The 114197-nt window shown below is 65.3% G+C and carries 98 protein-coding genes and 1 tRNA gene (2 of these 99 cut by a window edge); 48 read left to right on the top strand and 51 right to left on the bottom strand.

The window, feature by feature from the left end; genetic code table 11:
• Positions 1 to 642, bottom strand: partial view of a S10 family peptidase gene (locus ACZ1JV_RS25785; protein WP_465151102.1) — the 5' end (the start) only. The gene continues 927 nt to the left of window position 1, outside the view; 642 of the gene's 1569 nt are visible here — the first part of the coding sequence; its start codon is at positions 640 to 642; its stop codon lies off the left edge, out of view.
• 157 nt (positions 643 to 799) lie between these two features.
• On the opposite strand from ACZ1JV_RS25785, the gene gltX reads away from it, so the two are divergent.
• From gltX to ACZ1JV_RS25765, 4 genes are all read left to right on the top strand, one after another.
• Positions 800 to 2131 (top strand): glutamate--tRNA ligase, encoded by a 1332-nt coding sequence (gene gltX, locus ACZ1JV_RS25780; RefSeq protein ID WP_465151101.1) that lies wholly within the window; start codon positions 800 to 802, stop codon positions 2129 to 2131.
• A 205-nt stretch (positions 2132 to 2336) separates the two neighbouring features.
• Positions 2337 to 3608 (top strand): MFS transporter, encoded by a 1272-nt coding sequence (locus tag ACZ1JV_RS25775; RefSeq protein WP_465151100.1) that lies wholly within the window; start codon positions 2337 to 2339, stop codon positions 3606 to 3608.
• A 113-nt stretch (positions 3609 to 3721) separates the two neighbouring features.
• On the top strand, positions 3722 to 4792 hold the full coding sequence (locus ACZ1JV_RS25770) for a VOC family protein (protein ID WP_465151099.1): 1071 nt from the start codon (positions 3722 to 3724) through the stop codon (positions 4790 to 4792).
• Positions 4793 to 4894: 102 nt separating this feature from the next.
• Positions 4895 to 5872 carry a nucleoside hydrolase gene (locus ACZ1JV_RS25765; protein WP_465151098.1) on the top strand — a complete coding sequence of 326 codons (978 nt, stop codon included), beginning with the start codon at positions 4895 to 4897 and terminating at the stop codon, positions 5870 to 5872.
• 6 nt (positions 5873 to 5878) lie between these two features.
• Here ACZ1JV_RS25765 and ACZ1JV_RS25760 read toward each other — a convergent pair whose 3' ends face one another.
• The 7 genes from ACZ1JV_RS25760 to hisD all read right to left on the bottom strand — a co-directional run bounded on the left by ACZ1JV_RS25760 (position 5879) and on the right by hisD (position 11970).
• Positions 5879 to 6865, bottom strand: a complete 987-nt coding sequence (locus tag ACZ1JV_RS25760) for an MBL fold metallo-hydrolase (protein WP_465151097.1) — start codon at positions 6863 to 6865, stop codon at positions 5879 to 5881.
• Positions 6866 to 6928: 63 nt separating this feature from the next.
• On the bottom strand, positions 6929 to 7216 hold the full coding sequence (locus tag ACZ1JV_RS25755) for an antibiotic biosynthesis monooxygenase family protein (RefSeq protein WP_465151096.1): 288 nt from the start codon (positions 7214 to 7216) through the stop codon (positions 6929 to 6931).
• Positions 7213 to 7620: a VOC family protein gene (locus tag ACZ1JV_RS25750; protein ID WP_465136992.1), complete on the bottom strand. Its 408-nt coding sequence runs from the start codon at positions 7618 to 7620 to the stop codon at positions 7213 to 7215. The genes ACZ1JV_RS25755 and ACZ1JV_RS25750 overlap by 4 nt, the downstream gene beginning before the upstream one ends.
• Positions 7613 to 8659 (bottom strand): Rieske 2Fe-2S domain-containing protein, encoded by a 1047-nt coding sequence (locus tag ACZ1JV_RS25745; protein WP_465151095.1) that lies wholly within the window; start codon positions 8657 to 8659, stop codon positions 7613 to 7615. Before ACZ1JV_RS25745 ends, ACZ1JV_RS25750 begins: the two co-directional genes overlap by 8 nt.
• A gap of 45 nt (positions 8660 to 8704) precedes the next feature.
• Positions 8705 to 9856 carry an alpha/beta hydrolase gene (locus ACZ1JV_RS25740; RefSeq protein ID WP_465151094.1) on the bottom strand — a complete coding sequence of 384 codons (1152 nt, stop codon included), beginning with the start codon at positions 9854 to 9856 and terminating at the stop codon, positions 8705 to 8707.
• Positions 9857 to 9880: 24 nt separating this feature from the next.
• Positions 9881 to 10636 carry an SDR family NAD(P)-dependent oxidoreductase gene (locus ACZ1JV_RS25735; RefSeq protein WP_465151093.1) on the bottom strand — a complete coding sequence of 252 codons (756 nt, stop codon included), beginning with the start codon at positions 10634 to 10636 and terminating at the stop codon, positions 9881 to 9883.
• A 2-nt stretch (positions 10637 to 10638) separates the two neighbouring features.
• The gene (gene hisD, locus ACZ1JV_RS25730) at positions 10639 to 11970 is read right to left on the bottom strand and encodes a histidinol dehydrogenase (protein ID WP_465151092.1); all 1332 of its coding nucleotides are present in this window, start codon (positions 11968 to 11970) and stop codon (positions 10639 to 10641) included.
• 183 nt (positions 11971 to 12153) lie between these two features.
• On the opposite strand from hisD, the gene ACZ1JV_RS25725 reads away from it, so the two are divergent.
• Genes ACZ1JV_RS25725 through ACZ1JV_RS25715 form a run of 3 tightly spaced genes read left to right on the top strand, consistent with a single transcriptional unit; the run spans position 12154 to position 14392 of the window.
• Positions 12154 to 13098 carry a fumarylacetoacetate hydrolase family protein gene (locus tag ACZ1JV_RS25725; RefSeq protein ID WP_465151091.1) on the top strand — a complete coding sequence of 315 codons (945 nt, stop codon included), beginning with the start codon at positions 12154 to 12156 and terminating at the stop codon, positions 13096 to 13098.
• Complete coding sequence (locus tag ACZ1JV_RS25720) at positions 13095 to 13643, top strand: cupin domain-containing protein (protein WP_465151090.1); 549 nt, start codon at positions 13095 to 13097, stop codon at positions 13641 to 13643. Before ACZ1JV_RS25725 ends, ACZ1JV_RS25720 begins: the two co-directional genes overlap by 4 nt.
• The gene (locus ACZ1JV_RS25715) at positions 13643 to 14392 is read left to right on the top strand and encodes an SDR family NAD(P)-dependent oxidoreductase (RefSeq protein ID WP_465151089.1); all 750 of its coding nucleotides are present in this window, start codon (positions 13643 to 13645) and stop codon (positions 14390 to 14392) included. Before ACZ1JV_RS25720 ends, ACZ1JV_RS25715 begins: the two co-directional genes overlap by 1 nt.
• A gap of 225 nt (positions 14393 to 14617) precedes the next feature.
• On the opposite strand, the gene ACZ1JV_RS25710 is transcribed toward ACZ1JV_RS25715, so the two are convergent.
• Positions 14618 to 14691, bottom strand: a tRNA-Gln gene (locus ACZ1JV_RS25710).
• A gap of 142 nt (positions 14692 to 14833) precedes the next feature.
• Here ACZ1JV_RS25710 and ACZ1JV_RS25705 point away from each other — a divergent pair.
• The 3 genes from ACZ1JV_RS25705 to ACZ1JV_RS25695 are packed head-to-tail and all read left to right on the top strand — an operon-like array spanning position 14834 to position 17486.
• Positions 14834 to 16261 carry a Ppx/GppA phosphatase family protein gene (locus tag ACZ1JV_RS25705; RefSeq protein WP_465151088.1) on the top strand — a complete coding sequence of 476 codons (1428 nt, stop codon included), beginning with the start codon at positions 14834 to 14836 and terminating at the stop codon, positions 16259 to 16261.
• The gene (locus ACZ1JV_RS25700; protein ID WP_465151087.1) at positions 16258 to 16929 is read left to right on the top strand and encodes an RlmE family RNA methyltransferase; all 672 of its coding nucleotides are present in this window, start codon (positions 16258 to 16260) and stop codon (positions 16927 to 16929) included. The genes ACZ1JV_RS25705 and ACZ1JV_RS25700 overlap by 4 nt, the downstream gene beginning before the upstream one ends.
• A complete protein-coding gene (locus ACZ1JV_RS25695; protein ID WP_465151086.1) occupies positions 16926 to 17486 on the top strand; it encodes an RBBP9/YdeN family alpha/beta hydrolase in 561 nt (186 codons plus the stop codon). The genes ACZ1JV_RS25700 and ACZ1JV_RS25695 overlap by 4 nt, the downstream gene beginning before the upstream one ends.
• 101 nt (positions 17487 to 17587) lie before the next feature.
• Here ACZ1JV_RS25695 and ACZ1JV_RS25690 read toward each other — a convergent pair whose 3' ends face one another.
• A complete protein-coding gene (locus ACZ1JV_RS25690; RefSeq protein ID WP_465137003.1) occupies positions 17588 to 18217 on the bottom strand; it encodes a c-type cytochrome in 630 nt (209 codons plus the stop codon).
• A 121-nt stretch (positions 18218 to 18338) separates the two neighbouring features.
• On the opposite strand from ACZ1JV_RS25690, the gene ACZ1JV_RS25685 reads away from it, so the two are divergent.
• The 10 genes from ACZ1JV_RS25685 (at position 18339) to ACZ1JV_RS25640 (ending at position 27527) form a co-directional block, all read left to right on the top strand.
• On the top strand, positions 18339 to 19232 hold the full coding sequence (locus tag ACZ1JV_RS25685; RefSeq protein ID WP_395334241.1) for a prephenate dehydratase: 894 nt from the start codon (positions 18339 to 18341) through the stop codon (positions 19230 to 19232).
• An 89-nt stretch (positions 19233 to 19321) separates the two neighbouring features.
• Positions 19322 to 20017: a hypothetical protein gene (locus tag ACZ1JV_RS25680; protein ID WP_465151085.1), complete on the top strand. Its 696-nt coding sequence runs from the start codon at positions 19322 to 19324 to the stop codon at positions 20015 to 20017.
• Complete coding sequence (locus ACZ1JV_RS25675) at positions 20014 to 21336, top strand: DUF4350 domain-containing protein (protein ID WP_465151084.1); 1323 nt, start codon at positions 20014 to 20016, stop codon at positions 21334 to 21336. Before ACZ1JV_RS25680 ends, ACZ1JV_RS25675 begins: the two co-directional genes overlap by 4 nt.
• Positions 21333 to 22319, top strand: a complete 987-nt coding sequence (locus tag ACZ1JV_RS25670) for an AAA family ATPase (protein WP_465151083.1) — start codon at positions 21333 to 21335, stop codon at positions 22317 to 22319. Before ACZ1JV_RS25675 ends, ACZ1JV_RS25670 begins: the two co-directional genes overlap by 4 nt.
• A 4-nt stretch (positions 22320 to 22323) precedes the next feature.
• Positions 22324 to 23676 (top strand): DUF58 domain-containing protein, encoded by a 1353-nt coding sequence (locus ACZ1JV_RS25665; RefSeq protein WP_465151082.1) that lies wholly within the window; start codon positions 22324 to 22326, stop codon positions 23674 to 23676.
• A 5-nt stretch (positions 23677 to 23681) separates the two neighbouring features.
• A complete protein-coding gene (locus ACZ1JV_RS25660; protein ID WP_465152654.1) occupies positions 23682 to 24725 on the top strand; it encodes a stage II sporulation protein M in 1044 nt (347 codons plus the stop codon).
• Positions 24722 to 25687: an RDD family protein gene (locus ACZ1JV_RS25655; protein WP_465151081.1), complete on the top strand. Its 966-nt coding sequence runs from the start codon at positions 24722 to 24724 to the stop codon at positions 25685 to 25687. Before ACZ1JV_RS25660 ends, ACZ1JV_RS25655 begins: the two co-directional genes overlap by 4 nt.
• Positions 25684 to 26151: a GNAT family N-acetyltransferase gene (locus ACZ1JV_RS25650; RefSeq protein WP_465151080.1), complete on the top strand. Its 468-nt coding sequence runs from the start codon at positions 25684 to 25686 to the stop codon at positions 26149 to 26151. Before ACZ1JV_RS25655 ends, ACZ1JV_RS25650 begins: the two co-directional genes overlap by 4 nt.
• Positions 26151 to 26666: an N-acetyltransferase family protein gene (locus ACZ1JV_RS25645; protein WP_465137010.1), complete on the top strand. Its 516-nt coding sequence runs from the start codon at positions 26151 to 26153 to the stop codon at positions 26664 to 26666. Before ACZ1JV_RS25650 ends, ACZ1JV_RS25645 begins: the two co-directional genes overlap by 1 nt.
• A gap of 9 nt (positions 26667 to 26675) precedes the next feature.
• Complete coding sequence (locus tag ACZ1JV_RS25640) at positions 26676 to 27527, top strand: sulfurtransferase (RefSeq protein ID WP_465151079.1); 852 nt, start codon at positions 26676 to 26678, stop codon at positions 27525 to 27527.
• Positions 27528 to 27551: 24 nt separating this feature from the next.
• On the opposite strand, the gene ACZ1JV_RS25635 is transcribed toward ACZ1JV_RS25640, so the two are convergent.
• The 5 genes from ACZ1JV_RS25635 to ACZ1JV_RS25615 form a co-directional block, all read right to left on the bottom strand.
• Positions 27552 to 28097, bottom strand: coding sequence for a glutathione peroxidase (locus tag ACZ1JV_RS25635; protein ID WP_465151078.1), 546 nt, complete (start codon positions 28095 to 28097; stop codon positions 27552 to 27554).
• Positions 28098 to 28189: 92 nt separating this feature from the next.
• Complete coding sequence (locus ACZ1JV_RS25630; RefSeq protein WP_465151077.1) at positions 28190 to 29146, bottom strand: NAD-dependent epimerase/dehydratase family protein; 957 nt, start codon at positions 29144 to 29146, stop codon at positions 28190 to 28192.
• A gap of 4 nt (positions 29147 to 29150) precedes the next feature.
• Positions 29151 to 29834: a glutathione S-transferase family protein gene (locus ACZ1JV_RS25625; RefSeq protein WP_465151076.1), complete on the bottom strand. Its 684-nt coding sequence runs from the start codon at positions 29832 to 29834 to the stop codon at positions 29151 to 29153.
• 129 nt (positions 29835 to 29963) lie between these two features.
• Complete coding sequence (locus ACZ1JV_RS25620; protein WP_465137015.1) at positions 29964 to 30599, bottom strand: CoA transferase subunit B; 636 nt, start codon at positions 30597 to 30599, stop codon at positions 29964 to 29966.
• A complete protein-coding gene (locus tag ACZ1JV_RS25615; protein ID WP_465151075.1) occupies positions 30599 to 31306 on the bottom strand; it encodes a CoA transferase subunit A in 708 nt (235 codons plus the stop codon). The genes ACZ1JV_RS25620 and ACZ1JV_RS25615 overlap by 1 nt, the downstream gene beginning before the upstream one ends.
• Positions 31307 to 31392: 86 nt before the next feature.
• Here ACZ1JV_RS25615 and ACZ1JV_RS25610 point away from each other — a divergent pair, with 86 nt between their 5' ends.
• Together ACZ1JV_RS25610 and ACZ1JV_RS25605 are read left to right on the top strand one after the other, a co-directional pair.
• Entirely contained in the window at positions 31393 to 32274 is an 882-nt protein-coding gene (locus ACZ1JV_RS25610) for a LysR family transcriptional regulator (RefSeq protein WP_465151074.1), read from the top strand.
• A 122-nt stretch (positions 32275 to 32396) separates the two neighbouring features.
• A complete protein-coding gene (locus tag ACZ1JV_RS25605) occupies positions 32397 to 33179 on the top strand; it encodes a universal stress protein (protein WP_465151073.1) in 783 nt (260 codons plus the stop codon).
• Positions 33180 to 33567: 388 nt separating this feature from the next.
• Here ACZ1JV_RS25605 and ACZ1JV_RS25600 read toward each other — a convergent pair whose 3' ends face one another.
• Positions 33568 to 33759: a hypothetical protein gene (locus ACZ1JV_RS25600; RefSeq protein WP_465151072.1), complete on the bottom strand. Its 192-nt coding sequence runs from the start codon at positions 33757 to 33759 to the stop codon at positions 33568 to 33570.
• A 95-nt stretch (positions 33760 to 33854) separates the two neighbouring features.
• On the opposite strand from ACZ1JV_RS25600, the gene ACZ1JV_RS25595 reads away from it, so the two are divergent.
• Positions 33855 to 36167 carry a CDC48 family AAA ATPase gene (locus ACZ1JV_RS25595; protein ID WP_465151071.1) on the top strand — a complete coding sequence of 771 codons (2313 nt, stop codon included), beginning with the start codon at positions 33855 to 33857 and terminating at the stop codon, positions 36165 to 36167.
• Positions 36168 to 36348: 181 nt separating this feature from the next.
• Here the strand turns inward: ACZ1JV_RS25595 and ACZ1JV_RS25590 are convergent, their stop codons facing one another.
• The 3 genes from ACZ1JV_RS25590 to polA all read right to left on the bottom strand — a co-directional run bounded on the left by ACZ1JV_RS25590 (position 36349) and on the right by polA (position 41350).
• Positions 36349 to 37113 (bottom strand): glutaminyl-peptide cyclotransferase, encoded by a 765-nt coding sequence (locus tag ACZ1JV_RS25590; RefSeq protein ID WP_465151070.1) that lies wholly within the window; start codon positions 37111 to 37113, stop codon positions 36349 to 36351.
• A 56-nt stretch (positions 37114 to 37169) separates the two neighbouring features.
• Entirely contained in the window at positions 37170 to 38306 is a 1137-nt protein-coding gene (locus ACZ1JV_RS25585) for a mechanosensitive ion channel family protein (protein ID WP_465151069.1), read from the bottom strand.
• 203 nt (positions 38307 to 38509) lie between these two features.
• The gene (polA, locus tag ACZ1JV_RS25580) at positions 38510 to 41350 is read right to left on the bottom strand and encodes a DNA polymerase I (RefSeq protein WP_465151068.1); all 2841 of its coding nucleotides are present in this window, start codon (positions 41348 to 41350) and stop codon (positions 38510 to 38512) included.
• A 276-nt stretch (positions 41351 to 41626) separates the two neighbouring features.
• On the opposite strand from polA, the gene ACZ1JV_RS25575 reads away from it, so the two are divergent.
• A complete protein-coding gene (locus ACZ1JV_RS25575; protein WP_465151067.1) occupies positions 41627 to 41953 on the top strand; it encodes a hypothetical protein in 327 nt (108 codons plus the stop codon).
• A 93-nt stretch (positions 41954 to 42046) separates the two neighbouring features.
• Here ACZ1JV_RS25575 and bla read toward each other — a convergent pair whose 3' ends face one another.
• The 4 genes from bla to ACZ1JV_RS25555 form a co-directional block, all read right to left on the bottom strand.
• Positions 42047 to 43081, bottom strand: coding sequence for a class A beta-lactamase (gene bla / locus ACZ1JV_RS25570; protein ID WP_465151066.1), 1035 nt, complete (start codon positions 43079 to 43081; stop codon positions 42047 to 42049).
• A 341-nt stretch (positions 43082 to 43422) separates the two neighbouring features.
• The gene (gene groL, locus ACZ1JV_RS25565; protein WP_465151065.1) at positions 43423 to 45066 is read right to left on the bottom strand and encodes a chaperonin GroEL; all 1644 of its coding nucleotides are present in this window, start codon (positions 45064 to 45066) and stop codon (positions 43423 to 43425) included.
• A gap of 117 nt (positions 45067 to 45183) precedes the next feature.
• Positions 45184 to 45471 carry a co-chaperone GroES gene (gene groES, locus ACZ1JV_RS25560; protein ID WP_086492655.1) on the bottom strand — a complete coding sequence of 96 codons (288 nt, stop codon included), beginning with the start codon at positions 45469 to 45471 and terminating at the stop codon, positions 45184 to 45186.
• Between the two features lie 184 nt (positions 45472 to 45655).
• On the bottom strand, positions 45656 to 47035 hold the full coding sequence (locus tag ACZ1JV_RS25555) for an MATE family efflux transporter (protein WP_465151064.1): 1380 nt from the start codon (positions 47033 to 47035) through the stop codon (positions 45656 to 45658).
• Between the two features lie 166 nt (positions 47036 to 47201).
• Between ACZ1JV_RS25555 and ACZ1JV_RS25550 the strand changes: the two genes are divergently transcribed.
• On the top strand, positions 47202 to 47624 hold the full coding sequence (locus ACZ1JV_RS25550) for a c-type cytochrome (protein WP_465151063.1): 423 nt from the start codon (positions 47202 to 47204) through the stop codon (positions 47622 to 47624).
• Between the two features lie 111 nt (positions 47625 to 47735).
• Here the strand turns inward: ACZ1JV_RS25550 and ACZ1JV_RS25545 are convergent, their stop codons facing one another.
• The 8 genes from ACZ1JV_RS25545 to ACZ1JV_RS25510 all read right to left on the bottom strand — a co-directional run bounded on the left by ACZ1JV_RS25545 (position 47736) and on the right by ACZ1JV_RS25510 (position 53110).
• A complete protein-coding gene (locus ACZ1JV_RS25545) occupies positions 47736 to 48344 on the bottom strand; it encodes a hypothetical protein (protein WP_465151062.1) in 609 nt (202 codons plus the stop codon).
• Positions 48345 to 48421: 77 nt separating this feature from the next.
• Positions 48422 to 49369, bottom strand: coding sequence for a bifunctional helix-turn-helix transcriptional regulator/GNAT family N-acetyltransferase (locus ACZ1JV_RS25540; RefSeq protein ID WP_465151061.1), 948 nt, complete (start codon positions 49367 to 49369; stop codon positions 48422 to 48424).
• Between the two features lie 165 nt (positions 49370 to 49534).
• Positions 49535 to 49909 (bottom strand): 50S ribosomal protein L7/L12, encoded by a 375-nt coding sequence (rplL, locus tag ACZ1JV_RS25535; protein ID WP_465137030.1) that lies wholly within the window; start codon positions 49907 to 49909, stop codon positions 49535 to 49537.
• 87 nt (positions 49910 to 49996) lie between these two features.
• Positions 49997 to 50509 (bottom strand): 50S ribosomal protein L10, encoded by a 513-nt coding sequence (rplJ, locus tag ACZ1JV_RS25530; protein ID WP_465137031.1) that lies wholly within the window; start codon positions 50507 to 50509, stop codon positions 49997 to 49999.
• A 314-nt stretch (positions 50510 to 50823) separates the two neighbouring features.
• Entirely contained in the window at positions 50824 to 51081 is a 258-nt protein-coding gene (locus ACZ1JV_RS25525) for a helix-turn-helix domain-containing protein (RefSeq protein ID WP_465137032.1), read from the bottom strand.
• Positions 51081 to 51629 carry a DUF2975 domain-containing protein gene (locus ACZ1JV_RS25520; protein ID WP_465137033.1) on the bottom strand — a complete coding sequence of 183 codons (549 nt, stop codon included), beginning with the start codon at positions 51627 to 51629 and terminating at the stop codon, positions 51081 to 51083. Before ACZ1JV_RS25520 ends, ACZ1JV_RS25525 begins: the two co-directional genes overlap by 1 nt.
• A gap of 25 nt (positions 51630 to 51654) precedes the next feature.
• Entirely contained in the window at positions 51655 to 51846 is a 192-nt protein-coding gene (locus tag ACZ1JV_RS25515; protein ID WP_465137034.1) for a hypothetical protein, read from the bottom strand.
• Between the two features lie 226 nt (positions 51847 to 52072).
• On the bottom strand, positions 52073 to 53110 hold the full coding sequence (locus tag ACZ1JV_RS25510) for a hypothetical protein (protein ID WP_465151060.1): 1038 nt from the start codon (positions 53108 to 53110) through the stop codon (positions 52073 to 52075).
• Positions 53111 to 53588: 478 nt separating this feature from the next.
• Here ACZ1JV_RS25510 and rpoB point away from each other — a divergent pair, with 478 nt between their 5' ends.
• The 3 genes from rpoB to ACZ1JV_RS25495 all read left to right on the top strand — a co-directional run bounded on the left by rpoB (position 53589) and on the right by ACZ1JV_RS25495 (position 64504).
• The gene (gene rpoB, locus ACZ1JV_RS25505) at positions 53589 to 57743 is read left to right on the top strand and encodes a DNA-directed RNA polymerase subunit beta (protein ID WP_465151059.1); all 4155 of its coding nucleotides are present in this window, start codon (positions 53589 to 53591) and stop codon (positions 57741 to 57743) included.
• Between the two features lie 82 nt (positions 57744 to 57825).
• A complete protein-coding gene (rpoC, locus tag ACZ1JV_RS25500) occupies positions 57826 to 62142 on the top strand; it encodes a DNA-directed RNA polymerase subunit beta' (protein WP_465151058.1) in 4317 nt (1438 codons plus the stop codon).
• Between the two features lie 169 nt (positions 62143 to 62311).
• On the top strand, positions 62312 to 64504 hold the full coding sequence (locus ACZ1JV_RS25495) for a putative bifunctional diguanylate cyclase/phosphodiesterase (protein ID WP_465151057.1): 2193 nt from the start codon (positions 62312 to 62314) through the stop codon (positions 64502 to 64504).
• Between the two features lie 260 nt (positions 64505 to 64764).
• Here the strand turns inward: ACZ1JV_RS25495 and ACZ1JV_RS25490 are convergent, their stop codons facing one another.
• The 9 genes from ACZ1JV_RS25490 to hisS all read right to left on the bottom strand — a co-directional run bounded on the left by ACZ1JV_RS25490 (position 64765) and on the right by hisS (position 75059).
• Positions 64765 to 65286 (bottom strand): retropepsin-like aspartic protease family protein, encoded by a 522-nt coding sequence (locus ACZ1JV_RS25490; RefSeq protein WP_465151056.1) that lies wholly within the window; start codon positions 65284 to 65286, stop codon positions 64765 to 64767.
• A 25-nt stretch (positions 65287 to 65311) separates the two neighbouring features.
• On the bottom strand, positions 65312 to 66049 hold the full coding sequence (locus tag ACZ1JV_RS25485; RefSeq protein ID WP_465151055.1) for a hypothetical protein: 738 nt from the start codon (positions 66047 to 66049) through the stop codon (positions 65312 to 65314).
• Positions 66046 to 67179, bottom strand: a complete 1134-nt coding sequence (gene ispG / locus ACZ1JV_RS25480; RefSeq protein WP_465151054.1) for a flavodoxin-dependent (E)-4-hydroxy-3-methylbut-2-enyl-diphosphate synthase — start codon at positions 67177 to 67179, stop codon at positions 66046 to 66048. Before ispG ends, ACZ1JV_RS25485 begins: the two co-directional genes overlap by 4 nt.
• Before the next feature lie 147 nt (positions 67180 to 67326).
• A complete protein-coding gene (gene metK / locus ACZ1JV_RS25475; protein ID WP_465137042.1) occupies positions 67327 to 68544 on the bottom strand; it encodes a methionine adenosyltransferase in 1218 nt (405 codons plus the stop codon).
• 41 nt (positions 68545 to 68585) lie between these two features.
• Entirely contained in the window at positions 68586 to 70184 is a 1599-nt protein-coding gene (gene lnt, locus ACZ1JV_RS25470) for an apolipoprotein N-acyltransferase (RefSeq protein WP_465151053.1), read from the bottom strand.
• Between the two features lie 305 nt (positions 70185 to 70489).
• Positions 70490 to 71362 (bottom strand): DUF4167 domain-containing protein, encoded by an 873-nt coding sequence (locus ACZ1JV_RS25465; RefSeq protein WP_465151052.1) that lies wholly within the window; start codon positions 71360 to 71362, stop codon positions 70490 to 70492.
• Between the two features lie 240 nt (positions 71363 to 71602).
• Positions 71603 to 72451, bottom strand: a complete 849-nt coding sequence (prmC, locus tag ACZ1JV_RS25460; protein WP_465151051.1) for a peptide chain release factor N(5)-glutamine methyltransferase — start codon at positions 72449 to 72451, stop codon at positions 71603 to 71605.
• Positions 72452 to 72565: 114 nt separating this feature from the next.
• Complete coding sequence (prfA, locus tag ACZ1JV_RS25455; RefSeq protein ID WP_465151050.1) at positions 72566 to 73636, bottom strand: peptide chain release factor 1; 1071 nt, start codon at positions 73634 to 73636, stop codon at positions 72566 to 72568.
• Between the two features lie 166 nt (positions 73637 to 73802).
• Positions 73803 to 75059 (bottom strand): histidine--tRNA ligase, encoded by a 1257-nt coding sequence (gene hisS, locus ACZ1JV_RS25450; RefSeq protein WP_465151049.1) that lies wholly within the window; start codon positions 75057 to 75059, stop codon positions 73803 to 73805.
• 270 nt (positions 75060 to 75329) lie between these two features.
• On the opposite strand from hisS, the gene ACZ1JV_RS25445 reads away from it, so the two are divergent.
• On the top strand, positions 75330 to 77273 hold the full coding sequence (locus ACZ1JV_RS25445) for a M61 family metallopeptidase (protein WP_465151048.1): 1944 nt from the start codon (positions 75330 to 75332) through the stop codon (positions 77271 to 77273).
• Positions 77274 to 77478: 205 nt separating this feature from the next.
• On the top strand, positions 77479 to 78024 hold the full coding sequence (ppa, locus tag ACZ1JV_RS25440; protein ID WP_465151047.1) for an inorganic diphosphatase: 546 nt from the start codon (positions 77479 to 77481) through the stop codon (positions 78022 to 78024).
• Positions 78025 to 78244: 220 nt separating this feature from the next.
• Here the strand turns inward: ppa and ACZ1JV_RS25435 are convergent, their stop codons facing one another.
• Positions 78245 to 78994, bottom strand: coding sequence for an SDR family NAD(P)-dependent oxidoreductase (locus ACZ1JV_RS25435; RefSeq protein ID WP_465151046.1), 750 nt, complete (start codon positions 78992 to 78994; stop codon positions 78245 to 78247).
• A 373-nt stretch (positions 78995 to 79367) separates the two neighbouring features.
• Positions 79368 to 80822: an NAD-dependent succinate-semialdehyde dehydrogenase gene (locus ACZ1JV_RS25430; RefSeq protein ID WP_465151045.1), complete on the bottom strand. Its 1455-nt coding sequence runs from the start codon at positions 80820 to 80822 to the stop codon at positions 79368 to 79370.
• Between the two features lie 163 nt (positions 80823 to 80985).
• Here ACZ1JV_RS25430 and ACZ1JV_RS25425 point away from each other — a divergent pair, with 163 nt between their 5' ends.
• The 5 genes from ACZ1JV_RS25425 to ACZ1JV_RS25405 are packed head-to-tail and all read left to right on the top strand — an operon-like array spanning position 80986 to position 86717.
• A complete protein-coding gene (locus tag ACZ1JV_RS25425) occupies positions 80986 to 82488 on the top strand; it encodes an aldehyde dehydrogenase family protein (protein WP_465151044.1) in 1503 nt (500 codons plus the stop codon).
• 12 nt (positions 82489 to 82500) lie between these two features.
• Entirely contained in the window at positions 82501 to 83301 is an 801-nt protein-coding gene (locus tag ACZ1JV_RS25420) for an SDR family NAD(P)-dependent oxidoreductase (RefSeq protein WP_465151043.1), read from the top strand.
• Between the two features lie 2 nt (positions 83302 to 83303).
• Entirely contained in the window at positions 83304 to 84626 is a 1323-nt protein-coding gene (locus tag ACZ1JV_RS25415; protein WP_465151042.1) for a cytochrome P450, read from the top strand.
• A complete protein-coding gene (locus ACZ1JV_RS25410) occupies positions 84623 to 85657 on the top strand; it encodes an NADP-dependent oxidoreductase (RefSeq protein WP_465151041.1) in 1035 nt (344 codons plus the stop codon). Before ACZ1JV_RS25415 ends, ACZ1JV_RS25410 begins: the two co-directional genes overlap by 4 nt.
• 31 nt (positions 85658 to 85688) lie before the next feature.
• Positions 85689 to 86717, top strand: coding sequence for a DUF2889 domain-containing protein (locus tag ACZ1JV_RS25405; RefSeq protein ID WP_465151040.1), 1029 nt, complete (start codon positions 85689 to 85691; stop codon positions 86715 to 86717).
• Between the two features lie 132 nt (positions 86718 to 86849).
• Here ACZ1JV_RS25405 and ACZ1JV_RS25400 read toward each other — a convergent pair whose 3' ends face one another.
• Both ACZ1JV_RS25400 and ACZ1JV_RS25395 read right to left on the bottom strand, forming a co-directional pair.
• Complete coding sequence (locus tag ACZ1JV_RS25400) at positions 86850 to 87641, bottom strand: cysteine hydrolase family protein (RefSeq protein ID WP_465151039.1); 792 nt, start codon at positions 87639 to 87641, stop codon at positions 86850 to 86852.
• Positions 87641 to 88471: an oxidoreductase gene (locus tag ACZ1JV_RS25395; protein WP_465151038.1), complete on the bottom strand. Its 831-nt coding sequence runs from the start codon at positions 88469 to 88471 to the stop codon at positions 87641 to 87643. Before ACZ1JV_RS25395 ends, ACZ1JV_RS25400 begins: the two co-directional genes overlap by 1 nt.
• Positions 88472 to 88691: 220 nt before the next feature.
• On the opposite strand from ACZ1JV_RS25395, the gene ACZ1JV_RS25390 reads away from it, so the two are divergent.
• The 7 genes from ACZ1JV_RS25390 to ACZ1JV_RS25360 all read left to right on the top strand — a co-directional run bounded on the left by ACZ1JV_RS25390 (position 88692) and on the right by ACZ1JV_RS25360 (position 97987).
• Positions 88692 to 89630: a ribokinase gene (locus tag ACZ1JV_RS25390; RefSeq protein WP_465151037.1), complete on the top strand. Its 939-nt coding sequence runs from the start codon at positions 88692 to 88694 to the stop codon at positions 89628 to 89630.
• 40 nt (positions 89631 to 89670) lie between these two features.
• The gene (locus ACZ1JV_RS25385; protein WP_465151036.1) at positions 89671 to 90795 is read left to right on the top strand and encodes an LLM class flavin-dependent oxidoreductase; all 1125 of its coding nucleotides are present in this window, start codon (positions 89671 to 89673) and stop codon (positions 90793 to 90795) included.
• A 4-nt stretch (positions 90796 to 90799) separates the two neighbouring features.
• On the top strand, positions 90800 to 91456 hold the full coding sequence (locus ACZ1JV_RS25380) for a cysteine hydrolase family protein (protein WP_465151035.1): 657 nt from the start codon (positions 90800 to 90802) through the stop codon (positions 91454 to 91456).
• 23 nt (positions 91457 to 91479) lie between these two features.
• Positions 91480 to 92877, top strand: coding sequence for an amidohydrolase family protein (locus tag ACZ1JV_RS25375; RefSeq protein ID WP_465151034.1), 1398 nt, complete (start codon positions 91480 to 91482; stop codon positions 92875 to 92877).
• A 32-nt stretch (positions 92878 to 92909) separates the two neighbouring features.
• Positions 92910 to 94109, top strand: coding sequence for an MFS transporter (locus ACZ1JV_RS25370; protein WP_465151033.1), 1200 nt, complete (start codon positions 92910 to 92912; stop codon positions 94107 to 94109).
• Positions 94110 to 94137: 28 nt separating this feature from the next.
• The gene (locus ACZ1JV_RS25365) at positions 94138 to 95523 is read left to right on the top strand and encodes a zinc-binding metallopeptidase family protein (protein ID WP_465152653.1); all 1386 of its coding nucleotides are present in this window, start codon (positions 94138 to 94140) and stop codon (positions 95521 to 95523) included.
• Between the two features lie 121 nt (positions 95524 to 95644).
• Positions 95645 to 97987 carry an acetamidase/formamidase family protein gene (locus ACZ1JV_RS25360; protein WP_465151032.1) on the top strand — a complete coding sequence of 781 codons (2343 nt, stop codon included), beginning with the start codon at positions 95645 to 95647 and terminating at the stop codon, positions 97985 to 97987.
• A gap of 290 nt (positions 97988 to 98277) precedes the next feature.
• Here ACZ1JV_RS25360 and ACZ1JV_RS25355 read toward each other — a convergent pair whose 3' ends face one another.
• Genes ACZ1JV_RS25355 through ACZ1JV_RS25345 form a run of 3 tightly spaced genes read right to left on the bottom strand, consistent with a single transcriptional unit; the run spans position 98278 to position 102133 of the window.
• A complete protein-coding gene (locus ACZ1JV_RS25355; protein WP_465137064.1) occupies positions 98278 to 98679 on the bottom strand; it encodes a metallopeptidase family protein in 402 nt (133 codons plus the stop codon).
• 10 nt (positions 98680 to 98689) lie between these two features.
• Positions 98690 to 100588, bottom strand: coding sequence for a M1 family metallopeptidase (locus ACZ1JV_RS25350; RefSeq protein WP_465151031.1), 1899 nt, complete (start codon positions 100586 to 100588; stop codon positions 98690 to 98692).
• 42 nt (positions 100589 to 100630) lie between these two features.
• Complete coding sequence (locus ACZ1JV_RS25345; protein WP_465151030.1) at positions 100631 to 102133, bottom strand: tetratricopeptide repeat protein; 1503 nt, start codon at positions 102131 to 102133, stop codon at positions 100631 to 100633.
• 279 nt (positions 102134 to 102412) lie between these two features.
• Here ACZ1JV_RS25345 and ACZ1JV_RS25340 point away from each other — a divergent pair, with 279 nt between their 5' ends.
• The 3 genes from ACZ1JV_RS25340 (at position 102413) to eco (ending at position 104439) form a co-directional block, all read left to right on the top strand.
• Positions 102413 to 102826 carry a hypothetical protein gene (locus ACZ1JV_RS25340; RefSeq protein ID WP_465151029.1) on the top strand — a complete coding sequence of 138 codons (414 nt, stop codon included), beginning with the start codon at positions 102413 to 102415 and terminating at the stop codon, positions 102824 to 102826.
• Between the two features lie 313 nt (positions 102827 to 103139).
• Entirely contained in the window at positions 103140 to 103835 is a 696-nt protein-coding gene (locus ACZ1JV_RS25335; protein ID WP_465151028.1) for a hypothetical protein, read from the top strand.
• A 136-nt stretch (positions 103836 to 103971) separates the two neighbouring features.
• A complete protein-coding gene (gene eco, locus ACZ1JV_RS25330) occupies positions 103972 to 104439 on the top strand; it encodes a serine protease inhibitor ecotin (protein ID WP_465151027.1) in 468 nt (155 codons plus the stop codon).
• 253 nt (positions 104440 to 104692) lie between these two features.
• Here eco and ACZ1JV_RS25325 read toward each other — a convergent pair whose 3' ends face one another.
• Together ACZ1JV_RS25325 and ACZ1JV_RS25320 are read right to left on the bottom strand one after the other, a co-directional pair.
• Positions 104693 to 105055 carry a hypothetical protein gene (locus ACZ1JV_RS25325; protein ID WP_465137070.1) on the bottom strand — a complete coding sequence of 121 codons (363 nt, stop codon included), beginning with the start codon at positions 105053 to 105055 and terminating at the stop codon, positions 104693 to 104695.
• A gap of 73 nt (positions 105056 to 105128) precedes the next feature.
• Positions 105129 to 105590: an outer membrane lipoprotein gene (locus ACZ1JV_RS25320; protein WP_465137071.1), complete on the bottom strand. Its 462-nt coding sequence runs from the start codon at positions 105588 to 105590 to the stop codon at positions 105129 to 105131.
• 361 nt (positions 105591 to 105951) lie between these two features.
• On the opposite strand from ACZ1JV_RS25320, the gene ACZ1JV_RS25315 reads away from it, so the two are divergent.
• On the top strand, positions 105952 to 107361 hold the full coding sequence (locus ACZ1JV_RS25315) for a metal-dependent hydrolase family protein (RefSeq protein WP_465151026.1): 1410 nt from the start codon (positions 105952 to 105954) through the stop codon (positions 107359 to 107361).
• Positions 107362 to 107622: 261 nt separating this feature from the next.
• Here the strand turns inward: ACZ1JV_RS25315 and gyrB are convergent, their stop codons facing one another.
• Positions 107623 to 110163, bottom strand: coding sequence for a DNA topoisomerase (ATP-hydrolyzing) subunit B (gyrB, locus tag ACZ1JV_RS25310; protein ID WP_465151025.1), 2541 nt, complete (start codon positions 110161 to 110163; stop codon positions 107623 to 107625).
• A gap of 504 nt (positions 110164 to 110667) precedes the next feature.
• On the opposite strand from gyrB, the gene guaA reads away from it, so the two are divergent.
• A complete protein-coding gene (guaA, locus tag ACZ1JV_RS25305) occupies positions 110668 to 112251 on the top strand; it encodes a glutamine-hydrolyzing GMP synthase (RefSeq protein ID WP_465137074.1) in 1584 nt (527 codons plus the stop codon).
• Positions 112252 to 112525: 274 nt separating this feature from the next.
• On the top strand, positions 112526 to 113728 hold the full coding sequence (locus tag ACZ1JV_RS25300) for an acyltransferase family protein (RefSeq protein WP_465151024.1): 1203 nt from the start codon (positions 112526 to 112528) through the stop codon (positions 113726 to 113728).
• Positions 113729 to 113750: 22 nt separating this feature from the next.
• Here ACZ1JV_RS25300 and ACZ1JV_RS25295 read toward each other — a convergent pair whose 3' ends face one another.
• A protein-coding gene (locus ACZ1JV_RS25295; RefSeq protein ID WP_465151023.1) for a methylated-DNA--[protein]-cysteine S-methyltransferase crosses the window boundary here: on the bottom strand, positions 113751 to 114197 show its 3' portion. It continues 45 nt past the right edge of the window; 447 of the gene's 492 nt are visible here — the last part of the coding sequence; the start codon falls outside the window, past its right edge; the stop codon is at positions 113751 to 113753.

The raw sequence follows: 114197 nt of genomic DNA, 5'->3' as shown, positions 1-114197 counted from the left end.
GCCGAAGATGTACTTGGGATCGCCCCAGCGGCCGTTCTTCGAAACGTAGCGGAAAATCGCCTTGGCAAAGGCATCGACGTCCTGATCGACGCCGTAGAAATCGGCCGGCTTGGCATCGCCCAGCGGGCGCGAGTAACCGGCGCCGACCGCATCGATGAACACCATGTCGGTGCTGCCGATCAGGCTGTCCGGATTGGGGCCGACATCGTACGGCGCGGGGGCGACGGCGGTGGGATCAGTGGTGCGTACGCGCTCCGGTCCGAAGCTGCCCATGCGCAGCCACAGGCTCGCCGATCCCGGGCCGCCATTGTAGAAGAAGGTCAGCGGGCGGTGCTTACCCGGCGCGGTATAGGCGGTGTAGAACAGGCTGGCGGTCGGCTTGCCCTGCGCATCGCGGATGGTCAGCGTGCCGGCAGTGGCGGTGTAGGAAATCGACTTGCCATCGACCGTGACCGAACCGCTGGAGGTCTTGGCCGCTTCCTCGACCGGGGCGCTGGCCCAGCCGTTGGCGACGGCTTCGGCAGCCTTCGCGGCGTGCTGCTTTTCGGCGCTGGGCTCATCGGTCTTCTCGGCAGCGATCACGGGCTGTGAAAGCGCCAGTGAGAGGAGGGAGGCGAAAGCCAGCTTTGCGGGGAGCCGCATGGACATTCCTTTGTTTTCAGTGAGTGCGAACCGGGGCGCATTGGTAATGCATCAGGGCTGTCGGGCAAGGGGATATGTTATACATTTCTGGCAGCGATTTTCGTCGCTCGTTGCCTGGAAATTGACCTCTCGCCACGCGCGCCGTAATCGCGCGGGCATGACCGTCACGCGCTTCGCTCCTTCGCCCACCGGGCACCTTCACGTCGGCAATATCCGCACGGCGCTGCACAACTGGCTGCTGGCCAAGCAGGCGGGCGGCAAGTTCCTGCTGCGGATCGACGATACCGATGCCGCGCGCTCGAAAGAGGAATATGTCGATGGTATCCGCGCCGATCTGTCCTGGCTCGGCATCGAGTGGGCGGGCGAGGAGCGCCAGTCGGCCCGCTTTGCACTCTATGAGCGCGAGTTCGAGCGACTGAAGGCCGCCGGCCGTGTCTATCCCTGCTGGGAAACGCCGCAGGAACTGGAACTGAAGCGCAAGGTGCTGCTGGGGCGCGGGCTGCCGCCGATCTACGATCGCGGCGCGCTGAAGCTGACCGAGGAAGAAAAGGCCGCAAAGATCGCCGCCGGCGAGCTGCCGCACTGGCGCTTCCTGCTTGACCATGATGAGCCGATCACCTGGGAAGACGGCATTCGCGGCGCCCAGAAGTTTGATCCGGCGCAGATCAGCGATCCCGTGATCCGCCGCGCCGACGGTTCGTGGCTCTATATGCTGCCCTCGGCGATCGACGATGTGGACATGGGCGTCACGCAGATTCTGCGCGGCGAGGACCATGTTTCCAACACCGCCGCACAAGTCCAGATGTTCACCGCGCTGGGCGCGTCGGTTCCGGCTTTCGCGCATGAGGCGCTGCTGGTCGGCACCGAGGGCAAGCTGTCCAAGCGCCTCGGCTCCCTGGGCGTCGCGCATTTCCGCGAGGTGGGTATCGAGCCGCAGGCGGTCGTCGCGCTGCTTGGCCGATTGGGGACGAGCGATCCGGTCGATCCTGCACTGGACGCTGCGGCGCTGGCGACAGCCTTCGATCTTTCGCATTTCGGCCGCGCGCCCGCCCGTTTCGACGAGGCGGAACTGGAGCGTGTCAACGCTGCCGTGGTTCATGCCCTGCCGTTCGATGCCGTGTCCGCGCGCCTGCCGGCGGGCATGGATGCGGCGGGCTGGGAAGCCGTGCGCCCCAATCTCGCCCATGTTCACGAAGCGGCGGACTGGTGGAGCGTCGTCACCGGGCCGGTCGCGGTGCCGGAGCTTGGCGATGAAGACCGCGCCTATCTGGCGCAGGCGGCCGATGTGCTGGCCGGTGTCGAATGGGATCAGGGGGTCTGGAAAACGCTGACCGGCGCGCTGAAGGATGCGACCGGACGCAAGGGCAAGGCGCTGTTCCTGCCGCTGCGTCTGGCGCTGACAGCGATGGAGCACGGACCGGACATGGGCGCGCTGCTGCCGCTGATCGGGCGCGATGCCGCGCTGGAGCGCCTGTGCGCGGCGGGATAAGGCTCCATTCCTCCGAAAAATGCGCATTCGGCGGGTGTACTTGGGCATCAATTGCCAATTTCATTTGCTTACGGCATTTTCCGAGTCGTCAGGCGATTTCGCCTGACTAGAAAATGCTCTAGGTCCTCGCCGAATCGCAATTTTCGAAAAGGGCAGGGCAAGTGACGGCAGATCAGGGTACTCGCGCAGGCAGGAGCGCGGGCCGGTGAACGAATACCGTCGCAATGCGCGCATCCTGACCGCCAGCCTCGTCGGCACCGCGGTCGAGTTTTACGACTTCTACGTCTACGCTACCGCCGCCGCGCTGGTGTTCGGGCCTCTGTTCTTCCCCTCGCACTCGGCATCGATCCAGCAGCTTGCCGCCTATGCCAGCTTCGGCGTGGCCTTCGTTGCCCGGCCGGTGGGCGCGACGCTGTTCGGCCATTTCGGGGACCGGATCGGCCGCAAGTCCACGCTGGTCGCCTCGCTGTTGCTGATGGGCGGCGCGACGGTCGCCATCGGTCTGCTGCCGACATACGAGAGCGTGGGCTGGATCGCGCCGTTCCTGCTCTGCCTGATGCGCTTCGCACAGGGCCTTGGCCTGGGCGGTGAGTGGGGCGGCGCGGCGCTGCTGGCGGTGGAGAACGCCCCGCCCGGCTGGCGCGCGCGCTTCGGCATGTTCCCGCAATTGGGCGCCCCGGTGGGCTTCATCGCCGCGAACGGGCTGTTCCTCGTACTCAGCATGACCTTGTCCGAAAGCGATTTCGTGCACTGGGGCTGGCGCATCCCGTTCCTGCTGAGTTCGGTGCTGGTCGGCCTGGGCCTGTGGATCCGCTTCCGCCTGACCGAGACGCCCTCCTTCGCGGCCATGCATGGCGAGCATCCGAAATCGATTCCGATCGTCGAACTGTTCCGCACGCATCTGCGCCAGACCCTGGCGGGCACCTTCGCGGTCGTCGCCTGCTTCGCGATCTATTACCTCACCACCGCTTTCGCGCTGGGCTACGGCACCAAGGAACTGGGCTACGACCGGCAGGCGTTCCTGGGCGTCCAGCTTTTCGCGATCCTGTTCATGGCGGTGGGTATCGTGCTGGCCGGCTATGCGGCGGACCGCTGGACCTCGCGCGGGGTATTGATCGCCGGCAGCGCGGGCGCCATCGTCGTCGGCCTGCTGATGGGGCCGATGTTCGCGGCCGGATCGCTGGTCGCCATCGCGGCGTTTCTTTCGCTCGGCCTGTTCACGATGGGATTCGTCTACGGCCCGCTCGCCTCGCTACTGCCTCAGCTGTTCGATGCGCGGGTGCGCTACACGGGATCGTCGATCGCGTTCAACGTCGGCGGCATTCTAGGCGGCGGTTTCGCACCGGCAGTAGCGCAGGGGCTGGTGGACAAGGGTGGGGTGCTGTTCGTCGGCCTCTACATCTCGGTCGCCGCCGTGCTCAGCCTTGTCGGCCTGTTGTGGGTGCCGCGCCATACCGAGGCGTCCTTCGCGGGGTAATCATCGGCTCCCAATTCGGCGCGCTCGATAGCTGCGATCCGATTCCATGCGTTTTTCCTGGCCCCGGGCACCGGTCATAACCAAGCTCTGGGATAGTCAGGATAGAGACAAGCATGAGCATTCTGGGAGTTGAGAGCGTCCTGTTCGGCGTGGCCGATGTGGCCGAGCACACACGGTTCTGGACCGACTTCGGCCTGCCGGTGGAAAGCGTGGGAGAGGATGAGGCGGTATTCCGCCTTGCCTCGGGCAGCAGGGTGATCGTGCTGCGGCACGGCGATGCCCGCCTACCCAGCCCCGATCCGTTCCCCGGAGACGGGCTGAAGGAAACCGTCTGGGGCGTCGATACCGCAGAGAATCTGGAAACAATCGCAGCCAGCCTTGCCGGCGAAGTCCCCGTGATGCGCGATGGGGATGGCACCGTTCATGCCGTCTGCCCCGATGGCCAGCCGGTCGCGCTGCGCGTGTGGAACAAGCGGGCGTTCCACTCGAAAGCCAGTCCGGTCAACACGCCCAGCAGCTATCCCCGCTTCAACCAGCACCGCATCTGGCGGCGCAAGGCGGTGCCCAAGACGATCAACCACGTGGTGTTCTTCTCACCCGACTATGTCGGCAGCTTCGAATTCTACGAACGCCATTTCGGTTTCCGCTATGTCGATCACTCGAAGGGTGTGGGCGTGTTCGCGCGGGCGGGTGGGACGTTCGAGCATCACTCGATCTTCTGGGTGAACTGCGACCTTCCCATCGCGCCGGACCACTTCAAGTTCATGCACATCGCCTTCGGCATGGACGATATCGACGAAGTGATGCTGGGGGCGAACATCATGGAAGCGAAAGGCTGGAAGAACGAGAGCATGAACAGTTCGGGCGGCATTTCCCGCCACCGTATTTCCAGCGCGATCTATTACTACTGCGACATGCCGGGCCATGCGGGCGAGGCGGAATATCACGCCGATACCGACTATCTGGACGACAACTGGGTGCCACGCGCCTGGGATTTCCGCTTCGGATCGCTGCTCTGGTCGAACAATGCCCCGCCGATCTTCCGGGGCGATAACATCCCTTGGGACATGACCTTCGATGCCGATCGCGCCAGCTTCGCGCCGCATCGCAAGCAGAAGCCTGGCAAGCAGCCAGCCGAGGGCAAGCTGAACGAACTGACCGAGGATGACGAGCACGCGATCTGACGAAAGTGGCTCGAAAAAACCAAAGGATGCGGCCGGCGCGCGACTTGCACGCCGGCCGCAGCCGTATAAATTGGAATCATAATTCTTGAATGGGAGGGGCTGGTGCATTCACGCCGGAATTTCGTGGCGTCCTGCGGGGCGGTTTTGGGTAGTGCCATGCTGCCGGGCGCCGCACGCGCGGCGGCCTATCGGCAGATTCCGCAGCGGCCATCGGCGCGGGTCATTATCGACAATGACTTCGCGGGCGATCCGGATGGGCTGATCGCACTGGCGCATCAGTTGCTGACGCCGAAGACGCGCACCGTGCTGGTCACTTCCTCCGCGCTCGATCCCAGGCTGCTGGGCAATGTGCCGGCCGGAACCACGGCGGCAGCCGGGCGCGCGACGGCGGAGGAGCTGATCCGCCGCGCCGAGATCGCCTCGATACCTCCCGTGAAGGCGGGATCGGAAGTGCTGGGCGCCGCCCGGCCCGAAGCGAGCGACGCAGCCCGCGCCATCGTGGCCGAGGCGATGCGCGACGATCCGCTGCCGCTCTATTTCACCTGCGGCGGCCCGCTTACCAATCTGGCGGCGGCGCTGCGGCTGGAACCGAAGATCGCTGAGCGCATGACGGTGATTTGGATCGGCGGCGGCGCCTATCCGGCGGGCGGCTGGGAATACAATCTTTCCGCCGATATTCCTGCCGCGCAGATCGTCATCGAGCAGTCGAAAGTGCCGCTCTGGCAGATACCGCAGGATGCCTATCGCCAGATGCAGTTCTCGGTCGCCGAACTGGCCGAGCAGTTGCGCCCGATCTCGCCCTTTGGGGAATGGCTCTACGATCGTTTCACGACGCCGCCCGCGTTCGTCGACGTGGGCGGAAGCTGGCCGCTGGGTGACAGCCCGACCGTGCTGCTCGGCGCGATTTCGCAGGAGAGCAGCACGCATGTCGATCTTCCCGCCCCGCGCATCAAACCCGATTGCACGTATGGTGAGGAGATTGCGGGACGGACCTTGCGCGTATTCCGAACGCTCGACGCGCGGTTGACCTTCGGGGATTTCTTCGCGCTCATGCGCCTCCACGCGCGGGGCGAGGTCTAAGCCACTCTAAGCGAAATCGGCCCGTTCGCCCGGTAGCAGCGGGACGAACGCGGCCGGATCGATCCCGCGTTCCGCGAGTCCCGCGCGCAAGCGCAGGGCCGGGTCTTCCCTTGGTTCGTCGGTCAGCTTGAAGGTACCCCAGTGCATGCCCACGGCGGCACGGGCGCCAAGATCCTGCATGATCTGAATCGCCTCTTCCGGATCGGTATGCTGCGCCGCCATGAACCAACGCGGATCGTAGGCACCGATCGGCAGCAGGGCGAGATCGGGCGGCCCGAACTCTTCGCGCAGGCGCCGGAAGATGTTTCCGGTGCCATATCCGGTATCACCCGCGAAATAGACCAGTCGCCCCGCAGTGCGCAGCATGAATCCGCCCCAGAGCGCCATTCGGCGGTCGCCCGGCCCGCGAGAGGACCAGTGCAGAGCGGGAACGATGTGCGCGCGTGCATCGGGCGCGATCTCGAAGGCGTCGCCCCAGTCGCCCGCCACAACCCGTGCCTTGGGAATGTAGCGCAGGATAATGCGGTCGTTGCCCAGCGGCGTGATGATCAGCGGTGCGTGCCGCGCATGGAGCGTCTTGAGCGTGGCCACGTCGAGATGGTCGTAATGATTGTGCGAGAGCAGGATCGCATCGATCGGCGGCAGGTCCTTGATGCGGACACCCGGTGCGGTCACCCGCTTCGGCCCGGCGAACTGCACCGGACTGGCCCGGGTAGACCAGACCGGATCGGTAAGAATGTTCAGCCCGCCCACCTGGATGAGCAGCGTGGCATGGCCGACCATGGTGACGCGCAGCCCCTCCACCCGGTCTTCGGGAACGACCGGGGTAACGGGCACGGCTTTGGGCCACTGCGTGGACGGGGCGGTGCGCCGCCACCTCAGGATATCGCGCAGGGAGCGGTCGGTTTCCGGCTCGCCCGCAGGATTGAGAAAGCGCGTCCCGTCAAAGTGATCGGTGACGGGACCGGCATAGTAACGATTTCGATCTGGCAATGGGGGCGACCTCCGCATGCCATGTAGGATCGGCATGGGAAGGTAACGAGCCCCGCAAGCCAATTAAATCAACGCAAAATGCTCGACCGATGGGGTCTCCACGAAAAACGGGCTCGCCAGCGCGCGCCAGGCCTGAAAGCCCTCGGACTCCCGGAAATCGACCATGTGGGCCTCCACGCTCTCCCAGCCGACGACGAGGTGATAGCGTTCGGGGGTCTCGATCGAGCGATGCAGCGCGAAGGAAACGAAGCCCTTGGCCGTTTCGAAATGAGGGCGGGCCTGTGCGACTGCGGCCTCGAAGGTGGCGGCGCGCGCCGGGTCTATGGTGAGCGTGGCCACTTCGTGGATCACAGGTTGGGCTCCTCGACGAATTCGATCAGATTGCCCGCGCAGTCGCGGATGAAGCAGCCCTTGCCGAACGCCTCGCGCACGACGAAGGCCACGTCCGCCTGCTTCTCCTCCATCTCCGTCAGGAAGGCTTCGAGGTCTTCCACCCGGAAGGCGACGTGCTTGTTGCCGTGGGTCTTGAGATCGCGCGGCGGGAAGCGGCGGTCTTCGGGGAGGGCGGCGGCGCCTTCCACCTCGAAGATCTCGAACCGCAGCGGTCCTTTGCGAACCATGGCGGTGTGGGATTTGGCAGCCTCGATATAGAACTTCTTCTCGACCTCGAAGCCCAGCACGCGGCCGTACCAGTCGATCGCCTCGTCAAGGCTGGGGACGGAGACGCCGCCGTGGTGGAAGGTGAATTCAGCCATGGTTCTGCTCTCGTGAAATGTCCTGCTCTTGGGAAATGAACCGCTCCAGCAGACGCCGCGCGCGCGTGCCCCCCTGGTCGATGCCGAGTGAGAGAGGTTTTTCGCCCCAGAAATCGCGGCCTTTCACATTGGCATAGGCCGCCTCGATCATTGGTTTGTCCTCCAGGTCGAAAGCTTCTCCGAACAGCGCCCTGAGCGCGGTGTCCGTCTCTTCGGAATCGAGATCGTCGTAGCGGGTGGAGGACCAGAAATAGTGGGTCTCATGCTCGCTGGCAGGTGTCAGAATATGCGCCTGCGGCACTTCGAAGCCGCTTTCACGCCCTGAATCGTGCGGGCAGACGCCAACGGTCAGGCGCATCGCGGCCGGCGCGTTCCAGCGCATGTCCAGCCAGTGATCGACTTTGGCGTCGGCCGGGAAATGCGGTCGTGCGACGGAGGGCGGCGGGATATCGGGCATCCACCAGTTGGAGTGCAGCGTCCGATCCTCGATCTCTACCGCGTGCTGTCCGGCGAAGATCACACCTTGTCCGGCAAACGTGCCCTTGTGGACGAACTCGATGTGCGAGAGGTCCAGCAGGTTGTCGGTGCCGTACTCGTAATTCGCCTTCATCAGCGTGTAGCCGCGCACGGTGCGGCTATGCGGAGTGTCCGGTACGAAGGAAAAGTCGGGGATCAGCGCGGGGTCGGCCTGGTCCTGCGCGCCGCCCCAGAGCCAGACGATGCCGTCTCGCTCGGCAACGACGAAGGCCGGGATCGTCGATCCGGCGGGGATGCGATCGGCAAAGGGATTGCGAATGCAGTGCCCGTCCGGCGCGAAGGCCAAGCCGTGGTAGCCGCAGACCACCGCGTCGCCATCGCGTGAGCCCTTGGACAGCGGCGCGAAGCGGTGCGGGCAGCGATCGAGCAGGGCAGCAAGCGAGCCGTCCTCCAGCCGGTAAAGATAGACTGGCCGATCGAGGATGCGACGGGACAGGCCCGCCGAACCCACTTCGTCGGACCAGCCGGCCATGTACCAGCAATTGCGCAAATACCTTTCCATTCGCGGCCTCTCCCCAGCCGTTATCGTTTTTCTGCCCGGAATGGCTCAGCCCATCTCTGCAAATGTCTCCGCACACCAGTCGGCGATATAGTCGCGCATGCCGGTCCCGTTGTCGGCGCCGCAGTGTTCCACCTCGAAATCCTTCTTGGTGAAGACGCGGAGCGTGCGCTTGGGGCTGTTCACCGCCTGATCGTAGCTGAGCTGCGCATTGAAGGCGGGGATCTGGCGGTCGTTCTCGCCGTGGGTGATCAGGATGGGCACGCGGATCTTCTCCACCTGCCCGTCGAGCGTGATCTGGTCGGCATAAGTCAGGAACGCGTCGCGGTCTTCGATGCCGAAGACCCACATGACGTGATCCCAATAGTGCGGCACCGGGTTCTCGCCCTCGTTGGCCAGGCGTTCGCGCTGGCGGCGGCCCCAGACGTGGTTGGCGCCCATCACTGCGCATAGCGCATAGCGCGGCTCGTTGGCGGCGATGCGCGGCGCGTGGTAGCCGCCGAAGGAGAGGCCGAAAATGCCGATCCGGTCATGGATCACATCGCTGCGCGTCAGCAGGTAGTCCAGCGCCGGGGTGCCCCAACGCTCGGCGTCGAACACGGCGGGAAGGCCGCGCTTGCGGATCGCCTCGCCGGTGCCGGGCTGGTCGACGAACAGGGTGTTGATCCCCCGCTCCAGATTCGACTGACCATGGCCCGCCATGCAGACCTGCTCCTTCATAGAATCGAGCCCGTTGACCGAGACCAGCGTGGGGCGCGGCGTGCCTGAACCGTCGTGGACGAAAATGGCGGTATAGGCGCCGTCCTCGTAGGGAATCTCCACTTTGTCGACATGCAGCCGGCGCAGCCTGGCGCCCTTGTGGAACAGTTCCAGCCCCTTGTCATAGGCTGCCCAGCGCGGGGCATATTCGCGGCTCTGCATCCGTTCGGCAGCGAGGTAGTAGCCGGAGGCGCGCAAGTATTTCGTGCCGGCGGAGAGCAGGTAGCCAGCGGCCTCGTCGCCTTCCGCATTGGCCGTGACCTGATCGGCGACGGCGATCCAGCTGTCGAACATCTGCGCGGAGCCGGCGTCAGCGCCGGCCTTGCTCGCTTCCATGATCGGGCGGTTGGCCTCGTCGATCTCGCCATAATTGCCGCCGCAGGCGAGCGCGAGGTTGGTGGCGAGGTTCCAGACGTAGTTTCCGGGGAACGGTTCGAACATGTTCTATCCTGCGATGTAAGAGAGCTATTCGGCAGTCCAGCCGCCATCGACGACAAGGCTGGTGCCGGTCATCAGCGCGGACGCGTCGGAGGCGAGGAACAGCACCGCGCCCATCAGATCCTCCACCTGACCGATGCGGCCGAGCTTGATCTTGGAAAGCACGCTGGCTTTGAACGCCTCATCCTCGAAAAACGGCTTGGTCAGCGGGGTTTCGATGAAAGTGGGCGCGATCGTGTTGGAGCGGATGCCGTGGGGGGCAAGGTCCAGCGCCATGGCCTTGTTCATGCCCTCCAGCGCCCACTTGCTGGCGCAGTAGAGTGAGCGCTTCGGCCCGCCCACGTGCCCCATCTGGCTGCCCATGTGGATCAGGCTGCCCTGCGTGCCGGTATCGATCATTCGCTTCACGCAGGCCTGCGCCACGAAGAAGGCGGACTTGAGATTGAGGTTGAGCACGGCGTCGTAATCGTCCTCGCTCACCTCCCACATCGGCTTGGGGCGGTTGGTGCCGGCATTGTTGACGAGGATGTGGAATGGGGCGCGGTCCGCGAAGAATGCGGCAACGGCGCCAAGGTCCGAAACGTCGAGTGTCGCCGCGCGGGCATCATTCCCGATCTCGGCGGCAGCCGCGTCGATCTCTGCCGCGGTGCGGGCGACGAGCGTGACCTCCGCGCCTGCTGCCGCCAGCGCGGCGGCGGCGCCGAGGCCGATGCCTCGGCCCGCCCCGGTCACCAGAGCCCGCCGCCCGTCAAGGCGCAGGCTCGGCGTCTGCGGGATCGCCACGGTCAGGCTGCCGTTTCGGGCGTCGGTTCGGCCTGCCCGGCATAGGGCACGTTGCGCCCGCCGAAGCGGCGCACGCGGATGTTCGCCTGCTCGCCGTGCCCCGCGAAGCCCTCCAGCGCGCAGAGGCGCGAGCAATATTCGCCGATCAACGCGGAAGCTTCATCGGTGGTGACGCGCTGGTAGGTGCAGGTCTTCAGGAATTTGCCGACCCAGAGACCGCCCGTGTAGCGCGCCGATTTCTTCGTCGGCAGCGTGTGGTTGGTGCCGATCACCTTGTCGCCGAAGCTGACATTGGTGCGGTTGCCCAAGAACAGCGCGCCGTAGTTGGTCATGTTGCTCAGGAAGTAGTCCGGATCGGCGGTCATCACTTGCACATGCTCGCTGGCGATCTCGTTGGCGACCTTGACCATCTCCTCGTAGCTGTCGGCCACGATCACTTCGCCGAAGTTTTCCCAGGCTTTGCGGGCATGGTCGGCGGTGGGGAGGATCTGCAGCAGGCGCTCGATCTCGGCCATCGTGGCGCGGGCGAACTTCTCGGAATTGGTCAGCAGCACGCCGGGGCTGTCCGGCCCGTGTTCGACTTGGCCGAGGATGTCGGTGGCGGCGATTTCGGGGTCGCAGCCGATTTCGTCGGCAATGATCAGCGTTTCGGTCGGCCCGGCGAAGAGGTCGATGCCGACACGGCCGAAAAGCTGGCGTTTGGCTTCGGCGACGAATGCATTGCCGGGGCCGACAAGGATATCGACCGGATCGATGCTCTGCGTGCCGATCGCCATGGCGCCGACGGCCTGAATGCCGCCCAGCGCATAGATCGCATCGGCCCCGGCCATGGCCTGCGCGGCGACGATGGCGCGCGCCGGCTGGCCCTGAAACGGCGGAGCGCAAGTCACGACGCGTTTCACGCCCGCAACCTTGGCGGTGATCACCGACATGTGCGCGGAAGCGAGCAGCGGGTACTTGCCGCCGGGCACGTAGCAGCCGGCCGAACCCAGCGGAATGTTCCTGTGGCCGAGCACGACGCCGGGCAGCGTCTCGACCTCTACGTCCTTCATCGAATCGCGCTGGATCTGCGCAAAGTTCTTCACTTGCGCCTGCGCGAACTCGATGTCCTTGCGTTCCTGCGGGGTCAGGCTGTCGACGCAGGCATCGATTTCGGCCTGCGAAAGGCGATAGTCGTCACGGTCCCAGCCGTCGAACTTGATGGACATCTCGTGCACCGCTTCGTCGCCGCGCTTCTCGATATCGGCAAGCGCCGCCTCGACGATGTCGCGAACCTTGCGGTCCGCGTCTGCCTTCGCCTCGGCAGTGGCGCCGCGCTTCAGCCAGGTGGCCATGATACTCTCCCGATCCGGTGTGACGTGATTTTCATCGGACCTAGCGCCGGGGAGCGAGCGGGGACCATCGCATGTTATCGATGGCTTGCTATCGATCCTATGCCGTTGTTGCCGCAGGAGGGCTTCGCTAGCCCGGTTCTCAAGGACAAAGCATCCGCCAGCATTCTGGGAGAACAACGAACAATGCGCCTTGCCACTCTCGATGACGGCACCCCCGACGGGCGCCTCGTCGTCGTTTCGCCCGAAGGCGATCGTTACGCGCCCGCGCCGGTGGATACGCTGCAACAGGCGATGGAAAGCTGGGCCTTCGTCGCGCCGGTGCTGGCCGAGATTTCGGAATTTCCCGAAGCGCTGGATGCCGCGCTGCTGCGTGCGCCGCTGCCGCGTGCGTGGCAGTGGCTCGATGGTTCGGCTTTCGCCTGCCACGGCGAACTGATGGACAAGGCGCTCGGCGTAGTGCCGGTGAAGACCGGCAAGCCGCTGATGTATCAGGGCACTTCCGACAAGTTCTACGGCCCCGCCGAGGAGGTTCGCTTCCTCACCGAAGAGAACGGCATCGATTTCGAAGGCGAGTTCGGCGTGATCGTCGATGCCGTGCCGATGGGGACTTCGGCCGAGGACTGCATGAAGTACATCCGGCTGATCGTGCAGATCAACGACTGGTCGCTACGCAAGCTGGCCGGGCCGGAGATGAAGACCGGCTTCGGCTGGGTTCAGGCCAAGCCGCCGTGTTCGATGGCGCCCTTCGCGGTCACGCCGGAGGAACTGGGCGACCAGTGGCGCGATGGCCGCGTCTGCATGGACCTGCTCGTCGATTGGAACGGAAGGCGCTTCGGCGCTGCCAATGGTGAGCCAATGGGCCATGGCTTCCATGAACTGGTCGCCCACGCCTGCGCCACGCGTGATCTGGTGGCGGGCACGGTGATCGGATCGGGCACCGTCTCCAACGAAAACTACCGCGAGATCGGCTCCTCCTGCATCGCCGAGCGGCGCGGGATCGAACTGGTCGATTTCGGAGAGCCCCGCACCGAATTCATGCGCTTTGGCGACACCGTGCGGATGCAGGGAACCCTTGCCGATGGCCGCGCGCCGTTCGGCGCTATCGAACAGAAGGTCGTTAAGGCATGAGTGAAGTTCTTTCCAATTCCGGCCTGCCGCCGATCCAGCGCGTCGTCACCGGCCATGATGCGCAAGGTCGCGCGGTGTTCCGCTCCGAAGACGTGACGCCCACGAAAATGATCCCCTCGGGCGATGCCTCGTTCCTTACCATCTGGACCACCGCCAGCGTCCCCGCCGACAACAACGACGAGACCGAAGGGCGCGAACGCCCCACCGGCACCACGCTCGAAGGCGGATCGGTGATCCGCGTGGTGGACATGCTGCCGGGCAAGCAGAGCCCGATGCACCGCACCAACTCGATCGATTACGGCGTGGTCATGAAGGGCGAGATCGAGCTGGAACTGGAGGACGGCCGCAAGACCACCGTGCGCGAAGGCGGGATCATCGTCCAGCGCGGCACCAACCACCTCTGGCGCAACACCAGCGACGCGGTCTGCCGGATCGCCTTTATTCTGATCGAGGCACCCGCCTACCTTCACAACGGCGTGCCGCTGGACGAGGCCAAGCCCGAGCAGGTCGATCCCGTCTACAACGAGGCCGCAGGGAAGGCCTGATGTTCGACCTCTCCGGCAAAAGCGCCATCGTCACCGGCTCCACGCGCGGGATCGGACGCGCTATTGCCGAGGGGCTGATCGCTCAAGGCGCGCGCGTGGTGATTTCCAGCGAGGATGCGGAGGACACCGCGCGCGTCGCGGCCGAACTCGGGATGCCGGGGCAGCCCTGCGATGTAACCGACGATGCGGCGCTGGCCGCCTTGGTGGATCGCGCGGTGGCCGAATTCGGCGGGCCGGACGTGCTGGTCTGCAATGCCGGGATTACCGGCAGAGCGGGACCCTTCGCCGATCTCGACATGGCCGACTATGCCCGCGTCATGGCGATCAACCTCACCAGCCAGGTCGCGCTGTGCAATCTGGCCCTGCCGAAAATCGCGGCGCGCGGGGGTGGGGCAGCGGTGCTGGTGTCCAGCCTCTCGGGCCTGAGGGGCAACGGGCGAATCAATGCCTATGCGCTCGCCAAGGCGGGTGTCGCGCAACTCGCGCGCAATCTGGCGGTGGAGTGGGGGCTGCGCGGGGTGCGGGTCAATGCGATTTCGCCCGGCTTCATTGCTACCGAATTGTCGGGTCCGTTGCTGGCGGACGAGGCCTTCATGGCCCGCCGCATGGCGATGACGCCGCTGCGTCGCCCCGGCACGCCGCAGGAGGTGGCGGGCGCCGCCGTATTTCTGGCATCGGACGCCGGCGCTTTCGTTACCGGGCACAATCTGGTCGTCGATGGCGGGACGCTGATTACCGACGGGTCGTGACGGATTGCCTTCAGCGGCGAATCGGTCTGCCGCAAATGGAGCGCGATTAACGCCGGGGTGAGGGGCGGAACGCTCCGCTTCAGCGTTAACCTATCCGTGATTCGTCGGTGCCGCGTCGCGTCGGGCCATCACCACGCGCCGCGCGGGCGACAACGACTGCGCGTGCCGTGGAAGGCTTCACGAGCTTCGGGAACTATCCCGCAGTTTCAGCGATTTAGGGAAAATTGGATGCCCCGCGAGGATTCGAACCTCGATAGACGGAATCAGAATCCGTAGTCTTACCATTAGACGACGGGGCATCGGGAGGCGCCCCTCTAGTAGCGGTCGTGATTCGGGTCAACACCCTTTTTTGCCGGCCCTTGCTCCTTTCTCGTCGGGGCGTTAGCATCGGCGCATGTACCCGCCCGCATGGCGGCAGATTTTTTGAAGAGATTAGTAATCATGGCGGAGCACGATCCGCCGGCAGCAAGAGTCGACGTGTCAGGCCGCCCCAGCAGGCGGCGCAAGGCGAGGAGGGGCAAATCGCGCCCGTCCGGTCCCGGCACGGCCAAGGCGAAGGTGCAGGCAAAGGATGCCGGCGCCGTCGCGGCAGGCGGAGCGCCGCGCGAAGAATCAGTGAACGGAGCGCCGGCACCACCGCGCCGCGCAAAGTCGCGTACGGCCCGGAAATCCGGCAAGTCACGCAAACCCGGCAAGAAGGTGGCGGCGCAGTCGCGTCCTGCGGAGACGGGGCGAGCCGAGCCGACGGTTGCCGAATCGCGTGCTGCACAGCCGCGCACCGTTGAGCTGCGCGCTGGCCCCGGTTTCGTCCCCCCGAAAGACGCGATGCTGCCCCGCCAGCATCCGCGCCAGTCCTATGCGGCGATCGATCTGGGCACCAACAATTGCCGCCTGCTGATCGCGCGTCCGTCTGGCGAGAACTTCACGGTGATCGACGCCTTCAGCCGTGTCGTCCGTCTGGGTGAGGGGCTGGCGCAGTCAGGCCGCCTGTCCGATGCGGCGATGGAGCGCACCCTGGGCGCCCTGCGCGTCTGTGCCGACAAGCTGATGCGGCGGAATGTCTACCTCGCCCGATCGGTGGCGACGGAGGCCTGCCGCCGCGCGGTCAACGGGCCGGAATTCATCGAACGTGTGCGTCAGGAAACCGGCATCGCGCTGGACATCATCAGCGCGCGCGAAGAGGCGCGGCTGGCCGTGCTCGGCTGCCACGTCCTGCTCGAATCGGGGCTGGGCCCGGCGATGATCTTCGACATCGGCGGCGGCTCCACCGAACTCGTGCTGATCGAGAGCACCGGCACCGTGCCGCGCATTCTCGACTGGCAATCGGTGCCCTGGGGCGTCGTCTCGCTCACCGAAAGCTGTCCGCCCGAAGGCACGACGCTGGAAGAACGGCTGACGCGCTACAAGCACATGCACGGCCTCGTGGCGGATAGCTTCGCCGGCTTCGCGGATCGCGTCGCCCCGGCGCGCGAAAGCGCTGCGCAGACCGGGCCGCTGCGCCTGTTGGGCACCAGCGGTACCGTGACCACTTTGGCTAGCCTGCACCTGGAACTGCCGCAGTACGACCGCCGCATGGTGGACGGGCTGATCGTCCCGGCCGAATCGATGCGCGGCATCAGTGCGCGGCTCTCCTCGATGTCGATCGAGGAGCGGCGCGAACTCAACTGCATCGGCCGTGAGCGCGCGGACCTTGTGGTGGCCGGCTGCGCGATTCTGGAGGCGATTCTCGACCTCTGGCCCTCCGCGCGGCTGGGCGTGGCCGATCGCGGCATTCGCGAAGGTATTCTGCGCAGCCTCATCGCCTCGCACACATCGAACAAATCCATGCTCGCCGCGGCGGGCGCACAAGCATTGGAGGCCCGGCCGTGAGCCGATCCGGACGCGATCCCAACGAGCGGCTTCGCACCGCCAAGAAGCGCACCACCAGTTCGGCGCGCTGGCTGACCCGTCAGCTCAACGACCCCTACGTGAAAAAGGCCAAGGCCGACGGCTATCGCAGCCGCGCGGCCTACAAGCTGATCGAGCTGGATGAGAAGTTCGACCTGTTCAAAGGCGTGGAACGCGCGGTCGATCTGGGCATAGCCCCCGGCGGTTGGAGCCAGGTGCTGCGCCTGAAGCGCCCGCAGGCCAAAGTCGTCGGCATCGACCTGTTGCCCACCGATCCGATCGAGGGCGTGACGATCTTCCAGATGGACTTCATGGCCGATGAGGCCCCCGCCGCGCTGGAAGGCGCGCTGGACGGCGCGCCGGATCTGGTGCTGTCGGACATGGCCGCCAATACGGTGGGCCACAAGCAGACCGATCACTTGCGCACGATGGGGCTGGTGGAAACGGCGGCGGACTTTGCGATCCAGACGCTGGCACCGGGCGGCACGTTCGTCGCCAAGGTCTTCGCGGGCGGCACCGATACCGAACTGCTGGGCGTGCTCAAGCGGCGCTTCACCAGCGTCAAGCACGCCAAGCCGCCGGCCAGCCGCAAGGATTCGTCCGAGTGGTATGTGATTGCCAAGGGCTTCAAGGGGCCTGAGGAGGCGTGAGCCGCTACGTCGTCCTGCCCGGGATCGGCGGTTCCGGCCCGGCCCACTGGCAGACGCTATGGGAACAGGCCGATCCGCAGATGCAGCGCTTCGCCCCGGAAAGCTGGGACGAGCCCGAACTGGACGACTGGATCGCCGCGCTCGATCGCGCCGTGACGCAAGCCACGCAAGCGAGCGGCGAGCCGCCGGTTCTTGTCGCGCACAGTCTGGCCTGCTTGCTCGTCGCCCATTGGAGCGTGCGCTCGGACCTGCAGGTGCGCGGTGCTTTCCTGGTGGCGGTGCCCGATCCTGCCGGGCCGGCGTTCCCGGCGGAGGCGGTGAGTTTCGCCGATCCACCGACATCGCGGCTGCGGTTTTCGGGGGTGGTCGTTGCCAGCAGCGACGATCCCTATGGTCCCGTCGATCACGCCCGTCTGCGCGCCGCGCAATGGGGCTGCACTTTCGTCGAGGCAGGCCCGCTGGGCCATATCAATGCCGCCAGCGGGCTGGGAGACTGGCGCTGGGGCCGGGATCAACTCGATTGCTTCGCCCGCGCGCTCGTCGAACTGGGCGTCTGAGCGGACCGGTTCTCTAATGACGAAAGCGGCCCGCAAGGCGACTCGGTGAAGCCTTGCGGACCGCTTTCTGCCGACCGAAGCCGGATTTCTTTACGGGATTATCAGTGCGCGGCGGCGCTCGCTTCCCCGCTGGGCGCGGCGGAGGCATCGGCTGCCGGAGCATCACCCTTCGCCGGAGCGGCTGCAGCGCCGGCAGCAGGCGCCGCCGGAAGCGGCAGGTTCGATCCCTGAGAATTGAGGTAGACGATCACGTTGGCGCGATCTTCCGGCTTGGGAAGGCCGGCGAACGTCATCTTGGTGCCGGGGGCGAAGGCCTTGGGGCTCTTGAGCCACTGGTTCAGCTTATCGAAGTCCCACTTGCCGCCCACGCCCTTCAGCGCGTCGGAGAAGGCGAAGCCGCCCACGCCCTGGCCGATATTCTCACCGACAACGCCGTGAAGGTTGGGGCCGATGCCGTTGGCACCGCCCGCGTTGATCGTATGGCAGGACTGGCACTTGGCGAAGGTGGCCTGGCCCTTGGCCGCGTCTGCCGTGGCGAGAAGCGCCTCGATCGGCGGTTCGGCGGCGCCGCCCTCGGACGTCTCCTCAACGCCCTCGATCGCGTAGCCCATCGTTTCGGGACGGTTGTGCTTGTCTGCGCGAAAGTAATGCGAGCTGATGCTGGTAAGACCTAGACCCACGATACCGGCGAACAGAGTCCACCCGGCAATGGTGTTGAAACGATCGTCCATGTCCTGACTGCCCCGGGTATTGTTATGTTGATCCTCTTGGCTTCGAGGTCCTAATGTTGCCCGCAAGTTAGCGCAAGAGCCATTGCGGTTGAGCGCAATGCCGCTTAAGCGCGCCATCGTCATGAATTCCTATCCCAAACCCGCGCTCGACCTCGTCTCCCGCATGGTGGAGGCCGCCGCTGCCGATCCCGCCCGGGCGATGGCGCTTCAGGGTGCGCCCGGATGCAATTCGCACCGCGCCGCGCTGGAGTACGATTCCCAGAGCCTGCCGCTGCCGTGCTTTTCGTTCGAGGACGCGCTGGATGCGGTTAAGGAAGGCCGGGCGGAGCGGGCGATCATCCCGATCGAGAATTCGCAGCACGGCCGCGTGGCGGACATCCACTTCCTGCTGCCCGAAAGCGGGCTGTCGATCGTGGGCGAGCATTTCATGTCGATCCACCACGCCTTGATGGCGCTGGGCGATGGGCCGTTCTCGGCCGCCTACAGCCACCCGCAGGGCCTTGGCCAGTCGCGCCACTACTTGCGCGAACGCGGGATCGTGCCGATGGCCTATGCCGACACCGCCGGCGCCGCTGCGCTGGTGCGCGAACTGGGTGATCCTTCGGCTTGCGCCATCGCGCCGAAGCTGGCGGCCGAACTTTACGACCTCAAGATCGTCGAGGACAATGTCGAGGACGCGGCCGATAACACCACGCGCTTCGTTGTGCTGGCGCGCGAACCGCTCGATCCTTTTGCGTTGAAGGGCGAAAAGGCGATGACGACCTTCATCTTCGAGGTGAAGAACATCCCCGCCGCGCTCTACAAGGCGCTGGGCGGCTTCGCGACCAACGGCGTCAACATGACGAAGCTGGAAAGCTATCAGATCGGCGCCAGCTTCGCGGCGACGACGTTCTACGCGGATATCGAAGGCGCACCGGGCGATCCGCGTGTCGATTCGGCGCTGCAGGAACTGGCGTTCCACTGCAAGTACGTGCGTCCGCTGGGTACCTATCGCCAGGCCCGCCCGCGCGGCTGAACGATCCGGCTGCGGCTTCGTTTGGGCGGCTGAAAATCGCTGCGCGGACAGATTGTTAACGCGGGGCGGCTTGTCTGGGGCGGCAGGCCGTGCCAATCACCCCGGCCGTGGCAATCGGTGGGGGTCAAGTGGCGGGTGCGACCGTAGCCCGGAATACGGCGAGCGACGCTGCGGCCGATTGGACGGCCGTGCGCGGGGCGGCGGATATCCAATATGCCCCGATAAAGGCGGTTCGCACGCCGATACCGAAATCGCCGGAATGGCTGCGCACGTTGGGCGAATGGCTGGAAGCGGTGTTCGGCCCGATCGGCAAGATGCTCGGCATGTCCTGGCCGGTATTTCAGTACATTCTCCTTGCGATGGCGGTCCTCCTCGTGCTGTTCGTGCTCTGGCGCCTGTTCGGCCCGATGCTGTTCGACCGCGTGGCAAAGCCGGAGGACGAAGCCGTGGCGGCATGGGTGCCCGATCAGGCGGAGGCCAGCGCCCTGCTTTCCGATGCCGATCGTCTGGCGGCCGAGGGGCGTTTTGCCGAAGCGACGCACCTTCTGCTCCGCCGCAGCGTGCAGCAGATTCGCGCCAGCCGGCCGCAATGGCTTCACCCCGCCAGCACCGCGCGAGAGATCGCCATGCTGCCGGCGCTGCCCGAACAGGGGCGCCATGCCTTTGCCACCATCGCACAGCGGGTGGAGCGCAGCCGGTTCGCGCTGCGTGAACTGGATGCACAGGACTGGGCGGCGGCACGCGCCGCTTATGCCGAATTCGCGCAAGTCCGGTTTTCCGCATGAACGGCAGCGATCCGCATATCGAGACGGTTGCCGTGGGCGCCAATCCGTTCTCCCGCTGGTCGGTTCTGGCGATCGTCCTGCTCGGCTGCGCGTTGTTCATCGCGCTGCTGTGGATGATTGGCACCGGCACGGGGTTCAGCGAAACCAACGATGGCGGAGCCCATGCCGAAGGGCGCGGCCTCAACGGCTATGCGGCGATGGCGAACTTTCTGGAGCGACGCGGCTATGCGGTGCGCAAGTCGCGCAATGTCGGCGCGCTGGACAAGCCGGGCCTGCTGGTGCTGACGCCGCCCGCCTATGCCAGCGGCAAGGATCTCCAGAAGATCGTCTCGCTGCGCCGCCGTATCGGGCCCACGCTCATCATCACGCCGAAGTGGTATGCCTATCCCGCCACACGCGCGCAGCTGGAAAAGGGCGCGAAAAAGGGCTGGGTCAATCTGGGCGGCACGCAACTGGCGGAATGGAAGGGCTTTCTGGACGACGTCACCGTCGGCCAGTTCCCGGTCAAGGGTCAGGGCAAGCCGGGCTGGGCCGGGTTGGACCTGGCCGGCACGCTTCCCGGCCGCAGCATCAGTTGGGGCGGCGGAGACGATGTGGCGCCGCTGGTGCGGGACGGGGCCGGGCACATCCTGGCCGGCTTCATCGCCGACGAGGGGCTCTATCCCAAGCTTGAACAGGCCTCCGGCGTGTCGTCGTCGATAGAGGAGCCCGACGAGGGCCTCTATCCCATCATCCTGGTGTTCGAGCCGGACCTTGTCGACAACTGGGGCATGGCGGACGTGCGCGCGGCGCGGCTGATCGATGCGCTGGTTGCCGCCGGGGATCTGCGACCGGGCGACACGATCACGTTCGACCTGACGTTCAACGGCTTCGGCCGCTCGCAGAACCTGCTGACCCTGGCTTTCACGCCGCCCTTCCTTGCGGCCACGCTGTGCCTGCTGCTGGCGGCGCTGGTGCTGGGCTGGCGGGCGTTCCTGCGCTTCGGACCGGCACAGGCGGGCGGCCGGGCGATCGCTTTCGGCAAGCGCGCGTTGGTGGCCAATGCCGCAGGGCTGGTGCGGCGCACCGGCCGCCTGCACCTGATCGCGCGTCCCTATGCCGATCATGCGCGAGAACGGCTGGTCCGCGCGCTGGCGCTGCCGCGCACGCTGGACGGTGCGGAGGCCGATGCCGCCATCGACCGCGCCTTGCATTCGCGCGATCCCGCCGCCGAACCCTTTTCCGCGATCGCCGCTCGCCTTCGGCAGGCGCGGCGCCCGCAAGACCTCGTCAAGGCAGCGCGCGATCTCCATGCGCTCGAAAGGATGTTGACCCGATGACCGATGCCCAGACTGCCGAGTTCGGCAGCGACCTTGCGCAAGTCGCCGCGATCGCGGCCGACATTCGCGCGCAGATCGCCAAGGCGGTGGTTGGCCAAACGGAGACGGTGGAGCACATGCTGATCGCGCTGATGGCGCGCGGACATGTGCTGCTGGAAGGTCCTCCGGGTACGGCCAAGACGTTCCTGGCGCAGTGCTTCGCGGCATCGCTGGGGCTGGATTTCGGCCGCATCCAGTTCACGCCGGACCTGATGCCGGGCGATATCCTGGGCTCCAACCTGTTCAACTTCCAGACCAGCCAGTTCACGCTGACGCGCGGGCCAATCTTCTGCGACCTGCTGCTGGCGGATGAGATCAACCGTACTCCTCCCAAGACCCAGGCGGCACTGCTGGAAGCGATGCAGGAACGCCGCGTGACGCTGGACGGCACCGCGCACCAATTGCCCGATCACTTCATGGTCGTCGCCACCCAGAACCCGATCGAGAACCAGGGCGTCTATCCGCTGCCGGAAGCGCAGCTGGATCGCTTCCTGTTCAAGCTGGATGTCGCCTATCCCAGCCATGACGAGGAACTGCGCATCGTCTCCCGCTTTGGTGAGAATCGCGGCGCTCCCACTCCGGCCGAATGCGGTGTCACCCCGGTCGTCAGCCGCGATATGCTGGAGGCCGCCACTCTCGCCGTGTCGCAGGTAAAGCTGGCGGAAAGCGTGATCGATTACGTCGTGCGGCTGGTCCGCGCCACGCGCGAAAGCCCGGATCTTGCCAGCGGCGCCTCGCCGCGTGCGGCGGTGCTGCTGGCGGGCGCGGCCCGCGCCCGCGCGGCGCTCGACGGGCGCGACTATGTCGTGCCGGACGATGTGAAGGCGCAGGCCCCCAGCGTGCTGCGCCACCGCCTGCTGCTCAGCCCGGCGGCGGAGATCGAGGGCAAGCAGGTGTCGGCGCTGGTTGCCCAATTGGTCGATCAAACCGAGGCACCGCGCTGAACCGATGAGCCTGCGCTTCGCCCCCCTGGTTCCCACGGTGCGTGCGGCGGCACTGCTGGCGCTGGCGGCGCCGGTGGCGCTGGTCATCGGCGCCACCCGGCCGGAGGCGTGGATTGCCGCGCCTGTCGCCGGGCTGGTGGTGCTGCTGCTGGTCTTCATCGATGCCTTGCTGGCCGGGCGACTGGAAAACTTTCGCGTGACCGTGCCGGGCGATGTCGAAGTAGGGGCCGAGGCAATGCTGCAGGCCGGCGTGAACTTGCGCGGCGGCCGGGCTTCACGCGTCGAAGTGGCGCTCGCCTGCGATCCGCGTCTCGTCGCCGATGGGCGGGCGACATTCGCGCTGGAAAAGGCAGACACAGGCGCCGGGGCAGGCGCTGAGGCTGGGTGGCAGGGGCAATCTCCGTTCCGCCCTTCGCGGCGAGGCACCGGCAAGGTCAGCGGTACATGGCTGCGCTGGACCGGGCCGTTGGGCCTGGGTGCGCGGCAGATTGCCGGCGATCTGGACGAGAGCGTAAGGGTTTGGCCGAATATTTCGGCAGTGCGTTCCCCGGCCTTGCAGATCCTGCTCAAGAATGCGCAATTCGGCGTGCTGGCCCGGCGAATCCGCGGCGAGGGGACGCAGTTCGAATCGCTGGCCGAGTATGAGCCGGGGATGGATCGGCGCCGGATCGACTGGAAATCGTCGGCCCGCCACGTCCACCTCTATGCCAAGGAATACGAGGCGGAGCGTAACAACCAGATTGTCTTCGCTTTCGATTGCGGCCAGTCGATGTGTGAGCCGGTGGACGGTATGCCGCGGCTCGATCGCGCCGTTTCCGCCGCGCTGGCGACGGGGTATGTCGCGCTGAAGGGCGGCGACCGGGTGGCGCTGTTCGGTTTTGCCTCGCGGCCGGAAGTGTCGACGCCTTTCGTTGCCGCATCGCGCGATTTCCACCGATTGCAGCGCGCCGCCGCCGGGCTGGAGTACCGTTCCGAAGAACCCAACTTTACCCTGGCGCTGGCTACCCTTGCCGCGCGGCTGGAGCGGCGGTCGCTTATCGTGGTATTTTCCGAATTCACCGACCTCACCAGCGCGCAACTGATGATCGAATCGATCGGCCGCCTAGTTGCGCGTCATCTGGTGCTGTTCGTCAGCATTGCCGATCAGGAACTTGAGGAAATCTCCTCGGCATCGCCGGATGACATGCCGACGCTGTCGATGGCGGTTTCTGCGGACCTCTTGCTGCGCCAGCGTGCCCTGGTCACGCGCCAGCTTCGTCAATTGGGGGTCCAGGTGGTCGAGGCCCCGCACGGTGCCGTCGGTACCCGGCTGATCGATGCCTACCTTGCCATCAAGCGTTCGGGAGCGATCGGATGAACGCGATGTCCGCCACTGCAACCGCTGCGGAAAGTCAGGCGATTGCCCGCGCAGCCCTGCGTTCGGACCGGTTCCGTCTGGAGCGCGAGGCGGACTGGCAGCGGCTGGAAGCCATCGTCACGCAGATGGAAAAGGGGCGTTATCGCCGCCTTTCCGATGAGGATTTGCTGGCCTTGCCGGGGCTTTACCGTACGGTGGCATCCAGCCTGTCGATCGCGCGGGAAACATCGCTCGATGCGGCGACGCTGGCCTATCTCGAAGCGCTGGTCCAGCGTGCGTGGTTCGTCGTTTACGGGCCGCGTTCTTCGCTGTGGGACTGGCTGCGCGGTTTCCTGGGTGGGGGGCTCAGCGCCGCCGTGCGGTCGATCTGGGTCGATGTGCTGATCGCGCTTGCCGTTATGGTGGCGGGAACGGTGGTCGGCTGGCTGCTGGTTGCCCACGATACTGAGTGGTACTTCTCGCTGATGTCGCCTGACATGGCCGGAAACCGCGTGCCCGGGGCGACGCGCGAAGCCCTGCACGCATCGCTGTTCGGCAATTCCGGGCGATCTGGGATGAGCGTCTTTGCGGCGCAGCTGTTCAGCAACAACGCGCAAGTCTCCATCCTGGCCTTCTCGCTCGGCTTCGCGCTGGGGGTGCCGACATTGCTGCTGCTGGTGCAGAACACCGCCAGCCTGGGCGCCTTGCTCTGGCTCTACAATGGCAAGGGCCTGCTGGTCGATCTGATCGGCTGGCTGGCCGTGCACGGCACAACTGAGCTTTTCGCCATCCTGCTGGCCGGTGCGGCGGGGCTGCACGTCGGGCGCTCGATCGCGTTTCCGGGCAATCGTTCGGTGCTGCGCGCGGCGTCGGAGGCCGGGCGGCGCGCGGCGGTGGTGATGACCGGCGTGGTGCTGATGCTGGTGATCGCCGCGCTACTGGAAGGTTTCGCCCGCCAGATGGTGGACCAAACATTCGGTCGTTTCGTGATCGGCGGCTTCATGCTGGCGGCGTGGTGCGCCTACTTCTTCGCCTTTCGCGGCGGTGCCAACCGGATGGGCCGGGCATGAGCGCGAGAGCGAAAACGAAAGCTCTGGGCCGCCGCAGTTCCACGCGCGATCGCCTGCTGGTGACGCCGGAAGGGATCAGCCTACCGATCACGGTCGCCAGCCGGGGATCGCGGATCGGCGCGCTGGTCATCGATTTCATCGTGATGATCGTGCTGATGGTCGCGACGACGGTGGGGCTGGTCTATGTGGCGGGCGGCATGGCGAAGATCGACCGCGTGCTGGAGGCGAACAGCGCCGCCGGCCATGCCCTGCAATTCCTGTTCATCCTGTGGGTCGTGGCGATGTTCCTCTTTCGCAACGCCTACTTCCTGTTCTTCGAACTGGGGTCGCGCGGGGCCACGCCGGGCAAGCGGCTGGCGGGCATCCGCATCGCCGCGCGCGATGGCGGCCGGCTCACTGCCGAGATGGTGATCGCACGCAACCTGCTGCGCGATATCGAGCTGTTCCTGCCCATCGTCTTCATCATGACGGCGGGCGCCAGCAGCGGCGCCGGCTGGCTTTCGGCCGCGGGATGGTTCGCGATCTTCCTGCTGTTCCCACTGTTCAACCGCGACAGCCTGCGCGCCGGCGACGTGATCGCCGGGTCGTGGGTGGTGGAGCGGCCGCGTCGGAAGCTGGAGGCTGCGCTGTCGGTTACCGCGCCGCCGTCGCCGGGCGAGGATGAGGACCTGACCCCCACCTCCGCCACCTCCTTCGGGCCCGTCTACCGGTTCACCGAGGCGGAATTGGCGGTCTACGGCGAATACGAACTGCAGGCGCTGGAGCGGGTGCTGCGAGAAAATCGGGAGCAGGCGGTCGAGAGTGTCTACCAGACGATCGCGCACAAGATCGATCGCAACGATGGCTGGAATGACGAACGGGCCTTCCTGGAAGCCTATTACACCCAGTTGCGCGGCCGGCTGGAAGCGGGCATGCGCATGGGCCGCCGCAAGGCAGACAAGCATTCCGGGGACAGTTCTTGACGCTTACGCTGACCATTATCGAAGACGACCTTTCCGGTCGCGCCGTGCTAGACCTGCTTCAGTTTCACCTTGACGAGATGCACAAGTGGTCGCCGCCCGAAAGCGTCCATGCCATGCCGGCGGAACGGCTGCGCCAGCCAGACGTGACGTTCTTTTCGGCGTGGGATGGCGATCGACTGGCCGGATGCGGCGCGATCAAGCATCTGGACGATACTCATGGCGAACTGAAATCGATGCGCGCCGATCCCGAATATCGCGGCAAGGGAGTAGGCAAGGCGATCCTGCTGCGCCTGCTGGATGAGGCGCGCGCGCGGGGCTATGCGCGGGTCAGTCTGGAAACCGGCAAGCCGGAACCGTTCCACCCGGCCCATGGCCTCTATCGCGCCAACGGCTTTGTGGAATGTCCGCCGTTCGGCGACTATGTGGCCGACGATTTTTCGATCTGCATGACGAAGGACCTGTGATGGATCTGCGCCCCGCGACGCCTGCGGATGCGGCCGCGCTTGCCGATCTGGGCGTGCGCAGCTTCGTCGCCAAGTTCGGGCACATGTACACGGCCGTCGACCTCGCCAATTTTCTGGCCGAATCGCACAGCGAAGCCAAGATCGCCAAGGAGATCGCCGATCCCGCGATGCGGGTGATGCTGGCCGAGGCGGACGGAAAGCTGCTGGGCTACTGCAAGCTGGTGATGGATTGCGGCTGGCCCGAACATGCGCGGGGGCAGCGCGTGATCGAACTGAAGCAGCTCTACACCGATCCCGATACGACCGGGCGGGGCATCGGCTCGGGCCTGATGGACTGGGCGATCGAGACCGCACGCGATCACGGCGCGGACGAGGTGCAGCTTTCGGTCTGGAGCGGCAACGACGGCGCGCAGAAGTTCTACGCCCGCTATGGCTTCGGAAAAGTCGCCGACATTCACTTCATGGTCGGTGAACAGCGGGACGAGGAGTTCCTTTTCGCACGCCTGCTCGGCTAAGACGCTGGCATGGCTTACGAAACGCTCATCTCGGTTCCCGATCTCCACGCTCTTCTCGCCGCCGGCGAGGATGTGCTGATCCTCGATTGCGAATTCGAGCTGGGCGTGCCGGACAAGGGGCGGGATGCCTATCGCGCCGGCCACCTGCCGGGGGCGCGCTATGCCCATCTCGACGACGATCTCGCTTCCCCGCCGGACGGCACCAACGGGCGCCATCCGCTGCCCTCTCGCGTGGCGTTCGCTGCGTGGCTGCGTGCGCAGGGATTGGGGCAGGGGCAGCAAGTCGTCGCCTGCGATTCGAATGGCGGGGCATGGGCGGCGCGGGCGTGGTGGCTGCTGCGCTGGGCTGGCCACACCCCGGTTGCGGTGCTGGACGGCGGCAAGCAGGCCTGGGCCGCAGCGGGGCTTCCCATGGAGACCGGCGATGCCGGACCTGTGCGTCCCGGAGATTTTCGGGCGGGCGAGCCGCTGGTGGCGACGCCCATCGATGCCGAGGGCGTTCTGGCGAATATCGATGCTGGGGCGGCGCAACTATTGGACGCGCGCGATCCTTCCCGCTTTCGCGGCGATCCCAATCCGATCGATCCGGTGGCGGGGCACATCCCGGGCGCGCGCAACCGCTTCTTCCGCGACAATCTGGGGCCTGACGGTCGTTTCCGCCCGGCGGATCAGCTGGCCGCTGACTTTACCGCGCTTCTGGACGGCAAGCCGGCGATCCTGTCTTGCGGGTCGGGCGTTACGGCGTGTCACAATGCTCTTGCCATGGCCCACGCCGGGCTTGCCGCCCCGCGCCTCTATCCGGGATCGTGGAGCGAGTGGATCGCCGATCCGGCGCGCCCGGTGGCAACCGGCGAGGATTGAACGCTCAACCCTCGCCGTCGACGCTTACTTTGCGAGCTGCGCCTCGATCGCGTCCACCAGCAGGGGATCCTGCGGCGCAGTGCCGGGGGCGAAGCGGCCGGCGACCGAACCGTCGCGGGCGATCAGGAACTTTTCGAAGTTCCACAGCACTTCGGGATCGTCGTTCGGGGTCATGCCATAGCCCTTGAAGCGTTCCTTCATGCCCTCGACATCGCCCTGCTTGGTGGGGATGGCGTCGGTCAGCGCGACATAGAGCGGCTGCTTGGCATCGCCGGTGACATCGGCCTTGGTGAACAGCGGGAACGAGACGCCGTAGTTGAGCTGGCAGAACTCGACGATTTCCTCATCGGTGCCGGGTTCCTGCGCGCCGAAGTCGTTGGCCGGGAAGCCCAGCACCTCAAAGCCCTTGGCCTTGTAGTCTTCGTAGAGCTTTTCCAGCCCTTCGTACTGCGGTGTCAGCCCGCACTTGGAGGCGACATTGACGACGAGCAGGACATTGCCCCCGTGATTGGCAAGGCTGTCGGCGCTGCCGTCGATGCGGGTCAGCGGGATCTGGGCGATATCGGTCATGCAGGGGTCTCCCATAGATTCGGGCTTGGATTCGTGCTTAGATTCGGGGCCGGAGACTGCGCCAGCGCGATGACGCGGGCAAGACGCCGCGTTCAGATTGCTTGCCCCAGGACGGGCGATATCCATTCCGGATCATGGGCATAGGGTAGGGGATCGCCCCGGCGAAGCGCGTCCAGCATGGCGGCGAAGTCGGTCCGCGCCCGCCAGCCCAGCAGGCGTTTCGCCTTGGCGGGATCGTAGATGCGCTCGATCCGTTCGGGCAGAACCCAGCCCTGCCGGGCGTACAGCTCTGCCGCATCCGGGAAGTGGCGAAGGATTACGGCGCGGGCATCGTGGGCCAGTTCCATCGCCTCCTCACGCGTAAACGGCGGCGGAGCGGACAGCACGAAAGTCTCGCACCCCTCGATCCGCTCCAGCGCGGCCAGATGGGCGCGGGCGGCGTCTTCCACCGTAAGGCGCCGGTTCAGCAGTTCGTTCGCCTTGAGATTGGGGCCGGACGGCACCGCATGGGTATCGTCGTCCTCGGGGAAGAACCGCCCGGTGCGCAGGATCGCCACCGCCATGCCGGTTTCGCGCGAGACCAGGCGGCACAGGTTCTCCGCCGCCAGTTTGGTGGCGCCGTAGATATTGCGCGGCTCCAGCGGGCCGAAGGTCTCGTCCATCCACCACGCACCTTCGTCACCCGCCCCGGCCCGCACATCGGCGCGGACCATCAGTGATGTGGTGGAGGTGAAGAGGAAGCGCGCGTGTCCCGCCTCGACCGCGGCCTCCAGCAGGTTGAGGGTGCCGGTGACATTGGTGTCTATGAAGGCCTGTCGCGGATTGCGAACGATGTCGGGCTTGTGCAGCGCACCGGCGTGGATCACCGCTTCGATGCCATGATGGGCCACGGTCTGGAACACCAGATCGCGATCCGCCACCGAGCCGACGATGCGCGTATGCACCCCCTGCGCGACGTCGAGGCCGATAACCTCGTGCCCCCTCGCCGTCAGCAGCGGCGCAAGATGGCGTCCGAGCCAGCCGGACGATCCGGTCAGCAGGACGCGCATCGGGTCAGCCTGCGTTGCGGTAATCGGCGATCACGTCGCCCGCTTCGGCCAGTTCCGCCTCGTGCCCTTCCTCGCGCCAGGTTTCGGCCAGCGCTTCGGCTTCCCACTGCTTCATCGCCGGATGGTCGAGCACGGTATCGACCCAGGACTGGTAGGTCCCGACGTCGAGGCCATAAGTGCGGATACGGAACGCGACCGGCGCGAAGAACGCATCCAGCGCGGTGAAGCTTTCACCGGCCAGCCAGGGGCCGCCGAAGCGGGATAGGCCCTCGCTGAAGATCTCGCGCAGGCGGGCGACATCGCGCAGCAGCGCGGGGCGCATCGCCTTGGGCCGCACGCGCACGCCGACATTCATCGTGCAGTCGTTGCGCAGGGCGGAGAAGCCGCCGTGCATCTCGACAACGGCGCACTGCGCGAAAGCACGCGCCGCCTCGTCGGTGGGCCAGATGCCGGGGTGACGGTCTGCCAGATAGAGCGTGATGCCCAGCGAATCCCACACCGTCCGCTCGCCATCGATCAGTGCGGGAACCTGGCCGGTGGGCGAGAAGCTGCGGAATGCCTCGTAGTTGGCGGCGGCGAAGGGTTCAATCCGATCGGCAAAATCGATGCCGAGCGCCTTCATCAGCAGCCAGGGCCTGAGCGACCAGCTGGAGTAGTTCCGATTGGCGGTGATCAATGTGTATGCCATCGGAACTCTCCTTTGTTTGAAAATCCGCCGCAGGCGGATTTTGCGGCACCGGCCCACTCCCCCACCCGACCACCCACGAGTGTATCCTGATGGGTGGTCGGGTGGGGGAGTGGGCCGGTGCCGCGACTCTCACGTCAAATAATGCGCCGTGGTCTTAGCGGCGACTTCGTCGGCCGTCACGCCCGGAGCGAGTTCGATCAGCTTGAACGGGCTCTGGTGATCGGGGCGCTGGAACACCGCAAGGTCGGTGACGATCATGTCGACCACGTTCTTGCCGGTCAGCGGCAGGGTGCAGGCCGGGATGAACTTGGGATCGCCGTTCTTGGCGTTGTGCTCCATCACGACGATGATCTTCTTCACGCCGGCCACGAGGTCCATCGCGCCACCCATGCCCTTGATCATCTTGCCGGGGATCATCCAGTTGGCGATGTCGCCGTTCTCGGCAATCTCCATCGCGCCCAGCACGGCCAGGTCGATGTGGCCGCCGCGGATCATGCCGAAGCTGGTGGCGCTGTCGAAATAGGCCGACTGCGGCAATTCGCTCACCGTCTGCTTGCCGGCGTTGATGAGGTCGGCGTCGACTTCGTCAGGATAGGGAAACGGTCCGATGCCCAGCATCCCGTTTTCGGACTGGAGCGTCACCGTCATGCCGGCGGGCACATGGTTCGCCACCAGCGTGGGGATGCCGATGCCGAGGTTCACGTAGAACCCGTCCTGCAATTCCTGCGCCGCACGGGCGGCCATTTCGTCACGAGTCCAGCTCATCAGGCGGTCTCCCTTTCACGCGTCGTCGTGAATTCGATCTTCTTGTCGTAAGGCGCGCCCAGCACCAGCCGCTGAACGAAGACGCCGGGCAGGTGGATGCCGTCGGGATCGAGCGAGCCGGTGGGGACGATCTCCTCCACCTCCACCACGCAGACCTTGCCGCAGGTGGCGGCGGGCACGTTGAAGTTGCGCGCGGTCTTGCGGAACACGACGTTGCCGCTCTCGTCCGCCTTCCACGCCTTCACCAGCGACAGATCGGCGAAGATGCCTTCCTCAAGGATATAGTCCTCGCCCCGGAAGACCTTCACTTCCTTGCCCTCGGCGATCTGGGTGCCGACGCCGGTCTTGGTGTAGAAGCCGGGAATGCCGGCGCCGCCGGCGCGCATCCGCTCGGCCAGCGTTCCTTGCGGGCAGAATTCGACTTCCAGTTCGCCTGAGAGGAACTGGCGTTCGAACTCCTTGTTCTCACCCACGTAGGACGATATCATCTTGGAAACCTGCTTGGTGCGCAGCAGCTTGCCGATGCCTTCGTTGTCGATGCCGGCGTTGTTGGAGGCGAAAGTCAGGTTCTTCACGCCCGAATCGCGCACTGCATCCAGCAGCCGTTCGGGTATGCCGCAAAGGCCGAAGCCCCCGGCGGCGATCAGCAGGCCATCCTTCAGCAGCCCATCCAGCGCGGCAGAGGCGCTGGGGTAGATCTTGTTCATGCTGTTCTCCCGTTTGGAGCGAACCTAGACAGCCAATCCCATTACGAATAGCGATTGTTTTTTATCGGATTCGATAATCAGGTATTATGAAACGCATCGCCCTTTTCCACCTCGAAACGCTGATGTGGATTGATCGGCTCGGCACGTTCGCAGGTGCGGCACAAAGACTCAATACCACCCAACCCGCGATCTCCGCCCGCGTGCGGGAGATCGAGGAACAGCTCGGCGTGCCGTTGTTCCAGCGCGACGGGCGGCGCATGGTGCTGACGGCACGCGGGCGGCGGCTGGTGGAGGCGGCGGAACCGCTGCGGCAAGGGCTGGAACAGGTTCTGCTGGAGGCCAGCGATTTCGCCGGCGCCACCGGCAACGTGCGGATCGGCTCGGGAGAGATTGCAGCCGCGACATGCCTGCCCGGCTTCATCGCTGCCGTGGAGCGCGAAAGGCCGGGGGTGACCATGGAAGTCGAACTCGATCTCACCGCGCGCCTGCTGCAGCAACTGCTGGCCGGTACCCGCGATATCGTGTTCCTGGCGGGGCCGGTGGCCAGTCCCGGCATCCGCACCGCGCCGATCGGTGCGGTGGAGCTGGTCTGGGCGGCGAGCCCTGCGGTGGCAGCAGAGGGTGGGTTCTCGCATCCGCTGCCCGTATGGTCGTTGCCCGGCCATTCGCCGCTCCACGCCGTGACTTTGGCGGCATTCGCGGCCGGCGGGCCCACGCCCCGCTCGCTGAACACCTGCAACAATGTGCGGACGCTGATCGAGATCGTCTCCTGCGGGCAGGGCGCCGCCGTGCTGCCTGAAACCATGGTGCGGCGGGAACTTGCCCGCGGGACGCTGGTTGAAATCCTGCCCCGGCCGGCGCGACGCATCCATTTCGAGGCGGCAATCCGATCGCGAGAGCGCGAGGCCGTCGTGCTCGACCTGTTCGAGCGGGCCGCACAGCTTTCGATCGATGGGGTACCGGACTGAAAAAACGCCAGAAGCTCAGGCGGATGCGGGAAATTCGGCCGGGGCGATTGAGGCTTTGATCTAGGTCATGGCGGCGGCATATCATAGGCCTAAGCTGGACCGGACATAGACGGAGGAATGCCATGCGCTCGATACTCGTGAACGCCGACCGCAAGCCTGCAAGCGATGCCCGCGTCGATACTGCCATCGAACTGGCGCGGCAGCTTGGCGGCCATGTCACCGTGCTCGTCGATACGCCGGTCTCACGCTATATCGCCATGGATCCGATGGGCGGCAGCTATGTGATCAGCGAGGCACTGGATCGGGCGCGGGCTGACGACGATGCCGCCGCCGAAGCGGTGGAAGCACGGCTTTCGCGCGGCGATGTGCCTTTCGAGGTTGTCCGCAGCGAAGACGATCCGGTGCCCGCGCTGGCGGCGGCGGCACGGCTGGCCGACCTCGTGATCGTATCGCGGTCCAGCGGCATGGTGGGCGAAGTGGCGCTGACCGCGCGCGCGCCGGTGCTGGCACTGCCCGATGAACCCGCCGGCAGCCTGCCGATCTCCCGCGCCGTCGTCGCCTGGGATGGCGGCGAGCAGTCGGCCGCCGCGCTCAGGGCCTCGATCCCGCTGCTGGTCAGCTGCCAATCGGTGAAAGTGGTGACGGTGACCGAGAAGCCCGGCGGCTTTCCGGCGACCGATGCGCTGCGGTACCTGTCCCGTCACGGCATCCACGCCGAGTTCGAGGAACTGGAGCGGCACCGTTCCACCGAGGAGACTCTGGCCGTTGCCGTGCGAGCGGCCAATGCAGAACTGCTGGTGATGGGGGCCTACGGCAAGAGCCGGATGCGCGAGTTCCTGTTCGGCGGCGTGACGGCCTACTTCCTTGCCGACGCAAGCGCGCCCGCGCTGCTTTTCGCGCACTGACATACCGCCATTCGAACGAAAGGCTGGCTCCACGTGTGTGTGGCCGGCCTTCTTTCATGGCGAATCGCCCTGCCGAGAATGTTCCTGATTCGGTCCGGTATGGGCCGAACGCGATTTTACTGGCGGGACAATTACTAAGCCAGGCAAGGAAATTTCGCGTCGCAGCAGACAACGCTTTCCCAAGCACCGTGATCCATCGCCCAGCCGATTGCGATTGCATCAATCATGAGACTCGATTCACTTTCCAAGCATCAGAAAATAAGCATTTTTTCGGGAATTACCCGGTGTAGTTCGATGTCGCGCAACATAAGTTGATAGTTTTGCAACTGAAAGCGGGTCATTTCGCACTTGCACAATGGAGTGACTGGGGGCATACAGAACCTGCCTTTCAGGCATCCTCTCCCAAAACTTCCACGGCCCGGTCGGCAACGTCCGGGCCTTTTTTTGTGCCCGGCAGACAGCACCATTTCCGGCGAAATGGATGCGGTTTGCGTCGCTTCGAGGTTTTCGCGGCATCATTGCCCGGTATCATGGCCTTATTATTCTTGAGCCTGACCCGTTTGAAATCCTGAAGCCGCATACCTAGCTCCTTGATCACGTTCCCACCGCATCTGCCTTGCCCATCCGGGGAGGCAGAGGCGCAAGGACCAGCATCGGGAACTTGAAAGGACACACATGGCGGAAGTCCCAACCCAGGTGGACGAACGGGTGGCCAAGCTGCAAGTGGCAGCCTCCCGTCAGGAAGAAAGCGGCCAGGGTATCGCCCGGCTGTCGCGCGGGTCGCTCTCGGCGATCGGGGCGATGGAAGGCGATGTGCTGGAAGTGACCGGCAAGACCGCGACGGTCGCCCGTGCCGTGCTTGCCTATCCGGAAGACGAAGGTCTGGAGGTGATCCGGCTGGACGGGCTTCAGCGTGTGAACGCCGGGGTCGGCTCCGGCGATCATGTCTCTGTCCGCAAGGCGGAATCGCGGCCCGCGCAGCGCGTGGTCTTCGCGCCCGCGCAGAAGGAGATGCGCCTGCAGGGGCCGTCCGCCGCGCTGAAGCGCAACTTCTTCGGCCGCCCGATGGTGCAGGGCGATATCGTTGCCACCACCGGCCAGCAGCAGGTTGCGGACATTCCGCCCGAACTGCGCCGCATGTTCAATGCGCCGGCGTTCGCGCTGACGCAGATCCGCCTGAACGTCGTTTCCACCACGCCGCGCGGTATCGTCCACATCGATGAGAGTACCGAAGTCGAACTGCGTGAGCTGTTCGAGGAAGCCGATACCGCGCGTGGCGACGTCAATTACGACGACGTCGGCGGTATGAGCGACACCATCCGCCAGCTGCGCGAGATGGTGGAACTGCCGCTGCGCTATCCCGAACTGTTCACGCGTCTGGGCGTCGCCCCGCCCAAGGGCGTGCTGCTGCATGGCCCGCCGGGGACCGGCAAGACGCGCCTTGCGCAAGCCGTCGCCAACGAGAGCGAGGCCAACTTCTTCTCGATCAACGGGCCGGAGATCATGGGATCCGGCTATGGCGAGAGCGAGAAGGCGCTGCGCGAAGTGTTCGATCAGGCTGCCAAGGCGGCGCCGGCGATCATCTTCATCGACGAGATCGATTCCATCGCGCCCAAACGTGACCAGGTTCATGGCGAGGCAGAAAAGCGCCTTGTCGCCCAGCTGCTCACGCTGATGGACGGGTTGAACAGCCGCGCCCACGTGGTCGTCATTGCGGCCACCAACCGGCCCGATGCCATCGACGAGGCGCTGCGCCGGCCCGGTCGTTTCGACCGCGAGATCGTGATCGGGGTGCCGGATGAGAACGGCCGGCGCGAAATCCTGGGCATCCATACGCGCGGCATGCCGCTGGGCGATCAGGTGGACCTGAAGGAACTGGCGCGCACCACGCACGGCTTCGTCGGCGCCGATATCGCTGCGCTCGCGCGCGAAGCGGCGATCGAGGCGGTGCGCCGGATCATGCCCCGGCTCGATCTGGAAGCACGCACGATCCCGGCCGAAGTGCTCGAAAGCCTTCAGGTGATCCGCGAGGATTTCGTGGAGGCGCTGCGGCGCGTCCAGCCTTCGGCGATGCGCGAAGTGATGGTGCAGGTGCCCGACATCGGCTGGTCCGACATCGGCGGCCTCGACGATGCGCAGCAGAAGCTGCAGGAAGGGATCGAGCTTCCGCTCAAGAACCCCGAAGCGTTTCGCAAGCTGGGCATCCGGCCGGCCAAGGGCTTCCTGCTCTATGGCCCTCCCGGCACCGGCAAGACGCTGCTCGCCAAGGCCGTGGCCAAGGAGGCGGAGGCGAACTTCATCTCGATCAAGTCGTCCGATCTCCTGTCCAAGTGGTACGGGGAGAGCGAGCAGCAGATCGCCCGCCTCTTCGCCCGCGCGAGGCAGGTGGCGCCTTGCGTCATCTTCATCGACGAGATCGACAGCCTCGTGCCCGCACGCGGCGGCAGCTCGATGGGTGAACCGCAAGTAACGGCGCGCGTGGTGAACACCATTCTGGCCGAGATGGACGGGATGGAGGAACTGCAGTCAGTTGTGCTCGTGGGGGCGACCAACCGGCCGACCCTGGTCGATCCGGCGCTGCTGCGGCCCGGTCGCTTCGACGAACTGGTCTATGTCGGCACGCCCGATGAGGGCGGGCGCGTGCATATTCTGGGCATCCACACCGCGAAGATGCCTTTGGCGGATGACGTTTCGCTCAAGGACATTGCGGCGCGCACCGAGCGCTTTACCGGGGCCGATCTGGAAGACGTGGTGCGCCGCGCCGGCCTGATCGCCATTCGCAAGCGCGGGGCGGACGTGGAATCCGTCAACAAGGCGGACTTCGACGAGGCGCTGGAAGACAGCCGCGCCACCGTGACCGAAGAGATGGAAGCCGAATACGGGCGGATGAAGGGCGAGTTGAAGAAGCGCGCCATGGAAGTCATTCCGCTGGGCTTCATCTCGCCGGGCATGGTGGAGCCGACCCGGCCGAAGAAGCACGGGGAGTAATCAAAGGCGGACCCAGATCCTCCCCCACCGGGGGAGGGGGACCGCCCGCTCATCCTGAGCTTGTCGAAGGAAGGGTGGTGGAGGGGGCCAGCGCGACGCTGCCGAAAGCCCCCTCCGTCAGTGCTTTGCACTGCCACCTCCCCCGGTGGGGGAGGATCGGTTTGTCGATATCTTGCTTAGCTCAAGAACAGATCGGCGTGATCTGATAGATCCCAAACCAGTTCTTGCCGGTCACGAGGATGCGCTTGCCTTTCGCATCCCAGGCGATGCCGTTCAGCACGGCATCCATGCCTAAGGCCCCATCGCCCCGGCGCAGGCCGGAGAAATCCACCCAGGCCTTGATGTGTCCGGTCGCCGGATCGATCCGCGCCACGCGGTCGGTCAGCCAGATGTTCGCCCAGATCTCACCGTCGATCCATTCCAGCTCGTTGAGATTGTCGACCGGCTTGCCGTCGGCGGTGACGGGCAGGGTGCCGGTCTGGCGCATGGTGGCGGGATCGCGCAGGCGCAGGCTGGAACTGCCGTCGCTCTGGTAGATCACGTTGCCGCTCCGCGTCATGCCCCAGCCTTCGCCTTCGTAGCTGAAAGTACCGATCTGCTTCAGCGTCTTGCGGTCCCAGCGGAAGCCCTGCCCACCGCGCCAGGTGAGGCTGATGATCTGGTCCTTCCAGTCGATGATGCCCTCGCCGAACAGCGATGGATCGATCTGCGCCTCATTCAGCGGCTTGGCATCTTCCAGCGTGCGCACGACGATGCGCGAGGCGCCTTCGCGGCCGGTGCTCTCGTAGAGCAGGCCATTCGAATAGAAGAGGCCCTCGGTGAAGGCGGTGGGATCGTGCGGGAAGCTGGCGTCCACACGGTAGCTGCAGGTCGGCACCGGCGCGGCCTGAACGGGCGTGGCAGCGGTGAGGAGAAGGGCGAGGACGGCTACGGCGGAGCGGATCATGTGCCTGCGAGTGCCGCAGTCCCGCGCGCCTCGCAAGCTCTTTGACGGCAAGCGCTTTAGCCAGACGCCCGGCGCTCGCCCAAATCGGCCACGGCTTCGGTGATGGACGGACCGGCGGCCAGTTCCACCGGGGCGACCGGCAGGGTGCGGCGACGCACCAGCGCTTCGGGCATTTCGCGGCGCACCCAGTCCAGCATGTGTTCGCGCATGGCGCAGCGCAGATCGAACAGCGTCGGCCCGTCGCGCGCGCTCATCAGCAGGCGCACTTCCATGGCCTGCGCGCTGTGGTCGGTGATCTGGAGCACCTGCGCGCGGCCGTCGAACAGCTTATGGCCGGTGACGGCGCGGGTATATTCCGCGCGGATCGGGGCAATGTCGGTCGCCGGATCGAGGTAGATCATCACCGTGCCGATCAGCTGCGATGTAGTCTTGGTCCAGTTCTGGAAGGTATCCTCCAGAAAGCGCGTGGTCGGCACCACAAGGCGGCGCTGGTCCCACAAGTTCACCACCACATAAGTCGTGCGGATTTCCTCGATCCGGCCCCATTCGCCGTCAACGATGACGACATCGTCGATCGAGATCGGTTCGGTCAGCGCCATCTGGAAGCCGCCGATCAGCGCCTTCAGCGCAGGCTGGGCGGCGGCACCAACGGCAAGGGCGGCGAGACCGGCCGAAGCCATCAGCGTGGCGCCGACCTTCATCACGCCGGGGATCGAAAACAGCATCAGCGAGACCATCAGGAACACGATCACGAACGTCGCGATGCGGCTGAGGATGGCAAGGCGGGTGCGGCGGCGGCGGGCGCTGCGGTTGTCCTCCACCGAGATATCGGCGCGCAGGGTCATCGCTTCCACGAAGGAGTGGAGAATGGCGATGGCGATCCATCCGGTGAGCAGTGGCATGACGAAGCCCGCCACCCGCTCCCAGAAATCGCTGAGTGCTGGGGTTTGCCGGGCGGCAAGGACGATGCCCATCGCCACGAAGGCCCAACGTGTCGGCCGGGCGAGGCGGGCGATGAGAATGTCGTCGGACTGGCTGGCGCTGGAGCGGACGATGTGCCGCAGGATGCGGAACAGCACCGTATGGGCGGCAAGCGCGATAGCGGCGCCGATGGTGCCGGCGATCAGCGCGATCAGCACTTGCGCGGCCCAATCGGGCAAAGCGCCGACGTAGCGTTCGATAAGCTCGATCATGGGAAGGAAACTATGCTGCAGTGCAACAGTTTCCCCGGATCGCTCGTTCCACCGGAGTTTTGCCCCGATTGACGGAGCGACCATCCTAAACTCGCCTCGTCATCCCCGCGAAGGCGGGGATCCCGCTTGTTCTGCTGCTGGGCAAAAAGGAAGCGGGGCCCCCGCCTTCGCGGGGGCGACGAGATGTGTTGAACGGCTGAAATTTAGTGCGCCGCGCCCCAGCTCGCGCCGTGGCCGATTTCCACGCCCAGCGGCACATCCAGCTTCACCGCCGGTTCCGCCGCGCCGGCCATGACGCTGCGGATCACGTCGGAGGCTGCCGCCACGTCACTCTCGGGCAGTTCGAATACCAGTTCGTCGTGCACCTGCAGCAACATGCGGACGTGGCCAAGGCCGGCGTCGGTCAGTGCCGGGGGCATGCGGGCCATCGCGCGCTTGATGATGTCGGCGCTGGTGCCCTGGATCGGCGCGTTGATCGCTGCGCGTTCGCTGCCCTGGCGCTCGGCCTGGTGCTTCGAATTGATGCGCGGGAACCACGTCTTGCGGCCGAACAGGGTTTCCGAATAGCCCTTGGTCCGCACGGATTCGAGCGTCTCGTGGATATAGCGCTGGATGCCCGGGAACCGCTCGAAATAGCGGTCGATCATCGCCTGTGCCTCGTCCGCCTCGGTACCGAGACGGCCGGCAAGCCCCCAGCGCGAGATGCCGTAGAGGATGGCGAAGTTGATCGTCTTGGCCCGCCCGCGCGTGTCGCGGTCCACGGTGCCGAACATTTCCATCGCCGTGCGCGCGTGGATGTCCTCGCCTTGGGCGAAGGCTTCCTTCAGGCTGGGCACATCGGCCATATGCGCGGCAAGGCGTAGTTCGATCTGCGAGTAGTCGGCAGAGATCAGGACATTGCCCGGCTCGGCCACGAAGCAGTCGCGGATCTGGCGGCCGATCTCGGTGCGGATCGGGATGTTCTGCAGGTTCGGATCGGTGGAGGAAAGGCGCCCGGTCTGCGCGCCGACCAGGCTGTAGCTGGTATGGACGCGCTGTGTCTTCGGGTTGATCGCGGCCTGCAGTGCCTCGGTATAAGTCGAGCGCAGCTTGGACAGCTGGCGCCATTCCAGCACCTTGGTGGCGACGACTTCGCCCTCGTTCGCCAGCTTTTCCAGCACCGACTGATCGGTGGAATACTGGCCGCTCTTGCCCTTCTTGCCGCCCTTGTAGCCGAGCTTGTCGAACAGGATGTCGCCCAACTGCTTGGGGCTGCCGATGGTGAATTCCTGCCCGACTTTGGCGAAGATTTCCGCCTCCAGCGCGCCGATGGCTTCGGCGAATTGGCTGGAAAGACCTGCCAGCTTCTCGCGGTCGACCTTGATGCCGTGGCGCTCCATCTGGGCGACGACCGGGATCAGCGGACGGTCGACCATCTCGTAGATGCGCGTGCCGCTCTCGTCCGACAGGCGCGGCTTCAGCTTGGCGTGCAGGCGCCAGGTCACGTCCGCATCCTCGGCCGCATATTCGGTGGCGCGCGAAAGCGGCACTTCGCCGAAGGGGATGGCCTTCTTGCCGGTGCCGCAGATCTCCTTGAAGGTCAGCGTCGTGTGGCCAAGGTGGCGTTCGGAAAGTTCGTCCATGCCGTGCCCGCCGCCGATCCCGTCCAGCGAGCGGCCGGCATCGAGGCAGAAGGACACGATCATCGTATCGTCGATCGGCGCCACGTGGATGCCATGGCGGGCGAAGACGTTGAGGTCGTACTTGATGTTCTGGCCGACCTTCAGCACCGCATCGCTTTCCAGCAGCGGCTTCAGGCGGGCGAGGGCATCGGCCAGCGGCACCTGTTCGGGCTTTTCGGCGAACATGTCGGTGCCGCCATGGCCCAGCGGGATGTAGCAGGCATCGTTGGGGCCCAGCGCAAGGCTCACGCCGGCAAGGTCCGCCTGCATGGCATCGAGTGCCGAAGTCTCGGTATCGATGGCGACGACATGGGCGGCGGCGGCGCGGGCGATCCACTCTTCCAGCGCGGCCATGGTGGTGACGCAGGCATAGGCGCTGCGATCCACCGCCGGCCATTCGGGCATCGGCTGGCGCGCGGCGCCCTCGGCCGGGCCGCTGGCGGCGGTTACTGGCTTCGACGGATTGAGCTGCGTCGTGCGTTCGGGGCTGCCGTGGCCGAGGTCCAGGCGCTTGAGCAGACTGGTGAAGCCGTGCTTGCCGAGAAATTCGGCGAGCGGCGCGGGCGGGATCGCTTCCAGCTTGAACTGGTCGAGCGCCATCGGCAGCACGCAGTCTTCCTTGAGCGTGACAAGCACCTTGGAGAGGCGGGCCTGTTCGGCCTGCTCGATCAGCCGTTCCTGCAGCTTCGACTTCTTCATCGAAGGCGCGGCGGCCAGCGCGGATTCGAGGTCGCCGTAGTCCTGGATCAGCTTCGATGCGGTCTTGGGGCCGACGCCGAAAACGCCGGGCACATTGTCGACCGAGTCGCCCATCAGGGCTAGCACATCGCCGACCTTTTCGGGGGGGACGCCGAACTTCTCGACCACTTCGGGAATGTCGATCCGCTGGTTCTTCATCGTGTCCAGCATGTCGACACAGCCACCGCCGATCCCGCATTTGCCGACCAGCTGCATCAGGTCCTTGTCCGAGGAGACGATGGTCACGTCCCAGCCCTGCGCCGTGGCGGCGCGGGCGTAGGAGGCGATCAGGTCGTCGGCCTCGAAGCCGACTTCCTCGATGCAGGGCAGCGAGAAGGCGCGGGTGGCGTCGCGGATCAGCGGGAATTGGGGGACGAGGTCTTCGGGCGGCGGCGGGCGGTTGGCCTTGTAATCCTCATAGATATCGTTGCGGAACGAGTGGCTGCCGGCATCGAGGATCACGGCAAGGTGCGTTGGCCCGTCGGCCTTGTTCAGGTCTTCCGCCAGCTTCCACAGCATCGTCGTATAGCCATAGACCGCGCCAACCGGCGTCCCTTCCGGGTTGGTCAGCGGTGGCAGGCGGTGATAGGCGCGGAAGATATAGGCCGAGCCGTCGACGAGATAGAGATGCTGCTTGGAATCCATGGACAACCCGTAGCAGCGCCCGCGCGGCCCGTCAGCACCGCACTGCGCGCGCACCCACTGCAATCTTTGCCGAGGTAATCTTTGCAGAAGTAATCTTCGCGGGGTCGGGGAACCGGGGCGTGATTTCGCCGTTTCGCTGCGAATGCTTGAAACGCGGCGTGTCGCGGCTTAATCCTGCGCGTCCTGAACGGGAGCGAGATCGGCCCCCCACGCCGCACCGTATTTGCGGACGGCATCCGGAATCGACGACTTCAGCAACGAGGGAAGACTGAACACATGCGCAAGACCCTGATCGCCGTGACTGCCGCAGCTGCGGCCCTTTCGCTGGCCGCCTGCTCGCAGAAGACGCAGGATGCAGCCAGCGACACCGTGACTTCGGCTGCCGAAGACGTTTCGCAGGCTGCGGACGACATGGGCGATGCCGTGGACAATGCCGGCGACAAGGCCGCGCAGGCTGCCGACGACACCAAGGGTGCCGCCAGCGAAGCCGCCAAGAGCGCCGAGAAGACCCTTGACGACACCGCCGCCGACGCTGCCGCAGCCGCTGCCGACGTGACCAATGCCGAAGGCGAGCCGCACGATTCGACCACGCCCCAGCACTGAGGTCGAAGGCCCGGATTTCGGTTCGGGCTTCACCCAAACGAAAAGGCCCGCTGGAGTGATCCAGCGAGCCTTTTCGTTTGGCGGCGTCCTACCTCAGCGCGAGGCGGAGGCGGTGCGGCGATAGCTGCCGGCGTCTGCCAGATAGCCTTCGTAGACGGTGCGCGCGATGCTGGCGATGCGGGCTTCGCGGGCCGGGCGGCCGCCCTGTCCGGTGACATAGATCGCCACCGCATAGGCGCGGCCATCGGCGGTTTCGATAAAGCCGATGTCGCTCGACGTGTTGTTGAGCGAACCGGTCTTGTGCGAGACGCTGACGCCGCTGGGCAGGCCGGCGCGGATGCGGTTGCGGCCGGTGACGCAGCGGCTCATGGCGCCCATCAGCACGCTGCGGCTTTCCGGGGTCAGCCACTTGCCCTGATAGATGCCGGTCAGCAGCTCGACCATCGCAAGCGGCGTGGCGCTGTCGCGCTTGTCGACCACCTTGGCGGGGTTGATCGCGCCATCGTCGCGCACCAGCGTGGCGATGTCATGGTCGATATGCCAATCCTCGATGCCGGCGCGGCGCACCCAGGCATTGACGGCAGCGGGGCCGCCGACGACCTTGAGCAGCGCATCGGTGGCGTAATTGTTGGAGCGGGTGATCATCAACTCCATCAACTGGCGGGCCGACATGTAGGCACCCGGGCGCACCGGGGCGACCGAGCTGGAAAACGGCGCGGAGGCGACCGGGATCATCAGCGGATATTCGCTGGAAAGGCTCCACTTGCCCTTGTCGACGCCCTCCAGGAAGGTCGCCGCGATGGCGACCTTGCTGGTGCTGGCCATGGGGAAACGCTGGTTGCCAAGCACGTCGACGGTACGCCCCGTCGAAAGGTCAACGGCGGCGACGCCGATTCGGCCCTGCGATCCTTCGGCAACGCCGGCCAAGCGGCGTTCGAAATCATCCGGCGTGCGCGGGCTGCGCAATTCGGTGCCGAACACCGAATCGAACGAATCCTGCACGTCGTTGATATTGCCTGCATGGGCAGGCGCGAAGGACGCGGTGGCAGCGGCGACAATGCTTGCGACCTTGATGAAACGCTGCGTGCCGGCCAGGCACCGCGTCAGGAGACTATCTGCCCCGATCATGCAGAACCCACCCTTACCTTTCTGATTTTCCCGCAGGGTTAACCCACCGGTGAGATTAATCCGAATTCGATAAAGCGCCAGCGTTGCGCGACGAATTGCATGGCCCATGCGGGCAATTGCGGGAACCGGACCGATCCTGTCGCTGCGAAGACCGATTCGGATGCGTTTGAATCCGTTTAAAAATGCACATTCGGCGATTTCGACGCGTCTTGATGCGCAAGATTGCGCGGGCCTATTCTTCCCGAAAGCGCCCGCGATGGCGGTCGGGCCGGGGCAATAACGAAAAAGGGCCGGAAGGATCGCTCCTTCCGGCCCCAATTCGCGTTGGTGACGTGGTTGGCTTAGAAGCCGCCCATGCCGCCCATGCCGCCCATGTCGGGCATCGCCGGCATGGCGGGCTTGTCGTCGGCCTTTTCGCTGATCGCCGCTTCGGTGGTGATCAGGAGCCCTGCGACCGAAGCCGCATCCTGCAGCGCGGTGCGCACGACCTTGGTCGGGTCGATGACGCCGGCGGCGACGAGGTTTTCATAGACGTCGGTCGCGGCGTTGAAGCCCAGCGATTCGTCCGAACCGTCAAGCAGCTTGCCGGCGACGACGGCGCCGTCGTGGCCCGCGTTTTCAGCGATCTGCTTCAGCGGAGCGGTGATCGCCTTGCGGACGATGTCGACGCCGCGGGTCTGGTCGTCGTTGGCGCCGGCCAGGCCGTCGAGGGCGCGCGTTGCGTAGAGCAGCGCGGTGCCGCCACCGGGGACGATGCCTTCTTCAACGGCAGCGCGGGTCGCGTGGAGAGCGTCGTCGACGCGGTCCTTGCGTTCCTTCACTTCGACTTCGGTCGCACCGCCGACCTTGATGACGGCCACGCCGCCAGCAAGCTTGGCCAGACGCTCCTGCAGCTTCTCGCGGTCGTAGTCGCTGGTGGTGACTTCGATCTGGGCACGGATCTGCTCGACGCGGCCCTTGATGTCGTCAGCCGCACCGGCGCCGTCGACGATGACAGTGTTGTCCTTGTCGATGGTGACCTTCTTGGCCTGGCCAAGCATGCCGAGCGTGACGCTCTCAAGCTTGATGCCGAGGTCTTCCGAGATCATCTCGCCGGCGGTCAGCGTGGCGATGTCGCCCAGCATGGCCTTGCGACGGTCGCCGAAGCCCGGAGCCTTGACGGCAGCGATCTTCAGGCCGCCACGCAGCTTGTTGACGACGAGCGTGGCAAGGGCTTCACCCTCGATGTCCTCGGCGATGATGAGGAGCGGACGGCCCGACTGCACCACGGCTTCGAGGATCGGCAGCAGCGCCTGGAGCGACGACAGCTTCTTCTCGTGAATGAGGATGTACGGGTTTTCGAGTTCGACCGTCATCTTCTCGGGGTTGGTGACGAAGTAGGGCGACAGGTAGCCGCGGTCGAACTGCATGCCTTCGACGACGTCGAGTTCGAATTCGAGACCCTTGGCCTCTTCGACGGTGATGACGCCTTCCTTGCCGACCTTTTCCATGGCTTCGGCGATCTTTTCGCCGACTTCCACGTCACCGTTGGCGGAGATCACGCCGACCTGGGCGATTTCCGAAGAACCGGCAACGGCCTTCGAACGGCCCTTGATGTTCTCGATGACCTTGCCGACAGCGAGGTCGATGCCGCGCTTCAGGTCCATCGGGTTCATGCCGGCGGCAACCGACTTCATGCCTTCGCGCACGATCGCCTGGGCGAGAACGGTCGCGGTGGTGGTGCCGTCACCGGCTGCGTCGTTGGCTTTCGAAGCCACTTCGCGCAGCATCTGGGCGCCCATGTTCTCGAACTTGTCCTTGAGTTCGATTTCCTTGGCGACCGAGACACCGTCCTTGGTGATGCGGGGAGCGCCGAAGCTCTTCTCGATCACGACGTTGCGGCCCTTGGGGCCCAGGGTCACCTTGACGGCGTTGGCGAGGGTGTCGACGCCGGCGAGAATGCGTTCACGCGCGTCGCGGCCGAACTTTACGTCCTTGGCTGCCATTTTGAATTCCTTTGATTTCGTCATCCCAGCGAAAACTGGGACCGCTATCGGTTTGAACTGTCTCTGCGATGTTCCGTCAGAACATCGCGATCCTGATTTTCATCAGGATGGTCGTGATCAGCCGATCACGCCCAGGATGTCCGATTCCTTCATGATCAGCAGGTCTTCACCGCCAACCTTGACTTCGGTGCCCGACCACTTGCCGAACAGCACGCGGTCGCCAACCTTGACGTCGAGGGGGGTGATGGTGCCGTTTTCAGCGCGAGCGCCGGTGCCGACAGCGACGATTTCGCCTTCAGCCGGCTTTTCCTTGGCGCTGTCGGGGATGATGATGCCACCGGCCGTCTTTTCTTCGGCCTCGACGCGGCGCACGAGAACTCGGTCGTGCAGCGGGCGGAAAGTCATGGGATTCTCCCTTATCCTACGAACTAAAAGGGCAAGAAACTGGAATTGGCACTCTGGCGTGCAGAGTGCCAACGGCCGGGGATATGGTTCCCCCCGGTGGGCTCGTCAAGCGATGACCCGGCAAAAAATTTCAGGTCGGTGTAGGCGCGGGATGAGACGAGTGCGTGACGGTCCCGCTCCAGCCTTACATCGGTGCGAGGTGAAAGCGGTCGCGCCAATGCCAGCGCATGAGCAGCAGTACCGCCGCGGCGGTGAGGCCGACGGCAAGGCCGATCCACACGCCCACGCCCTGCAACGGGGTGAATAGCCCGAGCGCGGCGGACGTCGCGAAGCCCGCCGCCCAATAGCCGAACAGGGCGATCATCATCGGCACGCGCGTATCCTGAATGCCGCGCAGGGCGCCGGCGACCACCGCCTGCAGGCCATCGGTCAACTGGAAGATCGCCGCCACGAACAGGAACTGCAGCGCGAACGTGACCAGCACTGTGTTTTCCGGCGCGTGAACGTCGACGTAGCCGGAGAGAATGAAGCGCGGGAAGATCAGCATGGTCGATGCGGAGACGATCATGAACGCCATGGCGATGGCAATGGCCGCGCTGCCCGCATGGCCGACGCCGTGCCTGTCGCCCGCGCCGTAGTGATAGCCCACGCGGATCGTTGCCGCCTGGCCCACGCCGAAAGGCACCTGGAACGCGAAAGCGGCGATCTGCAGGGCGACGGTATGCGCGGCCAACTGCGCCTCGCCGATGCGGCCCATCAGGAAGGCAGCGCCGGAGAACAGGCCGCCCTCGGCGATCAGGGTGGCTGCGATCGGCAGGCCGAGGGCCAGGATCTGGCGCATCCGCTCGGTTTCCGCACGCCAGAAGCGGCCGAAGGCGTGAAAGCGCCGCAGCTTGCGGTCGGTCGAGATGGCTAGGGCATAGGCCAGCACGCTGACGCAGGCGGTGGTGATGCTGGACAATGCGGAACCCGTCAGCCCCAGCGCCGGGAAGCCGAAGTGGCCGAAGACCAGCGTGTAGTTGCCCAGCACGTTGACCAGGATCGACAGCGCCGTGATCGCCGTGGCGAAAAACGGGCGACCGAGGGCGGACACGAACGTGCGCAGCACGTTGGCGACAGCCATGGGCACGATCGCAATGGACAGCACCCGGATGAAGTGGCCGGACAGATCGATAACGTCGGGATCCTGCCCGGTCAGCCGCATGAGCGCGCCGCCGAACAGGCAGAGCGCGATGCAAGCGATTCCCCCCAATATCGCGACCCACAGCGCCATGCGCGTCGATCGACGCACTTCGCGTACCGAATGACGGCGTCGGCCGAGTTCGGCGGCGATCAGCGGAGCGACGGCGCCGGTAACGCCGTTGAGCCCCATCGCCAGCAGCGCGACGATGGCGACGGCAAGGCTTGCCGCCGCCAACGCTTGCTGGCCGAGCCGGGCGACGAAGATCACGTCGGTGGCGAAAACCGCCATCTGCAGCAGGTTGGCCAGCGCCAGCGGCCCCGCAAGGCGCAGGGTGGCGGCCAGTTCGGCACGGAAGGTGGAAGGCAGGTCGCGTGTCGCCATGGTCGCAGGGCGATAGGCGTTCGCGTGCGCGAACGAAAGCGGATTTGTCGTGACCGAAGCGCGGGGACTTTGCGCTGGATCAGTCACTTCCCTTCATCGCTGCGGCATAATACGGGATGTCGCCAAGACAAGAATCGACAGGTTCGGGCCAGGCCGGAGTTCCCGCATGTACGTGAAATCGATAATCGCAACCCTACCGCTCGCACTGGTCGCGGCGTGTGGAGGTTCGGGCGAGCAGCAGCAGTCCAGCTCGCCTGCCGCGACGACCGAGGTCGCGGCCGCAGCGCCAGCCGTTGCCGATACCGCACCGCCCGCCTTTGCCATCTGTCGCTCGTGCCATTCGGTCGAGGCCGGCCGTAACGGCGTCGGCCCTACGCTCCACGGCATCGTCGGCAGCAAGGCGGGGGACGTGGCCGGATTTCCGTTCAGCCCGGCGCTCAAACAGTCCGGGATCACGTGGGATCGGCAATCGCTCGATACCTGGCTGCAGGGGCCGATGAAGATGGTGCCCGGCACGCGCATGGTGATCGCCGTCCCCGACGCGGAGAAGCGCAAGGCGATCATCGATTACCTCGAAAAGCAGAAGTAAGTTTGCAAACGAAAAAGGGCGGCGCCGCGACATGGGAGCGGCGCCGCCCTTTCATCCGGTCTTCCGAGGGGTGGCCAAGGGGGTTGGCTTTGCGGAAGACCGGGAAAAGGGTCAGATCGTATTGGCGGGCAGGGGCTGCTTGGGCTGTTCCACAGCCTTTTCGGCCTTGGCGGGAATCGCCTTGGTCGAGGGCGTAACTGCTTCGCACGAATCCGAGGCAGCCTGAGTCATCTTCGGCGCCGCGCCCGAACCGTCCGAACTGTAGGAGACCGAACGGGTGCAGCCATTGGCGTCCGTGCTCGACGAATAGTAGGTCACTTGCGCGCCCTTGGGCATGTCGCCGACCATCACCATGCCGGGAGCAGACTGCTGCGCGTCACCGTTGGCGACTGCCTGTTGCTGCATCTGCGCGGCGTGCGCCTGCATCATTGCCGCCTGCTGCATCATGGCGTTCATGCGTGCGTCCATGATCGCGGAAATACGGTCCATTTCGGCGAAGGGATCCGCCATCACTGGCATCGATGCGGCTTGTGCCTGATCGGCAGGAACGACCTCCACCCTGGGGGCCACATCGCCGGAATACTGGACCTGCACCACCGATCCGTCAGGGGCATTGACGTTCATGGTATGCAGCTTGGCAGTTGCGGCTTCGGCCACGCCGGCGCCCAGCAGGGCCAGTGCGGCGGCGCCGAGAAGATACTTTTTCGAAGGCATTCGCATGAGGGGGCAACCTCCTTCGTGACTCGTCCTTTGCCGGGGCAAGCTGCTCCCGCGAAGCTGAACGCCAGATTACCCGTTCAAAGCGGATGGATCATCGCGACGTCGCACCGCTCGTACCGGGCGCCGTAGCGCTCCATGATCCCGGCATCATGCTGGAAGCCCAGTTTCTCATAGAGATGGATCGCCGCCTCGCACTTCTTGTTGGTTAGCAGATAGAGCGGGTCGGCACCCATTTCGCGGGCGCGGCCGATCATGGCGTCCAGCAGGAATTCGCCTGCCTTGAGCCCGCGCGCGGAGGAGCGGACACCCATCTTGGTGAGTTCGAAGGAGTGCTCGCCGGTCTTCTGCAGTGCGCAAGTGCCGACGATGCCCAGCCCCTCCGCCTCGACGAAGAGGATCGTGCCGCCGGGATCGACGATGCGCGCGCGCGGGTTTTCCAGGACGTCGCGGTCGGTGGGTTCCAGGTGGAACATCGCCTGAATCCACTCGGCATTGATGTCGTGGAATTCGCGGGCAAGATCGTCGGAGAATTCACGGATCGTCAGCTGGGGCTGGCCAAGGCGGGCGTGGCGCTCCACCATCGAGGACGCAGACAGCGCCGTCTCGATCCGGGTAATGTGCTCAAGCAGTTCGGCGGTCCGGCCATCGCACATTTCGTCCACGGCGCGGCCGACGCCGGGCCAGACGTGCATCTTTACGCGGGCCATCGCCGCTTTGCCTGCGGACGTCAGCGAAAGCAGCCGCTGGCGCAAGTCCGCGCCGGGGTTGGCCTCGACCAGCCCAAGCTCGGTGAGCCCGCCGATCGCCCGCGTCACGCCGGGCTGGCTCGAGCCGATCGCCTCGGCCAGTTGGCCCACGGTCATGTCCGCCGTGTCCAGCGCGGCGAGCAGGGGGATCTGGCTGGGCTGCACGCCAAGGCCGGCATCCTCGATGATCCGCGCAGCGTCGCCCTGCAGGCGTTCGGCCAGACGCTTCATGCGGCTGCCCAGAAGGATGCCGCCCAGATCGGCAATAACGTCGGTCACTCGAATCTCCATATCACGTTATATATCGTGTTATGGATATGCTGAAGCGACGTCAAGAGATTGCGTGGCGGCGACGCGTTACGGTGAGCGGCGCGCAAACGAAAAGGGCGGCCCCGAGGGACCGCCCTTTCCTTTTTCTGCTCGGAAGACCTTCCGAGAAGAAGATTACTTGAGCTCGACGGTGCCGCCGGCTTCTTCGATCTTCTTCTTGATGTCTTCGGCTTCAGCCTTGTTGACGCCTTCCTTGACAGCCTTCGGGGCGCCTTCGACAAGAGCCTTGGCTTCGGCGAGACCCAGGCCGGTGATGGCGCGGACTTCCTTGATGACGTTGATCTTCTTGCCACCGTCGCCGGTGAGGATCACGTCGAATTCGGTCTTTTCTTCAACAGCGGCACCAGCGTCGCCGGCCGGGGCAGCAGCCACGGCAACGGCAGCAGCGGCGGAAACGCCCCATGCTTCTTCGAGAGCCTTGGCGAGGTCAGCGGCCTCGAGGACGGTCAGCTGCGACAGTTCTTCAACAAGCTTGGCGATATCGGCCATGATAATAACTCCTGATCTGTGGTCCCGGGGTGCTGGATGCGGTCCGCCGGGATAAATCGTAACGAAAAGTGTTGCTTAAGCTTTGGCTCAAGCAGCCTTGTCGGCGTAGGCAGCGAAGACGCGCGCCAGCTTGGCCGCCGGAGCGGTCTGCAGCTGGGCGATCTTGGTCGCCGGAGCCTGAACGAGGCCGATGAGCTTGGCACGCAGTTCGTCGAGCGACGGCATCGAGGCGAGAGCCTTGACACCGGCAGCATCCAGAACCTGCGAACCCATCGCGCCGCCGACGATCTCGATCTTGTCGGTCGTCTTGGCGAAATCGACGACGGCCTTGGCAGCTGCGACGGGGTCCACCGAAGTGGCGATGGCCGTCGGGCCGGTCAGGAAGTCGTTGATACCGACGTAGTCGGTGTCCGCGATGGCAAGCTTGGCAAGACTGTTCTTTGCAACCTTATAGGTAGCACCGGCTTCACGGATCTTGCCGCGCAGGGCGGTGGACTGGGCCACCGACATGCCGAGGTTGCGGGTGACAACCACCACGCCGACCTCGTTGAAGACCGCGTTGAGCTGGGCGACCGAATCGGCTTTCTGCAAACGATCCATGCCTTACTCCTTCACATGTGACCGCTTGGAACTTGCGTCCCGCACGGCCGGCTACGTTTGTCCGAAGCGCTGATGCGCTTCGAGCGAGTCCGTTGGCGATGGGGAAGGAGTTTTTCGGATCGAAACCCGAAATTGGCACCACGCTACAAAAGGAGCGAGGGCCGGAAAATTTCCTGTTCCCCGTCTAGGCTGGAAATTAAGCCCTCGCAAATCGAGGACACCAACTGTCTCGGACGGATGAACGATGGGCCGAAACCCAACGGTTCGGGCGCGCCTTTGAAGGAAAGCGCGCCCGGAGTCAAGCAGAGTCGATCTCAGTCGGCGGGGTCGGCAGTCGGGCTTTCGGGCGCATCGTATCCCAAGAGGTCGCCCGGCTGACAATCGAGTTCCCGGCAGATCGCTTCCAGTGTGGAGAAGCGGATCGCCTTGGCCTTGCCGGTCTTCAGGATCGAAAGATTGGCCAGGGTGATGCCGATGCGCTCCGCCAGTTCGGTCAGCGTCATGCGGCGGGCATAGAGCAGGTCGTCCAGCTTCACCACGATATTGCCTCCTTCGTTGCCGTCGTCGCCCATCACACGGTTCCTTCCAGCTCGGCGCGCATTTCGGCGCCCTTGCGGAAGACGCGGGCCAGGATGAACAGGATCAGCATCAGCAACAGGCCGTTGCCCGAGATGCCGCCGATGGTGTCGAGGTGGGTATGGCCGTCGCCGATCTTGTTGATCAGCGCGCCCAGCGTGGAAAGCGGCAGGCCGATCAGCTGCACCACCAGGCTGAGCCACGCCATCTGCGTCAGGCGCCGGGCATTCTCCGGTACGAAGGGATCGCCGTCGCCCACGGTGCCGACGATCCGCTTCAGCAGCTGGAAGATGCGAAACAGGATGCCGCAGAGGATTGCCGCGAAGACCAGGATGGCGCTGACCGCCCAGAAGAACTGCGGCATCACCAGCGGCATTTCCTTGGCCATTTCGGCGGAGATGTCGTTCTGGAAGAACAGTAGCAGCGGGATCGCCACAAGGCAGGCGGCAATGGCGATGGCCATGCTCGCCATCAGGAACCAAAGCAGTCCCTTGGCGATGGCGAGCAGTGGGTCGCGCGTGATCGATTGCATGGTGGAAGTCATGTCGGTGCCCCTCTTTTCCTGAATCTTACATCAAGGCCGGCGCGGCGGGCGCGGCGACGACGATGGTGAGGTGGGTGCCGGCTTCGACGGTCACCGGCGTGCGGGCGGCGGCTTCGGCCGGGGTCGACACGGTGGGCAGCCAGAAGGCGCCGGTGACGACGATGGCCAGCGCCACGGCGAGCGGGCGAGAGGCCTTTTGCATCTGGGACTGGGTCATTGTTCGTTCTCCGATATGCTTAATATCGATATTCAATAAGTCGATTCGGACTTATCGTCAATCGATAATATTGAAAAACAATATGAGGCTGATCGTATTTCGGAAAATCGAGGCTCCGGCGGTGAGCAGAAGAGTGGGCGGGGCACAGAAAAGCGGGGCGACTCGCTGGGAGTCGCCCCGCATTGAAGGCCGGTTTTGCCGTGCAGGGGTTACGGCATCGCCGGGTTCAGGCCTCGACCAGTGTTTCTGTGGGGGTGGGATTGGAGGGCCTGGTCGTAGGCCTGTAGGTGCGCCAGTCGAAGGGCTTGCCCTGCATTTGCAGGTGCTCGCGGTGTTGAAGGATCAGGCGCGCGCGGCGCATACGGGCCTTGCGCGAAGTGAAGGGGTTCGCCTCGTTCGGCGCGGCGGCAACCATCGCTTCCAGCAATTCGGCACGATCGTCGCCGATGGGAACCGGCCCGGCAGCCAGCGCTTCGGCCGACGGGCCGAGGCGGGCAGCAGGGCGGGTGGGGGGATTGGCGGGAAGCGCCATCGGGTCGGCCATGGCGGCGGGCGTCGGTTCGGGTTCGGCGGGGGTGAAGTCCTCGACGAACTCGTCTTCGCTATCCGTGCGGCGGCGGCGGGTCATGGCATAGGCGCCGGCGCCGGCGATGCCCAGGGCGGCGAGCAGGCCGGCGATGCCCTCAATCGGGAAGCCGGCGTTGTTATTCTTATTCGCCGGAGCAGCAGCGGGTGCGGGGCTGGCAACCGCGCCGGGTTCAGCGACGGGTGCAGTCGCTGTCGGGGAAGACACGACGGCCGGCGGCGCGTCGCCCCGGGCCAGCGCGCCGGTGCGTGCCGTGCCTGCGCTCTCTGCGGTGGGCACGCGTGCGGGCGCGGGGGGTGTTGCGCGCGGCGCACGATCGGCGGCTTGCGGCCTTGAGGTAGCAACCGGAGCGGTGGCTGCCGCCGCTTCATCGGGCGCGGAGGCAGGTGCGGTTGCGACCGGCGCAGTCGTGACCGGTGCCGGGGCAACCGGTGCCGGTGCCGCCGTAGCGGCTGTCGGCGCGGCGTCGTCTACTTGCGGCAGCACGATCGTCGGCGCGGCGGAGGTCGGCGCTGCAGGCTGGGCCGGTGTGGCCGGAACCGTCTGCTCCGGCATTGCGGCAGCGGGCGGCACCGTTGTGCTGGCCTCCTGCGCGAAAGCCGGGGTGGTAGCGAGCGCAAGGACGGCGGCAATCGCCGTCAGGGCGCGGGGCGAGCGGGGGGCAATCCTCTTTTCCATGACAGAAAAATGCACTGGACCGGCACTGGTTACGACGAAGCGTGCAAAACCGCGATCAGATGAGCGGATTTTGCGGACGAACTGCCTTTTGCGCGATAAATCTGCCAAAAAATGGCGGAAATCTGTCATTCTTGCGACGAAAAGTTCATGCGGCGTTCACGCGAAAAACCACCTCTCGCATTGGTGACATTGACGGTGGAGGCCCCGGCTCCTATATCCGGCCCTCGCTCGATCGCCTCGAGCAAGGCTGCCCATGCGCGGGGGCATGCCCGGGAAGGAGGCTTTCGGGATTTCATCCGATGCATCAGGCTGCTGGCCGCAATTGGCATTCCGCTAGGGATTCCGCGCGTGCCGGGCGGCCTTTTGGCGTTTCGGGTGCCCTGTTTCCACGGCAGGGATTACGTCCTCGCAGACGAGATTTTCAAGGGGTCGTTCATCGCGAATCGGCCCCGAAGCGAAGAGGCAAAAAGACCAGATCATGGCCACCAAGCCCGTCGATGTGCGCCGCTCTGCAAAGAAGCGCATCCGCAAGATCTTTGGCGACATCCACGAAGTCGTCCAGATGCCCAACCTCATCGAGGTTCAGCGCGAAAGCTACGAGCAGTTCCTGCGCTCGAACCCCGAAACCGGCTATGTCTCCGGTCTGGAAAAGACCTTGCGCTCGGTCTTCCCGATCCGTGACTTCGCGGGCACCAGCGAACTCGACTTCGTCCACTACGAGCTGGAAGAGCCGAAGTACGACGTGACCGAGTGCCGCCAGCGCGGCATCACTTACGCGGCCCCGATGAAGGTCACGCTGCGCCTGATCGTGTTCGAAGTCGATGCCGAGACCGAGACCCGCTCGGTCCTCGATATCAAGGAGCAGGACGTCTACATGGGCGACATGCCGCTCATGACCGAGAACGGCACCTTCTTCATCAACGGCACCGAGCGCGTCATCGTCTCGCAGATGCACCGTTCGCCGGGCGTGCTGTTCGACCATGACCGCGGCAAGACGCACTCCTCGGGCAAGTACCTCTTCGCGGCCCGCGTGATCCCGTACCGCGGTTCGTGGCTGGACTTCGAGTTCGACGCCAAGGACATCGTCAACGTGCGTATCGACCGCAAGCGCAAGCTGCCGGTCACCTCGCTGCTGTTCGGCCTGGGCCTCGACAGCGAAGCGATCCTCAACCACTTCTACGAAACCGTGACCTGGAAGCGTGGTTCGGGCGGCTGGCAGCTGCCGTACCAGGCCGAAGCATGGCGCGGCGCCAAGCCGGCGTTCGACATCGTCGATGCCAAGTCGGGCGAAGTCGTGTTCCCGGCCGGCACCAAGATCTCTCCGCGCGCCGCCAACAAGGCGCAGAAGGACGGTCTTGAGGAACTGCTGATCCCGACCGAGGAAATCTTCGGCCGCTATTCGGCGAAGGACCTGATCGACGAGTCGACCGGCCGCATCTACATCGAGGCGGGCGACGAAGTTTCGCCGGAAAACCTCGAAGCGCTCGACCGCGCGGGCATCGACCAGATCGACCTGCTCGACATCGACGACATCAACACCGGTCCCTGGATCCGCAACACGCTCAAGGCCGACAAGGCCGAGAACCGCGACATGGGTCTGGAAGCGATCTACAAGGTCATGCGTCCGGGCGAACCGCCGACGAAGGAAACCGCCGAAGCGCTGTTCGACGGCCTGTTCTTCGACGCAGACCGCTACGACCTGTCGGCCGTGGGCCGCGTCAAGATGAACATGCGTCTTGGCCTCGATGCCGAGGACACCGTGACCACCCTGCGCGTCGAGGACATCCTCGCCGTCGTCAAGGAACTGGTGAACCTCAAGGACGGCAAGGGCGAAATCGACGACATCGACAACCTCGGCAACCGCCGTGTACGTTCGGTGGGCGAGCTGCTCGAAAACCAGTACCGCGTCGGCCTGCTCCGCATGGAGCGCGCCGTGAAGGAGCGCATGAGCTCGGTCGACGTGTCGACCGTGATGCCGAACGACCTCATCAACGCCAAGCCCGCCGTGGCCGCCGTTCGCGAGTTCTTCGGTTCCTCGCAGCTCTCGCAGTTCATGGACCAGACCAACCCGCTGTCGGAAGTCACCCACAAGCGCCGCGTTTCGGCACTTGGGCCGGGTGGTCTTACCCGTGAGCGCGCCGGCTTCGAAGTCCGCGACGTTCACCCGACCCACTATGGCCGTATCTGCCCGATTGAAACGCCGGAAGGCCCGAACATCGGTCTGATCAACTCGCTGTCGACCTTCGCCCGCGTCAACAAGTACGGCTTCATCGAAACGCCGTACCGCAAGGTGAACGACGGTCACGTGACCAAGGACGTCGTCTACCTCTCGGCGATGGAAGAGCAGAAGCACACCGTCGCGCAGGCGTCGGCTGAGCTGAACGCCGACGGCTCGTTCGTCGAGGAACTCGTCTCGGCTCGCCAGAACGGCGAATTCGTGATGAGCCCGCGCGATCAGGTCACGCTGATGGACGTTTCGCCCAAGCAGCTCGTCTCGGTTGCCGCCTCGCTCATTCCGTTCCTGGAAAACGACGACGCCAACCGCGCACTCATGGGCTCGAACATGCAGCGTCAGGCCGTGCCGCTCGTGAAGGCGGACGCTCCGTTCGTCGGCACCGGCATGGAAGAGACGGTTGCGCGTGACTCGGGCGCCGCGATTTCGGCCCTTCGCGCCGGCATCGTCGACCAGGTGGACGCCACCCGTATCGTCATCCGCGCTTCGGGCGATATCGAACCCGGCAAGTCGGGCGTCGACATCTACCGTCTGCAGAAGTTCGAACGTTCGAACCAGTCGACCTGCATCAACCAGCGTCCGCTGGTGAAGGTGGGCGAAGTCGTGCAGGCCGGCGACACCATCGCCGATGGCCCGTCGACCGAGTTCGGCGAACTGGCTCTGGGCCGCAACGTGCTCGTCGCGTTCATGCCCTGGAACGGTTACAACTACGAAGACTCCATCCTGATCTCCGAGCGGATCGTGAAGGACGACGTGTTCACGTCGATCCACATCGACGAGTTCGAAGTGATGGCCCGCGACACCAAGCTGGGGCCGGAAGACATCACCCGCGACATCCCGAACGTCGGCGAGGAAGCCCTGCGCAACCTCGACGAAGCGGGCATCGTCTACATCGGTGCGGAAGTGCACCCGGGCGACATCCTGGTCGGTAAGATCACCCCGAAGGGCGAAAGCCCGATGACGCCGGAAGAAAAGCTCCTCCGCGCCATCTTCGGTGAAAAGGCCTCGGACGTCCGCGACACCTCGCTGCGTCTGCCGCCGGGCGTTTCGGGCACGATCGTCGATGTGCGCGTGTTCAACCGTCACGGTATCGAGGTCGACGACCGTACCCGCGCGATCCAGAACGAGGAAATCGAACGCCTCGCCAAGGACCGTGAGGACGAACGCGTCATCCTCAACCGCGCCACCTACAACCGTCTGAAGGACATGCTCCTCGGCCAGGTCGCCACTTCGGCGCCCAAGGGCATCAAGAAGGGCGTGGACATCACCGACGAGGTGCTGGACGAGGTCGAGCGTCACGAATGGTGGAAGTTCGCGGTTGCGGACGACCACATGCAGTCGCAGCTCGAAGCGGTGAAGACGCAGTACGACCTCACCGTCAAGGCGATCCAGGAGAAGTTCGAGGACCGCAAGGAGAAGCTGGAACGCGGCGACGAACTCGCCCCCGGCGTGCTCAAGATGGTCAAGGTCTTCGTTGCCGTGAAGCGCAAGCTTCAGCCGGGCGACAAGATGGCCGGTCGTCACGGTAACAAGGGTATCATCAGCCGCATCCTGCCGCTGGAAGACATGCCCTTCCTCGAAGACGGCACCCCGGTCGACTTCGTGATGAACCCGCTCGGCGTGCCTTCGCGCATGAACGTCGGCCAGATCTTCGAAACGCACCTCGGCTGGGCCGCCCGCGGCCTGGGCGCGCGGATCGGCGCTGCTCTGGACGACTGGCGTGCGGCCAACCCGAACCCGGTTGCCGGCCAGCCGCCGGAAGCCGTTCGCGAGCTGCTCAAGGAGATCTACGGCGACAACTACACCGCCGATATCGAATCGCGCAGCGACGAACAGATCGTCGAGTTCGCCCAGTCCGTCCGCAAGGGCGTGCCGATGGGCTCGCCGGTGTTCGACGGCGCGGTCGAGAAGGATGTCTCCGACATGCTCAAGCTCGCCGGTCTCGACGAATCGGGTCAGGTGCACCTCTATGACGGCCGCACGGGTGACTGCTTCGACCGCAAGGTCACGGTGGGCATGAAGTACGTGCTGAAGCTGCACCACCTTGTCGACGACAAGATCCACGCCCGTTCGATCGGCCCCTACTCGCTCGTCACCCAGCAGCCGCTGGGCGGTAAGGCGCAGTTCGGTGGCCAGCGCTTCGGTGAAATGGAGGTCTGGGCCCTCCAGGCCTACGGCGCCGCCTACACCCTGCAGGAAATGCTGACGGTGAAGTCGGACGACGTGGTGGGCCGTACCAAGGTCTACGAAGCGATCGTCAAGGGCGACGACACCTTCGAAGCCGGCATTCCGGAGAGCTTCAACGTGCTCGTCAAGGAAATGCGCTCGCTGGGCCTCAACGTCGAGCTTACCAGCCACGACGACAACGAGGACGACGGCACGGCGCTGGCGGCGGAATAACGGGATCACGGGCGGAGCCGCCGCGCTCCGCCCACCCCATGTTCCGTCCGATAAGAGAATTCACCCCCAGAGGGATTGAACCATGAACGACCTGACCAAGTTCACCAACCAGATGGCGAAGCCCGAGACCTTCGATCAGATCCAGATCGGTCTCGCGAGCCCTGAGCGTATCCGCTCCTGGTCCTTCGGCGAGATCAAGAAGCCGGAAACCATCAACTACCGTACGTTCAAGCCTGAGCGTGACGGCCTCTTCTGCGCCCGCATCTTCGGTCCCGTGAAGGACTACGAATGCCTTTGCGGCAAGTACAAGCGCATGAAGTACAAGGGCGTCGTCTGCGAAAAGTGCGGCGTCGAAGTCACCGTCACCAAGGTGCGTCGCGAGCGCATGGGCCACATCGAGCTGGCCGCTCCGGTCGCGCACATCTGGTTCCTGAAGTCGCTGCCGTCGCGCATCGGCCTGCTGCTCGACATGCAGCTCAAGCAGCTTGAGCGCGTCCTGTACTTCGAGAGCTACATCGTTATCGAGCCGGGCCTCACCCCGCTCGAAAAGTACCAACTCCTGACCGAAGACGAGATGCTCGACGCGCAGGACGAGTATGGCGAAGACGCCTTCTCGGCCGGCATCGGCGCCGAGGCGGTGAAGCACATGCTCATCAACCTCGACCTCGAGCAGGAGCGTGCGGACCTTCTCCAGGAACTTGAGACGACCAAGTCGGAACTCAAGCCCAAGAAGATCATCAAGCGCCTGAAGGTCGTGGAATCGTTCATCGATTCGGGCAACCGTCCCGAGTGGATGATCCTTGACGTCGTGCCGGTCATTCCGCCCGAACTGCGCCCGCTGGTGCCGCTGGACGGCGGCCGATTCGCGACGTCGGACCTCAACGACCTCTATCGCCGCGTCATCAACCGCAACAACCGTCTGAAGCGGCTGATCGAGCTGCGCGCGCCGGACATCATCGTCCGCAACGAAAAGCGCATGCTGCAGGAAGCCGTCGACGCCCTGTTCGACAACGGCCGCCGTGGCCGCGTCATCACCGGCGCCAACAAGCGTCCGCTGAAGTCGCTGTCCGACATGCTGAAGGGCAAGCAGGGCCGCTTCCGTCAGAACCTGCTCGGCAAGCGCGTCGACTATTCGGGCCGTTCGGTCATCGTGACCGGTCCGGAACTGAAGCTGCACCAGTGCGGTCTTCCCAAGAAGATGGCGCTCGAGCTGTTCAAGCCGTTCATCTACGCCCGTCTGGACGCCAAGGGTCTTTCCATGACCCTGAAGCAGGCCAAGAAGTGGGTCGAGAAGGAGCGCAAGGAAGTCTGGGACATCCTCGACGAAGTCATTCGCGAGCACCCGGTCATGCTGAACCGCGCGCCGACGCTCCACCGTCTGGGCATCCAGGCGTTCGAGCCGGTGCTGATCGAAGGCAAGGCGATCCAGCTGCACCCGCTCGTCTGCTCGGCGTTCAACGCCGACTTCGACGGTGACCAGATGGCCGTCCACGTGCCGCTCTCGCTGGAAGCCCAGCTGGAAGCGCGTGTGCTGATGATGTCGACGAACAACATCCTCTCGCCCGCCAACGGCAAGCCGATCATCGTTCCTTCGCAGGACATGGTTCTCGGCCTGTATTACCTGTCGATGGACCGCACGGGTGAGCCGGGCGAAGGCATGAAGTTCGCGGACATGGCCGAGGTGCACCAGGCGCTTCACGTCGGCGCCGTGACGCTGCACTCGAAGATCGAAGCCCGCGTGCCGCAGACCGACGAGAACGGTCAGCAGTACATGAAGCGCTTCGAGACCACCCCGGGCCGCATGCTGCTGGGTGAGTGCCTGCCGAAGTCGCACACGGTGCCCTTCGACGTCGTCAACCGCCTTCTCACGAAGAAGGAAATCGGTGACGTCATCGACCAGGTCTACCGTCACACCGGCCAGAAGGACACGGTGCTGTTCGCCGACGCCATCATGTCGCTCGGCTTCCGCAACGCGTTCAAGGCGGGCATCTCCTTCGGCAAGGATGACATGATCATCCCGGATTCGAAGGAAGCCCTGGTGAACGAGACCAAGGAACTGGTTGCCGATTACGAGCAGCAGTACCAGGACGGCCTCATCACCCAGCAGGAAAAGTACAACAAGGTGATCGACGCCTGGAGCCGTTGCGGCGACCAGGTGGCGAACGCCATGATGGAAGAGCTGAAGGCTCAGCCGATCGATCCCGAGACGGGCCGCATGGCCCAGATCAACTCGATCTACATGATGAGCCACTCCGGTGCGCGTGGTAGCCCGGCGCAGATGAAGCAGCTGGGCGGTATGCGCGGCCTTATGGCCAAGCCGTCGGGCGAGATCATCGAAACGCCGATCATCTCGAACTTCAAGGAAGGTCTGACCGTTCTTGAATACTTCAACTCGACCCACGGCGCCCGTAAGGGTCTGGCCGACACCGCGCTCAAGACGGCGAACTCGGGTTACCTGACCCGCCGCTTGGTCGACGTGTCGCAGGACTGCGTCGTCGTGATCGAGGATTGCGGTACCGAGCGTGCGCTGGAAATGCGTTCGATCGTGCAGGGCGGTTCCACCATCGCCTCGCTCGCCGAGCGTATCCTGGGCCGTACCCTGGCCGAGGATCTGCTCGACAAGGACGGCAACGTGGTCGCCGCCAAGGGCGAACTGCTGGACGAAGCGGCGGTCGCCAAGATCGAGGCTGCCGGCCACCAGGCTGCCCGCATCCGCTCGCCGCTGGTCTGCGAAGCCCAGCAGGGCGTCTGCGGCAAGTGCTACGGCCGTGACCTCGCCCGTGGTACCCCGGTCAACATCGGTGAAGCTGTCGGCGTTATCGCCGCGCAGTCGATCGGTGAACCGGGCACGCAGCTCACCATGCGTACCTTCCACATCGGCGGTGCCGCGCAGCTCAACGAAACCAGCCACCTGGAATCGATCTGCGACGGTAAGGTCGAGTATCGCGACATCCCGACGATCGTCGACAAGCGCGGTCGCCGCCTGTCGCTGGCCCGCAACGGCGAGATCGTGGTGTTCGACACCGAAGGTCGCGAACGTGCGATCAGCCGCGTGCCCTATGGTACGGTGCTGCTCCACACCAGCGGTGCGACGGTGAAGGAAGGCGAACGCCTGGCAGAGTGGGATCCGTTCTCGCTGCCGATCATCACCGAAACCTCGGGTACGGTGAAGTATCAGGACCTGATCGATACCCGCACGCTGACCGAGCAGGTCGACGATGCGACCGGCATGACCAGCCGTGTCGTTACCGAAGACCGTTCCTCGCGCAGCGCAAAGAAGAAGGAAGACCTGCGTCCGCGCATCACCCTTCTGGACGAGGGTTCGGGTGAAACCGCGCGCTACATGATGGCGCCGGGCACCACGCTCTCGGTCGAGGACGGCCAGACCGTCGAAGCCGGCGACATCATCGCCCGTGCTTCGCGCGAAGCCGCCAAGACCCGCGACATCACCGGCGGTCTGCCGCGCGTTGCCGAACTGTTCGAGGCCCGCAAGCCGAAGGACAACTCGATCATCGCCAAGGTTTCCGGCCGCATCGAGTTCGTGCGTGACTACAAGGCCAAGCGCAAGATCGCGATCATCCCGGAAGAGGGTGAACCGATCGAGTACCTGATCCCGAAGAGCCGCGTGATCGACGTACAGGAAGGCGACTTCGTCAAGAAGGGCGACAACCTGATCTCGGGCTCGCCCGATCCGCACGACATTCTGGAAGTCCTCGGCGTCGAGGCTCTGGCAGAATACCTCGTCGCGGAAATCCAGGAAGTCTACCGCTTGCAGGGCGTGAAGATCAACGACAAGCACATCGAGACGATCGTTCGTCAGATGCTGCAGAAGGTCGAGATCACGGCCGGTGGCGACACCACCCTGCTGCCGGGCGAACAGGTCGACTACGAAGAGATGTTCGAGATCAACAGCAAGCTTCCCGAGGGCAAGCAGCCCGCGGAAGGCAAGCCGGTGCTGCTCGGCATCACCAAGGCTTCGCTGCAGACCCGTTCGTTCATCTCGGCCGCGTCGTTCCAGGAAACCACCCGCGTGCTCACGCAGGCGGCGGTTGAAGGCAAGAAGGACACCCTGATCGGCCTGAAGGAAAACGTCATCGTCGGCCGCCTGATCCCGGCGGGCACCGGTGCCGGCATGAACCGCATGCGCGTGGCGGCCTCCAGCCGCGACGCTGCCCTGCGCGCTTCGTATCGCCGGATGCAGGAAGCGCTCATCGCCGCCAACTCGGCGGAAGAAGAGCATGCAGCCGAACTGGCCCAGGGCCCCGAAGCGGCGATCGGCAACGATCCGCTCGCGATGGTCGAGGGTGAAACCCATGGTCTGGACGCCGATGCCGGTGATTACCTGATCAAGGGTGACGACCAGGCTGAGGGCCAGGCTGAAGGCGGCGACGAAGCGTAAGCTTCCACCCGTCCTGTCTGACAGGCACACGAAAGGCCCCGCCGGAGCGATCCGGCGGGGCCTTTTGCTTGTGGCGATGTCAGGCCCGCCACGTTCACTTGTATGGTTACGCGAAAGTAACTTTCGCGCGACTAAGTACATACCCTGGGATGGTCGCAGGGCGTGGTCGATGGCCTGGAATTTCGGACGTACTGACAGGAAAACCGCGCGGGTGCGCGAGGCGGGCGAAGGGCCGGCCATCGATGCTGAACAGGCGCGCGAATTCTGCCGTGCGGTGGAGGGGATCGACGGCCTGGGCCTCTGGGCCTCTGACGCCGAAGGGCGAATCCGCTATCTGTCCGAAAGGGCCTTGGCCCGATTACCCGATGGCGTGGCGGGCAGTGTCATCGGTGCCCCGGTAGCCGACGTGTTCCAGACTTTCGATGACGGCGCCGGTTCCGGCCGTAGCCTGCGTTTTGCCCTGTCGCGCCGCTCCCGGTTCGAGAAAGTGCCCGTCTGCACCGGCGACGGGCAGCATCGCCGCTGGTGGCTGCTTTCGGGCGAGGCGCAGTTCGACGAAGGAAGCCGGTTCATCGGGTTCAGCGGCCTCTGCTCCGAAATCACCGACGAACGCCGGATTGCCGAAGAAAACTCGCGCGAGGCGATGCACGATCCGCTGACCGGGCTGCTCAACCGCCGCGAGATGGCGCGCACGCTCGATCGCACCCTGCGTGCCTACAAAGTGCAGGAACGGCCCTGTGCCACGCTGCTGATCGATCTCGACCGCTTCAAGCAGGTCAACGACACGCTGGGCCATTCGACCGGCGACGCCCTGCTGCAGCAAGTGGCCGAACGGCTGACCACCATCGTCGGCGAGGCGGAGCGGACCTGCCGGCTGGGCGGCGACGAGTTCCAGATCCTCGTCCCCGATGTGGAGGATCGCGGCGACCTTGGCAATCTGGCCGAACGCATCATCGCCATGCTTTCGCAACCCTACTCGGTCGACGGCAATCGCTGCATCATCGGCGCATCGGTGGGCATCGCCATCGCCCCGTTCGACGGTCAGGATGTCGATGAACTGGTGCGCAACGCGGATCTTGCGCTCTATGCCGCCAAGCACGGCGGGCGAGGGCGCTTCCGCTTCTTCTCGCGCGAACTGCTGACTGCGGCCGAGGATCGCCGGATGCTGGAGGAGAACCTCCACGATGCCATGGCCCACGGCGAACTGGAACTGCACTACCAGCCGATCGTCGCTGCCGGATCCGACGTGGTGACCGGCGCCGAGGCGCTGATGCGCTGGAACCACCCCAAGAAGGGCGTGATCAGCCCGGCGCAATTCATCCCAATCGCCGAGGAATCGACGATGATCTGCCAGATCGGCGAATGGGCGCTGCGCACCGCCTGCCGCGACGCGGCGCTGTGGCCGGGGGCCTTGCGCGTGGCGGTCAACGTCTCGCCCCGGCAGTTCACCGATCCCGGGTTTCCTGCCGTGGTTGCCAATGCGCTGGCCGCGTCCGGCCTCCCTCCCGAACGGTTGGAACTGGAAATCACCGAGGGCGTGTTCCTGGCCGAAGGCGCCGATACCGACGCGCGGTTCCGGGCGCTGAAGGCACTGGGCGTGCGACTGGCGCTGGACGATTTCGGCACCGGTTATTCCTCGCTCGGTTACTTGCGCACCGCCCCGTTCGACAAGATCAAGATCGACCAGAGCTTCGTGCGCGGCACGGCGGAGGCGGGCGCGCGCAACAAGGCGCTGATCGCCGCGATCGTCGCCATGGCCAAGGCCATCGGCATGGAGACGACGGCGGAAGGCATCGAGACGCTGGACCAGCTGGCCATGCTGCGCGAACTGGGTGTCAGCCATATCCAGGGCTACATCTATTCGCAGGCGATCCCGGCGGACGCCTTCATGGCGGCAGCCGGCCAGCCGGGCTGGGGCATCGAACCTTGCGGCCCGGCCTACCAGCGTGAGGATCGCATATCGATGTTCCGCTGGATCGGCGCGATTCATGAGGATCACTATTACCCGGCGGTCCTGCGCAACCTGTCCGCCACCGGCGCGCTGATCGACGGGCTGGAGGATGTTCCGCTGGGCACGCGCTTCGTGCTCTATTTCGGTGAAGGCCAGCTTGAAGTGGCCACCGTGCGGCGCACGATCGGCGAACAACTGGGCGTCGCCTTCGAAAAGACGCTGGTGAGTGACGGCAATGGCGGCCTTTGCACGCGGACGCGCATTTCGCCTTACGACCTTATCAACGCCGGTCTGCCGCCCGATTTCGAAGTGAGCACGATCCGCACGCCGATCGCACCGCGCGACGGCCGCATCTCGATCCCCGCGTTCACCTCCACGGTCGGGCGCAAGGCGATACAGGGTACGGCCTAGAGCACGGCATTACGCCGAAAACGGCTCGGGGAGGGGGAACAATGGTCTCGACCGGCGGCAGCCGCCTGCCGACCGGCGACATGGCCTCTCACGGGAAAACCACCGATAAGCTGCACTCCCCCCATTCCCACAAGGTTGTACATGATGGACATCCCTGTTTCGAAAGTTGTCCGGGCCGCTTACCTCTCGGTTGTCGCCATGACGGGTTTCGTTGTCTGGTGCAGCCTCGTGGGCTTCGAGGCGGTGATGGGCGGTGGCGCCTAGTTGGCGCTGGCGCCCAAGGTCATGCGCTCGCCTTCGATCCTGACGTTGCCCATGCGTGACAAGAACGATTGACCCAGCAGCGACACATCCAGCCCTTCGGGTATGATCGCGGCGCGCACGTCGTGGACTTCCATTCCGCCCAGCTCGATCCGCTCCAGCCTGACCGGCACGCCGTAGACCGGGCCCGAGGCGCCCTGGCCGATCGGCATCACGTCGCTGTCGTTCCAGTCGAGCCCAATGGCGCGCGCGTCGGATCCGGTCAGCGCCACCATCGAAGCGCCGGTATCGATCAGGAACCGGGTGCTGTGCTGCTCCACCGTGGCCTCGGCATAGAAATGGCCGTCGGGCGCGCGGGCAATTTCCGTGCTGCCCGCGAACCAGGCGGCCGTCGCGGCCTTCCGGTGCGGGGATGCCGCGGTGACGGACTTATCCGCGTCCTGATCGGCCTTGTGGCCGGGCGCGGTCAACACCGCGACGCCTATGGCGATGACCGCCGGAATGAGAAGCCCCTTGTCCATGGGGGCGAGGATAAGCCGCGAAGGCTTAAGCGGGCGTAAAACCCGCCTCGTCGGGCGCATCGTCGGCGGCATAGCCGTGATGCAGCCCGGTTGCGGCAAGGGCCGCCATTTGGCCTACCACCAGTGCGTCCCAGACCATCAGGCCCCAGATCAGCCAATGCGGGCGCTCCATCGCGGCGATATGATCGGCCCGGTGCAGCGTCTGCAGCAGCAGCCAGACCGGGCCGATGTGCAGCACGATACGCAGCGCCTTGGTCCAGCCGCTGCGGTAGATCGCGAGGAGCCCGGTCTCACGGTCGCCGAGCAGCCCGCCGATCATCAGCACCAGCCCCGGCAGGCTGGCGAGCGTCAGGACGAGGCTCAGCGTCGCTTGTACTACCGGAGCCGCTCGCCAGTCGAGCAAGGCGGGGAGCGAGGCGACGATCTGCACACCGAGCCCGAGCAGGACCTGCTTCCAGGCGATCCCGGCAAGGCTCCAGCCGCGCAGGCCCGTGGAACGATTGGCCCAGAACCGCGCGCCGGCCAGCACGGCGATGACCAGCGCGGCAACCTTGATCACGCCGAACTCCATGCGCAGCGGATCGAGCGCAAGGCTGGAGAACGCCTCATGGCTGGCGAACATGCCCAGCCGGATTTCCACCGCATGCTGGGCGAATTCGGGCAGCACCGCGATCAGCGGAACCAGCGGTGCGATCCGCCAGAGGTACAGCGAATCGCGCAGCGTCAGTCCGACGCGCGCGAGTTCGCGCTTCAGCCGGCTCATTCGGCCGCCTGCGCCTCCGCTTCGGCCGCATTGGCGGCCTCGATCTCGGCCGCTTTGGCTTCCACCAGCTTGACGATGTGGTCCAGCATGTCCTCCGACTGGACGACATGGTCGGTCACGCCCGAAAGGTAGACCATGTGCTTGCCGTTGCCGCCACCGGTCAGGCCGATGTCGGTCTCCCGCGCTTCACCCGGCCCGTTGACGACGCAGCCCAGCACGGAGAGCGAGAGCGGCGTCTTGATGTGCTGCAGGCGGTCTTCCAGTGCCTCCACGGTGCGGATCACGTCGAAGCCCTGACGCGCACAGCTGGGGCAGGAGACGACGCGTACGCCGCGCGTGCGCAGGCCGAGAGCCTTCAGCATCTCGAACCCGACGCGCACTTCTTCTTCCGGCTCGGCCGAAAGCGAGACGCGCAGGGTGTCGCCGATGCCCGACCAGAGCAGCATGCCCATGCCGATCGAGGACTTGACGGTGCCGCCGATCAACCCGCCCGCTTCGGTAATGCCAAGGTGCAGCGGGCAGTCCACCGCATCCGCCAAGCCCTGATAGGCGGCGACAGCCAGGAACACGTCGCTGGCCTTCACGGCCACCTTGTATTCGTGGAAATCGTGGTCCTGCAGCAGCTTGATATGGTCCAGCGCGGATTCGACCAGCGCTTCGGGGCAGGGCTCTCCGTACTTTTCCAGCAGGTCCTTCTCCAGGCTGCCGGCATTGACGCCGATGCGGATCGCGCAGCCATTGGCCTTGGCCGCGCGAACGACTTCGGCGACGCGGTCGGAAGAGCCGATGTTGCCCGGGTTGATGCGCAGGCAGGCGGCGCCGGCGTCGGCCGCCTCAAGCGCGCGTTTATAGTGGAAATGGATGTCCGCGATCAGCGGCACCCGTGCGGCCTGCACGATCTCCCGCATGGCCGCAGTGCTTTCGACATCGGGGCAGGAGACGCGAATCAGGTCCGCCCCGGCATCCTCGCAGCGGCGGATCTGGTCGATCGTCGCCTTGGCGTCGGACGTGAGTGTGTTGGTCATGGTTTGCACCGTGATCGGTGCATCGCCGCCGACGGGGACATTGCCGACCATGATCTGGCGGCTCTTGCGGCGCTCGATATCGCGCCAGGGACGTACGGATGACATGGCGCTTCTATAGTCGTTCACGGTGACGGTTTGAAGCGCGATTCCGGTCAGGCCGGATCGATCGTTTGCAAAACGAAACGGCGGGCAAATGAAAAGGGCGAGACCTTGCGGCCCCGCCCCTTCAATTCTTCACGCCGTGGCGTTCGCTCAGGCGAGCGAAGCCTTGAGAGCGTCGACCAGATCGGTGCGTTCCCAGGGGAACAGGTCGCCCTCGGGCTTGCGGCCGAAGTGGCCGTAAGCGGCAGTCGGGCCGTAGATCGGCTTGTTGAGGCCCAGGCCGGTGCGGATGCCGCGCGGGGTCAGGCCGCCTAGCGTGTCGGCCGCGACCTTGGCGATCGCCACTTCCAGATCGGAGTCCGAATGGGCACTGGTGCCGTGGGTGTCGACATAGAGCGAAAGCGGTTCCGACACGCCGATGGCATAGGCCACCTGAATGGTGCAGCGCTTGGCAAGGCCAGCTGCAACCACGTTCTTGGCGAGGTAGCGGGTGACATAGGCGGCCGAACGGTCGACCTTGGTCGGATCCTTGCCCGAGAATGCACCGCCGCCGTGGGGCGAAGCGCCGCCGTAGGTGTCGACGATGATCTTGCGGCCGGTCAGGCCGGCGTCGCCGTCAGGGCCACCGATTTCGAACTTGCCGGTCGGGTTGATGTGGAACGCGGTCTCTTCGGTCACGAAGCCGGCGGGCAGGATTTCGGCCACGACCTTCTTCACGTAGGCCTTCAGCTCGGCGTCCTTGGCGCCTTCGTGGTAGCCCGGCTTGTGCTGGGTCGAGACGACGACGGCGGTCGCTTCCACCGGCACGCCGTTTTCGAAGCGCAGCGTGACCTGGCTCTTGGCGTCGGGCTCCAGGAACGGCGCGGCGCCCGAATGACGGTCGGCGGCAAGGCGCTCAAGAATCTTGTGGCTGTAGTCGAGCGTGGCCGGCATGAGGTCGGGCGTTTCGTCGCAGGCGAAACCGAACATGATGCCCTGGTCGCCGGCGCCTTCGTCCTTGTTACCGGTCGAATCGACGCCCTGCGCGATGTCCGCGCTTTGCGGGTGCAGGTGGTTTTCGAAGACCAGATCCTGCCAGTGGAAGCCGGCCTGTTCATAACCGATGCGCTTCACGGTTTCGCGAACGACGGTCTGAATCTCTTCCTGCGCGCCATCTTCCCAGTGGCCGGCAGTGTCGATCATGCCCTTGCCGCGCACTTCGCCGGCCAGCACGACGCGCTGGGTGGTGGTGAGCGTTTCGCACGCAACGCGCGCTTCAGGGTCTTTCGACAGGAAAAGGTCGACGATCGCGTCGGAAATCTGGTCCGAAACCTTGTCGGGATGACCCTCGGAAACGCTCTCGGAAGTAAAGACGTAGCTATTGCGCATCTGGACACCACATATAAAGAAATCTTTATGTCCCTCTGTGTCTACCCTCCCCGGCGCCGGAGTGCAATGCCCGAAACCGCAATCACCAACAGAACTGCGGCAAGCGCCAGCGGCAAGCGGTTGCCCCAGCGGGCAAACAGCGTGGCCTGGTGGGCGGGGGGGATCAGGCCGTCCAGGCGCCCGGCCTCATGCCGAGGGACGAAGGAACGCACGATGCCGTCGGCATCGACCACCGCGCTGATGCCGGTGGTGGTGGAGCGCATGACCGGCAGGCCTTCCTCTATCGCGCGCAGGCGGGCCTGTGCCAGATGCTGGGGCGGCCCCCAGGCGCCGAACCAGCCGTCGTTCGAAGGGTTGAAGATATAATCGGGCCGCACGCGCGGATCGACCACTTCGCCGCTGAAGACGATTTCGTAACAGATCTGCACGCCGGCCTTGCCCCAATCGCCGAAGTCGATGGTGCGCGCGCCGGGGCCGGGCCAGAAGTCCAGGGCGCCGGGAACCAGTCGAGTGGCGCCCAGTGGCTCCAGCAGCCAGCGCAGCGCCAGATATTCGCCATAGGGAACCAGATGGGCCTTGGAGTAGGAGGCGATGAGGTTGCCGTCACCATCGATGGCCGAAACCGAATTGCGCGCCGCCACTTCCTCATCATCCTTCATGACAAGGTCGACCGCGCCGGTCAGCAGCAGGCCATAGGGGCCGATCACGCGGCCGATGCGGCGGCGGGACAGCACCGGATCGGCGGCGTAGGTGTAGATACGGTAGAGATAGGGCGGATAGCCGTCGCGTACATAGTCGCCCAGGCCCGATTCCGGCCAGAAAACCATGCGCTTTTCACCGGGCCGGCTGGGGAACGAGAGCCGTGCCATCTTGACGAAGTTCGGTTCGAAATTGCGCGGATCGTCGATGAATTCCTGTCGGATGTCCGGCTGGATCAGCGTGAAGCGTACCGCGCCTTCCGAACGGTCCGCCCAGCGGTCAGGCAGCGTCATCAGTGTGCCGAGGGCGACATAGATCGCGATGGCAGGCAGGGCCCATGCCCAGCGCAAGGCGCCGCGCGTGCCTCCGGCCAGACGGACCAGCAGGCCGGGCAGCGCAGCCAGCAGCACCAGCAGGCCGGACAGGCCGTAGGTGCCGGTCCACGGGGCGGCCATCGCCAGCCCCCGCGTCTCGAACCCGCCCAGCAGGGCAACGCCCAGCGGGTTCCAGGCAAAGCCGGTGAAGACCCAGGCGCGCAGCCATTCGGTGACGATCCAGCACGCCGCGAACGCGATGGCGGTCACTGCGTAGCCGCCGGGCCCGCGTTTGCCGCGATCGATCCGCTGCACCAGCCAGCCGCCCAGTGTCGCCAATGCCGGATAGACGGCGAGGTAAAGCGAGAGCAGTAGCACCGCGATCATGCCCAGCCATGCCGGCATGTTGGCCTGATAGGTGAAGGCAGTGGCGATCCAGTTGTTGCCCAGCGTGAAGTGGCCAAGGCCGAAGCACCAGCCAACAAAGAAGGCGCGCTGCCAACTGGGGGAGCGAATCATAAGCTCGATCAGCCCGGCGATACCCAGCAATGTCAGCGGCCAGAGCGACAGGGGCTGAAACCCGCAGGCGGCCATGGCGCCGGCAAGGATGGCGGCCAAGCCTGTCATCAAGCGCGGACGCCGGGCCAGGATGGGATGGGCAAGGAACGGTCGGGCGGGGGAAGTGCGGCCGGGCGGGGCCTGTTCGGATGTCACGGCTGAGCCTCGCGGCGAGAGAATTCCACCGGCGAGGCTATGTAAGGCTCTGAGGCGCGACGCAAGCGGGAAGGGCGGAGGTCATGCCATGGTGACGCCCGAAGGCGATGCTGGCCCAACCTCGGCAAAGGGAGCAGCGCTTTAGCGTCCCCTGAATCGAAATGGCCCGCGTTCCGGGTGGGAACGCGGGCCATTTCAATATGCAAGCGGGGCCGAACTCAGGAGTTCACGGCTTCCAGCGTGCTGTCACCGGCCTCGTCCGCAGGCGGGGCCTTGCGGGTGCGGCGGCGGCGGGGCTTTTCCTCGGCCGCAGCTTCGTCCACCGGGGCTTCCTCGGCAGCCTTGGGGGCCGCTTTTCTGACAGGCTTGGGAGTGATCGCCGGCGGCAGCGAGGCTTCCAGTCCGGCCGGAGCCTCCGACGCTTCGGGGGCTGCGACGTTGCCGTTGGCTTCCCCTGCTTCGCCGTCCTCGCGCCGGTCGCGGCGGGGCTTGCGCTGTTTCAGGCCGCGGCTGGCGCTGCGAACGTCACGGACGAAGGGATTGTCAACCGGTTCATAGACCGAACGCTCGCTCTCGCCGTCGCCCTGTGCGGATTCGACCTGCTCGTCGGCGGGCGCCTCATGGCGCGGCGCGCGTTCCTGACGCTCGTAACGGTCCTGGCGCGGCTGACGCTCCTCGCGTTGCTGCCGGTCTTCCCGGGGCTGGCGGTCCTCGCGAGCCGGACGGTCGTCGCGGGGCTGGCGCTCCTGCTGCTGGGCACGCTCGGGAGCCGCCTCGTAATCGCCATAATCGTCGCCGTAATCGTCCGAATAATCGGGCGAACGGTCGTCGCGACGCGGCTGGCGGGCATCGTCCTGACGCTGCTTCTGGTCGGCGATTACGCGGAAATAGTGATCCGCGAACTGAAGGTAATACTCCTCCGTCACGCGATCACCATTGAGGTGCGCGTCGTGCGCCAGCTTCTTGTACTTCTCCAGCAGCTGCGGCGCGTTGCCGCGAGCCCTGCTGTCGATACGGTTGGTCTGCTGGCCGCCCTGTTGGCGATTGTTACCGCGGCCACGCCGACGGTTGTTACCACGATTATTATTCAAGGATATTTTCCTCAAAACCCAGGGTATCAGCCGGATCCCATCGGGCCGATTTGCCGTACGTCACATGAGATCACGGAGCGCCCCCGCGTGCCGTGACTTCCACCTTCGCCGTGCCGTGCAGACTAACTGCCGCGACTGTCATGCAAATGATGGAGGCGAAGCGTCCGCATGGGAAATTCCATCCATGTACCGCTTCGACCTAATCCTTAGGCATTCCCGAGCCGAATTCCAAGCGGAATCTTACGCAGCTGTTGAAAACTCCAGCACGCGCGGACGATTTCCAAGGTCGCGATGCAACCGACTGGAAAGCCCCACTTCCCGCCCGATCGCGGCGACCGGATCGGCCTGCCGGTACCCGATTTCGACCAGCGCGACTCCATGAGCGGACAGCAGGCGGGGCAGTTGCGGCACCAGAATCTTGTAGTCGTCCAGCCCGTCTTCACCCGAATAGAGGGCGCTGGCGGGTTCATAGGCGGCGACCGAACGGTCCAGCGCCACGGTGGTCTCCACATAGGGCGGGTTGGCCAGGATCAGATCGAAGGGCCCGCCAAGGTCCCGGTCCCAGCCGGGGGCGTGCCAGTCGGCCGCAGCGATGCGGGCGCGGGCAGCTAGGCCCAGCGCTTCGGCATTGGCGGCGGCCACGGTCCGCGCGCCGGCCGAACTGTCGATGCCCACGCCTGTCGCGTCAGGCAAATGGGCCAGCACCGCCAGCAGCAGCGCGCCCGATCCGGTGCCGCAGTCCAATACGGTGCGGGCGTCGGGCCGGGCGGCGAGGGCGGCGTCCACCAGCACTTCGGAATCGCCGCGCGGGATCAGCACGTCGGGGCCGACCGCGAAGGGTAGGCCGAAAAATTCCTGCGTTCCGGTGATGTAGGCGACCGGTTCGTGCTCCGCCCGCCGCGCCACCAGCGCCGCGACGCCTTCGGGCGCGGGATCGCGCATCCGCGAGAGCAGCATGGAGGAGCGCGAGCAGCCCAGCGCATGGGCCATCAGCACTTCGGCATCGAGCCTTGCCGTGTCGCTGGTTGCCGCGAGGCGTTCCGCCGCCTGGCGGATCGCTTCGCCGACGGTGAGGGCGTGGGCCATCATCCTTCGACAGGCTCAGGATGAGCGGAGGGGGTGGCGCAGGCGATGGAAAAGCCGATCAATCCTAACCCCGCTCGCCCTGAGCCTGTCGAAGGGCTTGGCGCAGCGCCAGCCGGGTCAGGCATCCATGGCGGCAAGGCGCTTGGCCTCGTCCTCGGCGATCAGCGCGTCGACCATTTCGGCAAGGCCGGGGCCTTCGAGAATCTCGGGCAGGCGGTGCAGCGTCAGGTTGATGCGGTGATCGGTCACGCGGCCTTGCGGGAAATTGTAGGTGCGGATCCGCTCCGATCGGTCGCCGGAGCCGACCATGGCCTTGCGTGCCTCGGCCTCGGCGCCGTGGGCCTCCTCGCGCATCTTCTCATAGAGGCGTGCGCGCAGGACCTGCATGGCCTTGGCCTTGTTCTTGTGCTGGCTGCGCTCGTCCTGGCAGATCACCACCAGATTGGTGGGCAAGTGGGTGATGCGTACCGCCGAATCGGTGGTGTTGACGTGCTGGCCGCCCGCGCCCGATGCGCGGAAGATGTCGATCTTGAGGTCCTTGTCCTCGATCTGCACATCGACTTCGCTGGGCTCCGGCAGCACCGCGACGGTCGCCGCCGAAGTGTGAATGCGCCCGCCCGATTCGGTCACCGGCACGCGCTGCACGCGGTGGACGCCGCTTTCGAACTTCAGTTTGGCGAAGACGCCCGCGCCGGCGACGTTGGCGACCACTTCCTTGAAGCCGCCAAGATCGTTGGCGTTGACGCTGATCATCTCGACCCGCCAGCCCTGCTCGGCGGCGTAGCGTTCGTACATGCGATAGAGGTCGGCGGCGAACAGCGCGGCTTCGTCGCCCCCGGTGCCGGCGCGGATTTCCAGCATGGCTGGTCGCACGTCCGCTGCGTCACGCGGCAGCATGGCGATGGAAAGCTGGCGTTCGGCCTCGGGCAATTCGGCCTTGAGGCGAAGCACTTCCTCCTCGGCCAGCGCGCGCATGTCCGGATCGGGGTCTTCCAGTGTCTGGAGCATCTCCAGTTCGCCGCGCATCGACACGACTTCGGCAGCGACGCGCGCCACCGGTTCCAGCTCCGCATAGTCGCGACTGGCGGTGACGAAGGCGTCGCCTTCCAGCGTGCCCGAAGCCAGGCGCGCCTCAAGCTCCGCGAAACGCGCGGCTATCTGGGCAAGGCGGGCGTCGGAGATGGACATCAGGTGGTCCCCCAAACGATCTTTGCCGCAAACACCTCACCCGTCATCCCCGCGAAGGCGGGGATCCCGCTTGTTCTTGAGGCGGGGCGCGAAGAAAGCGGGGCCCCCGCCTTCGCGGGGGCGACGAGGGTGTTTGTGACAGGCGGAGAGGGAGGACGAGACGAAATCACGGATGGACCGACTGGAGAACCTGCTCGACCGCGAGGTATTCGGCGGTCGGCTCGGCCGCGCGCAGGTTCGCCACGGGGGCGCCATCCTTGGTGCCGAAGGAGACGAGCACCTTGGCGCCCATCTTCACCGCCTTGTCGAAGCGCTTGCGCGCCGATCCGGTGGCGACCATCTCGGCATCGAGGCCCTGGAAACGCAGCGCGGTGATGACCTTCTGGGCATAACCCAGCGCAGCATCGTCCTCGACCGCGAGAACCACGGTCAGCGGTTCTTCGGTCAGCGTACCGGCGTCGGCGACGAGCATGGCGAGGCGCTCGATCCCGGCTGCCCAGCCCACGGCCGGGGTGGCGGGGCCGCCCAGGCTTTCCATCAGCCCGTCATAACGGCCGCCGCCCAGCACTGTACCCTGCGCGCCGAGGCGGGTGGTGACGAATTCGAAGGCGGTGTGGCGATAGTAATCGAGCCCGCGCACCAGCGAAGGCGCCCGTTCATAGGCGACGCCAGCAGCATCGAGGCCCGCGGTGACGGCGGCGAAGAAATCCTGCGCCTCTGCCGAGAGAAACTCGTCGATCTTCGGAGCATCGCCGACGAAGACCTTGTCGCGCGGGTCCTTGGAATCGAGGATGCGCAGCGGATTGCGCTCAAGCCGGTCCTGCGAATCTTCCGAAAGCTCGGCTTTGTGGGCGCGGAAATATTCGATCAGCGCGGCGCGCCAGGCATCGCGGCTTTCGGCATCGCCCAGCGTATTCAGCTGCAGCGTCACGCCGTCCGAAATGCCCAGTTCCTTGAGCAGTTGATCGGCCATGACCAGCAGTTCGACGTCGGCGATCGGTTCGGGGGAGCCGATCAGTTCGGCGTCGATCTGGTGGAACTGGCGATAGCGGCCCTTCTGCGGGCGCTCGTAGCGGAACAGCGGGCCGTGCGTCGCGATCTTGACCGGGGCGAACTGCTTCCAGCCATTGGTCAGGTAGGCGCGGGCGATACCGGCGGTGAATTCAGGCCGCAGGGTCAGCGATTCGCCGCCGCGATCCTCGAACGAGTACATTTCCTTGGAGACGACATCGGTCGTCTCGCCGATCGAGCGCGAGAACACTTCGGTCTTTTCGAAGACAGGCATTTCGGCGCGGCGGAAACGGTAGAGCTTGCGGACGCGCTCGAACGTGTCGACGACATGCGCGAAAGCCTCGGCGTCGGTTCCGAAGATGTCCTGGGTTCCGCGGATCGCCTGAGGCGTCTTAGTCGTTGTCGTGCTCATAACGCGCGCGCTTAGCCGGATTGCGGCGATCGGGAAAGTGGGCACGTCAGGTCCTCCCCGGTCCGGGGAGGTGGCGGCGCGCAGCGCTGACGGAGGGGATCGGCGTCCTCACGCGAGGTTGGTGCTTAGCGGAGAATCCCCTCCACCACCCTTCGGGCGGTCCCCCTCCCCGTGCCGGGGAGGACCGAAAATTACCCGCCCGGCTGGTCCGCAATGCAGGTGCGAATTGGATGGTTGCCAAATCCCGCAACAGCCGCAAAGAATGCCGAAATGAAATATCGTAACGCGGTCGTCACGCTCCTCGCCCTTCTTTCCGTTTCCACGCCGGCGCTTGCGCAGGATTCGGCCCAGCGCAGTGCCCCGATGGCGCCTGCGCTGCCTGATCCGCTGCCCGCCGCGCAGGACAAGCCCTATGCCGGCACCATCGCGCTCGATATCGATGCCAGCGATACCGTGCGCGGCGTCTACAGGGTGACGCAGCAGGTTCCGGTCGCCCCCGGCACCACGAAGCTGACGCTGATCCAGCCGAGCTGGCTGCCCGGCAACCACTCGCCCACCGGCCCGGCCGCGCTGCTGGCGGACATCCACTTCTTCGCCGATGGCAAGGAAATCACGTGGCAGCGTGACACCGTGGCCGTGAACGCCTTCCACCTCGATCTGCCGGCTGGCACGCAGATGGTGACGGTAAAGCTCGTCCACACGTCTCCGGTGCAGGCCAAGGAAGGCCGCATCACCATGACGCAGGAAATGCTGAACCTGCAGTGGGAGAAGATGAGCCTCTATCCCGCCGGCTATTACACCCGCGGCATCACCTTCAAGCCGACCGTGAAGTTCCCGGCGGGCTGGACCGTCTACACCGCGCTCGATGGCAAGGCGCAGCAGGGCGACACGGTGACGTGGAGCCCGATCGACTACGAACGCCTTGTCGATTCGCCGATCTTCGCGGGCAAGTACGCGCAGAGCTGGGACCTTGGCCACGGCGTCAGCATGGATGTCGTCGCCGATGCGCCCAAGCTGCTGGGCATCGCGCCGGACAACATGGCGAAGTATCGCAGCCTCGTCTCGCAGGCGCTGTTCACTTTCGGCGCGCGCCACTTCGATCACTACAACTTCCTGCTGGCGCTGACCGACCGCATGGGCGGCATCGGCCTCGAACACCACCGTTCGAGCGAGAACCAGATGGAGCCCAAGGTCTGGACCGAGTGGGACAAGATGGACTGGGATCGCAACGTGATCCCGCACGAGTTCACCCATAGCTGGAACGGCAAGTACCGCCGTCCGGCCGACCTGTGGACGCCGGACTTCCAGCAGCCGATGCAGAACACGCTGCTGTGGGTCTACGAAGGCCAGACGCAGTTCTGGGGCTATATCCTGGCCGCGCGTTCGGGCGTGCAGACCAAGCAGACGATCCTCGACACGCTGGCCGGCGCGGTTGCTCGCTATTCGGAAGCGACGCCGGGCCGCGGCTGGCGTTCGGTGGAAGACACCACCCACGCGCCGATCCTCGCCATGCGCCGCCCGCTGCCCTACACATCGATCACGCGTACCGAAGACTACTACGTCGAAGGCGCGCTGACCTGGCTGGAAGCGGACCAGATCATTCGCCAGGGCACCAAGGGCGCCAAGGGCCTCGACGATTTCGCCAAGGCCTTCTTCGGCGTGCGCGATGGCGACTGGGGCGAGCTGACTTACGACTTCGAAGAAGTGGTGAAGACGCTGAACGGCGTTTATCCCTATGACTGGGCCACGTTCCTGAAGACCCGCATCTACGCCACCAACCAGCCGGCGCCCGTGAAGGGCATCGAGATGGCGGGCTACAAGCTGGTCTGGAAGGACACGCAGAACGCCTATGAGAAGGGCGTTGGCGATTCGCGCAAGTCGCTGGATCTCAGCTATTCGCTGGGCGTGTCGCTCGATAACGAGGGCACTGTTACCTCCACGGTGTGGGACAGCCTTGGCTACAACGCCGGCCTTGTCGGCGGGGTGAAGGTGGTTGCGGTCAACGGCACCGCCTACAGCGCCGATACGATCAAGGATGCGATCACGGCGGCGAAGTCTGCCCAGGCGCCGATCAGCCTGCTGGTGAAGCGCGGCGATGCCTTCACCACCGTAGCCATCGACTATCACGGCGGGCTGCGCTGGCCCTGGCTGGAAAGCACCACGCCGGGCAAGGTCAACGGGCTCGATCGCCTGCTGGCGCCCCGGACGAAGTAAAGACCAAATTTAGCGCATAGAGAGCGGGGTCGGGCTTTTCAGCCCGGCCCCGTTTCGTTTTAGCGACGGCCATGCGATCACCACGGGGCAAGTGCGAGAAGGCGGTTGCGATGGTTTAACCGTGCCGCTAAGCCCCGCCGTCAAAGTTCAAAGCGGCACACTGTCAGTAGCGCCGCTCAAATCGTGCCCTTTGAAAAGGACCAACATGCGCATCGACATGATCCCTGTCGGCAAGAATCCGCCGGAGAGCCTGAACGTCATCATCGAGGTTCCCGTTGGTGGTGAGCCGGTAAAGTACGAATTCGACAAGGATTCGGGCGCGCTCTTCGTGGACCGCATTCTGCACACGCCGATGCGCTACCCCGCAAACTACGGCTTCGTGCCGCACACCCTTTCGCCCGACGGTGACCCGCTGGACGCGCTGGTCGTTGCCCGTTCGCCCTTCGTTCCGGGCTCGGTCGTGCGCGTGCGCCCGATCGCGGTGCTGAACCTGGAAGACGAGCACGGCGGCGATGAAAAGCTGGTCTGCGTGCCTGACGACAAGACCTTCCCGTACTATTCGGACGTGCAGGAAAAGGGCGACCTTCCGCCGATCGTGTTCAGCCAGATCGAGCACTTCTTCACGCACTACAAGGACCTTGAGGCCGAGAAGTGGGTGCGCGTCGGCACCTGGGGCGGCGCCGACGAAGCCCGCCAGATCGTGATCGAAGCGATCGAGCGTTATGAGGCTGACAAGGCCGAGAAGGCCTGAGGCCACACAAGTTCACACCCCATGTGAAGGAAGGGCCGGCGGAGCGATCCGTCGGCCCTTTTTGTGTGTTCCGGAGAGTAGTTCCTCCCCTGCAAGGGGAGGTGGCAGCCCGCAGCGCTGACGGAGGGGTGTAACCGGCGCGGTCGCGCGCGGTCGAAAGGTTGACACCCCTCCACCACCCTTCGGGCGGTCCCCCTCCCCTTGCAGGGGAGGATTTGGATCAGGTTACCACGCGCCCGCCGTTCACGCCGATGGTCTGGCCGGTGACGTACTGGCTGCGCTCGTCGCAGAGCCACGCGCAGGCGTTGGCGATGTCGTCGGGCTCGCCCATGCGGCGGACCGGGATGGTCTGCAGCAGCACTTCGGTGGGGATCTGGAAGCGCTCGCGGTTGGCTTCGGACATGATCGTACCCATCACCGAACCTGGCGGGATATTGTTCACGGTAATGCCGTAAGGCCCGAATTCCTGCGCCATCGAACGGGTCATGGTCACTACCGCGCCCTTCGATGAGGAATAGGGGATCATGTTCACCGCGCCGGTTTGCGCGCTGGAGGACGAGATGTTGACGATGCGGCCCCAGCCCGCGTTCTTCATGTCGGGCAGGCATTCCTGCGTCATGATGAACAGGCCGCGCACGTTGACCGCGTAGATGAAGTCCCAGCGCTCGTCGGTCAGTTCTTCGAATGGGGTGAAGTCGGTGACGCCGGCGTTGTTGACCAGGATCGAGACCGGGCCCAGCGCTTCACGCACCTGCTCCACGGCGGCCTTCACGGATTCGCGGTTGGACACGTCCGCGCCCAGTGCGATGGCGGTGCCGCCGCCTTCGCGAATGGCCTTGACGGTATCGGCGCAGCGCTCGGCATCGAGGTCGAGCACGCCCACGGCCACCCCTTCCTTCGCCAGCCGCTTCGCGCAGGCCGCGCCGATGCCGGCGGCGGCGCCGGTGACGATGGCAACCTTGTAGGACATTGCATTCTCCCATGCGGCGCATGGCGCGCCTCGTTGGGGAATAGGGCTAAACGGAAATGGGGCTTGTCGGGAAGAGCAAGTTTGAACGGCCGTTCAAAACTTCGCAGTGGCGTCGTTGAGGGGGGGGATTGCGTCGGGGTCGGGGTGGACGCTGGCTTGTCCAAACCCGCATTCGTCGCCCCCGCGAAGGCGGGGGCCCCGCTTTTTGATTCACGCGGACACGCGGAGGCGCAGAGCGGCTGCGCAGTAGTTCACCGTCCCTCTGCGTCTCTGCGTGCCCAAAGGACAAGCGGGATCCCCGCCTTCGCGGGGACGACGAGCGTATTTTGGGAAGTCGCGTGGACGTGCCGGGTGGAGGCGTCTCTCCGGCGGATCAGTCCGCTGGCTTGATGCCCATGCAGAGGTACTTCACCTCCATGTAGTCATCGAGGCCATAGTGCGAACCCTCACGCCCAAGGCCAGACTGCTTGACGCCGCCGAACGGTGCCACTTCGGTAGAGATCAGCCCGGTGTTGATGCCCACCATGCCCGCCTCCAGCGCCTCGGCCACGCGCCAGACGCGGCTGATGTCGCGGGCGTAGAAGTAGCTGGCGAGGCCGAATTCGGTATCGTTGGCCATGCGGATGGCATCGGCCTCATTGGTGAAGCGGATCACGCCGGCCAGCGGTCCGAAAGTCTCTTCCTTTGCCAGCTTCATGTCCGGCTTCACGCCGGCAACCACGGTGGGGTTAAAGAACGAGCCGCCGCGCTCGTTGCGCTGGCCGCCCGCCAGCACCCGCGCGCCGCCGGCGATGGCGTCTTCCAAGTGTTCCTCCACCTTCTCGACCGCCTTTTCGTCGATCAGCGGGCCGACTTCGGTGCCCGCGTCCATGCCGTAGCCGACTTTCATGGCCGAGACGCGCTTGGCCAGCTTCTCCACGAACTCGTCATAGACGCCATCCTGCACGTAGAAGCGATTGGTGCACACGCAAGTCTGGCCGCCGTTGCGGAACTTGGAGATCATCGCACCGTCGATCGCGGCATCGACATCGGCATCGTCGAACACCAGGAACGGCGCATTGCCGCCCAGTTCCATCGAGGTCTTCTTGATCGTCTCCGCACATTCGCGCAGCAGATCGCGGCCGATCTCGGTGGAGCCGGTGAACGTCAGCTTGGCGACCTTGGGGCTGGCCGTCAGCGCGGAGCCGATCTGCCCGGCGCTGCCGGTCACGACATTGACGACGCCCGCCGGAATGCCGGCCAGTTCGCACAGATGCGCGATGGCGAGCGCGGAATAAGGCGTGGCCGATGCGGGCTTGATGACGATCGTGCAGCCCGCCGCCAGTGCCGGGCCCAGCTTGCGGGTGATCATCGCATTGGGGAAGTTCCAGGGCGTGATCGCAGCGACGACGCCGACGCCCTGTTTGATGACGACGATGCGGCGGTCTGCGGCATGGCCGGGGATGGTGTCGCCATAGGCGCGCTTGGCCTCTTCGGCGAACCATTCGATGAAGCTGGCGCCATAGGCGATCTCACCGCGCCCTTCGGCCAGCGGCTTGCCCTGTTCGCGGGTGAGCAGTTCGCCCAGATCGTCCTGATGCGCGATCATCAGGTCGAACAGCTTGCGCATCAGTTTCGAGCGTTCGCCCGCAGTCTTGGCGCGCCAGGCGGGAAGCGCGCGCTCGGCGGCATCGATGGCGCGATTGGTTTCGTCCGCGCCCATCTTCGGCACCGTGCCCAGCACCGCGCCGCTGCCGGGGTCGGTCACTTCGAACGAGGCCCCGCTATCGGCATCGCACCACTGGCCGTCGATGTAGCACTGCTGACGGAGGAAATCGGTGAAAGCCATGGTGTGCGGGTCCTCGCTGGTTTCGCGGGCGGCAGCGCCGGCTGCCGTGGAGATAGGCCCGAGAGATAGGTGGGCCCGGATAGCGAGGCAACCGCCAGCGGGCAGTCCGGTTCCAGCCAGCGCCCTCGCGATTGACGCGCCCCATTCGCTTCGATAGTCTGTTTTGCGAAAAGAAATTCACAAATACGAATTATCTGGGAGAGAGCCGCTGGATCACGCAGGCTTCATCGACGGCGCGTTCGTTGCCGGGCAGGGCATGGCGTTCGACGTGCTGGATCCGTCCGACGAGAGCCTTGTCGCGCGGGTCAACGGGCTTTCCATCGAACAGGTAGAGCAGGCGATCGCCAGCGCCCGGCGCGCTTTCGATTCGGGCGCATGGTCGGGGCTGACCATGAAGGAACGCGGCGCGGCGATGCTGCGCTTCGCCGATGCCATGGCCGCCCGCGCGGATCGGCTGAAGGAGCTGGCCGTGCGCGAGGCGGGCTGCCCGGTGTCCTCCACGGTGATGGGCGCGCAAGTCGCCTCCCCCCTGCGCATGGCGCGCGAGATCGTGGAGATGGCCCTGCGCCTGCCGGAGATCGAGGACAATCCGCTGCCGCTGCACGAGCGGGTGAACCCCTATTTCACGGTGCAGAGCGTCAAGCGCTGGTCGCCGATCGGGGTGGTGACGGCGATTTCGGCCTACAACGTGCCTTTCTATACCGCGCTCTGGAAAGTCGTGCCGGCGCTGGTGGCGGGCAATACGGTGATCCTGCGGCCGAACCCGCTGACGCCGCTGTCGTCCGCCGTGTTTGCCGAGGCGGCCGAGGAAGCCGGGCTGCCGAAGGGCGTGTTCAACCTGGTGATCGAAGCGGGCGTGGAAGGCGCGCAGGCGCTGACCAGTGACCATCGCGTGGACATGGTGAGCTTCACCGGCTCCTCCACCGTGGGCGTGGAGGTTGCGAAGCAGGCGGCGACGACGCTGAAGCGGCTGGTGCTCGAACTCGGTGGCAAGTCAGCGCAAATCTACCTGCCGGATTCGGTGGACCGCGCGGCCATGGCGGCGATGAGCGTCTGCACCTCGCACGCCGGGCAGGGCTGCGTGCTGGGCACCCGCGTTTTCGTGCCGCAGGAAAGCAAGGCCGAAGTGCTGGAGGCGATGGCGAAATTGCTCTCCGGTGTGAAGATCGGCCCGGCCGGCGATCCGGCGACGCAGCTTGGCCCGGTCGTCAGCGCCGCCCAGCGCGCGCGGTGCGAGCACTTCGTTGCCGCTGCCGTCGCCGGGGGAGGCCGCGTGGTCTGCGGCGGCAAGCGGCCGGACGGGCTGCAGAAGGGCTATTTCTTCGAGCCCACCGTGCTCGACCTGCCCGACAACGCCAATCCCGCCGCGCAGGAGGAAATCTTCGGGCCGGTGGTTTCGGTGATCGGCTACCGCGACCTCGATCACGCGGTGGAAATGGCCAATGACAGCCGCTTCGGCCTGTCCGGCTGGGTCCACGGCAAGGACAAGGTCAAGGCGCTGGAAGTGGGGCTGAAGATCCGCAGCGGTGCGGTGAACGTCAACGGTGCGCTCGCATCCAGCCATGCCAGCGGCGGCGGCATCAAGATGAGCGGCCTTGGCCGCGAGCGCGGCGTCGAGGGCCTGCGCGAATTCCAGATCATGACCACGCTTAATATCGGCGGGTAAGGAGGGACCGGGATGCAAGGACTGCTCGAAGGCAAAGTCGCACTGATTACCGGGGCCGGATCGGGCGTCGGCCGCGCCGCCTGTCTGCTCTTTGCCGAACATGGCGCCAAAGTGATCGCGGTGGACGTGAATGGCGACAATGCGGCGGCGACGGCGGCCATGGTCCGCGCCGAAGGGGGAGAGGCCATCGCCGCCGCGTGCGACGTTTCCGATCCCGCCTCGGTCGATGGCGCGGTGGCGGCAGGCGTGGAGGCGTTCGGGCGGCTGGACTGCATCTACAACAACGCAGGAATCACCATCAGCCCGATTCCCGGCAAAGGCTTGCGCACGCTGGTGGAATGCGAGGGCGAGGACATGCGCCGCGTGGCCGAGGTGAACGTGATGGGCGTGATCCATGGGTGCCAGTCGGCGATCCGGCAGTTCGAGAAGCAGGGAGAGGGCGGGGCCATCGTCTCCACCGCCTCGGTCGCCGGGCTGATCGGTTACGGCGGCGTGTTCTATGGCGCCACCAAGGGCGCGGTGGTGCAGCTTACCCGCGCGCTCGCCATCGAAGTGGCGGACAAGGGCATCCGCGTGAACGCGGTCTGCCCGGCGGGCATGCTCACCCACTATGCCGGGATGGACCCCGACAGCGCGCATCGCGACCGCATTTTGGAAGGCATGGGCCGCGCGCATCCGCTGGGCCGCGCCATCGACCCGCGTGATACCGCTTCGGCGGCGCTGTTCCTCTGTTCCGATCTCGCCAGCAACGTGACCGGCGTGAACCTTCCCGTGGACGGGGGGCTCTCGGCCGGTCGCAAGGTAGGAGGCTGACCATGGCAACTTGTCCCTATTCGGGTAACGATTCCCGCTCCAACGCGCTCGCATCGCTGCTGTCGGACAATCCGCGCTATGCGGAGATGTTCGATGTCGACAAGGTGGAGGCCAATTCCGGCGTCGACCCGCGCCGCGACTATACCGAGGACATGAACCGTCTTCGCGAGGCGGGCGCGGTTCACAAGGGCACCCTGCGCGACCTGCTGGGCGTGCCGGAAATGGTCGACATGCTCGGCCCGCCGCGAGAGAACATGACGTTCTTCTCCTATCGCGCCTGCGAGATCGGCTTTCGCGAGAACCAACTCTATTCGTCCGAGGGCTATAACGAGAGTGCCGGAGTGCGCACGATCGGCACCACCATCCTCTCGATGGTCGGCAAGCCGCACAAGCGCCTGCGTTCTGCCGCGCAGCCATTGTTCAAGCGACCCAAGGTGTTGGACTGGTGGAACAAGCGCTGGATCGAGGAGACGGTGGACGTCCTGCTCGACCAGATCCGGGACCGTGAGACGACCGACCTCAACACCGACCTCTGCGCGCGCTTGCCGATGGCTACCGTCACCCGCGCCATCGGCCTGGAGGGGGAGGACGTGATCGAGTTCCGCTATCAGCTCAACCGCGCCACCTTCGGCGCGCGCAACCTGCCGCCCGAGGAAGCGGCCGAGGCGCGCGCCTGGGTCGACGGCACGCTGCGCCGCCTGATCGCGGAGAACCAGCGCGAGCCCGGCGACAACCTGATCGCCGGCCTGATCGCTTGCGAGATCACGCATGAGGACGGCACCAAGCGCCCGCTCACCGAGGATGAGCTGTTCGGCTACTGCAAGCTCGCCATCTTCGCGGGCGGCGGCACGACATGGCGGCAACTGGGCATCACCATCGATGCGCTGATGACGCACCGCCACTTCTGGGAAGCCTGCCGCGAAGATCGCAGCCTGATAGACCTTGCGGTGGAAGAGGGCCTGCGCTGGCGCGCCACCGATCCGGTGTTCATGCGCCTTTGCATGGAGGATACCGAGATGGAGGGCGTGAAGGTCCCCGCCGGCACCCGCATCCACTTGTGCCTCGGCGCCGCCAACCACGATCCGGCGGTGTTCGACAAGCCCGAGGAATACGACATCTTCCGGCGCAAGGAGCATCACATGGGCTTCGGCTTCGGCCCGCATCGCTGCCTGGGCATGGATGTCGCCCGGCAGGAGATGGTGGTGGCGATCAACGGATTGCTCGACCGCTTCCCGAACATGACGCTCGACCCCGCCAGGCCGAAACCCGAATATCGCGGCCTCGACCATCGCGGCATGTCGGCGGTGACGGTGAAACTGTGGTGAGCGGCACCATGAAGCAGGTGGTGCTGGCAAGCTATGCCGTGGGCAATCCGAAACCCGCCGACTTCCGCGTGGAGCAGGCCCCGATCCCCGAACCGGGCGAGGGCGAGATACTGCTGCGGACGCTCTGGCTCGGCCTCGACCCGCTGATCCGCTTCGCCATCGATGAAAAGCGGCTTTCCGGCGTCACCCAGGTCCATCCGGGCGAAGTGATGTACGGGCCGACCGTCAGCGCGGTCGTTCAGTCCAACCACCCCGGCTATGCGGTGGGGGACGTGGTGGAGGACCGCACCGGCTGGCGCGAATATGCGATCGTCGCGCCGGACAAGGCCGATTGGCGCGGGCCGCCACGCAAGCTCGATCCCGCGCAGGCGCCCGTTTCGACTGCACTCGGTGCGCTGGGGATGCCGGGGCAGACCGCCCATGCCTGCGTGATCGGCATCGGCCGCGTCGCGGCGGGCGAGACAGTGGTGATCTCGGCCGCAGCCGGCGCGGTGGGCAGCCTTGCCGGACAGATCGCGAAGATTCGCGGCGCGCGCGTGATCGGTATCGCCGGCGGGCCGGACAAGTGCCGGGGGCTGATCGACCTCGGCTTCGATGCCGCCGCCGACTACAAGGCGCCGGACTTCGCACAGCAACTGGCCAAGGCCCTGCCCGAAGGCGCGGATGTCTTCATCGACAATGTCGGCGGCGACGTGATGCTGGCCGTCCTTCCCCACCTCAAGCGCGGGGCGCGGATGCCGGTCTGCGGCTTCATCGCCTATTACGGGATGGGCATGGAAGGTCCGGGGCCGGACCGCCTGCCCGGTTTCTTCCGCACGATCATGTCCAAGGGGCTGGAGATCAAGGGTTTCGGCGGCTTTCTCGTCGGCGGCCAGCAGGCGCTGGACGACATCGCCGGCTGGATTGCGGAGGGGCGCATCCACTGCCTCGAGTCGGTGGTCGAGGGGCTGGAGGCAGCGCCCGAAGCCTTCGCCGGGGTGTTTTCTGGCAACAACCATCTAGGCAAGCTGCTGGTGAAGGTGTCAGGCTGACCGGCGAAAAGCAAAATCGCAGGATGCCACCATGACCACGCAAATTCCCTCTGCGTCCTACCCGCCGCCTCCGCGCCAGACGGCCAACCCCGCCCCCGCGCGCCCCGCGAACTCGCTGCGCCGCACCTCCAGCATCGATGTCGCCTGGCCCGATGGCGTGGACGGCCAGCGCCTCTTCGTCGGCCGCGCGCGCGACTATCTGACCGGGCCGGACGGCAGTGGCCGCACGCTGGCCAAGGGCGAATTCTCGCTGCGGATGACCGAGGACAAGACGATCACCCAGATCGCCGCAGAGCCCGCCCCTGCCTGCATCGATCAGCTCGTCGGCGCGCGTGCGGGCGGACATCTGCGCATGGCCCTGCGCGAAATCATGCCGGACCTGATCGCGCAGGCCGATCCGCTCTACCTCGTGCTCGACGATCTTTCGGGCACCGCGCTCGTCTCTTCCTTCGCATGGGGCCAATGGTTTCCCGAGCGGATGGAACTGCTCAAGAAACGGCTGGGTGACAGTGCAGACAACCCGGTTCTGGCCCAGCGCACCAATGTCTGCTGGGGACTTCAGGAGGGCAACAGCGGCGTCACCGGCGGCGTCGCGCTGGAAAATGTCGCCGATGCGGATGCCGGACACTTGCGCAACCCGGCCGATCCGGAGGGCTGGCACGAGTTCCTCGAACACGAAGGCCCCGGCTTCCGCCGCGCCCGCCGCATCGATGTGACGCTAGACGGCAACCTGATCCACATCGCCTCCGCCTTTCAGGACAGCGCCAAGCTGCGCGAAGGCGGCCGCGTCGCCATCCACGAATACAACCTTGGCGCGACTGTCGATGCCGAGACGCTGGAAGTGCTGAGTCTCACCCCCGAAGCGCGCATTCTGCCGTTCCGCGAGTGCCCCGGCGCCGTCCACAACGTCGCGCGGCTCGTCGGCCGTAACTTGGGCGAGGTGCGCGAGGACGTGCTGGAGATGCTGCGCGGTCCGGAAGGCTGCACCCACCTCAACGACGCCCTGCGCGCACTGGCCGATGTGCCGCGGCTGGTGGAGGAGCTGCGCCAGCCGGCGTAATGTCCAAATCCTCCCCTGCAAGGGGAGGTGGCAGCGCCCACCCTATATCGGGGCGCTGACGGAGGGGTGTAACCGGCGCGGTAGTGTGCGACGGAGAGGCTGACACCCTACGCCACCCTTCCTTCGACAAGCTCAGGATGAGCGGGGGCGGTCCTCATCTCCTTGCAGGGGAGGATTTTCGAAAGCTCTTTTCGGCACTGTCAGTTCCGGCGTCAGGTTTCGTATGACCGGTGATGAGTTGCAGAGACTAAGCCAAACTCTCTCCGCAAGCATCGCCAACACCTCATCCGAACCGCGCACGTCGGCGAAATTCAGCCGCAGGTTCATCAGTGCGGCATTGTGCTCGTCATCGGTCACCGCTGCGCAGGCATCGCTGACGACGATCACTTTCCAGCCGCGCATGTTCGCTTCGCGCGCAGTGGATTCCACGCAGACATTGGTGAGCGTGCCGGTCAGCACCAGCGTCTCCGTGCCCAGTTCCCGCAGTGCCTTTTCCAATGCCTGCTCCGGGCAGGAAAAGGCACTATAGCGGTACTTGTCGAGCACCAGATCACCAGCCTCGCGCACCATTGCCGGGTCGAGATCGTGCGAAATTTCCCCCAGCCGCAGCGCCGCAATCGCACGCGCCACGAACGGGTCGGAGCGGTCGTACTGCCAGTCCGGCATGGCCAGCGGCGGCTCGTCGCTAGTGGTCTGGCGCATCCAGATCACCGTGCCGCCCGCGCGCCGCATAGCTTCGGCGAGCCGGTTGCACGGCGCGATGGCGTCGCGGGCATGGGCATTGCCGAAGACTTCGCCCTCGCCCACGAATGCCGCCTGCATGTCGATCACCACCAGCGCAGTGCCGAGGGGATCGAGCGAGGGGAAATGGTTGTAACCCCGCCCCCGCTTCACCGCCCAGTCGGGCAGCACGGTCTTGTGCATCAGGCGGGTTCGAAGGCGGTGGAGAGCGACAGGGCTTCCCACTCGCGCATCTGCTTGCCCACGAATTCCAGTTGATCGCCCGCGTAATGCAGCGCGTCTTCGCCAAGGAACAAGTGCAACGGCGGCTCGGCGGCGTCGAGCGCGGTCAGGATCGCCGCGGCTCCGCGCGCGGGATCGCCCTTTTCCTTGCCCGCCCCTTCGGTCAGGCTGCGGCGCGCGAAGTGGGCGACGTCCTCGTAATCGGCGATATCGGCCTCGGCAATTTTCAGTCCCGCCGCCGCAAAGCCGGTGCGGAAGCCGCCGGGGGCGACATTGGTGACGCGGATGTTCATCGGCGCCACTTCCTGCGCCAGCGTCTGGCCGATGCACTCCATCGCATACTTGCTGGCGCCGTAGAGCGCCGTGCCTGCCCAGGGCGCATGGCCGCTGACCGAGGTGATGTTGATGATATGGCCCGCCCGGCGCGCGCGCATATAGGGCAGCAGTGCGCGCAACAGGCGCAGCGGGGCGAAGAGGTTTACGTCGAACAGCGCCTTGGCCTCTTCGATGGAGACTTCCTCGATCGCGCCGATCAGCCCGTAGCCGGCGTTGTTGACCAGCCGGTCGATGCCGCCCGTGATCTCCTCCGCCTTGGCGACAGCGGCCTTGACCGAGGCTTCGTCGGTCAGATCGACTGAAAGCGCGCGGGCGCGGCCGGGGGCGAGTGCCTCGAACTCCGGGTCGCTGTCCTTGCGGGTGGTGCCGACGACGGTGTCCCCGCGTGCGAGCGCGGCTTCGGCAAGGGCGCGGCCAAGGCCTCCGCCGATGCCGGTGATGAGCCAGGTAGTCATTATTCGCATGTCTCCCAAAAGGCGAAAGGCGTAGAGTGTGCGGCAAAGTTAGATCGCACGCGCGCGAAGGCTCTTGGCGCTGGAACCCGCAATTATTGTGCGGGGACGCACGGCGCCAGCACAGGCTTGACCCTGCAAGGCGGGCCATGCTGCACCCGATGTTGCACTTGCAGAACGTGGCTCCGCGAAGGGGCGGTTCAAGAATAGCGGAGCGGCAAACTTGGCAGTTCACATCGTCGGTTCGATCAATCTCGATATCATCACCTCGCTCGATCACCTGCCGCTGCCGGGCGAGACGGTCATCGCCAAGGCAACGGCGAAATTACCGGGCGGAAAGGGCGCCAATCAGGCGGTTGCCGCCGCACGCATGGGGGCGAAAACGCGCATGGTCGGCGCGGTGGGAGAGGACGATGCCGGGCGCTGGATGCGCGACCGGCTGGCGCGCGACGGGATCGCGGTTTCCGGCGTAGTCGCGCTGGAAGGGGTGGAAACCGGCACGGCCTACATCGCCGTCGATGCCGAAGGGGAGAACCAGATCGTCGTCGTCAGCGGGGCGAATGCGCGGCTCAGCCCGCCCGGTCCGGTTATGGAGGGGGTGCTGTTGGCCCAATTGGAAGTGCCGGTGGGCGCGCTGCTGCCGGTGTTCCGCAATTCCAAATGCATCCGCATCCTCAACGCCGCGCCCGCCGTGCTGGCGGCGGACGCGCTGCTCGATCACGTCGATGTGCTGGTGGTCAACCAGACCGAACTCGCTGCCTACGCCTGCTGCGGCCCGGTCGATGCGCTGCCCGCCGTGGTGCGGGAGGCGCGGGGCCTGATCCGGCATGACGATCAGGCGGTGGTCGTCACGCTCGGCGCGCGCGGATCGGTGGCGGTGAGGAAGGACTGGGACATTCACGTGCCCGCCGTGCCGGTGATCCCGGTCGATACCGTGGGCGCGGGGGACAGTTTCTGCGGTGCTCTTGCGGCGCTGCTGGACGAAGGGCGCAGCCTTGCCGAAGCGCTGCCCTGGGCCAGCGCGGCGGCAGCGCTCTGTACCTTGGGGCAGGGCGCGGCGCCGTCCATGCCGATGCGCGCGGCGGTGGCGGATTTGTTGTCGGGGGCGGCAACAGAACATGCGCCGCCGATCAAGAACCGGGCGGGCGTTGCCTTAGGCTGATCTCAGGACAGCACCGAACAAGAATTTGCAGAGGACTGAGATGAACCCGCATCCGCTGACACCCTTTGGCCTTCCCTCCGACCGCGGCGGCAAGGACCTTGGTCTGTTCCTGCCGGTCGCCAATGGCGGCTGGATCCTGTCGAAGAACAAGCCGGAGCTGGACGGCTCCTACGCCTACAACCGCCAGTGCGCGCTGCTGGCCGAGCAGGCGGGCATGGACTTCATCATGTCCATGTCGAAGTTCCGCGGCTACGGCGGCGAGACGAAGCACTGGGATTCCTCGCTCGATCCGATCGTGCTGATGGCGGCGCTTTCCGAAGTGACGAAGAAGACGCGCATCGTCACCACGCTGCACACGCTGCTGCAGAACCCGGCGGTGGCGGCCAAGATGATGGCGACGCTGCAGCAGGTGAGCGGTGGCCGCGCCGGCCTGAACGTCGTGACCGGTTCCTACAAGGGTGAGTTCGCGCAGATGGGCGCCTGGCCCGAGGACGTGAATCACGATCAGCGTTACGACCTCGCCTACGAATGGGTGCGCGCGGTGAAGGCGCTGTGGAGCGACGAATCCGTCACCATGCACGGCGATTACGTGACGCTGGACGATTGCGAATCCTGGCCCAAGCCGGAGCAGCGCCCGTTCCTTGTCTGCGCCGGATCGTCCGAGATCGGCATGCGCCTGACTTCCGAGGAAATGGACGCGATCTTCCTTTCGGGCGGCACCGGCGCCGAACTCGCCAAGAACAGCGATCGTGCCAAGACCATCGCCGCCGAATATGGCCGCAACATCCGCACCTATTCGATGATGACGCTGGTGATCGGCGACAGCGACGATGCCGCCAAGGCCACCGCGCAGCACTATGCCGCCGGCCTCGACGAAGGGGCGCTGGCGGGGATGATGCGCGCTTACGGCTTCCTGGATGCAGAGATCGGCAAGGAGAACGATTTCACCCGCAAGGCGCGCAGTTCGTTCATGTCCGCCCAAATCGTCGGCAGCGCGAAGAGCGTGACCGATCAGGTGGGTGACTTGCTCGAAGCCTCCGGCACTGACGGGCTGATGCTGATCTTCGACGATTACATCAAGAGCCTGCCGGTCTTCGGCGCGGAAATCCTGCCCGCCTTGCGTGAGCGGTTCCCCGACAAGGTTGCCGCCGCGGTGGAGGGCTGATCCGATGCCGCTGCGCGCTGACGAGCTGCCCCATGTGGATGCCGTTGCCCTCACCGGGATGATCGATCCGAAGACGACCGCGCTGGTGGTCGTCGACATTCAGGTCGATTTCGCCGCGCCGCAGGGGGTGCTGGGCCGCTATGGGGTCGATCTCTCGCCCGCCGAAGCGGCGATCGACAATTGCGAGAAGCTGGTGGCGGCGGCGCGCGGCGCTGGAGCCACAGTGGCGCTGATGCGCGTCGTCACCAGCCCCGAAACCGACTCGCGCGCGCTGAAGACCCTGATGGTCCGGCGCGGGCAGCCGGGGGGCGAAGCGATCTGCCGCGTCGCCGATGGCGGGGCGGACTATTACCGCATCTTTCCCGAGGAAGGCGATATCGAGATCGCCAAGCTGCTTTATGACAGCTTCCACGGCACCGATTTCGACGCGCAGTTGCGCGCACGCGGGATCCAGACTCTGGTGATCTGCGGCCTCTCCACCGATTGCTGCGTGGATCAGACGGCGCGCTCTGCCTTCCATCACGATTACGACGTGTTCCTCGTCTCCGACGCCAGCGCCGCCTACGAGCCGGGGCTGCACGAAAGCTCGCTTTCGGCGATGGAGAAGAACTGCGTGCTGCTGACCACGACCGATGCGGTCGCGAAAGCCTGGCAGGCTTGATGTTAAACGGGGGCAGCGATCCTGTGGCGCCGATCCCCGCAGACCTGCTGATCCGCCACGCTTGGCTGGTCACCATGGATGACGAGCGGCGCGTGTTTCGCGATGGCGCCATTGCCGTCGCCGGGGACCGGATCGTCGCGGTGGGCGCATCCGACGATGTGGAGCGCTCCGTTGCCGTGCGCGAGGTGATCGACGGCACCGACCGCTTCGTGGTCACGCCGGGCTTCGTCAATTGCCACGTCCACATGACCGGGGAGCCGATCACGCGCGGCGCGGTGCCGGACGATACCGACTGGCATGCCAATGTCTTCGGCTGGCTGATACCGACCTATCTGGCGCAGGAACCACAGGACGAAGCCGTCGCCGCGACGCTGGCCGCGCTGGAAATGCTGCGCAGCGGAACCACCACTTTCGTCGAGGCGGGGACGATCCTCGATCTTGGCGCAGTGCATGATGCACTGGCGGAAACCGGCATTCGCGGGCGGATCGGCCAATGGGTGCAGGACCGTGCTTTCGCGCCGGGCGAGGATCAGGCCGCGCTCACCATGGCTGCCGTAGCCAAGCTGGAAGCGCAGCTTGTGCGCTATCCTGCGTCGGGCGATGCGCTGCTGACCGCCTGGCCGCTGCTGGTGGGCCACAACACCGCCACCGACGATCTCTGGCGCGAGGCGACCTTGCTGGCGCGCGAGAGTGGCACCGGCATTTCCGCGCACATGAGCGCGGACCCCGCCGATCCCGAATTCTACCTTGCCGAGAGCGGCCTGCGTGCGATTGCGCATCTGGCCGAACTCGGTGCGCTCGGCCCGCACCTCTCGCTCACGCATGCGATCCACCTCGACGGGGGTGAGGTGGAGCTGCTGGCGACGAGCGGCACCAATGTGACGCATTGCCCGATGACGGCGATGAAGGGGGCCTATGGTGCCAGCGCGGCCGGGCGCTTTCCGCAGATGGTGGAGGCGGGCGTCAATCTGCAACTCGGCACCGATGGCAACAACAACGGCAACGCGGCCGACATGATGCGCGCGATGTTCGCCTGCGCCGGTCTGTTCAAGGATGCGCTGCGTAATTCCGATCTCTTCCCCGCGACCAAAGTGCTGGAAATGGCCACGGTCAACGGTGCGCGCGGGGCTGGCCTCGCGGGCACGGTCGGTGCGCTGAAGCCGGGGATGAAGGCGGACTTCGTACTGCACGACCGCAACCGGCCCGAGTGGCGGCCGCTGATGAATGTGGTGAACCAGCTGGTCTGGTCGGCCGATGGGCGCGGCGTTCATTCGGTGTGGGTCGACGGGCGGCGGGTGGTCGACAATTACCGCTCCACTCTGATCGACGAGGAAAAGCTCTACCATCAGGTCGAGAAGACCGGCGCGGCGGTGCTCGCCCGCGCGAAACTGGAGGTTCCCAGCGTATGGCCGGTGCTTTGAAGGGATTCGGGGGGAAGGGCTCCAGAGGCGGCGTGCTGTTCGCCTGCACGCTGGGCAATTCGGTGAGCGTGACACCGGCGGTGCATGCCGTTTTCGGCCTGTTTCTGGTGCCGCTGACCGAGGCGTTCGGCTGGAGCCGTGCGAGCGTTTCCGGCGTGCTGGGCATTCTGGCGCTGGTGGGCGCGATCACCTATCCGCTGATCGGCCGCCACATCGACAAGGCCGGCGCGCGCAAGACGCTGCTGATCGGCATTTTCGGCCTCTCGCTCTCGATTGCGGCGCTGGCGCTCAACAGCGGTAGTCTGGTGCAGTTCTATGCGACCTTCACCGTACTCGCGGTGTTCGGGGCGATGGCGGGCACGCCGATCTTCCAGAAGGTGATCGCCGACTGGTTCGACGAGAATCGCGGCACAGCCCTTGGCATCAGCGCTGGCGGTGGCTGCGGGATCGGCTCGGTGGTGCTGCCGGTGCTGGCCGCCGTGCTGGTGCAGACCTGGGGCTGGCGTGCGGGCTATCTGGGCATCAGCGCCTTCATGCTGGTGATCGCGCTGCCGCTGCTGGTCCTCTTGCTGCGCGACCGCGCCGCCGTTGCCGGCGGGGAAGCGGCGATCGAGCGCGAGGGCATGACCTTGGGCGAAGCGGCGCAGACGCCGATGTTCTGGCTGATCCTGATCGCACTGGCGGCAGGCGCGGGCGGGACCACGGCGGTGTTCAGCCATGTCGTGCCGATCCTGTCCGACCGGGGCTTTTCGGTGACGACCGGCACGGCGGTGGTCAGCGTCTTCGCGCTCGTCACGTCCGGCTGGCAGATCGCCACGGGCCGCATCATGGACAAGATCCAGACTCCGCGCGTGGCGGTGCCGATGTACCTGATGGCGGTGGTCGGCCTCGTGCTGCTGGAAACCGCGCAGGGCACGCCGCTGCTGATCGTCGGCGGGGCGCTGCTGGGCATCGGCCTCGGCGGCCAGTTCGGCGCGCTGCCCTATTTCATCGCCCGCTACTTCGGCACGCGGCATTTCGGATCGGTGATCGGCGCCATGTATTCGGCGGTGATCGCCGCGCAGGGGACGACGCCGATCCTGCTCGACCTCGTATTCGACGCGCGCCACTCCTATCGTCCGGCGCTGGTCGGCGTTGGCGCGGCGCTGCTGGCAGGCGCGCTGCTGCTCATGCTTCTGCCGCGCTATGGCCGCGAGGCGGAGAGTGAAACGCTCTTCGCTGCGGGTCACTGATTACTCACGGAGCCTGACTTTGGCCGATATGCCCGATCCCGTCCCGACTTTCGCCGATCCCGCCAAGGCACCCTACGCGGTCAGCGAGGAAGAACGCGCCGCCATCGCCGCAGCCATCGACACCGACGAACTGGTCGAACTGGCGCTGACGCTGGGCAACATTCCCAGCCGCTCGCGTGAGGAACTGGCAGCGGCCGAATTCGTCCACGACTGGATGGCCAAGGAGGGTTTCAAGCCGCGCAAGGTCGGCGCCACGCCCGAACGCCCCAATGTGATCGGCGAATACGGCGGAACCGGACGCGGCGCGAACCTGCTGTTCACCGCGCATCTCGACACCGAAAGCCCCAGCGGCATGCGCGAGCATGACAAGTTCCGCTATCGCGATTCCACACTGGCCGATCCCGAATGGAGCCAGTGCTGGCTGGACGAGGAAGGCCGCCTGCGCGGCTATCCGGTCAGCAACGATCGCGGGCCGATGTCATGCTTCTTGATCGCCGCCAAGGCGCTGCGCAAGGCAGGCATCGGCCTGTCCGGCAAGACCTGGCTCACTGCCTGCCCCGGAGAGATTGGCCCCGAACCGATCGAGGAATTCGCCGGCATCGGCTGGAACGGCAAGGACATCGGCGCTCATTACCTGTTCCACCACGGCGGCGTCGCGCCGGACTATGCGATCGCGGCCGAGGGCACCGACTTCGGTCTGACCTGGCAGGGCTGCGGCTATGCGCTCTACCGCGTGCGGATCTTCGGGCAGGGCGTGTTCTCGCCGATCCTCGACGCGCCCACCGATCCGCGCCGCCATCCCAATCCGATCTACCGCCTTGGCCCGGTGATCGATGCACTCCACGCCTGGGGCCTGAAGTTCGAGCGCGATTCGATCATGGAGACCGCCAGCGGCGCGATCCATCCCAAGGTCCAGATCGCCTCGGTACGCGGCGGCATGCCGATCGATTTCGGCGCGGGGACCGAGGTTTGCGCGCTCTATATCGACGTCTCGCTGAACCCGCGCCAGAAGGCGGCCGATGCCTATCACGGCATCATGGAAGCCATGCGCGGTGTCGATGTGGAGGCTTTCGACGTCGAGCCGGTGGTCGTCCGCCACGGTTTCGAGGCGCGGCCTTCCGAAGTCGCGCCGCTGGTCGGCGCGGTCGATGCCGCAACCCGGCTGGCGCGCGGCGCGAGCGTGGAGCCGGCGCACCCGGTCTATTCCAGCATGTGGCGCGATCACAACGTGTTCAACATGCACCGCGTGCCCGCCGTCACCACCGGCATGCCGCGCTGGCGGCCGACCGGCGCAGACATGGCCTCCAGCGCGCTGGTCTACGCCCTGACGATGCTTGCCGTCTGCGGCCGGGGCGACGCGCCGGTAGAGCAGGTTGGCACCAGTGTGTACGGCAACGAGACGCCTTTCGACTAACATATACGCTGCCCTTGCCGAGGGACGGGAGGCTCGATACACCTTTCGTCACAAGGTCGCCAAAGTATAGAATTGGACGCCCACTCGGGAAGGGTGCCACCGATTTCAGGGTGGTTCTCGCTTGCGCATAACGACCAACGTCTACCCCAAGGAGCAGCGCCGCGACGCCTGGCGGTTCGCGCTCAAACGCCTGTCGCTCACGCTGGACGAGGCGGATGAGGCGACGCTTTATGGCGAGCTGATCCATTTCCGCTCCAGCACCCATATCGACTTCATCCGCGTCACCGGCACTGCGCAGTCCTGGACCATCGACTTCCGCGATCAGCCGGCGACCTATTGGCTGGCGATGATCCTGGACGGCAGCGCCACGATGCGCGATGCCGGGCAGGAACTGCGCCTTGCCGATGGGGACATCATCTGCGGGCGCGGCGATACGCCGGTAAATCTGGCCTTTGCGGGCGATAACCGCAGCCTGATCGTGCAAGTGCCGCATAGCGAACTCAGCGCCCGCCTCAAGACCCCGATCAGCGGCCCGCCGCGCAAGATCGCCACAGACAGCGGCTCGGCGCGCATCTTCGCTGGCATGCTGCGTTCGCTGGCCGATACCCTGACGGACATCACCACCGATCAGGCGCGACCTGTCGAACTGGCCTTCCCCGAATTCCTCGTCACCGCCTTGCTCGACAATGCGCCCGCCAAGGCGCTGGGCGGCGCGGCGGGCATGCGTGCGGCGCTGCTGGAACGCATCTTCCAGACCATCGAGATTCGCCTGTCCGACCCGGATCTCAATTACCAGCAGGTCGCCGCCGAGCACGGCATCTCGCCCCGCTATCTCCAGAAGCTGTTCGAATCGATCGACGACAGCTTCGGCCACTATGTGAAGGTGCGCCGCCTCGAACGCTGCCGGCTCGACTTGCGCAGCCCGCTTCACGTGCAGAAGTCGATTTCGGACATCCTGTTCGAATGGGGCTTCAACGACAGCGCCTCTTTCAGCCGTGCCTTCCGCGAGCAGTACGGCATTTCACCCCGCGAATACCGCAAGGCCCCGCCGCAGGAGCAGGAGGCGGTCGAACTGCTGCGTCGCGGCCGACCCACCCGCAAGGAGCGCGCCGCGAAGGCCGACGAGGCGGTCGAGGTCGAGGAAGTTCTCGACGAGCAGCTTGAAGAACCGGCCGACGAAGGTCCTCAAGTGCCCGCCTACATGGGCGACACCGGCACCTCGCGCCATCACCACCTGCCGGCCACGCCCGAAACGATCCACTGGGGCTATCTCAGCAAGGACCTGAAGCCGGCGCTTCGCGTGCGGTCTGGCGACTTCGTGACGATCGAGGCGCTGACCCATCACGCCAACGACGATCCGGAGCGCATGGTCGAAGGCGATGCCGGGGTGGAGAGCGTCTACCACTGGGACCACTGCGGCAAAACGGTAGAGCGGCGCGGCGCGGGGCCGATGGACGCCAGCGCCTTCGGACGCGGGCCGGGCGAGGGCTTCGGCGTGCATATCTGCACCGGGCCGATCCACATCGAAGGCGCGATGCCGGGCGACCTGATCGAAGTGCGCATCCTGGACCTGAAGCCCCGCCCCAGCGGCAATCCGCGCTTTGCCGGCAAAAGCTTCGGCTCCAACGCCGCAACTTACTGGGGCTTCCACTACAACGATCTGCTGACCGAGCCGAAAAACCGCGAGGTGGTGACGATCTACGAGGTGGAAGCCGCCGGCGGGCGTCTGCCCACGGCCCACGCGGTCTATTCCTATCGCTGGACGCCGCAAGTCGATCCTTCGGGCGTCACCCATGCGCGCTACGACTATCCGGGCGTGCCGGTGAACCCGGAAAGCATCGAGCGGAATTACGACATCCTGCAGAACGTCGAGATCCCGATCCGCCCGCACTTCGGCGTGATCGCGGTGGCGCCGAACCATAACGGCCTTGTCGATTCCGTCCCGCCGGCCAGCTTTGGCGGCAATCTCGACAACTGGCGCACCGGCCCCGGCGCGCGGGTTTTCCTGCCGGTGCAAGTGCCCGGCGCGCTGCTCTCGCTGGGCGATCCCCATGCCTCGCAGGGAGACAGCGAGCTTTGCGGCACGGCCATCGAATGTTCGATGACCGGGCTGATCCAGATCGTCCACCACAAGGGCGCGGGCGTGATGGAGCAGTTGAAGGACGTCGATTACCCACTGATCGAGACCGAGACCGAATGGGTGATCATGGGCTTCTCGCACCCCAATTACCTGAAGGAACTGGGGCCGGACGCGCAGAGCGAGGTCTACAAGCAAAGCTCGATCGATGCGGCGATGCGCGACGCCTTCCGCAAGGCGCGGCGCTTCCTGATGACGGCCAAGCAATTGACCGAGGACGAGGCGATCTCGCTGCTGTCGGTAGGCGTGGACTTCGGCGTGTCGCAGGTCGTGAACGGGAACTACGGCGTGCACGCGGTGATCCGCAAGGCGCTGTTCACCAGCTGAGCATTTCGGAGCGTTTGCATCCAACACTCCCCGTCATCCCCGCGCAGGCGGGGATCCCGCTTTTCTTCGCGGGCGTGGCAGAGAGGAAGCGGGGCCCCCGCCTTCGCGGGGGCGACGAGGTCGGGTTTTGAGAGACCTGTCGGCGATCACCAAATCCTCCCCTGCAAGGGGAGGGGGACCGCCCGAAGGGTGGTGGAGGGGTGTCAGCCTCCCGGTGGCGGACTACCGCGCCGGTTACACCCCTCCGTCAGCGCTGCGCGCTGCCACCTCCCCGTGCCGGGGAGGACCGTTCAATCCGCGTCGTCTTCCAGCGCGTGCATGTCGTCGTCCGACAGGCCGAAGTGGTGCCCGACCTCATGCACCACCACATGCGTCACCAGGTCTTCCAGCGACACATCGGTTTCGCACCACTCCGCCAGCAGCGGCTGGCGATAGAGCGTGATGCGCGGGCGGAACTCGCCCGAAACCCATACCGATTCCTCGTCCAGCGGACGGCCGTGGTAAAGCCCGGTCAGGTCCCAGGCATCCTCGATCCCCAGCGCGTGCAGTGTTTCTTCGTCCGCGAACTCCTCGACATGGACGGTAATCCCGTCGAGGTGCTGCGCGAACGGCTGCGGGATGCGCGCGAAGGCGGCGTGGGCGAGGGCCTCGAACTCGGCGGGGCCGGGGGCGGAACCGAAGCGGCGGGTCATACGGGCCGGCCTACTGCGCGTTCGCGTCGGCGGCCAGGATGCGCTCTATCCCGGCGGCGGTGGAGGGATGGTAGGTTGGCTTGGCCTCGGCGAAGAAGTCCCGCGCCTTCGGCTGGCCCCAGTCACCTTGCTTCATCAGCCCCTTGTAGAGCGGATAGACCAGCAGCCCGCGGCCGATCCGCGAGAGATAGGCGCGCAGATAGGGCACCGCCGGATCGTAACGGTTGGCGATGGCCAGTTCGAACCAGGCCGACTGGATATAGGCATTGCCCGAGGCGGAGAGGCCCAGCGTCTCGTCCAGTTCCTTCAGGCGCGTCGGGCTTTGCTGGCGGTCGATGCCGTTGAGGAAGCGCAGCCATTCCTGCGTGGTCCAGCCGGCGGGCTGCACGGCGCTGGCTGGGCCGCCGGCGTTGAAGGCGGCCAGCTTGGTATCGACCTTGGCCAGCGTCGCGCTGTGGACGCGCACGGCGTTGTCCGGCAGGCCGGCGCCGTAGGCCCAGCGGTCGAGCTGAAGCTTCAGTTCCAGTTCCGGCTGACCCTTCAGCAGACGTTCGCGAAGGTCGGCAAGGAAGCCGGCGGTGGTCTGCGGCTGGAAGGCGTGACGGTCGAAGTAGGAGGTGAGGTAGGCGTCCCACTTTGCGCGGCCCACGGTATATTCGATCATGCGCAGGAAGTTGGAACCCTTGGTGTAGTCCACCTCGCCCGCGCCCGGTTCGCCGTTCAGGCGCGTGGCGGCGCCGGTCTGGCCGCCGGCCGCGGCGATCTCACGCTGCATCACATCCCAGTCGAGATCGGCATAGGTAGCAGCCTGCTCCTTGCCGTAGAGCGATTCCATGATGCGGTTTTCGAAGTAGGTGGTGAAGCCCTCGTTCAGCCACGAATCCGACCATGTGGCATTGGTGACGAGATTGCCCGACCACGAATGCGCCAGCTCATGCGCGACGACATCGGTGTTCGAGCGGTCGCCCGTGACGATGGTCGGCGTCAGGAAGGTCAGCATCGGGTTTTCCATGCCGCCGTACGGGAAGGCGGGCGGCAGCACGAGCATGTCGTAGCGGCCCCAGCGATAGGGACCGTAGAGCTTGCTGGCGGCGTCGATCATCTTTTCGACATCGACGAACTCCTTCGCCGCCTTGTCCAGCATCGGCGCCTCGGTCCAGACGCCCGAACGGGGGCCGAGCGACTTGAACTTCAGGTCGCCCACCGCGAAGGCGATCAGGTAGGGCGGCACCGGCTTGTCCATGCGGAAGCGGAACTGGCGGCGGCCGTCGGGCAGGGCCTCGCCCTTGTCGCCCGAAAGCTTCTCGGCGCTCATCACCGCAACCATGTCGCCCGGCACGCGAAGGGTGGCTTCCCAGGTCTGGCGGACGCCGGGGCTGTCCTGCGTGGGCACCCAGGAACGGTTGAGGATCGCCTGACCCTGGCTGAACAGGAACGGCTTCTTCTTGCCGAAGGTCATTTCCGGCGGCAGCCACTGCAGCGCGGTGGCGCCGGGCTTGGAACGGTAGGCGATCTTGATCTTCGTTGCGCCGGCCAGTTCGACGGTGAGGGCCGAGCCGATATCGGCGTTCGCGGTGTCCTTGGGGCCGACCGTCCACTTCAGCGGCTTGCCCGAGGCGTCGGTGACGGCGGACACGTCCATGTCGTTGACGTCCAGCACGATCTGCGTGGCGCCCGGCGCGGCCAGAATGTCCAGCACGGCGCTGCCGGCCAGCGTCTTGCTGGCGAAATCGACATCGAGGTCAAGCGCGACATGGGTGACGCGCGCCACTTGCGGCTCGGCGTGGGTCCAGACGTCCTTCGCCTCAGGCGTGGTCAGGATCGGAGCGGGAGTCGTTTGGGCCATCACGGGCGAGATGGCGACGGAAGCGGAGCCGGCAAGGAGCGCGGCGGCAAAAAGAGTGCGCATGGGCGCGGTTTATGGCCGCGCCCATGGAGAGGTGCAAGAGGACTAGAACGTGGTGGGATAGATGTCGAAATGCCCGATGCCGCCCGCGCGAACGATCGCCGCCTGCACATCCCCGCGCGCGCGCAGCGCCTGCATTCGGTCATCGAAGGGATCGCGCGGAAGGTTGCCGGGGGCGGCGCGGTAGATGCTGAGCCGGGCCAGCGCCTGCACGCGCAGGTCCGGTTCGTCCAATCGGGCGATCATCGTTGCCGCGGCCGCGTCGATCCGGCCCAGACAGAGTTCCAGATCGGTCAGCGCGTCCGGATGGTCCTTCCCATGCGCTTCGGCATAGGCAAGATCGGCTTCGGCAAGGTCCTGCCGGCCCAGCGCCTGCGCGGCGCAGCCGTGGGCCAGATGGTATTCCATCACGCCATAGGGGCTTGCCTGAAGCTGCCCGCCGGCGAAGGGCTCCAGCACCGTCAGTGCATCCTGCGGATGGCCGAAGCGCGCGTGCAGATAGGCAAGGTTGATCGACTGGCTGACATTGGCCGCGCCCTGCTCCCCGCCGCTGATCGCGCTGCGATAGGCAGCGACGGCATTGTCGTAGCGGCCAAGCTGCTCATAGGTGCGGGCAAGGCCGTCCCACCACCAGTTGAGCCGTTCTGCGCGGTCGGAAAATTGCTTGGCCAGCACACCGTCCGGCCGGGCTGCCTCTAGCGTGGCCAGCGCCTTTTCGGGCTGGCCCAGCGTGCGCTGCGTGGCGGCAAGGTCGATCGGCAGATCGAGCAGGCCGGGCCGGGCAAGGCTGCGCTTCTCCAGATCCGCCGCCTGCCGCTCATAGGCGGCGCGCACGTCGAACCCAGCCGGCAGCACGGTGCGCAGCGTGGGATCGAGGCTGGCGTCGAGCAGCCTTTGCGCACTATGAATGCCGGCGATCTGCGCGGTGGCGCCGGCCTTGTCACCGTCCTGCGCCAGCAACTTGGCGTAGCGCAGCCGCATGCCTTCATAGCTGGGATCGTCCTTCGCCGGGGCGAACTTAGGGTCTGTCGTGAGCACCAGCAGGCGGCGATATTCCGAAGGATCAGGCTCTTCCGCCAGGCGGCGGGCGAGTGTGAAGATCCAGTCGCTCTTGAACGTGCCGAACGCGGCCGGGGCGTCATGCTGGATCGTTTCCAGCGTGGTCACCGCATCGTGATTGCGGTTGCTGTCGAGTTCCAGACCGAAGCGCATCCGCCAGGCCACGTCCGGCGCACCTGGCAGCGTGGTGAGGGCGCGGGCGTGGACCAGCGCCGGTTCGATCCGGTTGCTGCTTCCTTCGCAGAGCACGGCCGCCAGCAGGACCCGCATCTGCTGGCTGGCGTCGAGCGTCGGGAAATCCTTGCGCGCCAGAAGCGGCGAGACGATTTTCATCGCACCGGTGCAGTCGTTGCCGTTCATCGACGATTGCAGGCGCGGCATGGCCTTGGCGAAGTCCGCATGGATGTCCGCCCGCGCCTGCGCCATCGCCGGCAGCAGCGCGAAGCCGCCCAGAAGCGCCAGAGCCGACGCACGACCAGTTCTTTTCATCGGTTTCCTCGTATATTCCGATAAATTCTAGGAGAAGGGCAGGGGTTTGTCAGCCGGATGACGGCAAAAAACGCGCATGGTCCCCGGAACGAAAGGGGATAGGGCGCAAGTCGGGTCGTGGTTGTTGGGTAAAGCCGATTTGCATCATCGGGCTTTGTCGGTGTACCTCTTGTCTGACGGCAAGGGGCATTCTCGGCCTTTTTGTTTTTTGTTTGCTTTGAATGGGTTTGCGCTATCTGGCCCGATGCGTTCGGGCGGATTTGCGCGGGGGAAATATCGATGAGGCGTTCGTTTCTGCTGACTCTTGGCGCTCTGTGCTTCGTCGCGCCGCTGGGCGCGCTGACCGCACAGCCGAGTGGCGCGAATGCAGCGTCGAATGCCTGGATCTTTCTCGGCGCGCGAAACATCGCCAGCGGCACCGAGCGCGAGACCGTGCAGGTGACCAGCGAGCGTCACCTTCGCCAATTGAAGTTCTGCGTCTTCAACACGCCTCTCCGTCTTGAGACGCTGGCCATTCAGTTCGAGGATGGCCAGCGGCAGGAGGTTCCCGTGCATGACCGCATCGCGGCGGGGGGGTGCACGCCAACCGTCGATCTGGCGGGGGCGCCCCACCGCGTCCGTACGGTTGAACTGGCTTTCGGCAGTGTTTCGCGGTTTCGCCGCGCGCCGATGGTGCGCGTCGTCGGCCGCTGAAACGGCGCACGGCTCGGCGCGTTTGTGGCCGATATCGGGGAAATTCCGTATATGCTCCGATGCACGCTTGGATGATACCGCATAAGAGTGCGATTGGAATGTACCGGGCAGGATTGGCGCATTTGCGACAGGCCGCGCATCCTTGTTCCGGAACTTCGGTTGGCCTGCGAACTTTAGAGTATGCAAACCTCGGCTGCTCATAACTTTGGCGGGAGTACGACGATGACCGTATGGATCGCGCAATGAACGCCGCGGCGAAAATGGCCTGATCATGGCCGGTCCGGGGCGAAACGCCGCTTTCGCGGTCCTGGGCGTGGAAACCGGTCTGGCGTGGCTGGTCGCCTGCCCGCTGCCCGCGCTGGCGCAGGAGAGCGCCGGACGGCCCACGCAGGATCCTTTGGTGACCGTTCAGCGATCCGGTTCGAATACTACCCCCGATGCCTTGTCCCAGTCGCGCGGATATGAAGGCAGGCGCGGTCTTCGGCAGGCGTCGAATCTGGTCCTGACCCCGGCGGCATCGATCCCGGTTCCGCTACGGCGCCGTGGGCAGAGCGCGGATACGTCGCCGCCCTCAGCATCGAACCAGCCGCCCCTCCAACCAGGTGTCCCCCATCGCTTTGGACCGGGGCCGGGTACTTTGCGCATCGCACAAGAATTTGCGCCGCGTCGGGCGGCTGCGCCGTCCGGAACGGCCGCCGATCACATCGAGCGGGTCTCGCCGACGGCAATGACGATCGCGACGCTAGAAGACGATCTGGCACTTTCCCCGGAAGGGCCGGAAAACCGGCGCCGCTATCGCGACCGGGATCTCATGTCGTATATCAAGCACCGCAATTGGAACTTCGCCACCTACCTGGGCCTCGATCTTGCCGATGCGCTGGACGTGCGCGAGCCTTGGCTGCGCGATCTGTCGCTGGGTGTCGAATGGCCGAAGATCAAATCGGTGGTGGCGGCCGGGCGCCGCTCAAACCCGGCGGCGCCGGCGATCACGATGGGAATCGCCTTCTGACGGGGGAATTGCCTTCTGACGGATCAGGCGGCGCGCGCGGACCGAACTCAAAGTATTCTGCAAGTATTCTGCGAGGTGGGAAATGGCCGGCTCAAGTTCTTCACACGCCGCGAACCCGTCACGATGGGCGGGCCGCATGGCGCTGGGCGTGGCGGCGTCGCTTGCGCTGGCACCGGCGACCGGCGCCGCCCCGGCGAAGCGCACGGCGGCGGACGAGTTGAAGGCATTTCCCCCTGCTCAGCCCGGGCAGATACGGCGGGTGATCTTCCTGCCCCAGGCCGCCAAGGAAGATGCGCTGAAGGTTGGAATAATCGTCGGCAGGACGATGATGGTGGACTGCAACCGCCACCTGTTCGGATCGCGTTTGGAAAAGCGCACCGTAGCGGGCTGGGGCTATGACTATTATGTCGTAACGACGGCGCATCCGCCGGCCACAACCTTGATGGCCTGCCCACCCAACAGCCAGTCGAAACAGTTCGTGCGCAGTGCCGACGAACCGATGTTGCGCTACAACAGCCGTCTTCCCATTGTGATCTTCACGGCGCCCGAGGTGGAGATCCGGTATCGCATCTGGCGGGCAGGGCCGGAAACGACGGCCAAGTAATCACCGGTCGGAATTACTTCAGCCGGGGCCGGCCCGCCTTTTCGTTAAGAGTCCGTTTGAAAAATGCCCGCAGGGGCATTTTTGAGGCGGCACCGACCCTCTCCCGTTCCGAAGAACACGAAAAGGTCCGGGGGACCTTTTCGCTGAGGGGGCCTACCACCCGCAGGATACTACCGATGGGTGGTAGGGTGGGGGAGAGGGCCGGTGCCGCACAATTCGCATTTCGCGAATTTTCAAACGGTCGTTCAGTTGTTCAGCGCTGCAACCGCAGGTTTTGCGGATTGAACCGCTGCACTTCGAACACATTGGCGGATCGCCTGAACACCACCGATCCGCGCGCGAAGTCCACGGCCACCACGTTCAGCGCCTGGCCCGGCTTTTTCGGATTGGCGGCGTAGTAATTGTTCAGCAGCATCGTGCCGACCACGCCCGTTACCGTATTGCCCTTCACCGCCCGCTTTTCCACTTCGGCGCGGGTGGGCGCGTCCAATTGCGCCAGAACCGCACGATCGAATGTCGAACTGTTGGCCGGTTGCGCGGCGGCAGGCGGGGCGAGCGTTGCAAGTGCGAGCGCCGCAGGGCCGAATAGGGCCAGTCGTGGGAGATCGAAATGCATATGCCTGTTCCTTTCAGGGCAATGTCCGGCGCTAGGCGCGACCGGGTTGTGCAGCGTCAGTGAGTCAGCCGGATCAGTGAGTTACCCGCGCATTTTCGGATGTGCCGGAAAGCCGCACTCGGTCACCCACGCGGAAGTCGCGCGGATCGCCGGGCTGGACGACCGCCACGTCGTCCCCCGAATCCAGGTGCAACGTGATCTCGATACCTGCCGTGCGGGACGAGCCTTGCAGCGCGCTGCCAACTGCGCCGCCCACGACGGCGCCGGCCACGCCGCCGGCGACATTTGCGGCGGTGCTGCTACCGATCTGGCTGCCGCCGATGGCGCCTAGCGCACCGCCCGCTACCGTGCCAACCCGTGTCTGTCCCGGACGAATTTCCACCTCGCGGATCGCGGTGACTTGCCCGAACTGGACCTGGGCGACTTGCCCGGCCTCGTTCTGAGAGAATGAGGATACGCCCGGTTGCGGGGTGCATCCGGCCAGCAGCGCGGCACCGGCAATGGCCGGCATGATCGCGAAAGCAGAGGCTTTCATGGCTTTCTCCTTATCTCAACACGTGAGTTCACCAGGGCAACGGCTTGGCAGGCGGCAGCAATCGCCGCACTTCGACCGATCCGAAACGGCGCGCGCTTCGAAACACTATGCAGGATCAAAGCAAAGCACGCGCACGCCGTAAGTCCCGGCAGCGATGCCTGGAGTAACCTTCGTCGAATTTGTTCGAATTCTGCCGAAATAGCTAACCCGACAAAATCCGGGCGACTCGTGGCATCTACCAATGTCAGGTGTGTATCACTGATAAACCATGACTGAAAGCATGTTGCTGATATCTATCGTTACGATCTGCCGTGGTGTATTTGCTTTGGAAAATAAGTACGGTCGATCAGGAGTGGCTGCGATGATTGTAATGCATCCTTCGTTTCCTGCCTTTCATCGCCGGCCCTATACCCTCTTGCGCAAGGTCGTGGCGGCGCTGGCGCTGGCGCTGGCCGCCGGGCCCGTGGGTCTGGCGCCAGCGATTCAGGCGCAGCAAGTTCCCGCCGATGGCGCCGATACGATCCTGATCCAGAACGTACGTATCTTCGACGGCAAGCACGCCACGCTTTCGCCGCCGTCCAGCGTGCTGATCCGGGGCGACGTGATCGAGCGCATTTCGACCGGCGCGATCGCCGAGGCGACGGCGACCCAGGTGATCGACGGCGGCGGACGGACGCTGATGCCGGGGCTTATCGATGCGCACTGGCATTCGATGTTCGTGCGGCCGACCCCGCAGCAATTGCTCACCAGCGATATCGGCTATACCACCCTGCAGGCCGAAGCGGAGGCGACGGCCGCGCTGCTGCGCGGGTTCACCACCGTGCGCGACATGGGCGGTCCGGCCTTTTCGCTGAAGCGGGCGATCGACGAAGGGCTGGTCGACGGGCCGCGCATTTATCCATCCGGCGCGATGATCACGATCACCGGCGGCCACGGCGATTTCCGCCAGCTGAGCGAACTGCCGCGCCGGCCGGGGACGCTCAGCCATATCGAGGAATTGGGCGGCGCCGCGATTGTGGACGGTCCGGATGAAGTGCGGATGCGCACGCGCGAACAACTGATGCAGGGTGGCAGCCAGGTGAAGCTGACCGCCGGCGGCGGCGTTGCCTCACCGTTCAGCCCGCTGGACGTTTCCACTTTTACCGAGGCGGAGCTTCAGGCGGCGGTCGAGGCCGCGGACAATTGGGGCACTTATGTTGCCGTCCATGCTTATACGCCGGCGGCGATCCAGCGCGCGATCAAGATGGGCGTGAAGTGCATCGAGCATGGCCACCTGATGGACGAGGCGACGGCCAAGATGATTGCCGACCACGGCGTCTGGCTGAGCACGCAGCCGTTCGTCGACATGTCGCTCGGCGCCGCGATGGGGCCGGACGAGCAGGCGAAGCTGAAGCAAGTGGTGGACGGGACGGACCGGATGTACCGGCTGGTCCGCAAGTACCACATCAAGACCGCCTTCGGGACCGACATCCTGTTCTCGTCGCTGCTGGCCAGCCGCCAGGGCAATTCGATCGTCGATCTGACGCGGTGGTTCACCCCGGCGGAGGCGCTGATCATGGCGACATCGACGAATGGCGAACTGCTGCGGCTGTCGGGGCTGAGGAACCCCTATCCCCGCAATCTCGGCGTCGTCGAGCAGGGGGCCTACGCCGATCTGATCGTGGTGGATGGCAACCCGCTGGAAGACATCAAGCTGGTGGCCGATCCTGGCAAGACCTTCATGGTCATCATCAAGGACGGCAAGGTCTACAAGGACACGCTGAAGTCCTGAGAGTCCGTTTGAAAAATGCCCGCAGGGGCATTTTTGAGGCGGCACCGGCCCTCTCCCCCACCCTACCACCCGCAGGATACTACCGATGGGTGGTAGGCCCCCTCAGCGAAAAGGTCCCCCGGACCTTTTCGTGTTCTTCGGAACGGGAGAGGGCCGGTGCCGCAAAATTCGCATTTCGCGAATTTTCAAACGGTCTCTGAACGCAAAACGGGGCCGCGCGATCGATGTCGCGCGGCCCCGCTTGATTCGCAAATCGCCGGATCAGATGTCGAGATTGGCGACGTTCAGCGCGTTGTCCTGAATGAATTCGCGGCGCGGTTCCACCACGTCGCCCATCAGGCGGGTGAAGATCTCGTCGGTAACGTCCGCGTCCTCGACCTTCACTTGCAGCAATGCGCGGTTTTCCGGATCCAGCGTGGTTTCCCAAAGCTGTTCGGCATTCATCTCGCCCAGACCCTTGTAGCGCTGGATCGACAGGCCCTTGCGGCCCACCGCCAGCACCGCTTCCAGAAGCTGTGCCGGGCGCGTGATCACGTCCGCGCCGACGATCGGGCGGGTGGCGGCCTCGTCCTCGACATCCGCAGCTTCGGCTTCGGCCACGGCGCTGGCGCGGGTGAGGCGGGCGGAGCCGGAATAAACGTCGGCATTCTCGGCCGCGAGGCGGGCGAGCTTGCGTGCCTCGGCGCTGGCCAGGAACGTGCCTTCGATCTTGTGATGGTCGGTCACGCCGCGCCACACGCGCTCGATCTCAAGGTTGCCTTCATCGGTCAGGCGGGCGGACCACTTGGCTTCCGGATCGCCGCGATCGAGCCACTGCGCGGTGCGTTCCAGCGCGGCGGTGCGGTCTGCGGGCGACAGGTCGGGCTCGAACGCACCGGACAGCGCCAGTGCTTCGATGATCGTCGGATCGAAGCGGCGGGGGACGAAGCCCATCAGGTTGCGGAAGCGGATCGCGTGATCGACCAGCGCTTCAAGGTCGCTGCCCATGCGCGCACCGCCCGAAGTTTCCAGCACGCGGCCGGAAAGCCCGGCTTCGACCAGATAGCGGTCGAGCGCGGCATTGTCCTTCAGGTAGACTTCGCTGCGGCCCTTGGCGACCTTGTAGAGCGGCGGCTGCGCGATGAAGAGGTGCCCGGCGCGGATGATTTCCGGCATCTGGCGATGGAAGAACGTCAGCAGCAGCGTGCGGATGTGCGCGCCGTCGACGTCTGCGTCGGTCATGATGACGACCTTGTGGTAACGCAGCTTTTCCAGATTGAAGTCGTCGCGGATGCCCGTGCCCATGGCCTGGATCAGCGTGCCCACTTCCTTGGACGAGATGATGCGATCGAACCGTGCACGCTCGACGTTCAGGATCTTGCCCTTCAGCGGAAGGATCGCCTGCGTCTTGCGGTCACGTCCGGACTTGGCCGAGCCGCCTGCAGAGTCACCCTCGACCAGGAACAGTTCGGACTTGGCGGGATCGCGTTCCTGGCAGTCGGCCAGCTTGCCGGGCAGCGAGGCGATGTCCATCGCGCCCTTGCGGCGGGTCAGTTCGCGGGCGCGGCGCGCGGCTTCGCGGGCGGCGGCAGCGTCGATCACCTTCATGACGATGGTCTTGGCGGTGGCGGGATTTTCCTCCAGCCAATCGGTCATCTTCTCGCTCATCAGCGCTTCCAGCGGCTGGCGCACTTCGGAGCTGACCAGTTTGTCCTTGGTCTGCGAGGAGAACTTGGGATCGGGCAGCTTGACCGAGACGATCGCGGTCAGGCCCTCACGCATGTCGTCGCCCGAGAGGGAGACCTTTTCCTTCTTCAGCAGGCCCGAACGCTCGGCATAGCCGTTCAGTGTGCGCGTCAGCGCGGCGCGGAATGCGGCAAGGTGGGTGCCGCCGTCACGCTGCGGGATGTTGTTGGTGAAGCACAGCACGTTCTCGTAATAGGAATCGTTCCATTCGAGCGCGACTTCCATGCCGATGCCGTCCTTGTCCGCCGCAATGGCGATCGGTTCGGGCATCAGGGGCTGCTTGTTGCGGTCAAGGAACTGCACGAAGGCGCCGATGCCGCCTTCGTAATAGAGGTCGTGCTCCTTCGGCTCCTCATGGCGCTTGTCGCGCAGCAGGATGCGCACGCCGGAATTGAGGAACGCCAGTTCGCGGTAGCGGTGTTCCAGCTTGTCGAAATCGAACTCGGTGACGTTCTTGAACGTCTCGGTCGAGGCGAGGAAGGTCACGCGGGTGCCCTTCTTGAAGCCATTGTCGTCCGGGTTCTGGTCCACCTTCGGCGCATCGCCGACGATCTTCAGCGGCGCCACGGCATCGCCGTTGGCGAACTTCATCCAGTGCTCCTTACCGTCGCGCCAGATGGTCAGTTCCAGCCACTCGGACAGGGCGTTCACTACCGAGACGCCCACGCCGTGGAGGCCGCCGGAAACCTTGTAGGCATTGTCGTCCGAGGTGTTCTCGAACTTACCGCCGGCGTGGAGCTGGGTCATGATGACCTCTGCCGCCGATACGCCTTCCTCCGGGTGGAGGCCGGTGGGAATGCCGCGGCCGTTGTCCTCAACCGAGACGGAGCCGTCCGGGTTGAGTTCGATCAGCACCAGATCGCAGTGGCCTGCCAGCGCCTCGTCGATCGCGTTGTCCGACACTTCGAACACCATGTGGTGCAGGCCCGAACCGTCGTCGGTATCGCCGATGTACATGCCCGGGCGCTTGCGAACCGCGTCGAGGCCCTTGAGGACCTTGATCGAATCCGCGCCGTAGCTGTTCTGGTTCTTGCCGTTGTCGGCGGTGCCGGGAGTGCTGTCGTCGGTGCTAGCCATGGCGAGGATATAGGGATTGAGGGTCGGAAACCCAAGCAAAACCGGCGCTATGCCCGTGCTTTTCCACAAGACTGGGGCGGGCGTGCGGCGTGTGTCGCGGGAACTGCGTCCAGGCGAGGCGCATAACGCAAGAAAGGGCGGCCCCTTGCGGAGCCGCCCTTTGCCATATGGGGGTCGTCCAATGCCGGGAGGGGAAGCATTGGACTTCTGCCGCGACGCACACACCCTGCGCGGAGCGGCAGCGGCGAACGCCGGGGGAGGCATTCGCGAAATGGCTATTTCCTGCAAACTTAGCTTTTTTTGGCTTATGCTGACCGGGCGGTCACGACGCCCTGCCATGGGACGCTAATTACAGCGGTGCGGAATTTTTGCAAATCACAAAGAAACAAAATTACGTGAATATTTTGCAACTAACGCCATCTTGTCAGCGCCGAATCCAGCCGGCCGCCCCCAAACCCGCCGCCTGCACTGGACACCTGCGACATGTCGCTATAGTGGCCGGCCATGACTGACCAGACTCCCTCATCGAATCCGGGGCAGGGCTCCGACTCCATCCTGATCGTCGATTTCGGCAGCCAGGTTACCCAGCTTATCGCTCGCCGCGTGCGCGAGGCAGGCGTCTATTCTGAAATCGCCCCGTTCAATGCCGCGAAGGAAGCCTTCGCCCGCATGAAGCCGGCCGGCGTGATCCTTTCCGGTTCGCCCGCTTCGGTGCTGGACGAGAACGGCCCGCGCATTCCCGACGAAATCCTCGAAAGCGGCCTGCCCATGCTGGGCATCTGCTATGGCCAGCAGTCGCTGATGCACCAGCTTGGCGGCGAAGTGCTGCTGGGCGACACCGGCGAATTCGGCCGTGCCTTCATCGAGATCGGTGACGATTGCGCGCTGTTCGACGGCCTTTGGGCCAAGGGTGAGCGCCATCAGGTGTGGATGAGCCACGGCGACAAGGTGACCAGCCTTGCCCCCGGCTTCCGCCCGGTCGCTTCCAGCGAAGGCGCACCTTTCGCGGTGATCGCCAATGATGAGAAGCGCATCTACGCGATGCAGTTCCACCCCGAAGTCGTGCACACGCCCGACGGCGGCAAGCTGCTGAAGAACTTCGTCCGTCACGTCTGCGGCCTGGCCGGCGACTGGACCATGGCGGAGTTCCGCAAGACCAAGATCGAGGAAATCCGCGCGCAGGTCGGCGACAAGCGCGTGATCTGCGGTCTTTCGGGCGGCGTCGATTCGGCGGTTGCAGCCCTGCTGATCCACGAAGCGATCGGCGACCAGCTGACCTGCGTCTTCGTCGACGGCGGCGTGCTGCGCATGGGCGAGGCCGAGCAGGTCGTCAGCCTGTTCCGCGGCCACTACAACATCCCGCTGGTCCACGTCGACGCATCGACGCTGTTCCTCAAGGGTCTTGAAGGCGTCACCGACCCCGAGGCCAAGCGCAAGTTCATCGGTAAGACCTTCATCGACGTCTTTGAGGACGAAGCGAAGAAGATCGGCGGCGCGCAGTTCCTGGCGCAGGGCACGCTCTATCCGGACGTGATCGAATCGGTCTCGTTCACCGGCGGTCCTTCGGTGACGATCAAGAGCCACCACAACGTCGGCGGCCTGCCCGAGCGCATGAACATGAAGCTGGTCGAGCCGCTGCGCGAACTGTTCAAGGACGAAGTCCGCGTGCTCGGCCGCGAGCTCGGCCTGCCCGAGATCTTCGTGGGCCGCCACCCGTTCCCCGGACCGGGCCTGGCGATCCGCATCCCCGGCGAAGTGACGCGCGAACGCTGCGACATCCTGCGCAAGGCCGATGCGATCTACCTTGAAGAAATCCGCAATGCCGGGCTCTACGACGCGATCTGGCAGGCCTTCGCGGTGCTGCTGCCGGTGAAGACCGTGGGCGTGATGGGCGACGGCCGCACTTATGACAGCGTCTGCGCGCTGCGCGCGGTGACCTCGACCGACGGCATGACTGCGGACATCTATCCCTTCGATGCCGGCTTCCTGTCGCGCGTGGCGACCCGTATCATCAACGAGGTGAAGGGCATCAACCGCGTGGTCTACGACTACACTTCGAAGCCGCCCGGCACGATCGAGTGGGAATGATTTGGCGTCTGGCACCTGACTGGTAGCCAAGCGCAAGCAAACGAAAGAGCCCGCAGCGATGCGGGCTCTTTTCTGTTTGGGCCGGCGAAGTTCGCGCCGCTGCGAAATTGGTGCGCGTTTTATCTCCCCGTTTTGCACAATTGCTCTGGCCTGACGGGATCATACACTTTCGATGCCCCGGGGTATGGCCGCTGGCGCGCCGAACGGATGCGGGCGGGGCGCGGCACGGGGTGAGGCGCGGTTCGTGGCAACCTATCGGTGAGGCAATCCCAGGATGGGCACTTCTTTCATGAACGGGATTATGAAGGCGGTGCACTGGCCGACGCTTGGCAGGCGGAAGGTGGAACTGGATTTCCTGCGCGGGATTGCCATCCTGCTGGCCTGCGGGTGGCATTTCAATCAAACCCTTACCGGCATCGCGCCGCTGGACTGGCTGCTGGCGCCCGGGCGAACGATGGGATGGGCCGGCGTCGATCTCTTTTTCGTGCTCAGCGGGTTTCTGATCGGCGGCCTGCTGTTCTCGGAATTCGAAAGTGAGGGTGGTTTTCAGCCCGGCCGCTTTCTGATCCGCCGCGCGTTCAAGATCTGGCCAGTGCTCTATTCCTTTATCCTGCTGCAATTGCTCATAAGGCAGCACCCCTGGCAAAGTTATTTCTTCCAGTGCCTGTTCCACGTGCAGAACTATTTCCCCACGCCGCTGTCTCCCCTGTGGAGTCTGGCCGTGGAAGAGCAGTTCTATCTGGCATTCGCCGTTCTTTATGCCGGAGTGATTGTTTTTGCCGGTAGTATTCGCCCGATGCCGTGGCTTCTAGCAGGATTGATGGTGATCGTGCTGTTGGCGCGCAGCATCGCGGTGATCGAGCATGTTAAAAACGATGCGATGATGCAGACGCAGTATCGCATAGATGCACTGTCATGCGGTGTAGCGCTTCGCTATATTCATATTTTCCACAAAGGCCTGTTCGAAAGAATTGCCTCTTATAAAATTCCGCTGGCTCTGTTCTGGATAGCCGGTGCCTATATCATATCGGTTAGTAATCCGCAGGGCGATTTCATGCATTCGATAGGCTTCACGATGGTCTATCTGACGGCGGCATCCTTCATCGTCTTCTGTTACGATATGCCCTTATCGATTTCCCGCTCCGTTTTCGTGCGCGGGCTGGCCTATATCGGGCTGTTTTCCTACGCGATCTATGTGGTTCAATATGCCGCGGTGAGGCCATCGGCGGTATTGGCGGATCGATTGCACCTCGCGGGAACCTCCGCCGCGCTGTTCAAGCTGGCGATGACTTATAGCGGCGCTTTTGTTGCAGGGGTCATCGTGACGATAGCGGTGGAGCGCCCGATGTTGAGCCTGCGCAGCTACCTGTTTCCGCAGCACGGTCTGCGCGCCCGGCAGCCGGACTTGTTTACGGAAGCGATGCCGGTGCCCACCGCGGCCGATCGTCATCTCGCGCCCGTGGAGAGCGCCGGATGAGCGACGCCCAGGCGGCGTTTTATCAGAGCAAGAGTTTGGGGCCTTCGAGCTTCAGCAGGAAGGCCTTGGCCTCCAGCCCGCCGGCGAAGCCGGTCAGCGCGCCGCTGGCGCCGACCACGCGATGGCACGGCGCGATGATCGAAACCGGATTGCGCCCGTTGGCGGCACCGACCGCGCGGCTGGCCGTGGGCCGGCCGACGATCTGGGCGATCTGGCTATAGCTGCGCGTCTCGCCGAACGGGATCGTCAGCAGGGCGTTCCAGACGCTTTTCTGAAAATCGGTGCCGCGAAAATCGATCGGTATGTCGAATTTCGTCCGTCCCCCTTCGAAGTATTCGTCCAGTTGGGTGGAGGCGCGTCGAAGCGTCGGATGGCTCGCATCGTCGACAAGATCGGCCAGTCGCACACGGGCGGGATCGTCGTCTTCCCAAAGGACCGCGACCAGTCCGGCATTGCTGGCCACCAGCGT

It is taken from the genome of Novosphingobium sp. BL-S-19 (genome assembly GCF_055521675.1).
Note: the sequence above shows the minus strand (reverse complement) of the source record. Positions and strands in the feature narration are given on the sequence as shown.

Bases quoted from the DNA above. Each gene is read 5' to 3' on its own strand.
- ACZ1JV_RS25665 (WP_465151082.1), top strand. From the start codon at position 22,324: ATGAGCCTGCGCTTCGCCCCCCTGGTTCCCACGGTGCGTGCGGCGGCA.
- ACZ1JV_RS25690 (WP_465137003.1), bottom strand. From the start codon at position 18,217: ATGGACGATCGTTTCAACACCATTGCCGGGTGGACTCTGTTCGCCGGT.
- rpoB (WP_465151059.1), top strand. From the start codon at position 53,589: ATGGCCACCAAGCCCGTCGATGTGCGCCGCTCTGCAAAGAAGCGCATC.
- ACZ1JV_RS25320 (WP_465137071.1), bottom strand. From the start codon at position 105,590: ATGAAAGCCTCTGCTTTCGCGATCATGCCGGCCATTGCCGGTGCCGCG.
- ACZ1JV_RS25365 (WP_465152653.1), top strand. From the start codon at position 94,138: ATGCCCGATCCCGTCCCGACTTTCGCCGATCCCGCCAAGGCACCCTAC.
- ACZ1JV_RS25555 (WP_465151064.1), bottom strand. From the start codon at position 47,035: ATGGCGACACGCGACCTGCCTTCCACCTTCCGTGCCGAACTGGCCGCC.
- gyrB (WP_465151025.1), bottom strand. From the start codon at position 110,163: ATGGCTAGCACCGACGACAGCACTCCCGGCACCGCCGACAACGGCAAG.
- ACZ1JV_RS25510 (WP_465151060.1), bottom strand. From the start codon at position 53,110: ATGGAAAAGAGGATTGCCCCCCGCTCGCCCCGCGCCCTGACGGCGATT.
- metK (WP_465137042.1), bottom strand. From the start codon at position 68,544: ATGCGCAATAGCTACGTCTTTACTTCCGAGAGCGTTTCCGAGGGTCAT.
- hisD (WP_465151092.1), bottom strand. From the start codon at position 11,970: ATGGCCACCTGGCTGAAGCGCGGCGCCACTGCCGAGGCGAAGGCAGAC.
- ACZ1JV_RS25345 (WP_465151030.1), bottom strand. From the start codon at position 102,133: ATGAAAAGAACTGGTCGTGCGTCGGCTCTGGCGCTTCTGGGCGGCTTC.
- ACZ1JV_RS25645 (WP_465137010.1), top strand. From the start codon at position 26,151: ATGGATCTGCGCCCCGCGACGCCTGCGGATGCGGCCGCGCTTGCCGAT.
- ACZ1JV_RS25715 (WP_465151089.1), top strand. From the start codon at position 13,643: ATGTTCGACCTCTCCGGCAAAAGCGCCATCGTCACCGGCTCCACGCGC.
- ACZ1JV_RS25300 (WP_465151024.1), top strand. From the start codon at position 112,526: ATGGGCACTTCTTTCATGAACGGGATTATGAAGGCGGTGCACTGGCCG.
- ACZ1JV_RS25745 (WP_465151095.1), bottom strand. From the start codon at position 8,659: ATGGAAAGGTATTTGCGCAATTGCTGGTACATGGCCGGCTGGTCCGAC.
- rplJ (WP_465137031.1), bottom strand. From the start codon at position 50,509: ATGGATCGTTTGCAGAAAGCCGATTCGGTCGCCCAGCTCAACGCGGTC.
- ACZ1JV_RS25445 (WP_465151048.1), top strand. From the start codon at position 75,330: ATGAAATATCGTAACGCGGTCGTCACGCTCCTCGCCCTTCTTTCCGTT.
- ACZ1JV_RS25520 (WP_465137033.1), bottom strand. From the start codon at position 51,629: ATGACTTCCACCATGCAATCGATCACGCGCGACCCACTGCTCGCCATC.
- ACZ1JV_RS25485 (WP_465151055.1), bottom strand. From the start codon at position 66,049: ATGAGCCGGCTGAAGCGCGAACTCGCGCGCGTCGGACTGACGCTGCGC.
- lnt (WP_465151053.1), bottom strand. From the start codon at position 70,184: ATGACAGGCTTGGCCGCCATCCTTGCCGGCGCCATGGCCGCCTGCGGG.
- ACZ1JV_RS25685 (WP_395334241.1), top strand. From the start codon at position 18,339: ATGAATTCCTATCCCAAACCCGCGCTCGACCTCGTCTCCCGCATGGTG.
- ACZ1JV_RS25545 (WP_465151062.1), bottom strand. From the start codon at position 48,344: ATGCGAATGCCTTCGAAAAAGTATCTTCTCGGCGCCGCCGCACTGGCC.
- ACZ1JV_RS25705 (WP_465151088.1), top strand. From the start codon at position 14,834: ATGGCGGAGCACGATCCGCCGGCAGCAAGAGTCGACGTGTCAGGCCGC.
- rpoC (WP_465151058.1), top strand. From the start codon at position 57,826: ATGAACGACCTGACCAAGTTCACCAACCAGATGGCGAAGCCCGAGACC.
- ACZ1JV_RS25640 (WP_465151079.1), top strand. From the start codon at position 26,676: ATGGCTTACGAAACGCTCATCTCGGTTCCCGATCTCCACGCTCTTCTC.
- ACZ1JV_RS25515 (WP_465137034.1), bottom strand. From the start codon at position 51,846: ATGACCCAGTCCCAGATGCAAAAGGCCTCTCGCCCGCTCGCCGTGGCG.
- ACZ1JV_RS25550 (WP_465151063.1), top strand. From the start codon at position 47,202: ATGTACGTGAAATCGATAATCGCAACCCTACCGCTCGCACTGGTCGCG.
- ACZ1JV_RS25610 (WP_465151074.1), top strand. From the start codon at position 31,393: ATGAAACGCATCGCCCTTTTCCACCTCGAAACGCTGATGTGGATTGAT.
- ACZ1JV_RS25380 (WP_465151035.1), top strand. From the start codon at position 90,800: ATGCCGCTGCGCGCTGACGAGCTGCCCCATGTGGATGCCGTTGCCCTC.
- ACZ1JV_RS25670 (WP_465151083.1), top strand. From the start codon at position 21,333: ATGACCGATGCCCAGACTGCCGAGTTCGGCAGCGACCTTGCGCAAGTC.
- ispG (WP_465151054.1), bottom strand. From the start codon at position 67,179: ATGTCATCCGTACGTCCCTGGCGCGATATCGAGCGCCGCAAGAGCCGC.
- ACZ1JV_RS25315 (WP_465151026.1), top strand. From the start codon at position 105,952: ATGATTGTAATGCATCCTTCGTTTCCTGCCTTTCATCGCCGGCCCTAT.
- ACZ1JV_RS25385 (WP_465151036.1), top strand. From the start codon at position 89,671: ATGAACCCGCATCCGCTGACACCCTTTGGCCTTCCCTCCGACCGCGGC.
- ACZ1JV_RS25430 (WP_465151045.1), bottom strand. From the start codon at position 80,822: ATGGCTTTCACCGATTTCCTCCGTCAGCAGTGCTACATCGACGGCCAG.
- ppa (WP_465151047.1), top strand. From the start codon at position 77,479: ATGCGCATCGACATGATCCCTGTCGGCAAGAATCCGCCGGAGAGCCTG.
- ACZ1JV_RS25420 (WP_465151043.1), top strand. From the start codon at position 82,501: ATGCAAGGACTGCTCGAAGGCAAAGTCGCACTGATTACCGGGGCCGGA.
- ACZ1JV_RS25405 (WP_465151040.1), top strand. From the start codon at position 85,689: ATGACCACGCAAATTCCCTCTGCGTCCTACCCGCCGCCTCCGCGCCAG.
- prfA (WP_465151050.1), bottom strand. From the start codon at position 73,636: ATGTCCATCTCCGACGCCCGCCTTGCCCAGATAGCCGCGCGTTTCGCG.
- ACZ1JV_RS25525 (WP_465137032.1), bottom strand. From the start codon at position 51,081: ATGGGCGACGACGGCAACGAAGGAGGCAATATCGTGGTGAAGCTGGAC.
- eco (WP_465151027.1), top strand. From the start codon at position 103,972: ATGGCGCTGGGCGTGGCGGCGTCGCTTGCGCTGGCACCGGCGACCGGC.
- ACZ1JV_RS25660 (WP_465152654.1), top strand. From the start codon at position 23,682: ATGTCCGCCACTGCAACCGCTGCGGAAAGTCAGGCGATTGCCCGCGCA.
- ACZ1JV_RS25615 (WP_465151075.1), bottom strand. From the start codon at position 31,306: ATGAACAAGATCTACCCCAGCGCCTCTGCCGCGCTGGATGGGCTGCTG.
- ACZ1JV_RS25350 (WP_465151031.1), bottom strand. From the start codon at position 100,588: ATGCGCACTCTTTTTGCCGCCGCGCTCCTTGCCGGCTCCGCTTCCGTC.
- ACZ1JV_RS25605 (WP_465151073.1), top strand. From the start codon at position 32,397: ATGCGCTCGATACTCGTGAACGCCGACCGCAAGCCTGCAAGCGATGCC.
- ACZ1JV_RS25395 (WP_465151038.1), bottom strand. From the start codon at position 88,471: ATGACTACCTGGCTCATCACCGGCATCGGCGGAGGCCTTGGCCGCGCC.
- hisS (WP_465151049.1), bottom strand. From the start codon at position 75,059: ATGAGCACGACAACGACTAAGACGCCTCAGGCGATCCGCGGAACCCAG.
- ACZ1JV_RS25625 (WP_465151076.1), bottom strand. From the start codon at position 29,834: ATGGCATACACATTGATCACCGCCAATCGGAACTACTCCAGCTGGTCG.
- ACZ1JV_RS25720 (WP_465151090.1), top strand. From the start codon at position 13,095: ATGAGTGAAGTTCTTTCCAATTCCGGCCTGCCGCCGATCCAGCGCGTC.
- groES (WP_086492655.1), bottom strand. From the start codon at position 45,471: ATGACTTTCCGCCCGCTGCACGACCGAGTTCTCGTGCGCCGCGTCGAG.
- ACZ1JV_RS25725 (WP_465151091.1), top strand. From the start codon at position 12,154: ATGCGCCTTGCCACTCTCGATGACGGCACCCCCGACGGGCGCCTCGTC.
- guaA (WP_465137074.1), top strand. From the start codon at position 110,668: ATGACTGACCAGACTCCCTCATCGAATCCGGGGCAGGGCTCCGACTCC.
- ACZ1JV_RS25435 (WP_465151046.1), bottom strand. From the start codon at position 78,994: ATGTCCTACAAGGTTGCCATCGTCACCGGCGCCGCCGCCGGCATCGGC.
- ACZ1JV_RS25495 (WP_465151057.1), top strand. From the start codon at position 62,312: ATGGCCTGGAATTTCGGACGTACTGACAGGAAAACCGCGCGGGTGCGC.
- ACZ1JV_RS25575 (WP_465151067.1), top strand. From the start codon at position 41,627: ATGCGCAAGACCCTGATCGCCGTGACTGCCGCAGCTGCGGCCCTTTCG.
- ACZ1JV_RS25630 (WP_465151077.1), bottom strand. From the start codon at position 29,146: ATGCGCGTCCTGCTGACCGGATCGTCCGGCTGGCTCGGACGCCATCTT.
- ACZ1JV_RS25655 (WP_465151081.1), top strand. From the start codon at position 24,722: ATGAGCGCGAGAGCGAAAACGAAAGCTCTGGGCCGCCGCAGTTCCACG.
- ACZ1JV_RS25740 (WP_465151094.1), bottom strand. From the start codon at position 9,856: ATGTTCGAACCGTTCCCCGGAAACTACGTCTGGAACCTCGCCACCAAC.
- ACZ1JV_RS25770 (WP_465151099.1), top strand. From the start codon at position 3,722: ATGAGCATTCTGGGAGTTGAGAGCGTCCTGTTCGGCGTGGCCGATGTG.
- rplL (WP_465137030.1), bottom strand. From the start codon at position 49,909: ATGGCCGATATCGCCAAGCTTGTTGAAGAACTGTCGCAGCTGACCGTC.
- ACZ1JV_RS25490 (WP_465151056.1), bottom strand. From the start codon at position 65,286: ATGGACAAGGGGCTTCTCATTCCGGCGGTCATCGCCATAGGCGTCGCG.
- ACZ1JV_RS25585 (WP_465151069.1), bottom strand. From the start codon at position 38,306: ATGATCGAGCTTATCGAACGCTACGTCGGCGCTTTGCCCGATTGGGCC.
- ACZ1JV_RS25675 (WP_465151084.1), top strand. From the start codon at position 20,014: ATGAACGGCAGCGATCCGCATATCGAGACGGTTGCCGTGGGCGCCAAT.
- ACZ1JV_RS25595 (WP_465151071.1), top strand. From the start codon at position 33,855: ATGGCGGAAGTCCCAACCCAGGTGGACGAACGGGTGGCCAAGCTGCAA.
- ACZ1JV_RS25635 (WP_465151078.1), bottom strand. From the start codon at position 28,097: ATGACCGATATCGCCCAGATCCCGCTGACCCGCATCGACGGCAGCGCC.
- ACZ1JV_RS25400 (WP_465151039.1), bottom strand. From the start codon at position 87,641: ATGCACAAGACCGTGCTGCCCGACTGGGCGGTGAAGCGGGGGCGGGGT.
- ACZ1JV_RS25325 (WP_465137070.1), bottom strand. From the start codon at position 105,055: ATGCATTTCGATCTCCCACGACTGGCCCTATTCGGCCCTGCGGCGCTC.
- ACZ1JV_RS25590 (WP_465151070.1), bottom strand. From the start codon at position 37,113: ATGATCCGCTCCGCCGTAGCCGTCCTCGCCCTTCTCCTCACCGCTGCC.
- ACZ1JV_RS25600 (WP_465151072.1), bottom strand. From the start codon at position 33,759: ATGCGGCTTCAGGATTTCAAACGGGTCAGGCTCAAGAATAATAAGGCC.
- ACZ1JV_RS25750 (WP_465136992.1), bottom strand. From the start codon at position 7,620: ATGGCTGAATTCACCTTCCACCACGGCGGCGTCTCCGTCCCCAGCCTT.
- ACZ1JV_RS25355 (WP_465137064.1), bottom strand. From the start codon at position 98,679: ATGACCCGCCGCTTCGGTTCCGCCCCCGGCCCCGCCGAGTTCGAGGCC.
- bla (WP_465151066.1), bottom strand. From the start codon at position 43,081: ATGATCGGGGCAGATAGTCTCCTGACGCGGTGCCTGGCCGGCACGCAG.
- groL (WP_465151065.1), bottom strand. From the start codon at position 45,066: ATGGCAGCCAAGGACGTAAAGTTCGGCCGCGACGCGCGTGAACGCATT.
- gltX (WP_465151101.1), top strand. From the start codon at position 800: ATGACCGTCACGCGCTTCGCTCCTTCGCCCACCGGGCACCTTCACGTC.
- ACZ1JV_RS25340 (WP_465151029.1), top strand. From the start codon at position 102,413: ATGAGGCGTTCGTTTCTGCTGACTCTTGGCGCTCTGTGCTTCGTCGCG.
- polA (WP_465151068.1), bottom strand. From the start codon at position 41,350: ATGGATTCCAAGCAGCATCTCTATCTCGTCGACGGCTCGGCCTATATC.
- ACZ1JV_RS25415 (WP_465151042.1), top strand. From the start codon at position 83,304: ATGGCAACTTGTCCCTATTCGGGTAACGATTCCCGCTCCAACGCGCTC.
- ACZ1JV_RS25620 (WP_465137015.1), bottom strand. From the start codon at position 30,599: ATGAGCTGGACTCGTGACGAAATGGCCGCCCGTGCGGCGCAGGAATTG.
- prmC (WP_465151051.1), bottom strand. From the start codon at position 72,451: ATGATGGCCCACGCCCTCACCGTCGGCGAAGCGATCCGCCAGGCGGCG.